This is a genomic window from Treponema denticola (assembly GCF_024400535.1).
GTDB lineage: Bacteria > Spirochaetota > Spirochaetia > Treponematales > Treponemataceae > Treponema_B > Treponema_B denticola_C.
The window spans coordinates 1,499,457-1,614,799 of record NZ_CP038800.1 but is presented as its reverse complement, the minus strand read 5'-3'; the positions used below and the strand labels follow the sequence as shown (position 1 = coordinate 1,614,799).

Annotated in this window: 107 protein-coding genes, 2 tRNA genes and 3 pseudogenes (2 of these 112 cut by a window edge); 25 read left to right on the top strand and 87 right to left on the bottom strand. The window is 36.3% G+C overall.

The annotated features are described in order from the left end of the window. Both E4N78_RS07585 and E4N78_RS07580 read left to right on the top strand, forming a co-directional pair. On the top strand, positions 1 to 269 hold the end of the coding sequence (locus E4N78_RS07585; protein WP_255809963.1) for a TIGR00282 family metallophosphoesterase. The gene continues 535 nt to the left of window position 1, outside the view; the window shows 269 of its 804 coding nt (coding positions 536-804); its start codon lies beyond the left edge, outside the window; it ends in the stop codon at positions 267 to 269. Further along, on the top strand, positions 251 to 739 hold the full coding sequence (locus tag E4N78_RS07580) for a SoxR reducing system RseC family protein (protein WP_255809961.1): 489 nt from the start codon (positions 251 to 253) through the stop codon (positions 737 to 739). The genes E4N78_RS07585 and E4N78_RS07580 overlap by 19 nt, the downstream gene beginning before the upstream one ends. A gap of 34 nt (positions 740 to 773) precedes the next feature. Here E4N78_RS07580 and E4N78_RS07575 read toward each other — a convergent pair whose 3' ends face one another. From E4N78_RS07575 to E4N78_RS07495, 17 genes are all read right to left on the bottom strand, one after another. Beyond that, positions 774 to 2,249, bottom strand: a complete 1,476-nt coding sequence (locus tag E4N78_RS07575) for a hypothetical protein (protein WP_370644885.1) — start codon at positions 2,247 to 2,249, stop codon at positions 774 to 776. An 80-nt stretch (positions 2,250 to 2,329) separates the two neighbouring features. Beyond that, complete coding sequence (locus tag E4N78_RS07570; RefSeq protein ID WP_255809959.1) at positions 2,330 to 3,214, bottom strand: Rpn family recombination-promoting nuclease/putative transposase; 885 nt, start codon at positions 3,212 to 3,214, stop codon at positions 2,330 to 2,332. Positions 3,215 to 3,312: 98 nt separating this feature from the next. Beyond that, positions 3,313 to 4,620 (bottom strand): citrate lyase holo-[acyl-carrier protein] synthase, encoded by a 1,308-nt coding sequence (citX, locus tag E4N78_RS07565; RefSeq protein WP_255809958.1) that lies wholly within the window; start codon positions 4,618 to 4,620, stop codon positions 3,313 to 3,315. A gap of 13 nt (positions 4,621 to 4,633) precedes the next feature. Beyond that, positions 4,634 to 5,665 (bottom strand): nucleotidyl transferase family protein, encoded by a 1,032-nt coding sequence (locus tag E4N78_RS07560; RefSeq protein WP_255809957.1) that lies wholly within the window; start codon positions 5,663 to 5,665, stop codon positions 4,634 to 4,636. 7 nt (positions 5,666 to 5,672) lie between these two features. After that, positions 5,673 to 6,236 (bottom strand): Fe-S-containing hydro-lyase, encoded by a 564-nt coding sequence (locus tag E4N78_RS07555; RefSeq protein WP_002669045.1) that lies wholly within the window; start codon positions 6,234 to 6,236, stop codon positions 5,673 to 5,675. A gap of 14 nt (positions 6,237 to 6,250) precedes the next feature. Next, positions 6,251 to 7,096 (bottom strand): fumarate hydratase, encoded by an 846-nt coding sequence (locus tag E4N78_RS07550; protein ID WP_002671202.1) that lies wholly within the window; start codon positions 7,094 to 7,096, stop codon positions 6,251 to 6,253. A gap of 78 nt (positions 7,097 to 7,174) precedes the next feature. Next, positions 7,175 to 7,846 carry a DUF2259 domain-containing protein gene (locus E4N78_RS07545; RefSeq protein WP_255809956.1) on the bottom strand — a complete coding sequence of 224 codons (672 nt, stop codon included), beginning with the start codon at positions 7,844 to 7,846 and terminating at the stop codon, positions 7,175 to 7,177. A gap of 101 nt (positions 7,847 to 7,947) precedes the next feature. Beyond that, positions 7,948 to 9,159 (bottom strand): ABC transporter permease, encoded by a 1,212-nt coding sequence (locus E4N78_RS07540; protein ID WP_255809955.1) that lies wholly within the window; start codon positions 9,157 to 9,159, stop codon positions 7,948 to 7,950. A gap of 18 nt (positions 9,160 to 9,177) precedes the next feature. After that, the gene (locus E4N78_RS07535; protein WP_255804283.1) at positions 9,178 to 9,627 is read right to left on the bottom strand and encodes an FMN-binding protein; all 450 of its coding nucleotides are present in this window, start codon (positions 9,625 to 9,627) and stop codon (positions 9,178 to 9,180) included. Beyond that, complete coding sequence (locus E4N78_RS07530; RefSeq protein WP_002669030.1) at positions 9,624 to 10,316, bottom strand: ABC transporter ATP-binding protein; 693 nt, start codon at positions 10,314 to 10,316, stop codon at positions 9,624 to 9,626. The genes E4N78_RS07535 and E4N78_RS07530 overlap by 4 nt, the downstream gene beginning before the upstream one ends. A 27-nt stretch (positions 10,317 to 10,343) precedes the next feature. Beyond that, on the bottom strand, positions 10,344 to 11,480 hold the full coding sequence (locus tag E4N78_RS07525; protein WP_255809952.1) for an ABC transporter permease: 1,137 nt from the start codon (positions 11,478 to 11,480) through the stop codon (positions 10,344 to 10,346). Positions 11,481 to 11,506: 26 nt separating this feature from the next. Then, positions 11,507 to 12,784, bottom strand: coding sequence for an ABC transporter permease (locus E4N78_RS07520; RefSeq protein ID WP_255809951.1), 1,278 nt, complete (start codon positions 12,782 to 12,784; stop codon positions 11,507 to 11,509). Between the two features lie 23 nt (positions 12,785 to 12,807). Further along, complete coding sequence (locus E4N78_RS07515) at positions 12,808 to 14,076, bottom strand: Fe-S-containing protein (protein ID WP_255809950.1); 1,269 nt, start codon at positions 14,074 to 14,076, stop codon at positions 12,808 to 12,810. Positions 14,077 to 14,164: 88 nt separating this feature from the next. Then, positions 14,165 to 14,791, bottom strand: a complete 627-nt coding sequence (locus tag E4N78_RS07510) for an iron transporter (RefSeq protein ID WP_255809949.1) — start codon at positions 14,789 to 14,791, stop codon at positions 14,165 to 14,167. Positions 14,792 to 14,878: 87 nt separating this feature from the next. Next, entirely contained in the window at positions 14,879 to 16,099 is a 1,221-nt protein-coding gene (locus E4N78_RS07505; protein WP_255809948.1) for an FTR1 family iron permease, read from the bottom strand. A 127-nt stretch (positions 16,100 to 16,226) separates the two neighbouring features. After that, positions 16,227 to 16,892 (bottom strand): ABC transporter ATP-binding protein, encoded by a 666-nt coding sequence (locus E4N78_RS07500; RefSeq protein WP_255809947.1) that lies wholly within the window; start codon positions 16,890 to 16,892, stop codon positions 16,227 to 16,229. 17 nt (positions 16,893 to 16,909) lie between these two features. After that, positions 16,910 to 17,305 carry a DUF4418 family protein gene (locus E4N78_RS07495; RefSeq protein WP_255809946.1) on the bottom strand — a complete coding sequence of 132 codons (396 nt, stop codon included), beginning with the start codon at positions 17,303 to 17,305 and terminating at the stop codon, positions 16,910 to 16,912. Positions 17,306 to 17,491: 186 nt separating this feature from the next. On the opposite strand from E4N78_RS07495, the gene sdaAB reads away from it, so the two are divergent. Next, positions 17,492 to 18,154 carry an L-serine ammonia-lyase, iron-sulfur-dependent subunit beta gene (gene sdaAB, locus E4N78_RS07490; RefSeq protein ID WP_255809945.1) on the top strand — a complete coding sequence of 221 codons (663 nt, stop codon included), beginning with the start codon at positions 17,492 to 17,494 and terminating at the stop codon, positions 18,152 to 18,154. A 21-nt stretch (positions 18,155 to 18,175) separates the two neighbouring features. Continuing rightward, entirely contained in the window at positions 18,176 to 19,066 is an 891-nt protein-coding gene (gene sdaAA / locus E4N78_RS07485; protein ID WP_255812335.1) for an L-serine ammonia-lyase, iron-sulfur-dependent, subunit alpha, read from the top strand. Positions 19,067 to 19,107: 41 nt separating this feature from the next. On the opposite strand, the gene E4N78_RS07480 is transcribed toward sdaAA, so the two are convergent. From E4N78_RS07480 to ppdK, 6 genes and pseudogenes are all read right to left on the bottom strand, one after another. After that, positions 19,108 to 19,551 carry an NfeD family protein gene (locus E4N78_RS07480; RefSeq protein ID WP_255809944.1) on the bottom strand — a complete coding sequence of 148 codons (444 nt, stop codon included), beginning with the start codon at positions 19,549 to 19,551 and terminating at the stop codon, positions 19,108 to 19,110. A gap of 133 nt (positions 19,552 to 19,684) precedes the next feature. Continuing rightward, the gene (gene rpmE, locus E4N78_RS07475) at positions 19,685 to 19,888 is read right to left on the bottom strand and encodes a 50S ribosomal protein L31 (RefSeq protein WP_002669000.1); all 204 of its coding nucleotides are present in this window, start codon (positions 19,886 to 19,888) and stop codon (positions 19,685 to 19,687) included. Between the two features lie 36 nt (positions 19,889 to 19,924). After that, positions 19,925 to 21,190: pseudogene (gene rho / locus E4N78_RS07470) on the bottom strand (transcription termination factor Rho); the annotation flags it as partial. A gap of 588 nt (positions 21,191 to 21,778) precedes the next feature. Next, positions 21,779 to 21,850: transfer RNA gene (locus E4N78_RS07465), tRNA-Glu, on the bottom strand. A 104-nt stretch (positions 21,851 to 21,954) separates the two neighbouring features. Continuing rightward, the gene (gene aroH / locus E4N78_RS07460) at positions 21,955 to 22,332 is read right to left on the bottom strand and encodes a chorismate mutase (protein ID WP_255809942.1); all 378 of its coding nucleotides are present in this window, start codon (positions 22,330 to 22,332) and stop codon (positions 21,955 to 21,957) included. A gap of 69 nt (positions 22,333 to 22,401) precedes the next feature. Next, a complete protein-coding gene (gene ppdK / locus E4N78_RS07455) occupies positions 22,402 to 25,170 on the bottom strand; it encodes a pyruvate, phosphate dikinase (protein WP_255809941.1) in 2,769 nt (922 codons plus the stop codon). Positions 25,171 to 25,265: 95 nt separating this feature from the next. Between ppdK and E4N78_RS07450 the strand changes: the two genes are divergently transcribed. Next, entirely contained in the window at positions 25,266 to 26,498 is a 1,233-nt protein-coding gene (locus E4N78_RS07450) for a CapA family protein (protein WP_255809940.1), read from the top strand. A 4-nt stretch (positions 26,499 to 26,502) separates the two neighbouring features. On the opposite strand, the gene E4N78_RS07445 is transcribed toward E4N78_RS07450, so the two are convergent. The 4 genes from E4N78_RS07445 to E4N78_RS07430 all read right to left on the bottom strand — a co-directional run bounded on the left by E4N78_RS07445 (position 26,503) and on the right by E4N78_RS07430 (position 32,916). Beyond that, positions 26,503 to 27,945, bottom strand: a complete 1,443-nt coding sequence (locus E4N78_RS07445; protein WP_255809939.1) for a lyase family protein — start codon at positions 27,943 to 27,945, stop codon at positions 26,503 to 26,505. Between the two features lie 78 nt (positions 27,946 to 28,023). Next, the gene (bamD, locus tag E4N78_RS07440; protein ID WP_255809938.1) at positions 28,024 to 29,574 is read right to left on the bottom strand and encodes an outer membrane protein assembly factor BamD; all 1,551 of its coding nucleotides are present in this window, start codon (positions 29,572 to 29,574) and stop codon (positions 28,024 to 28,026) included. Then, positions 29,571 to 29,990, bottom strand: coding sequence for a hypothetical protein (locus E4N78_RS07435; protein ID WP_255809937.1), 420 nt, complete (start codon positions 29,988 to 29,990; stop codon positions 29,571 to 29,573). The genes bamD and E4N78_RS07435 overlap by 4 nt, the downstream gene beginning before the upstream one ends. Continuing rightward, positions 29,971 to 32,916 (bottom strand): AAA family ATPase, encoded by a 2,946-nt coding sequence (locus E4N78_RS07430; protein ID WP_255809936.1) that lies wholly within the window; start codon positions 32,914 to 32,916, stop codon positions 29,971 to 29,973. Before E4N78_RS07430 ends, E4N78_RS07435 begins: the two co-directional genes overlap by 20 nt. A 116-nt stretch (positions 32,917 to 33,032) precedes the next feature. Here E4N78_RS07430 and E4N78_RS07425 point away from each other — a divergent pair, with 116 nt between their 5' ends. After that, positions 33,033 to 33,653, top strand: a complete 621-nt coding sequence (locus tag E4N78_RS07425; RefSeq protein ID WP_255809935.1) for a helix-turn-helix domain-containing protein — start codon at positions 33,033 to 33,035, stop codon at positions 33,651 to 33,653. Positions 33,654 to 33,681: 28 nt separating this feature from the next. Here E4N78_RS07425 and E4N78_RS07420 read toward each other — a convergent pair whose 3' ends face one another. Genes E4N78_RS07420 through E4N78_RS07405 form a run of 4 tightly spaced genes read right to left on the bottom strand, consistent with a single transcriptional unit; the run spans position 33,682 to position 38,393 of the window. Beyond that, entirely contained in the window at positions 33,682 to 34,122 is a 441-nt protein-coding gene (locus E4N78_RS07420) for a response regulator (protein ID WP_255809934.1), read from the bottom strand. 22 nt (positions 34,123 to 34,144) lie between these two features. Continuing rightward, positions 34,145 to 34,609: a chemotaxis protein CheX gene (locus tag E4N78_RS07415; protein ID WP_255809933.1), complete on the bottom strand. Its 465-nt coding sequence runs from the start codon at positions 34,607 to 34,609 to the stop codon at positions 34,145 to 34,147. 24 nt (positions 34,610 to 34,633) lie between these two features. Further along, positions 34,634 to 35,977: a CheR family methyltransferase gene (locus E4N78_RS07410; RefSeq protein WP_255812334.1), complete on the bottom strand. Its 1,344-nt coding sequence runs from the start codon at positions 35,975 to 35,977 to the stop codon at positions 34,634 to 34,636. Between the two features lie 19 nt (positions 35,978 to 35,996). Further along, positions 35,997 to 38,393 carry a chemotaxis protein CheA gene (locus tag E4N78_RS07405; RefSeq protein WP_255809932.1) on the bottom strand — a complete coding sequence of 799 codons (2,397 nt, stop codon included), beginning with the start codon at positions 38,391 to 38,393 and terminating at the stop codon, positions 35,997 to 35,999. A 154-nt stretch (positions 38,394 to 38,547) separates the two neighbouring features. Here E4N78_RS07405 and E4N78_RS07400 point away from each other — a divergent pair, with 154 nt between their 5' ends. The 3 genes from E4N78_RS07400 to gap all read left to right on the top strand — a co-directional run bounded on the left by E4N78_RS07400 (position 38,548) and on the right by gap (position 41,683). Then, positions 38,548 to 39,705: a hypothetical protein gene (locus E4N78_RS07400; RefSeq protein WP_255809931.1), complete on the top strand. Its 1,158-nt coding sequence runs from the start codon at positions 38,548 to 38,550 to the stop codon at positions 39,703 to 39,705. Continuing rightward, positions 39,705 to 40,559 carry a hypothetical protein gene (locus tag E4N78_RS07395; protein WP_255809930.1) on the top strand — a complete coding sequence of 285 codons (855 nt, stop codon included), beginning with the start codon at positions 39,705 to 39,707 and terminating at the stop codon, positions 40,557 to 40,559. The genes E4N78_RS07400 and E4N78_RS07395 overlap by 1 nt, the downstream gene beginning before the upstream one ends. Positions 40,560 to 40,633: 74 nt before the next feature. Next, entirely contained in the window at positions 40,634 to 41,683 is a 1,050-nt protein-coding gene (gap, locus tag E4N78_RS07390) for a type I glyceraldehyde-3-phosphate dehydrogenase (RefSeq protein WP_255809929.1), read from the top strand. 98 nt (positions 41,684 to 41,781) lie between these two features. Here gap and E4N78_RS07385 read toward each other — a convergent pair whose 3' ends face one another. The 4 genes from E4N78_RS07385 to E4N78_RS07370 form a co-directional block, all read right to left on the bottom strand. Then, positions 41,782 to 42,525: a YebC/PmpR family DNA-binding transcriptional regulator gene (locus E4N78_RS07385; RefSeq protein ID WP_255809928.1), complete on the bottom strand. Its 744-nt coding sequence runs from the start codon at positions 42,523 to 42,525 to the stop codon at positions 41,782 to 41,784. 120 nt (positions 42,526 to 42,645) lie between these two features. Then, positions 42,646 to 42,870 carry a hypothetical protein gene (locus E4N78_RS07380; protein ID WP_255809927.1) on the bottom strand — a complete coding sequence of 75 codons (225 nt, stop codon included), beginning with the start codon at positions 42,868 to 42,870 and terminating at the stop codon, positions 42,646 to 42,648. Between the two features lie 105 nt (positions 42,871 to 42,975). Continuing rightward, positions 42,976 to 44,733, bottom strand: a complete 1,758-nt coding sequence (locus E4N78_RS07375) for an aminopeptidase P family protein (protein ID WP_255809926.1) — start codon at positions 44,731 to 44,733, stop codon at positions 42,976 to 42,978. A gap of 102 nt (positions 44,734 to 44,835) precedes the next feature. Continuing rightward, positions 44,836 to 45,972 carry a hypothetical protein gene (locus tag E4N78_RS07370; protein WP_255809925.1) on the bottom strand — a complete coding sequence of 379 codons (1,137 nt, stop codon included), beginning with the start codon at positions 45,970 to 45,972 and terminating at the stop codon, positions 44,836 to 44,838. A 126-nt stretch (positions 45,973 to 46,098) separates the two neighbouring features. Here E4N78_RS07370 and E4N78_RS07365 point away from each other — a divergent pair, with 126 nt between their 5' ends. From E4N78_RS07365 to E4N78_RS07355, 3 genes are all read left to right on the top strand, one after another. Continuing rightward, positions 46,099 to 46,518, top strand: coding sequence for a hypothetical protein (locus E4N78_RS07365; RefSeq protein WP_255809924.1), 420 nt, complete (start codon positions 46,099 to 46,101; stop codon positions 46,516 to 46,518). An 84-nt stretch (positions 46,519 to 46,602) separates the two neighbouring features. Then, positions 46,603 to 47,610: a DHH family phosphoesterase gene (locus tag E4N78_RS07360; RefSeq protein ID WP_255809923.1), complete on the top strand. Its 1,008-nt coding sequence runs from the start codon at positions 46,603 to 46,605 to the stop codon at positions 47,608 to 47,610. Between the two features lie 72 nt (positions 47,611 to 47,682). Continuing rightward, complete coding sequence (locus E4N78_RS07355) at positions 47,683 to 48,228, top strand: hypothetical protein (protein WP_255809922.1); 546 nt, start codon at positions 47,683 to 47,685, stop codon at positions 48,226 to 48,228. A 47-nt stretch (positions 48,229 to 48,275) separates the two neighbouring features. Here the strand turns inward: E4N78_RS07355 and E4N78_RS07350 are convergent, their stop codons facing one another. From E4N78_RS07350 to E4N78_RS07275, 16 genes and pseudogenes are all read right to left on the bottom strand, one after another. Then, complete coding sequence (locus E4N78_RS07350) at positions 48,276 to 49,244, bottom strand: D-2-hydroxyacid dehydrogenase (RefSeq protein WP_255809921.1); 969 nt, start codon at positions 49,242 to 49,244, stop codon at positions 48,276 to 48,278. Between the two features lie 688 nt (positions 49,245 to 49,932). Then, entirely contained in the window at positions 49,933 to 51,807 is a 1,875-nt protein-coding gene (locus E4N78_RS07345; protein WP_255809920.1) for a P-loop NTPase fold protein, read from the bottom strand. Then, positions 51,804 to 52,031, bottom strand: coding sequence for a hypothetical protein (locus E4N78_RS07340; RefSeq protein WP_255806432.1), 228 nt, complete (start codon positions 52,029 to 52,031; stop codon positions 51,804 to 51,806). Before E4N78_RS07340 ends, E4N78_RS07345 begins: the two co-directional genes overlap by 4 nt. Before the next feature lie 284 nt (positions 52,032 to 52,315). After that, positions 52,316 to 53,461, bottom strand: a complete 1,146-nt coding sequence (locus E4N78_RS07335; protein ID WP_255806433.1) for a helix-turn-helix domain-containing protein — start codon at positions 53,459 to 53,461, stop codon at positions 52,316 to 52,318. Positions 53,462 to 53,474: 13 nt separating this feature from the next. Then, positions 53,475 to 54,194: a DUF5986 family protein gene (locus tag E4N78_RS07330; RefSeq protein ID WP_255809919.1), complete on the bottom strand. Its 720-nt coding sequence runs from the start codon at positions 54,192 to 54,194 to the stop codon at positions 53,475 to 53,477. Between the two features lie 200 nt (positions 54,195 to 54,394). Further along, on the bottom strand, positions 54,395 to 57,007 hold the full coding sequence (locus E4N78_RS07325; RefSeq protein WP_255809918.1) for a DNA methyltransferase: 2,613 nt from the start codon (positions 57,005 to 57,007) through the stop codon (positions 54,395 to 54,397). Then, positions 56,994 to 57,158, bottom strand: a complete 165-nt coding sequence (locus E4N78_RS07320) for a hypothetical protein (RefSeq protein ID WP_255809917.1) — start codon at positions 57,156 to 57,158, stop codon at positions 56,994 to 56,996. The genes E4N78_RS07325 and E4N78_RS07320 overlap by 14 nt, the downstream gene beginning before the upstream one ends. A gap of 152 nt (positions 57,159 to 57,310) precedes the next feature. Continuing rightward, positions 57,311 to 58,761 (bottom strand): annotated as a pseudogene (gene gcvPB / locus E4N78_RS07315) (aminomethyl-transferring glycine dehydrogenase subunit GcvPB). Next, positions 58,761 to 60,065, bottom strand: coding sequence for an aminomethyl-transferring glycine dehydrogenase subunit GcvPA (gene gcvPA / locus E4N78_RS07310; protein ID WP_255809916.1), 1,305 nt, complete (start codon positions 60,063 to 60,065; stop codon positions 58,761 to 58,763). Before gcvPA ends, gcvPB begins: the two are co-directional and overlap by 1 nt. A gap of 153 nt (positions 60,066 to 60,218) precedes the next feature. After that, positions 60,219 to 60,587, bottom strand: coding sequence for a glycine cleavage system protein GcvH (gene gcvH / locus E4N78_RS07305; RefSeq protein ID WP_002669223.1), 369 nt, complete (start codon positions 60,585 to 60,587; stop codon positions 60,219 to 60,221). A 58-nt stretch (positions 60,588 to 60,645) separates the two neighbouring features. Further along, complete coding sequence (gene gcvT, locus E4N78_RS07300) at positions 60,646 to 61,719, bottom strand: glycine cleavage system aminomethyltransferase GcvT (RefSeq protein ID WP_255809915.1); 1,074 nt, start codon at positions 61,717 to 61,719, stop codon at positions 60,646 to 60,648. A gap of 67 nt (positions 61,720 to 61,786) precedes the next feature. Continuing rightward, on the bottom strand, positions 61,787 to 62,191 hold the full coding sequence (locus tag E4N78_RS07295; RefSeq protein WP_255809914.1) for a PH domain-containing protein: 405 nt from the start codon (positions 62,189 to 62,191) through the stop codon (positions 61,787 to 61,789). Positions 62,192 to 62,460: 269 nt separating this feature from the next. Next, a complete protein-coding gene (gene lpdA, locus E4N78_RS07290) occupies positions 62,461 to 63,822 on the bottom strand; it encodes a dihydrolipoyl dehydrogenase (RefSeq protein ID WP_010699493.1) in 1,362 nt (453 codons plus the stop codon). Between the two features lie 103 nt (positions 63,823 to 63,925). Further along, positions 63,926 to 64,201 carry a helix-turn-helix domain-containing protein gene (locus E4N78_RS07285; protein ID WP_253684379.1) on the bottom strand — a complete coding sequence of 92 codons (276 nt, stop codon included), beginning with the start codon at positions 64,199 to 64,201 and terminating at the stop codon, positions 63,926 to 63,928. Beyond that, positions 64,194 to 64,418 (bottom strand): type II toxin-antitoxin system RelE/ParE family toxin, encoded by a 225-nt coding sequence (locus E4N78_RS07280; RefSeq protein WP_255809913.1) that lies wholly within the window; start codon positions 64,416 to 64,418, stop codon positions 64,194 to 64,196. The genes E4N78_RS07285 and E4N78_RS07280 overlap by 8 nt, the downstream gene beginning before the upstream one ends. A 318-nt stretch (positions 64,419 to 64,736) precedes the next feature. Beyond that, positions 64,737 to 64,809: transfer RNA gene (locus tag E4N78_RS07275), tRNA-Thr, on the bottom strand. Between the two features lie 158 nt (positions 64,810 to 64,967). On the opposite strand from E4N78_RS07275, the gene polA reads away from it, so the two are divergent. Genes polA through rpiA form a run of 5 tightly spaced genes read left to right on the top strand, consistent with a single transcriptional unit; the run spans position 64,968 to position 71,516 of the window. Next, positions 64,968 to 67,799, top strand: coding sequence for a DNA polymerase I (gene polA / locus E4N78_RS07270; protein ID WP_255809912.1), 2,832 nt, complete (start codon positions 64,968 to 64,970; stop codon positions 67,797 to 67,799). After that, positions 67,799 to 68,470: a dephospho-CoA kinase gene (coaE, locus tag E4N78_RS07265; RefSeq protein WP_255809911.1), complete on the top strand. Its 672-nt coding sequence runs from the start codon at positions 67,799 to 67,801 to the stop codon at positions 68,468 to 68,470. The genes polA and coaE overlap by 1 nt, the downstream gene beginning before the upstream one ends. A 9-nt stretch (positions 68,471 to 68,479) precedes the next feature. Beyond that, complete coding sequence (locus E4N78_RS07260) at positions 68,480 to 69,313, top strand: SPOR domain-containing protein (protein ID WP_255809910.1); 834 nt, start codon at positions 68,480 to 68,482, stop codon at positions 69,311 to 69,313. 2 nt (positions 69,314 to 69,315) lie between these two features. Further along, positions 69,316 to 70,797 (top strand): type I 3-dehydroquinate dehydratase, encoded by a 1,482-nt coding sequence (locus tag E4N78_RS07255; RefSeq protein ID WP_255809909.1) that lies wholly within the window; start codon positions 69,316 to 69,318, stop codon positions 70,795 to 70,797. Beyond that, positions 70,797 to 71,516 (top strand): ribose-5-phosphate isomerase RpiA, encoded by a 720-nt coding sequence (gene rpiA, locus E4N78_RS07250; RefSeq protein WP_255809908.1) that lies wholly within the window; start codon positions 70,797 to 70,799, stop codon positions 71,514 to 71,516. Before E4N78_RS07255 ends, rpiA begins: the two co-directional genes overlap by 1 nt. Before the next feature lie 118 nt (positions 71,517 to 71,634). Here the strand turns inward: rpiA and E4N78_RS07245 are convergent, their stop codons facing one another. The 4 genes from E4N78_RS07245 to def all read right to left on the bottom strand — a co-directional run bounded on the left by E4N78_RS07245 (position 71,635) and on the right by def (position 74,916). Beyond that, a complete protein-coding gene (locus E4N78_RS07245) occupies positions 71,635 to 72,351 on the bottom strand; it encodes a hypothetical protein (RefSeq protein WP_255809907.1) in 717 nt (238 codons plus the stop codon). 71 nt (positions 72,352 to 72,422) lie between these two features. Further along, the gene (locus E4N78_RS07240; protein WP_255809906.1) at positions 72,423 to 73,415 is read right to left on the bottom strand and encodes a PASTA domain-containing protein; all 993 of its coding nucleotides are present in this window, start codon (positions 73,413 to 73,415) and stop codon (positions 72,423 to 72,425) included. 26 nt (positions 73,416 to 73,441) lie between these two features. Then, complete coding sequence (gene fmt / locus E4N78_RS07235; RefSeq protein WP_255809905.1) at positions 73,442 to 74,410, bottom strand: methionyl-tRNA formyltransferase; 969 nt, start codon at positions 74,408 to 74,410, stop codon at positions 73,442 to 73,444. Continuing rightward, positions 74,407 to 74,916: a peptide deformylase gene (gene def / locus E4N78_RS07230; RefSeq protein WP_255809904.1), complete on the bottom strand. Its 510-nt coding sequence runs from the start codon at positions 74,914 to 74,916 to the stop codon at positions 74,407 to 74,409. Before def ends, fmt begins: the two co-directional genes overlap by 4 nt. Positions 74,917 to 75,114: 198 nt before the next feature. Here def and E4N78_RS07225 point away from each other — a divergent pair, with 198 nt between their 5' ends. From E4N78_RS07225 to E4N78_RS07205, 5 genes are all read left to right on the top strand, one after another. Continuing rightward, positions 75,115 to 75,543, top strand: coding sequence for a DUF2141 domain-containing protein (locus E4N78_RS07225; protein ID WP_255809903.1), 429 nt, complete (start codon positions 75,115 to 75,117; stop codon positions 75,541 to 75,543). A gap of 65 nt (positions 75,544 to 75,608) precedes the next feature. Next, complete coding sequence (gene dnaB, locus E4N78_RS07220) at positions 75,609 to 76,898, top strand: replicative DNA helicase (protein WP_255809902.1); 1,290 nt, start codon at positions 75,609 to 75,611, stop codon at positions 76,896 to 76,898. 144 nt (positions 76,899 to 77,042) lie between these two features. After that, positions 77,043 to 77,534: an OmpA family protein gene (locus tag E4N78_RS07215; RefSeq protein ID WP_255809901.1), complete on the top strand. Its 492-nt coding sequence runs from the start codon at positions 77,043 to 77,045 to the stop codon at positions 77,532 to 77,534. 37 nt (positions 77,535 to 77,571) lie between these two features. Beyond that, on the top strand, positions 77,572 to 78,621 hold the full coding sequence (locus E4N78_RS07210) for an OmpL47-type beta-barrel domain-containing protein (protein ID WP_255809900.1): 1,050 nt from the start codon (positions 77,572 to 77,574) through the stop codon (positions 78,619 to 78,621). A 140-nt stretch (positions 78,622 to 78,761) separates the two neighbouring features. Further along, the gene (locus E4N78_RS07205; RefSeq protein ID WP_370644880.1) at positions 78,762 to 79,967 is read left to right on the top strand and encodes a transglutaminase domain-containing protein; all 1,206 of its coding nucleotides are present in this window, start codon (positions 78,762 to 78,764) and stop codon (positions 79,965 to 79,967) included. 33 nt (positions 79,968 to 80,000) lie between these two features. Here the strand turns inward: E4N78_RS07205 and E4N78_RS07200 are convergent, their stop codons facing one another. Genes E4N78_RS07200 through E4N78_RS07180 form a run of 5 tightly spaced genes read right to left on the bottom strand, consistent with a single transcriptional unit; the run spans position 80,001 to position 85,806 of the window. Then, the gene (locus tag E4N78_RS07200) at positions 80,001 to 82,457 is read right to left on the bottom strand and encodes an endonuclease MutS2 (protein ID WP_255809898.1); all 2,457 of its coding nucleotides are present in this window, start codon (positions 82,455 to 82,457) and stop codon (positions 80,001 to 80,003) included. A gap of 18 nt (positions 82,458 to 82,475) precedes the next feature. Continuing rightward, positions 82,476 to 83,423: a ribosome small subunit-dependent GTPase A gene (gene rsgA / locus E4N78_RS07195; protein WP_255809897.1), complete on the bottom strand. Its 948-nt coding sequence runs from the start codon at positions 83,421 to 83,423 to the stop codon at positions 82,476 to 82,478. Between the two features lies 1 nt (position 83,424). Beyond that, positions 83,425 to 84,240 (bottom strand): glutamate racemase, encoded by an 816-nt coding sequence (gene murI / locus E4N78_RS07190; protein ID WP_010697252.1) that lies wholly within the window; start codon positions 84,238 to 84,240, stop codon positions 83,425 to 83,427. 27 nt (positions 84,241 to 84,267) lie between these two features. Next, positions 84,268 to 85,164 (bottom strand): tRNA (adenosine(37)-N6)-dimethylallyltransferase MiaA, encoded by an 897-nt coding sequence (miaA, locus tag E4N78_RS07185; protein WP_255809896.1) that lies wholly within the window; start codon positions 85,162 to 85,164, stop codon positions 84,268 to 84,270. A gap of 12 nt (positions 85,165 to 85,176) precedes the next feature. Beyond that, positions 85,177 to 85,806 (bottom strand): hypothetical protein, encoded by a 630-nt coding sequence (locus E4N78_RS07180; protein WP_255809895.1) that lies wholly within the window; start codon positions 85,804 to 85,806, stop codon positions 85,177 to 85,179. A 94-nt stretch (positions 85,807 to 85,900) separates the two neighbouring features. Between E4N78_RS07180 and E4N78_RS07175 the strand changes: the two genes are divergently transcribed. Genes E4N78_RS07175 through rlmB form a run of 3 tightly spaced genes read left to right on the top strand, consistent with a single transcriptional unit; the run spans position 85,901 to position 89,008 of the window. Continuing rightward, positions 85,901 to 86,755 (top strand): hypothetical protein, encoded by an 855-nt coding sequence (locus tag E4N78_RS07175; RefSeq protein ID WP_255809894.1) that lies wholly within the window; start codon positions 85,901 to 85,903, stop codon positions 86,753 to 86,755. Between the two features lie 57 nt (positions 86,756 to 86,812). Continuing rightward, positions 86,813 to 88,225 carry an MBL fold metallo-hydrolase RNA specificity domain-containing protein gene (locus E4N78_RS07170; RefSeq protein ID WP_255809893.1) on the top strand — a complete coding sequence of 471 codons (1,413 nt, stop codon included), beginning with the start codon at positions 86,813 to 86,815 and terminating at the stop codon, positions 88,223 to 88,225. Positions 88,226 to 88,231: 6 nt separating this feature from the next. Beyond that, complete coding sequence (gene rlmB, locus E4N78_RS07165; protein WP_255812333.1) at positions 88,232 to 89,008, top strand: 23S rRNA (guanosine(2251)-2'-O)-methyltransferase RlmB; 777 nt, start codon at positions 88,232 to 88,234, stop codon at positions 89,006 to 89,008. Here rlmB and hisS read toward each other — a convergent pair. From hisS to E4N78_RS07030, 27 genes and pseudogenes are all read right to left on the bottom strand, one after another. After that, positions 89,005 to 90,351: a histidine--tRNA ligase gene (gene hisS, locus E4N78_RS07160; protein WP_255809892.1), complete on the bottom strand. Its 1,347-nt coding sequence runs from the start codon at positions 90,349 to 90,351 to the stop codon at positions 89,005 to 89,007. The two genes, rlmB and hisS, sit on opposite strands and share 4 nt — an antisense overlap. A gap of 42 nt (positions 90,352 to 90,393) precedes the next feature. Next, on the bottom strand, positions 90,394 to 91,383 hold the full coding sequence (locus E4N78_RS07155; protein ID WP_255809891.1) for an NAD-dependent epimerase/dehydratase family protein: 990 nt from the start codon (positions 91,381 to 91,383) through the stop codon (positions 90,394 to 90,396). Between the two features lie 36 nt (positions 91,384 to 91,419). Next, positions 91,420 to 92,226: a glycosyltransferase gene (locus tag E4N78_RS07150; RefSeq protein WP_255809890.1), complete on the bottom strand. Its 807-nt coding sequence runs from the start codon at positions 92,224 to 92,226 to the stop codon at positions 91,420 to 91,422. An 18-nt stretch (positions 92,227 to 92,244) separates the two neighbouring features. Next, positions 92,245 to 93,276, bottom strand: coding sequence for an EpsG family protein (locus tag E4N78_RS07145; RefSeq protein ID WP_255809889.1), 1,032 nt, complete (start codon positions 93,274 to 93,276; stop codon positions 92,245 to 92,247). A 26-nt stretch (positions 93,277 to 93,302) separates the two neighbouring features. Next, positions 93,303 to 94,277 carry a glycosyltransferase family 2 protein gene (locus E4N78_RS07140; protein ID WP_255809888.1) on the bottom strand — a complete coding sequence of 325 codons (975 nt, stop codon included), beginning with the start codon at positions 94,275 to 94,277 and terminating at the stop codon, positions 93,303 to 93,305. 13 nt (positions 94,278 to 94,290) lie between these two features. Then, positions 94,291 to 95,427 (bottom strand): glycosyltransferase family protein, encoded by a 1,137-nt coding sequence (locus E4N78_RS07135; RefSeq protein WP_255809887.1) that lies wholly within the window; start codon positions 95,425 to 95,427, stop codon positions 94,291 to 94,293. 8 nt (positions 95,428 to 95,435) lie between these two features. Beyond that, positions 95,436 to 96,758 carry a nucleotide sugar dehydrogenase gene (locus tag E4N78_RS07130; protein ID WP_255809886.1) on the bottom strand — a complete coding sequence of 441 codons (1,323 nt, stop codon included), beginning with the start codon at positions 96,756 to 96,758 and terminating at the stop codon, positions 95,436 to 95,438. Positions 96,759 to 96,820: 62 nt separating this feature from the next. Next, complete coding sequence (locus tag E4N78_RS07125; RefSeq protein ID WP_255809885.1) at positions 96,821 to 97,261, bottom strand: hypothetical protein; 441 nt, start codon at positions 97,259 to 97,261, stop codon at positions 96,821 to 96,823. Next, the gene (locus E4N78_RS07120; protein ID WP_255809884.1) at positions 97,233 to 98,588 is read right to left on the bottom strand and encodes an ATP-binding protein; all 1,356 of its coding nucleotides are present in this window, start codon (positions 98,586 to 98,588) and stop codon (positions 97,233 to 97,235) included. Before E4N78_RS07120 ends, E4N78_RS07125 begins: the two co-directional genes overlap by 29 nt. A gap of 2 nt (positions 98,589 to 98,590) precedes the next feature. Next, positions 98,591 to 99,664 (bottom strand): non-hydrolyzing UDP-N-acetylglucosamine 2-epimerase, encoded by a 1,074-nt coding sequence (gene wecB, locus E4N78_RS07115; protein WP_255809883.1) that lies wholly within the window; start codon positions 99,662 to 99,664, stop codon positions 98,591 to 98,593. A gap of 21 nt (positions 99,665 to 99,685) precedes the next feature. Further along, entirely contained in the window at positions 99,686 to 100,252 is a 567-nt protein-coding gene (locus tag E4N78_RS07110; RefSeq protein WP_255809881.1) for a polysaccharide deacetylase family protein, read from the bottom strand. A gap of 24 nt (positions 100,253 to 100,276) precedes the next feature. Next, entirely contained in the window at positions 100,277 to 101,074 is a 798-nt protein-coding gene (locus E4N78_RS07105; protein ID WP_255809880.1) for a DUF7033 domain-containing protein, read from the bottom strand. 6 nt (positions 101,075 to 101,080) lie between these two features. After that, positions 101,081 to 102,025, bottom strand: a complete 945-nt coding sequence (locus E4N78_RS07100; RefSeq protein ID WP_255809876.1) for a hypothetical protein — start codon at positions 102,023 to 102,025, stop codon at positions 101,081 to 101,083. A gap of 124 nt (positions 102,026 to 102,149) precedes the next feature. Then, the gene (locus E4N78_RS07095) at positions 102,150 to 103,103 is read right to left on the bottom strand and encodes a methionyl-tRNA formyltransferase (RefSeq protein WP_255809875.1); all 954 of its coding nucleotides are present in this window, start codon (positions 103,101 to 103,103) and stop codon (positions 102,150 to 102,152) included. Positions 103,104 to 103,157: 54 nt separating this feature from the next. Beyond that, entirely contained in the window at positions 103,158 to 104,213 is a 1,056-nt protein-coding gene (locus E4N78_RS07090; protein WP_255809873.1) for a nucleotidyltransferase family protein, read from the bottom strand. A gap of 75 nt (positions 104,214 to 104,288) precedes the next feature. Beyond that, positions 104,289 to 105,431 carry a LegC family aminotransferase gene (locus tag E4N78_RS07085; protein ID WP_255809871.1) on the bottom strand — a complete coding sequence of 381 codons (1,143 nt, stop codon included), beginning with the start codon at positions 105,429 to 105,431 and terminating at the stop codon, positions 104,289 to 104,291. Between the two features lie 33 nt (positions 105,432 to 105,464). Then, entirely contained in the window at positions 105,465 to 106,715 is a 1,251-nt protein-coding gene (locus E4N78_RS07080; RefSeq protein WP_255809869.1) for a polysaccharide biosynthesis protein, read from the bottom strand. Next, complete coding sequence (locus tag E4N78_RS07075; RefSeq protein WP_255809868.1) at positions 106,675 to 107,805, bottom strand: glycosyltransferase family protein; 1,131 nt, start codon at positions 107,803 to 107,805, stop codon at positions 106,675 to 106,677. The genes E4N78_RS07080 and E4N78_RS07075 overlap by 41 nt, the downstream gene beginning before the upstream one ends. Continuing rightward, a complete protein-coding gene (locus E4N78_RS07070) occupies positions 107,786 to 109,090 on the bottom strand; it encodes an oligosaccharide flippase family protein (RefSeq protein WP_255809866.1) in 1,305 nt (434 codons plus the stop codon). The genes E4N78_RS07075 and E4N78_RS07070 overlap by 20 nt, the downstream gene beginning before the upstream one ends. 1 nt (position 109,091) lies before the next feature. Further along, positions 109,092 to 110,804 carry an asparagine synthetase B family protein gene (locus E4N78_RS07065; protein ID WP_255809865.1) on the bottom strand — a complete coding sequence of 571 codons (1,713 nt, stop codon included), beginning with the start codon at positions 110,802 to 110,804 and terminating at the stop codon, positions 109,092 to 109,094. Positions 110,805 to 110,870: 66 nt separating this feature from the next. Further along, positions 110,871 to 111,161: an LbetaH domain-containing protein gene (locus E4N78_RS07060; protein ID WP_370644876.1), complete on the bottom strand. Its 291-nt coding sequence runs from the start codon at positions 111,159 to 111,161 to the stop codon at positions 110,871 to 110,873. Between the two features lie 151 nt (positions 111,162 to 111,312). Next, complete coding sequence (locus E4N78_RS07055; RefSeq protein WP_255809864.1) at positions 111,313 to 111,591, bottom strand: nucleotidyltransferase domain-containing protein; 279 nt, start codon at positions 111,589 to 111,591, stop codon at positions 111,313 to 111,315. Between the two features lie 38 nt (positions 111,592 to 111,629). Next, positions 111,630 to 112,001 (bottom strand): annotated as a pseudogene (locus tag E4N78_RS07050) (HI0074 family nucleotidyltransferase substrate-binding subunit); the annotation flags it as partial. 58 nt (positions 112,002 to 112,059) lie between these two features. After that, positions 112,060 to 112,260: a hypothetical protein gene (locus E4N78_RS07045; RefSeq protein WP_255809863.1), complete on the bottom strand. Its 201-nt coding sequence runs from the start codon at positions 112,258 to 112,260 to the stop codon at positions 112,060 to 112,062. A 94-nt stretch (positions 112,261 to 112,354) separates the two neighbouring features. After that, complete coding sequence (locus E4N78_RS07040) at positions 112,355 to 113,659, bottom strand: DUF3843 family protein (protein WP_255809862.1); 1,305 nt, start codon at positions 113,657 to 113,659, stop codon at positions 112,355 to 112,357. Between the two features lie 39 nt (positions 113,660 to 113,698). Continuing rightward, positions 113,699 to 114,820 (bottom strand): DegT/DnrJ/EryC1/StrS family aminotransferase, encoded by a 1,122-nt coding sequence (locus E4N78_RS07035; protein ID WP_255809861.1) that lies wholly within the window; start codon positions 114,818 to 114,820, stop codon positions 113,699 to 113,701. Then, positions 114,817 to 115,343: the final stretch of a Gfo/Idh/MocA family protein gene (locus E4N78_RS07030; protein WP_255809860.1), read on the bottom strand. Its footprint extends 565 nt past the window's final position; only the last 527 of its 1,092 coding nucleotides appear in the window; its start codon lies off the right edge, out of view — the gene reads right to left on this strand; it ends in the stop codon at positions 114,817 to 114,819. Before E4N78_RS07030 ends, E4N78_RS07035 begins: the two co-directional genes overlap by 4 nt.

The window sequence follows — 115,343 nt, the reverse complement described above, 5'->3', positions numbered from 1 at the left end:
CAAGGGTGCAGACAGCCGATGAGTGTATTTTAGAAAATAAAACCGCCTACATAACGGATGCAGGCAGAACAGGAAGCCTTAATTCGGTCGGCGGATATGCGATTGAAGATAAAATAAGAGAATACCGCACCTGCCTTCCCGATTTTGGAAAAGACGCTTGGGCACGCCCCGTCCTTCAAGGCCTTTTTATCAAAACCGATGATGATGGGAACGCAATAGAAATAAAAAGAATTTTTGAGGAGTCGGAACTTTGCAAAGATACGGAATAGTTACGTCAGTGTGGACCGATAAAAACAATGTAGAAAAGATAAACATAGATTTGGATAATTCAAAGACCGAAAACGCCTGCTCCATAAACCAAAAAGACTGCTCTGCAGTAAAAAGCTGTGCAACTTGCGGAGGCTGCGGTTTTGCAGGTAAGAATAAGGAAAGGGGGCTTTTAGCAGTCAGCGGAAATAAGATTACTGCCTTAAACAATAGCGGAAGAAATTTAAAAAAAGGAGACTTCGTTATTGTAGAAATTAAGGAAAACCAAACAAGGATTCAAACCCTTTCTTCGGTTATTCTTCCCGTACTTCTAGCCTTTGTTTTCAGTTTGAGCTCCTACCTTATTTTCTACACCGAAAAAGCCGTTGTAGGAGGCCTTTTTTTAGGGCTTTTAACCGGAACTGCCCTAGCCTTTTTATTAAAAAATAAAATGGGAGATAGGGCTCTGCCTCAAGTAATAAGCAGTCTATGACAGCCTGTCGGCGGCCTAGGCCCTACAGCCGATTTTACGGATTGAATACTCCGGGTTGGGGTGCCCTTATTCTGACCAAGGCTGTAAAGGCATCAGAGTTTAAACTCATAAATTGCTCTATTGAAGTTTCCTCTCCGCTTTCGTAAACATCAATATGAAAATTACCGAAAACGTCAAAATAAGGGAAAAAGGCTGCAATATGGTGATATTGTCTAAGAGGCGGACTTCCTTTTTCCGGGCTTGCAGCCCGGCTTACTGTCCGGCTTACCGCTCCTAAATAAAAATGCCCCGGCTCGCTTATCGCAAGATAATAAAGGAGAGCTTGTAAATAAGAAGTCTGATAACCCGCTGTTTTTTCATATCCCTTAAACGAAGCAAAATCTTCTTTTACATTCTTTTGCTTTATGGGAGGCACAAGAGCAAAGGGTTCAATCGTAACATCGACGCCGGAACCGATGGGCTTTATAGTACGTTTTACGTTTAAACTTAAAGCTGCAGCCGCAAGATTGCGTATCCATTCAAGGCCGAAATAAAGGTCTCTTTCCTTGTAAGGCTTGGTAAAATAAGTATTAGGCACATCGGTTTCTGTTTTAAGGCTTTTAATAAAGATACCCTGCCCTGCTATGGGCCGAATCATTCCATCCACTATCCATTTGGCAAAACCTGAACAGTTTACACCGCCTTTTATATCTTTAAGCCTTTGATCGGGCCGAATGGCTTTTACAATATCATCTTCAGTCTGAGGTCTTCCGTCCATTAAATGGACAGGCTTACCGAATTCGTCAAAGGCTCCGTCTTGAATATAAACCAAGGTCTTTAACCTTTCCCGAATTGTATCTGATGCCGCTTCAACACCGTTATAAAAAATAGGCGGATTGAAGATATCCCAAGGGAGCATATCCTTTGTAATATCCCTTAGTTTTAAAAGAGGCAAATAATATAAATTCTCAAAAGGAATACCTACGGAAATATCTTTTCTGACATAAGTATTAAAAAGACAAATACTTATAAGCGATTTATCTTTTGATGATGAAGGCCTTATGCTTAAATAAAGTTCAGGATTTTCACGCGGATAAATTTTAATACATTCAGGAGCTCCGGTTTCATAATTCCGGTATAAAATCCATGTCCCTTGCGGAACCTTTTCGAGGTTTGAAAACTCGGTATCAATCGGGCTTATAACTACGGCAAGAAGCTTTTTTTCTTTTAGATATACCGATCTTATTTTAAAAAGGTTTCCGGCCGAATCCGCGTCAATATTTAAATGCCGGGAGGCAATTTCTTCAGGAGCCGCTAAAAGCCATGATTTTGCAATATCTCTTCTAACTAATGCGGAATCGGGCACTCTATCTAAAGGAACCAGAGGAATCAGCCCCTCATCAGCCTTTAAAAATTCGCTGTCATAAGACTCCTTAATCTCATCATCAGAATAAACGGAAAAAAACGAAAGAGAAAAAAACAAAATAAAAATATATTTTTTAAAGTTTATGTTACACCTGCCCATGTCCATAGTATCGGCTAAATTGATAGGGAACTTAACTTACTTGAAAGGATATGGAAAGTACTTAAACTAGAAATTTGCTGCTAAACTTACTGCTTAATTTTAAGTCTTTCTATTTCGTTACAACTTAAACCTGTAGCTTTTGAGATATTTTCAACAGATAAACCTATATCAAGCAAGTTCTTTGCAGTTTGCATTACCCCTTCTGTAAAACCTTGTTCTCTTCCAACTTGCATTCCGGCTTGCATTCCGGCTTGCATTCCGGCTTGTCTACCTTCTTTCAAGCCCTCTTGTCTGCCTTCTTCTAAACCTTCTTGTCTGCCATAATAGCGGGCATCCATTTCAAACCCTGAGATAAAGCGGTATTCGCTTCTCGCTTGTTCATTGCTTTTTAATTTTTCTATCATATTTTCTATCCTCCCTGTAAACTCTGTTGTAACCTTGCCGGTTTTTACATATTCCAAAAATCCGCTTAAATTTTCATCTTCTGCTTTTGTAAAGGCATTTGCATTTATTATAATCTTTTTTGTTCCGTCATTTAAGAGCGTTTGCCTGTCTTCAAGGCAGATGTTTTCAAAGGTATAAATGGGCATATCCTTCCCGACCGAATCGAAAAGGCAGAGAAAGATAATGTAACTATCATTCAAACTGCTGTAGTGCTCGCCTTTATCTAAAAATAAAATATCCAGTGCTGCCTGATAGTAACGCATTCTTTTTGCAAGATTATGCTCATTTACGGCCTGCATTTCAATATCATAAGTTTTACCTGTTTCATCTTTTACTAAAACATCAAGACGTATTAACTTAGCTTCCGCTCTTGTAATTATAGCATTTTGAGATGATAGATACGAGATTTTACCTATTTTATCGGCTAGAGTCATTTCAAGAAATGTTTTACACGTTTCTTCATCCTGCATAATTTTGCAAAACATAAAGTCGTCTGCGATGGTTAAATCATCAAACTTTTTCCGCATTTTTAATCACCCCTGTAAATTGATTATATCATAGAATAGGATATTTTTCAATTGTCAAATTTATTTATTCTTACCATATGGAAATCTTACTAAAACTATTACAAAATCTCCCTAATCAGCTCCAGATTGTACAAAATGATAATCTTATCGGCGGTGCCGCCTGTTGAGATATTGTTTTTTTCGCACCACGCAGAGAATTCTGTTATAGAAGCTTCTTGAGCAAGTTTATCGTTTATACAAAGAAGGCTGTAAGCTTTTTTTTGTACCTCAAGTAGGGCTTTTTCGCCCTTGCGCTTTATAATTGTAGTATCGCAGGTAGTTTCAATCATCTTAACAATAATTTTTACAAAGTCCTCACCTTCTGAAAAAGTTTTTTTATAGAGGGGAAGCCAATTTTGAAAGTGTTCTGCAAAGCCTGAAAGGGCTAAGCCCCTCACTCCCCCGCTCCCTAAATTATTAAAGGCCTGTAAAGAAGACGGGGAGCATACTTTAAGCTCAAAATCTTTTTTTAAGGGAAGAGAAAAGGCTGCAATTTCTTTGCTTAAATCGGTGAAGGCTTTTTTTTCTTTTATTATACGGAAGGCACAGGCATTTAAGATAAGAAGCAAAAATAAGGCCCCCTTATAGGTGTTTACCCCGCCCGTTAAATCTAAAAGTTTTTTTTCCTGTTTTTTCCCGTATTCACGCAAGGCCTCAAAGGATTCGCAATCTTTTTCGCTTAAATTTTTAATTGCATTCCCTATTAGGGGAATACATTCAAGCATGAGTAAAAAGTCCATATCCTTGTGGGAGCCTTGAGAATTAGCCGTAACACAGCCGAAGCCCAATGGACGGCAAAGTTCTGCAAGGAGGGAGCTTTCGGTTAAATTACCCAAAAGTTCAAAAATATCCCCATCGTAAGACGGGTCGTTAGACCAATCTTCATGAACTTTTTTTAAGATAAAATCCATTATTTCTTTTTGGGAATGAGCACGGCTTCTCGCACAGATCACGGCATCTTTTTCGCATAAAAAACATTTCCGCCTCTTATGTTTATTTTTGGGGAAATCATTACGCGAAAAAAGTTTTTCCGCAGTTAAAACATCGATATCGGCAAGACGGCCTAGGGACTCATCATCTTCAATTTTTATGCTCAAAGCCTTCACTTCCAAGGGCGGAGCATCTACAATCAAAAAAAAGATTAAGCCTTCTTCATCGGTGTAGGAATGAAAAATTTTTAGCGGAGACATCTTTTTTTTACATTCCAAAAAAATGCGGTATACAATCCAATCCGATTCGATTGAGCCCTTTTTTCCGCCCGGAATATTGGCCCTGATTACTACAAGTGTTTTAAAAGGAAAACGGTTTAAAAGTTCTTTTTCAAAGGAGTCGGTTTTTTCTCTTTTTTCCAATAAAGATAAACTCATCTTTTCTCCGGTATCAATTAGTCTTTTGTTTTAATGACCTTAAAAAATTATAAGTCGTTTCGGGTAAAAAGGATCGGACATCTTCAAGACTATTATTTTGAAATGCTTTTCTAACCTGCGTCGCGGAAATGATTTGCTGATTTTGAGTTTTTTTACGCTCAATTATTTTTACCTCACATTGAGGCGGGAGCTCATTCAATAGAGTTTGATTATATATTTCGGTACTCGGGTCTAAGGGTTCTTCTCCCAAAAAGCGGATTTTAATATTAAAAAGAGGTACAAAGTATTTTAAAAATATCCTTGCATCAAGCTGAGTTTGATTTTTGCTTATTAAACTTTTTTCTTTTAAAAAATAGGACGGAAATGTCGCTCCGCTTATTAAAAATTGAGATGAGGGAAGCACTACTACATTTTTTAAGTCTTCCGTATTTTTTTTGATAAGCATAAAACGGTCATTAAAAGAAAAAAAACTTTTGTCGGTCTCAACGGCAAAACCAAAAAGGAGGTTCTTGCTTCCGCAATAATCTAAGGCTTTTTCTATTAAATATCTGTGGCCGAGGGTAAAGGGATTTGCATTCATAACTATGGCTGCATTTCCCTCATCACTTATACCGTAAGGTATACCGTCAGGGCAATAAGGAAAGAGCTCATTCTTTAAAACCTCCTCTACGGTTTTTTCTCCCCTGTATAATAAGGAAGAATCATCCGATGAGGCTAAGTTTATAAAACCTGCCCCCGTAAAAAAAGAAACACTTGATCTTTTTGTAAATATAAAAAAGAACTTATAACCTTCTCCGTAAGCGTCTTTTAAGAGGGCCGAAAGAATCTCATCGGTAAGACCGAGGCCTTTAAATTCATCTTTTACGGCAAAGCATTTTAAGATATTTTTTTCCCGCCCTCCGCAAGCGGCCAAATTGTCGGCTTCATCAAAAATGCCGTAAACACTTTCAAGGGAGTCTGCAATAAGGCCATTTTCTTTTAAAAGAGCTGTAAATTTTTCTTTTTGACTTTTAAGCTCTAGGTTAATTTTTTGTAAATTAGTCATCTACCTTTTAGTTTAGGCTTTTTAAGTATTCTTCACGTCCCAGTTTATAAAGGTTGTTCCCCTTGGAATCGATGATGCAGGTTACGGGAAAGTCTTCAACATAGAGCTTACGGACAGCCTCAGCTCCCAAATCTTCATAGCAGATAACTTCGGCCGATTTAATTCGGCTTTTAATCAAGGCAGCGGCTCCTCCGATGGCGGCAAAATAACAAGCTCCATGTTCTATTATTTTTGCAACTACCTCATCGTTTCTTTTTCCTTTTCCGACCATAGCCATAAGCCCCTCATCTAAAAGCTGAGGTGTATAGGCATCCATTCTGTAACTGGTTGTAGGCCCTGCAGAACCTATGGGCTCTCCGGGCTTTGCAGGGCTAGGCCCTACATAATACATGACAGCCCCCTTTACATCTATGGGGAGTTTTTCTCCCTTTTCTAAAAGTTCGCATAGGCGTTTGTGAGCTGCATCTCTTCCCGTATAAATATAGCCGTTTAATAAAACAATATCTCCGGCCTTAACATCTTTTAAATCTTCCCTTGTAAAGGGTGTTGTAAGTTTTTTCATCTCAGACATTTTTCCTTCCTCCCTTATAAAGTAACTTCCTTATGGCGTGTTGCATGACAGTTTATATTTACACAAATAGGAAGACCTGCAATATGTGTGGGATAGGTTTCGATTAAAACCCTTAAAGCCGTAGTCTTACCTCCGTAACCTTGGGGGCCTATACCTAAGGCGTTGACTTTCTCAAGCATTTCTTTTTCGAGGTTAGCATAGAAAGGATCTGGATTATAACTATCCATAGGTCTCATCAAGGCTTTTTTTGCTATCAAGGTTACCTTATCTACGGTACCGCCTATTCCGACACCTACAACTATGGGAGGACAGGGGTTAGGCCCTGCAAGTTCTACAGTTTCCAATATGAATTTTTTTACCCCTTCAAGGCCGTCGGAGGGTTTAAGCATTCCAAGGCGGGACATGTTCTCGGAGCCGAAGCCCTTACCTGCAAACATAATATGAAGTTTATCGCCGGGTACGATATTATAATGGATTACGGCAGGCGTATTATCCTTTGTGTTTACCCTGTTGTAAACGGGATCGGCAACAACGGATTTTCTTAAATAACCTTCCGTATAGCCCTGTCTTACGCCCTCATTTATAGCATCTTCAATATAGCCGCCTTCAATGTGAACATCTTGTCCAATCGTAACAAAAACTACGGCCATTCCCGTATCTTGGCACATGGGCGAATTCGTATTTTTTGCAATATCGGCGTTTTCTATAATCTGATCGAGAGTATCACGGGCTAAGCTCCATTTCTCTGCTTCCCGCGACATCTTTAAACTTGTCAATACATCTTGCGGAAGATAATAAGCGGCTTCAATAGCCATCCTCTTAACTTCTTCCGTAATTTTTTTTGCTTCTACAATGTGCATACTCAAAAATACCCCCAAAAGTTATTCTTGGGGGTAATTATAGAACATTAAAAGATTACTGTCAATTGATGAGGAGAGTTACAGCTTAATAGTTTCTACCATGTAACGGATGGAGTTTCCAAGTTTATCATATTGATGTTTTTCGATTACAAAGATGAGGCTTGTGTTTGTGTTATCGATAATTACTTTTTTTATTGCATAGTCCCGTATACCTGATCTGGTTTTACCTTTTTGACCGGCTGTTTTCTTTATCTTATTGCCGTTAGGTTTGATGATTTCGACTTCAATGTAAAAGGAAGCTTCTAAATTGGATTTTTTATCCTTGTACAGCATTACCTTATACTCGTCATTGGTTTCAAAGTCTTTAAAAATCAAGGTGGTTTCGTTTATTGTAGAATCCGTAGCGGCATAAATAGCTCTTCCCTCATTTTTATCGCTTATCTTCCATTTTAAAAGAGAAGGGTTCGCCCTATCCAAAAGGCTTAAAAATATATTTTTACTGTCTTTATCGGCCGTTTCAGATGTCGGACTTGTTATAAAGCGTCCTGAAGGTAAAAACTTATTTTCTGCTACATCTACCCCATAAATTTCTGCATAGGCACGATAGGTTTGATCGGTTAATCCGTATTGTCCGAAAGCAAATTTACTTCCGTCAGCCGAAAAACCTAAATTAACAAAGGTCGCAATATCGCCTGCAAACAGAAAAAAAGAACAAAAAATAAAACAAAAAGAAATCATAGCTTTACGCATAATACACCTCTCATCTGTATAAAATATCGGTTTTTTAAAAAATAACTAAAGCCTTTTTAAAATTGAGATAAAGCCAAACTTTTATGCAATAAATCAGGCTTTTAAGATTTTGATAAAGCCGGTTCTTCTTTTGTAAAACTATACATAGTTTTAAGGGCTGCGAGGGGGCCGATTACAGAAATAAGGGCAAAGGTCAAAAGGAAGCAAACAAATGTCCAAAGAAAAGAAGGGTTTAAAAAAGGCATCTTCATTCCTGTAACAATTGCCTGATAAAATAAAAACATAATCAAACATGAAAGAACCGTTCCTATAACTGCTCCCGACATACTTATCATAAGAGATTCTAAAACCGCAAGTTCAAATAATTTCTTTTTGGTACTTCCTATTATCCTCAACATTCCGAATTCTTCTTTACGCTCATTAAAAATCGAAGAAAAAGAAACAGCCAACACGATAAATGAAAGAATCCATAGGATCGCAATAAGGATATAAACATAGACATTTAAGCTTGAAATACTTGAAGATATATTTGTCATCATCCTCTTCGATATTAAAGGATAAATTTCTTCTCCCTTAAATTCTTCTCTTATCTTTTTAGCTACCTCACCTGCGTCATATCTCGGATTAATCCTTACCATAACACTTGAAATCAAATTTTCATTTTTTGCAACAGGATGCTGCATAATTCTTTCATACTCTTTTGCAAGCTTCCGCGCATTTTCTATTGTCATAAAAATGGAATTATCAAACCCCATTCCCGTTTTAGTCAAACGGCCTGCAATCACAAAGGGTTGATTAAAAAATTTTACTTGAGAATTATAATCGCCTGATATATTACTTCCGGCTACAATTTGATTATCCAAAAGAGGAAGTTTTATCTGTTTTTTAAGCCAAGGTTTCACATTAAAATCTGAATCAAAATCGATACCTATAATCTGTAAAGGAAAAGAACAGCAGCCCGCAGAGAGGGTCGCAATAAAAAGCTGGGGAGATGCGAGTTCAACCCCTTCAATTTTTTTTACACGTTCTACGACTTCCGTATCAAAATAAAAACTATTAGGCTCCCCTCTCAATAAGGCACTTTCAATCTTTGAGTCATAACCTTGGGGCACGACAATAATATCCGCACCCAGACGATTCGAAAGTGACAACATTCCGCCCCTTAAACTTTTTACCAAAAAACTGCCTGCAAAAAGACTAAAGGCTAAAACAGCCGTAAGAATAATTAGGCTTGCAGTCCTAAAAGGTTTTCTTTTGATATTTAATTTTGCAAGCTCATAGGCAGTCAGTTTTTTTATTTGTAAATTTTCCATAGTTTTTTAGAGGTTTCCTTAATTTTCTTTTGCATTTTGCATTGCACTCTGCAATGCATTTTCAACCGCATCTTTAAACAGTTTATAAGAAATTGAAGCACCGGCAATTACATCGACATCATCAATATTTTGAGTTTCAATCAATTTTTGACCGTACTCCGCAGCTCTTAAAATAGAGGCTTGAGCAATTTTATAAAGGCCCATATTTTTTATAACTCCGTCAACCTTTCCGTATTCAGGCCCTTTTAGCTTGCCGTTTTTTTCGTAAGACAAAAATGTACACTCAACAATCTTACCCTCTTCAATTTTTATTTCAACCTCGGCTGTTCCGCCCCAATCGTCTTTAATATTGGCAAAAGACTTATAAACGCCGTCTTTATATTTTATACTCTTCTTTGTTTCCGTTTTTGAACAAGAAAAAATACAGATAAAACACAGTGCAGCCAAAATAATTTTATAATTTTTCATACATTCTCTCCTCTTGAAGGTCTTACCCTGCTCATTTTTTCAATTCTTGCTATTTTACCGTGCTCAAGAACAACCATCCGTTCAGCCTGATCTGCAACCTCAGGATCATGGGTTACAACTATGATGGTGCTTCCCGCATTATGGAGTTTTTCAAAAATTTCCATTACAAGTTTTTCGTTCTTTTCATCAAGGTTTCCCGTAGGTTCATCGGCAAGCAGGAGTTTGGGATGATTTATCAGGGCACGGGCAATACAGACACGCTGCTGTTCTCCTCCCGATAATTGATTGGGCAGATGCTTGGCTCTTTCTTTTAAACCTACACTTTCAAGGGCTTCAAGAGCTTCCTTTTCATCGGGGAGGCTGTGATAATACTGGGCCATCATAACATTTTCAAGGGCTGTAAGATAGTTTACAAGGTGAAATTGTTGAAAAACCAAGCCTATCATATCCCGCCTGACTATCGTCAATTCTTTAGAAGAAAGCTTTGAAATGTCCTGACCCGCCAAATCAATTTTTCCTAAAGAAGGCTTATCCATACAGCCGATTATGTTCATCAATGTGGTTTTACCTGAACCCGAAGGCCCCATTATAGAAAGCCACTCTCCCTCTTCAACCGTTAAATTTATTTTATCGAGGGCTTTAAGATCTCCATATATTTTTGAAATTTCGGTTAAGGTTAAAATATTCATAAATTCAAATTCTCCTTAAAATTAATATTACTCTCCGCGCAAAACAAGAGCTGGGTCCACATCCACAGTTGCCCTTACGGGAAAGAGGGAGGCAACAATAGTTATAACGATGGAAGAAATTACGGTAAAAGGTGCCAGCCTTATGGGAAAGGAAACTTCTCTTGCAAAGACACTTATACTTACATTATTTGCAAATAAGTAACCGAGCCCTATTCCTAAAATACCGCCCATGAGCCCAAGCATAACCGCTTCTCCCAAAAAATCTATAACAACACTTTTATTTGAAGCACCTAAAGCTTTTTTTAAGCCTATTTCTTTTCTGCGTTCAACTACTACGGCCATCATGGTAGTGGTTACACATATCATAGTCAAAAACAAAACAATAATGGTAACAATCCAAACAAGGGCTTGAAGTTTACTTAAAACCGTATCCTGAGATTCGGTAACACGCTTTACAAGACGGGGGGTAATACCTTTTACATCGTTTGAAACTTTTTCGGCAATTAAATTAAGATAGTCCCTGTTTCCGTCAATACTGCACTCAATTACATCGAAAGAATCATTATAGCCGACAATATTTTTTATATCCTCAAGGCTCATAAAGATAAACTCTTCTTCGACACCCCCTGTTGTAACTATGCCTGAAACCTTAAACTCGTTTACGGTTACATCTCCGTCAGGTTTTGGAGTGTTTACAATAAAATTATCTCCTACAGATAAACCTATAGCCTTACTTATTTCATGGCCGATTAAAACTTCCTTTTTTTTGTCAGGCCATTGTCCCCGCACCAGCCAATATGGACTATTGTTCTTTGCACTTATAAGATCGGTAGCTGCTATCATATAGGGCTGCTCGTTTACCTTTGCAGGTTTATAAATATAAGGAGCAAAACCTACAAGTTTGCCTGAGTCGATTTCTTTTTTAATTTTATCGATTTGTTCTTTTTTTATTTTTGCATCGCTTTCGGAAGGAAGAAATATCATATTTGCCCCGTATGAGCGGAACACTGTTCCCATCTGCCGCGGAATGTCGTAGTAAATAGTCAATAAGCCCGATAAAACGGTTGAACCGATTGCAATAGCCAGTAAAGCTACCAACATTCTTGAACGGCGCCGCAATAAAGAACTCATTATCATTTTAAAATACATCTTATTTTTAGTCATATCTTAACACCTCTAAACAGGAACATTTATTTTCCGTGCAAAACTTCCGTGGGGTTTAGCTTTAATAAATATCTTACCGACGGAAAACTTCCCAAAAGGGTAATCAAAAAAATGATAAGCACTACAATGGGAATAACCATGGGAGCCGGCGGAATCGCAGAACCGAAAACGCTTCGGCCTATTATCTGCGTTAAACCCAACCCTACAAAATATCCGGCGGCACCGCCGATAATTCCTATTACCATAACCTCAGTTAAAACCGAAACGGTAACGGCCGTATTACTTGCCCCGATTGCTTTTTTTAAGCCGATTTCAGCCCTTCTATCCATAACACTCGCCGTTACCAAGTTTGAAATACCGAGAGCCGAAGCGATCAAACTTAAAACGGTAATTAAAAGCATTAACAAGCTTGTCTTATTTAAGATAGCACCTTCGGATTCGGCCACCTGTCTTATCGGCTTTGCAACCGCATCCGTTATAACCTCCTGAATCTGATAACAAATACTGCTTACATAGGCGGTGCAATACCATATTTCCATTTCTTTTATCGTTAAACTTAAAGGGTTTCTTGCGGCCTTTCTTGCCAAATCATTATCGGGAGTTGTCAAAGCACTTACTTCGATGCTTTCACAAACATTTGTCTTTCCTAAAAATTCTTGGGCTGTATGCAATGTAGTAAAAATTACCTCATCTTCATTGCTTCCCGAATTAAAAATTGCAGAGACCTTTAAAGTTTTAGAGGCTGCAGCACTTGTAAGTTTTATCTCGTCCCCTACTTTTAAGTTATTTCTTCCTGCAAAAAGACTTCCTACCATACAGGAAGAATTATCATCATCCGAAACCCAGTTTCCGTTTACTTCCCACCATGTACGCATTCTTCTTATTCCGGTTATAACTTCCTGCCCGGTATGTAAGTCTATCCTAAAATCGAACCATGTACCCGACAGGCGGACAGGTTTATCCGCTCCGTCATAATCTACTTGCACATTTAAAAAAGGTGCATAATCGACAATATTGTATGCCCAAAATATGGTTTTAATTTTATACAATTCATCTTCTTTTAAGAATTTTTTTGTGTTTCCGGATTCTTCTCCGTAAATATCATCTAAAAGAGAAGATTCTTTATGAGCAACATTGATATTGGCTCCGTATGTTTTAAGCTCTTGGTTTACCTTATCTCCTACACCAAGCATTGTGTTAAGCATAGAAGTTGAAAGACTTGCGCCTAGGGCAATGGTAAAAGCTATCATCACCATTTTTCCTTTTTGTCTAAAAAGCGCTCCCGCTATCATTCTCCAAAACATAACTTCCCCCATAAAAACTTTTGCTATTTAAAACGATGAGCTTCGGACTCAAGGTCTGATATCTTTATTTTAATATTCCCGTCATGTACAATATAAGGAATTGGAACCGGATTGCATCCTCCGGGAAAACCTATGGTAGCCTTATTCATAACTACATCGCAAAGTTTACAGATTACTTCATTATTCCGCTCAAAATAACCGCTGGGACCGCATATATCGCAGGCATCAAGGCCTACACCGTAAGCGCCTTCACTTTTTTTTATGGCAATAAAACGCATACCGATTCCTTGCTCCGTTATATATTCATAGCGGTGAAGTTTATCATCTTCCAATTGCTCTAAGGAAATAACAGCCATACCGTCTGCAATCGTATAATTTTCAGGCGGAGACAAAGGAACTTCTCTATCTACATAAAAACGCAAAAAGGATAAAGAAAAAACAGAAATCACTAAAAGGCTTAAAGAAAATCGAGCCCACCTTTTTGCATTACGTTTTTTTGCTTTTATTTTTCTTAATTCGGCATTGTTATTATATGCTTCGGTAATTTTAATATTTTTTTTCCATAAAAGAATCGGAGCAAACATTATAAACACAATGACGGCAAATATAAAAAAGTTTCCGTTATTCACCACCATTGCAATAAACCAAAAAATAAAATTATTCCGCGGAATTATTCTTAAAGAATATAAACGCTGGATTATTACCACAATTTGAGTTATCCCTAAAATACAAAGAGAAGCTATTACGGTAATATTTAATTCGATATCAGATAACTTTATTAAGGTTTTATAAATTGAAAGACTTGCAAGAACAATAAAAACTATTCCGAGCAAGTAGCCTATAAGTCTATATAAAACGAGGGTGCTTACCGCACTTTCGCCGTAATTAACCAAGGTTGTAGAAAGAGTTATTATAACGGGAAGATAATAAAATATCGTTGCAGCCGTATATAAAAAAACGGTTGTACCGAAAATATTTTCGTACAATAAAGATTTTTTCGCTTTTGTTTTAAACAGTAAAAGAATAATTAAAATTAAGAAAAATATACTGACGGGAATCATCGACCAAAAAGCAAAATTGGTTCTATTTATGTAATTAGGAATAGATCTTAATATTGCAGAAACAATACTGCCGATAAATCCTGTGAGTATACCTAAAAAAACAATATACCGTTTTTTTTCGGGTCTTTGGGTTCTAAATGAAGCAAAAACAACTGCAAGAACTAAGGCAAAGCCTATGCCTGCTTCAATAACCCTTATATAAAATTTTAAAATGGTGCACCTCCAAAACATCAAAAGTAACCGCCCAAGCTAAAGCCTCGGCGGTTACAAATTGAATGAGTAATTAGTATTAAATTATACTACTACCGATTGGACAAGTTTACCACTGAGGTCCTGTCCATTCAAAATCTTTCCATTCAACAACGATGGGTTCCGTCCAGAAACGGCCGGTAACGCCTGTTTCTTTGTCGACATGGAGAAGATAATCATTTCCCGGTGCCTTAATTTCAAACTTGATATTGTACTTACCTAAGCCTTCTTCAAATTTTACGTTAGCACCATAGTGAGGTCCGTCACTGGCATTCATCGGCATAAATGCAACTTCCTGTACCTTTGAAGAACCTACTTTTTGGATGTAAGCCTTAACATGTAAGTAAGGAACAAAGTCGCCGGCACCGTAACCCAATGTTGCACCTTTGTCATTGGCAGAAATATCGGCTTCCATGTGGCAATCAGCTTCGTTCTTTGACAAACTGTTACCGGCAGGTTCCATATCTACAGGCTGAAAATAAACACCTGCAACCGTTAATATCCCGGCATCTTGCTCATCGCCGATGGGGAACTCGTCAAAACCGGCAGCGCCTTCCTCGTGGGGTTTAGGGGCAGCCGTTTTCTCTTCAGTAGGAGCAGGTTTCGCAGCCTGCTGTACCGCTTCTTTTTTTTCGCATGATGTAATTACAAAAGCAATTGCAAGCAATGCAAAAATACAAGATAAAGTTTTTTTCATTTAAAAACTCTCCTCTATATTTAATTTTTTTGGACTAAATTAATTATCCCCGCCTTCTTCTTTCTTTTTTAATTCGGCAAGAATCTTTTAATTTTTTTTGACATATAAACTTGAAAACACAATAATCGTAATTAAAACTATTATTTGAGGTATCAAGCTTTCATAGGTTGCATATATGCCTAAAAAATCCAACTCAAAACTTTGCATCCACGGGATTATAGTCTTTCCGACCACACCTGCAGCCTGCAATTCCGAAACGCCCTTTCCCGTAAACGAAAAACAAAGTATGTACATCAAAATACTTGTTACGGTAAAAAACGGCTTTAAGGGCAGTTTTACACTTAAAAATCTAAATGCAAGGAAAACACCGGCTAAAATAATCACCGATAATACAATAGCTAAAATCATAGCTCTTTGACCGCTTGCACCTTGAACGGGAACTCCTTGGAAGAATAAAATAAGTTCGGCTCCTTCCCTTGCTACGGCAATAAAGGCAGCAAAAATCAAGACCCACTTATTACCGGTCGATACCGAAGATTCAACCTTCTTTTTAATATATCTTTCCCATGCTTCCGTTTCCGATTTTGAAATCATCCAGTTGCTTACATAGAACAAAACTATTACGGCAACGAACATTCCGATGCCTTCAAAAACCTCTTGAGCTATACCGCTTTGCGCACCTGCCAATAAACCGAATAAAAAAGCTAAAACTATACTTACAAGAATACCTGCAAGAGCTCCGATATAAACGGAAGATATGTACTTCTTTTTTCCGGTTTTTACAAGATAAGCGATAATAGCCGCTATAACCAAAATAGCTTCCAAGCCTTCACGCAGTATAAGCACAAAACATGAAATAAAGGTTGCAACAGCCGCCGACTTTCCGCTTCCTCCCTTATCATTGGAAGTGCCGTCAAGCTCGGCTGCATCATGGTAGAGCATCGCTATAAGGGCATCCTTATGAGCTCTTATCATTTCGCTATCCTTATCGCTTTTTACGTTTTTTCTGTACTCATAAAAAGCGTTTTCGACAGCCGTTTTGCGAGCACCGGAAAGATAGCTCATCGTTATTTTTTCCATTCCCTTGGATTCGTAATATCTAAAATAAGCGGCATTTACTTCGTCATAGGCTTCGCGGGTCTTCCCCTGTGTATACAATTCGTATGCATTATTCAGATGAATTTCCATCTTTTCGACTATTTTAGTCCATGAACTCAAGTCTTCTTTTTCTTTAGCTGAAACAGAAAACAAAAAAACAAAGAAAATCAAAAGAACCGATAAAAATCTTTTAAAACTATTATTAAACATATTAACTCCAATTTTGTAGCCAAGACTTACAAAATTCTACTTCAAGTATATCAAGTCAAAAAAACAATGTCAAGATTATCTTACATATTTTTTTAATTTTTTTCTAATAACAGAAACGGTACTAAAATCAAGTTTTAGTTAATTCTCCATCATTCATTCTATACATAGTACTATCCTCATTTAAAATTTCAAAATCATGTGTTACGATTAAAACGGCAGTTCCCAGTTTATTAACACTTTTTATAAGATTCATAACCGTTTCAGAAGTTTCCTTGTCAAGATTTGCTGTAGGTTCGTCTGCAATAAGCAATTTAGGAGAATTCATAAGAGCTCTTGCTATCAACATCCGCTTTATTTCTCCGCCGGATAAATTTTGGGGCATCTCATCCTTTAAATGAGCTATATCCATAAGCTCCAAGAGGCTTAAAGCCCTACCCTCACTGTCGCCGTCCCTGTTAAATAAAAAAAACGGAACCCTTACATTATCAAATACCGAAAGATTCGGCAAATAAGCTAAAGACTGAGGAACAAAGCCTATCGACTCATTTCGGTAAAAGCTCTTAGCGGTATCGCTCATAGATGAAATATCTTCATCTTCAAAAAAAACCTGCCCTTGGGTAGGATCCAAAATACCGGATATTAAATTAAGAAAGGTTGTTTTTCCTGAACCCGAACGTCCTACAATGAATACAAAATCGGAAGCGGAAATGGAAAAGTCAACATCTTTTACTGCAAAAAAAGAGTTTTTACCTCTGGCAAAGGATTTGGAAAGCGATTTAGTTTTTAAAAGCATAAGTTTCCTTTTATATACTATTCAAATTTTTCTTTGCGTGAAAGAACAACATAAACAAGGCTTACCGTAATCAAAGCAATCGCTAATAGAATAACTATAGGCTTTGTATAAACATTACAGCTCATATTTGGGTGCTTACAGGTGCCTATAACAATAGTTTCAAGCAAAATAAGACTTACTCCGGTTCCGATATTATAGACGGATATTCCGAAGCTCGATTTTTTACAAATAAAAGAAGCAATGCCCGATAAGGCTATCAGCCCCCCTAACAACCTCACAGCTTCTCCCATCCAATGACATTTCATAAAACTGCCGTCAGCCTTAGGAGGACATACATGGGCAAAACCGAATGGAGCAAATAAAACCAATAAACCGATTATAATAATAAGAGCACTGAATATATATCTTTTCATATTTTCCTTTCCTATAATTTATAAAATTTAAAATATCATATGGAGTATAGACACATCAAAAAAAAATGTCAATCTCATATTACATAAATTTTAAATAATATGTTTTTTTCTAAAAAACCAACAAGGTTTTTATATATACCCGTCATATTGACCTCAGCAATTTTTTTTTATATAATATCGCTCAATATGGATATCTTTGATATTATAGGCCCGATTATGATAGGGCCGTCCAGTTCGCATACGGCAGGAGCCGTAAGAATAGGCTATTTAACAAGGGTTCTTCTTGCAGAACCTGCTATAAAAGCAAGAGTGTACTTACACGGTTCCTTTGCCTACACCTATAAAGGGCACGGTACCGACAGGGCCATTGCAGCAGGTATTATGGGAATGAAACCTGAAAATGAGCGTATAAGAAACAGCTTAACCCTTGCAAAAGAACAAGGTTTGGACATCACCTTCGAGCCTATCGACATTCCTAATGCCCACCCAAACACGGCATTGATTGAACTGACTGGTATTGACGGAAAAGAGATTTCCGTGCAAGGCTCCTCCATAGGGGGCGGAAATATTCTAATTACCAAAATAAACGGAAAACCTGTAGAGTTAAGCGGTAAAAACCCTACACTCGTAGTAGAATATCAAGATATTCCCGGAAGAATAGCTGCCATTACAAGCGTAACGGCAAAACACAAGATAAATATTTCGCAAATTCATATCGGAAGAGACTACCGAGGAGGAACCGCCACAATGTGCCTTCAAATGGACGGTTTAAGCGTAGGCCCCGATTTAAAGGATGATATTTTAAAAATAGAGCATATTTACAATATCATACTAATTCAACCTGTATAATAAAGGGTATAAACTATGAAAATAAAAACGATAGAGTATAAAAAAATAGAAGACCTGATACAAAAAGCATCAGAAAACTCTTTAAGAATTTCCGATATTATTTTAGAAGACCAAAGCTCCGCCCTCGAAGAAACTAAAGAGCACTGCTTTGAAAGAATGCAGGAGCATTTAAATGTAATGCTTGAAGCAATTGACAAAGGAACAAACCCGGATATACGCTCGACAAGCGGCCTTACGGGCGGAGATGCTTATAAAATATACGAAAGATCTGAAAACGGAAAAGCACTCTGCGGCCCACTCCTTGCTAACGGCATAAGAATGGCAATGGCCGTTTCCGAATTAAACGCTTCAATGGGAAAAATAGTTGCAGCCCCCACTGCCGGCTCTTGCGGTATTCTCCCCGGTGCAATCGGAGCCGTTTTAAAAACAAAGGATGTAAAAAAAGAAGATGCCGTTATGTCCTTGTTTACAGCCGGAGCTATCGGCATGGTTATAGCTAACACGGCTTCTATTTCGGGAGCTGAGGGCGGATGTCAAGCCGAATGCGGCTCGGCCTCAGCCATGGCAGCAGGAGCCATAGTAGAAATGTGCGGAGGAACCCCGGAAATGGTAGGCCATGCAACGGCTATTGCCCTTAAATGTATCTTAGGTCTTGTTTGCGACCCTGTAGCAGGCTTGGTTGAAGTTCCTTGTATAAAACGGAATGCTTCCGGTGTAAGCCTTGCCTTCACAGCAGCAGAGCTTGCCCTGGCAGGAATCAAAAGTGCTATCCCCGTAGACGAGGTTATAATAGCCATGAAAAAAGTCGGAGATTCTATGCCTTCAGCCTTGAGAGAAACTGCCGAAGGAGGCCTCGCCTGTACAGCCACAGGCAAAAGACTTCAAAAAGAAATATTCGGAAAAACTTTATAAAATGGTATCTTAAAAACCGAATTTTTAAAGGACCTTAAAAGTTATTTTTCAGCCTTTTCAACAATGTAGGTAAGCCCTTCCCGCCTTAGGACTCTGACCATTGAGCCTGCAGGAATTTCTTCCGAAAGGGAGCGGGCACTCCATGTTGTACCCTGATACTTTATTCTGCCTTCCTTGTTATGAAAAACCGTTTCAATAACATCGGCAAACTCTTCCGCTTCTTTGTCGCTTTTTTTATCCGAATAGAAAATAGTCCCCTTAAAAATAGGAGTGAATTTTTTACGCAAAAAAATCAAAGAGAAAACGGAACAAATAACAAAGATTATTATTTGAAGCCAAAGAGCTTGATTAATAAAAGGAATTAAACTAAAAACAGAAGTAAAAACAGCTCCGAAGCCGAAGAAGATAATAACAAGACCGGGAATTATAAGCTCCAAGCCTATACACAACACACCGATCAAAAGCCAGATAGACCACCATCCCATAAACTACCCCTATAAAAACTTTATACAATATCGACAAACAGAGATTCAGAATTCCTGCCGAGCTGTTTATCAATCCTCCATAAAACCAAAAAGCATAAGCACGAGAAAACCCGTGCTTAGCTTATAAAGACAATTAGTCTTTAATATTGTATCGCTTCTTAAAGCGATCAATTCGTCCTGCAGTGTCAACAAGTTTTTGTTTTCCTGTAAAAAAAGGATGACACTGAGAGCAGATTTCAACCTTGATATCTTTTACTGTGGAACGCGTATTTATTACGTTTCCGCAAGCGCAAGTAACGGTTGTTTCTTCATATTTCGGATGAATATCTTTTTTCATACAAACCTCCCAAGGTAGTGTTATAATATACAATATTTACTCTTTTTGTGCAAGACCGGCATTCATTGATTTTAAGAAAGCTTCATTATTCTTGCTCTTATTCATTTTATCTATTAAGAATTCGATAATATCGGCATCATCCATCGAGCTGATGAATTTGCGTAATATCCACATAAGCTGCATTTCTGCTTCCGTTAATAAAAGTTCTTCTTTTCGAGTTCCCGAGCGCTTTATATTGATTGCAGGGAATAAACGGCGGTCGGAAAGCTTTCTGTCTAGATTTACTTCCATATTGCCCGTTCCCTTAAATTCTTCAAAAATAACCTCGTCCATCTTGCTGCCGGTTTCAATAAGAGCCGTAGCTATTATCGTTAAACTTCCGCCTTCTTCGATATTTCTTGCAGCACCGAAAAAGCGTTTAGGTTTATGAAGAGAGTTCGAATCCACACCTCCGGATAGAACTTTACCCGAAGTAGGCATAGTCTGGTTATAGGCCCTTGCCAAACGGGTAATTGAATCCAAAAGAATAACTACATCCCTCTTGTGCTCAACAAGGCGTTTTGCCTTTTCAAGTACCATTTCAGCAACTTGAACATGGCGGGTTGCCTGCTCATCAAAGGTAGAAGAAATAACCTCGGCATTTACCGTGCGCTCCATGTCGGTAACTTCTTCAGGACGCTCATCTATCAAAAGAACTATAAGATAAACTTCAGGATGATTGGCTGTAATTGCATTGGCTATCTTTTGAAGCATTATCGTTTTTCCCGTACGAGGAGGAGCTACAATCAATCCTCTCTGCCCCTTTCCTATGGGACAGAACAAGTTCATAATTCGGGTAGAAATTTCTTGAGTAGTTGTTTCAAGGTTTAATTTTTCTCTAGGATAAAGAGGAGTAAGGTTATCAAACGGAATACGGCGTTGAGATTTTGCAGGCTCATCAAAGTTGACGGTTTCAACCCTTAAAAGAGCAAAATATCTTTCACCCTCTTTTGGGGAGCGGATTTGGCCGTAAACCGTATCTCCCGTTTTAAGATTAAAAAGTCTTATCTGGCTGGGAGAAACATAAACATCATCAGTTCCCGTCAAATAGCTGTTTTGAGGCGAGCGTAAAAAACCGTATCCATCAGGAAGGGTCTCTAAAGAGCCTGATGCAAAAATACTACCGCCCTGATTGGTATGATTTTTAAGAATATGGTAAATAACATCCTGTTTTTTCATTAAGGACAGCTCATCCTCTGGTACACCGTATTTTACGGCCATATCCCGCAAATCATGCATACGCATCTTTGTAAGATCGTTTATAATAATTTTAAAAGAAGTATCCGATACTGGCGGGACTTCTTCTTTTTCTTCTTGAATATCCTTAGGCATTTTTTTTCTTGCAGGTAGACTTGTTTTTTTTGCAGGTTTGGTTTCAGCTTCATCAGAAGAAATTACAGCCTTTTTTCTTCCTCGGGAACGGACAACAACTTTTTTTTCAAGAACTTCATCGTCTGCTTCGTTGTTTTGCTCAATTCTTGTCTGTTCTACAGCAGCTTGAATCTGATTTGCCGAACTAAGGGATAGGTCATCAGCCTGTTCATCGGATTGGCTAAGACCTAAGTTTTCATTAGAATCAATCCCCGTATCAAACAAGGTATCCTCAGAAACTTGCGGCAAAGCTTTTCTTTTTCTTATTGTCATCGGATTTTTCTCCTATGCTCTGTAACTTACATATATCATTCTAAAATTCAGTATTCGGATTAAGTCACCGAAAAAGATATGTAAAAATGATGAATTGGTTACTATTGAATAGATTTTTAGTTTAACAAATTTATATTATTTTGTCAAGTAAAGTTTTTTTAGCTTTAAAATTACTAAAAAAATACCCCCGATTAAATCGAGGGTATCCATCTCCTAGGGGAATTGAACCCCTGTTGTCGGGATGAAAACCCGATGTCCTAACCACTAGACGAAGGAGACATAGTCAAACGCATCGCGTTGAAACGCATTGCGCTGATGAGAATGGAATATATCATATTTTTATAATTATGTCAAGCAAAATTACAAAATTTACAAAAATTCTTTTATTTATCCGTATTCCTTATCAAGTCAGGCCGCAAAACCTCGGCTCCTCCGATATAAATATGATTCGGCTTTTTCCTGGAATAATAATAGATTAAAATTCTAATGGTTTTTGGTAAACTACCTTCCACATAAGGCTCTAAAGCACAAAAAAGAGCTGTATTTTCTGCAAAGCCGTTCTTTCTTAAAGCCGATGCGGGATTTAAAGCCTTTATATCGGAGGTAACCGTAAATTGTATTGAAACTATGTCCTTTTCAGATAGGGAATTTTCTCTTAATATTTGAGTATAAAGACTTACAATTGCCAAAGAGATGCTGTTTTCATTGTCTTCACAGCATACGGCTCCGCGCAATGCTCTTAATTTTTTTATAAAATTCATTTTTTAACTTAAAATCTTTAAATTAAAGCACTGCATCTTAACAAAGATACAGTGCTTTAAAATTAATTTTTATTTGGCAGGCTTCTTAGCCAGCTTTTTAGCAGTTTTAGAGGCAGCCTTGGAGGGCTTTTTTACACCGGTCTTAGCTTTTGAAGCTTCAACTTCGGCCTGAGCTGCAGCAAGCCTTGCTATAGGAACTCGTAAGGGTGAAGCTGAAACATAGTCCATTCCGGCCTTACAGAAAAACTTAACCGAATTTAAATCTCCTCCGTGTTCACCGCAAACACCTATTTCCAAGTTCTTTTTGACTTCCCTGCCCTTTTGAATAGCGGAAGCTACCAGCATACCGACACCTTCTTGATCTAAGGACTGGAAGGGGTCAGCCTTAAATACACCGGCTTTGTTTTCATCTACATATTCGGGAAGGAATTTACCTGCATCATCCCGGCTTATACCAATGGTCATCTGAGTAAGGTCGTTTGTACCGAAGGAGAAAAATTCTGCATGTTCTGCTATTTTGTCAGCAAGAAGGGCTGCCCTCGGAGTTTCAATCATAGTACCGACCATATACTTAAGCTTTTTATCCTTAGCCTTTTTCTCTATGATGTCATCTGCTACTTTGCGTATTTGTTTTTCCAAGATCTTAAATTCTTTTGCATCGATTGTAAGAGGAATCATTATTTCGGGTAAAACATCAATTCCTTTCTTTTGGACTGTACAAGCAGCATTTATAATGGCTGTAACCTGCATTTCAAGAATTTCAGGATAGGTGATGCTCAAGCGGCAGCCCCTGTGTCCCAACATCGGGTTTGCTTCGGTCAGCTGGTCTACACGGTTTTTAACGCTTGCAAAGCCGATATTGAGCTTTTCTGCTAATTTTTGCTGTCCTTCCTTATCATGAGGAACAAATTCGTGTAAGGGCGGGTCTATCAAGCGGATTGTTACAGGATAACCGTTCATAGCCTTAAAGATACCCTCAAAATCCTTTGTCTGATATGGAAGCAGTTTTTTTAAAGCCTTTTCTCTAGCTTCCTTGTTTTCTGCAATAATCATCTCTCGGATAGCCTCTATACGGTTTTCATCACTAAAGAACATATGCTCGGTTCGGCAAAGCCCGATACCTTGGGCTCCATGGCCTACGGCAATCTTAGCGTCTTCGGGCGTATCGGCATTTGTTCTTACCTTTATTTTTCGTATCTGATCAACCCATTCCATGATTTTTTTATAGGCTGCAGGAGGCTTAGGAGTAATTAAGGGTAACTCGCCCTTATAAACAGCTCCCTTTGAACCGTCCAAGGTTATATAATCACCTTCTTTTAAGACAATACCCTTGGCAGAAACTTCTTTTTTCTCGTAATCGATTCTTAAATTTTCACAGCCTACTATACAGCATTTTCCCCAGCCTCTGGCAACTACGGCTGCATGGCTGGTTTTTCCTCCGGTTGCTGTTAAAATACCCTCGGCAGCGTGCATACCGCCTACATCTTCGGGGCTTGTTTCATGGCGGACTAAAACTGCTCTTTTACCGTCCTTTGAAGCAGCTTCCGCAGCTTCTGCCGAAAGACAGATTATACCGCATGCAGCTCCCGGAACGGCAGGAATACCGTCAACAAGATGGGCGGATTTTAAATCGGCAGCCTTCGAATAATCCAAAGCCTTGTAGAATACGCCTTCAATATCCGAAGCCTTAATACGGCTAATGGCTTCTTCCTTGGTTATAAGTTTTTCTTCCACCATATCTACAGCCATCTGGAAGGCGGCTGCAGGAAGTCTCTTACCGGTTCGGCATTGGAGCATGTACAATTCACCTTCTTCAACGGTAAATTCCATATCCTGCATATCCTTATAATGCTTTTCAAGTATTTTGCGTGCATCGCAAAGTTTTTTATAAGCGGAGGGATCTTTTTTTGCAAATACATCGAGCTTAATGGGAGTTCTAATTCCAGCAACAACATCTTCGCCTTGTGCATTAAAAAGATATTCACCGTAAAACTCGTTTTTACCCGAATTCGGGTCGCGTGTAAAGCAGACTCCTGTACCCGAATTATCTCCCTTGTTTCCGAATACCATCTGCATAACATTTACAGCCGTACCGCGGATTCCTACAATGTTTTCAACCCTTCGGTAAGTAACGGCCTTATCGGACATCCAAGAACCGAAGACTGCTCCTATAGCACCCCAAAGCTGTTTTATAGGATCTTGCGGGAAGGGAGATTTTATTTCTTTTTCATAAAGTTTTTTAGATCTATCTATAACTTCCTGCAATTCCGGTTCGTTTACATCGGTATCCGAAACCTTTGCAGGCTGAGCAAGATTAAGACGCTTTTTTGTTCTTTTTCCTTTTACATCATCAAAAATTTTATCGAATTTTTCCCGTTCAATATTCATTGCCGTAGAACCGTACATCAAAATAAACCTACGGTAAGCATCCAGGGCAAACCTTAAATTTCCGGTCTTTTCAGCCAAACCTTGAACGGATTGGTCATTTAAGCCTAGGTTCAAAATTGTCTCCATCATTCCGGGCATCGAAACGGGAGCTCCCGATCGAACGGAAACCAAAAGAGGATCTTTTTTGTCCCCCAGCTTTTTTCCGGTAATTTTTTCCAACTTTGAAAGATAAGATTCGACTTGAGCTTTTAGTTCGACAGGATACTTTCTGTTATTTTTATAATACTCTTCGCAAACCTCGGTTGTAATAGTAAATCCGGCAGGAACAGGAAGCCCTATAGCCGTCATTTCGGCCAGACCGGCACCCTTGCCTCCCAATACTTCCTTCATCGTACCATTACCTTCAGCGCTACCTCCGCCAAAAAAATATACATATTTTGACTTTGCCATTGCATTGTCCTCCTTGAACATTGAACAATTATTACAATATATTTGTATATTGTATCTTGTATAATATCAATTGTCAATGTATAATTATAACAATTATGAAAAAAAATCTTAAGTCTTATTTATTTTTATTTATCACAGCGGCATTTTTTATTTTAAATTCCTGTAATTCAACCGAAATTTCCGAATCAAAATTACCTGAAAAAAAAGATGATATAAGCGAACTTGTTTTAAGTTTCTCAGGCGACATTATGGCTCATGATATCAATTTTAAAATGAAAGACTATAATCGAATCTATAATGATATCAGAGAGATTCTTTTAAACGATGATGTAACATTCGGAAATGTGGAAACACCGGTATGTGAGGAAAGACCGCTTTCAACTTTTCCATGTTTTAATATACATAAAGATTATCTTAAAGCTGCAATAGATGGGGGATTCGATGTCTTTTCCTTTGCCAATAATCACACCAACGATCAAGACATTCAAGGAATTGACGGCACAATTAAAAGCTTTAATGCTTTAAAAGAAGAGTACAAAAATAAGGAACTTTTTTCTTCCGGTTTAAAAAACAAAGAAGATGAAGACTTTAAACCTGTCTTAATCGAAAAAAAAGGCTGGAAGATTTTATTTTTATCTATAACGGAGCTTATCAACTCTCACGGCAAATCAAAGCACAGGCTTTATTACTCGGAACCCTCAAAAGCAGGAAGGGAAAAACTTCTTTTATCCATAAAAAAAATGAGGGAAGAAAATCCTTGCGATATTTTTATTCTTTCCCTTCATCTAAACGAAGCGGAATACGGCCTTAAGGTTTTAGAAGGTAAAAAGACATGGTTTAAGGCCTTAGCCCAAGCAGGAATAGATGTAGTTTGGGCTCACCATCCCCATGTTTTACAGGATTGGGAGCTTTCCGAAGTGGAAATCTTAACCGATGATTCCAAAAAAGATATTATTCAAATCAATAAAGGAGAGAATAATGAACCTCTTGACTCTTTGCTCACACATAAAAAAAATGCCTTTTTTATGTACTCTATGGGAAATTTTATTTCGGGTCAAAGGTGGAAGGTGAACTATGCCGATCCGGCCTATTACAGGGAATATACGGGAGACTCAATAATAATGCAGTTACATTTTAAAAAAATAAACGGTATCTTGCAGCCTGAAATAGAGGCAGCCCCTGTTTTAATTACAAACTATAATGAAAAAGATGCACCCGTAATAAAACGCTTTACCCAAGAATGGGTTGAGACCCTTCCCGAAAAAGAAAGGGCCTACTATCTTAAAAGGCTTGAGCTTATGAGGGCTTACTTGCCTAAGCTAAAATAAAAACTTACATTAAGGCCTTATACTTTTCGGCTAAAGCTTTTGCTTTTACGTTTGCAAGACCTCGGTAGCGTTCGGGGTTTGCAAAAAATTCTTCGGGCTTATCAAAGTTAAGCTCTTTTAATCTTTCCGTAACAAGGGCAAAGACCTTTTCTTCGGCTTTTAAGGCTTCATAAAAACTTATCTTTTGATTTTCGGCAGCAAGGGTAATCTTGCGTATTACCTCATGGGCATCGGAAACACCGCATTCCGCCAAAAGAATATAAGCAGGCTCAGCCATAACGCCTCCCCTAACCTTTCCGCCTCCCTGTAAGAGGTTTTTAAGCATGTTTTCCCTATCGGCCTGCAAGCCCTTTAAGATTGAATTCATGCGGTTAAAGGCCAAGGCAAGGCCTGTCAGATAATCGGCTATAAACCTCTGACTTGCAGAGTTGGATAAATCTCTTTGGTGCTCCGAGATTTGGTCCATATAAAAACTCATCACGCGTGGAGAAAATGTCTTCCACAAGCTTTTTACATGCTCGGAGTTCCATGGGTTACGCTTTTGAGGCATGGTGGAAGAGCCTACCTGTGTTGCACTAAAATATTCAAAAACCTCCCCTATCTCGGTTCTTTGCAAATTGCGTAAATCGTCTGCAAGGTTTGCAATTATGCCGAAGGCAATATTGGCTTCAAGAAGGAGGCGGAGCATGTATTCGGGCTCCACAAGCTGATGAGAATATTCGGAAGGCTTTAAGCCGAGATAATCAAGATAGATTTTTTCAAACCTCATCGGATCTGAAACTATTAAAGAAGCCGCATTATAAGCCCCTACGGCTCCGGCAAATTTTCCGCGTAAATCTTTTACAAGCTCTTCCATTTTTAAAATCGACTTACCCAGACGGGCTACATATTCGGAAACGGCATAGCCGAAGGTAATCGGAACCGCATGCTGACCGTGAGTACGCCCGACCTGAGGCGTTTCAGCCTCTCTTTCAGCTATATCGCAAAGCAAAAGCTCGGTTTTCTTTAAAAGAGGAATTATTACCTTTATGACAGCATCCCTTATCCTCATAGAAAAGGCCGTGTCGAGAATGTCGGCACTGGTAGCTCCAAGGTGAACCAAGGGAGCTGTATTTTCGGGGACTTTTTTCTTTAATACATTTACCAAGGCCCTTATATTGTGCTGGGTCTTATGTTCTTCTTCATAAACTTCGGAAGGATCGATATTTAATGCAATATCATCCAATGTTTTTTCAAGCTCGCTGCTCAGTTTGGGAAGTAAAGAGTCTTTTTTTTCTTCTGAGATTTTAAGATGAGCCTTTACAAGGGCCATTTCGGCCATGGCACAATAAACGATGCCCGCTTCTTCCGATAAAAAAACCGACAGTTCGTCATAAAGACCTCCTTGCGGAAGGGAATAACGATGATCTATCGGCGATATATTTTTAAAAATACTTCTAGTTTCCATGTCCGATATAATGACCTAAAGAAGATGTTTAGTCAAGCGGTTGGATAATTCTTTATAGTTTACAACTAATACTAAATCCTACTTTATATCGATATAGAATTTTTTGATGTACCTTATTCTTGCATCTGCTTTGTCCCAAAATTTGCTTTCGGGATAGGCCTTAGTCAAGGTTTGATAGGCTTCCAAGGCTTTTTTTACATTTTTATTAGGCCCGTTTAACTCGTATGCTTGACCGCGTAAAAATAAGGCTTCATCCAAATTGACCGAATAATTTTTAAAAAAATCATCTGCCGAATTTAGAGCACTTGCTGCATTTCCTTCCGAAATATATGCCCTTATCTTATCTAATGCCTCCTGAGCCGATTTTACATCTGTTTTTACAATAGACTCGTTTTTTTCGACATTTTCATCTCCTACTACAGTCAAGAGATCTGATGAATCATATAGTTTTGAATCATTATTCTCATTTTTTATGGGAGAAGTATCTTTCTTTATCGCAGTACCTTGCAATGTTTTGGATAAACCATCATCCTTAGTCTTAGCTTTGTTTTCATTCGGACTTGACTTTGCCGTACTTATACTTCCTTTATAATCAGGGGCTTTAACCGTATCACTAAGTTTTGTCTTTGCCGTTTCAACATAAACCGCTATTGAGTCAGAAATAAAGTTATCCGAAAAAACATCAAAATAAGAAAAATTGAGAATATAGCTACCTTCATTTGCAGCCCCAAAATGAAAAATTGAAGTACCGTTTTGAAGTTTTCTCTGCTGATATTTTATTCCTTTTTGTGCCGTAGATTCCCCTAAATAAACCCATCCTTCCCCAGGATATAAAACTTCAAGTCTTTGACCGGTATACAATTTTACCGATCTGGATGCTTTTTCCTCTGTAATTTCATAAGGCTCCGTACTGGGAAACTCTGAAAAAAATTTAGCGGCTTCAGATTCAGTAAGCTTTGCATTAGAAGCAGATACATCAGAAAGGCCGTCTTTTTCATTAGAAACAACTATATCCGGAGGATTCTCTTTTACATTAGAATTATTAAGCTTTGGAGGTTTAAGCTCAGGCACAGGGCTTGAGGGCTCCGAAACGGGCGGAGGACTTGATGCTTGAGAATTTGAAGCTGAAAAAGGAGTTTTTTTAGTTTCTGTTTTTTGAGTTGAACTTGCAGCAGGCGTCTCAGCTTGAATCGAAGCTTTATTTTTAGATAAAGGTTCAGTTTTAGGTAAAGTCTTATCTTCATCTTTAGATGAGTCTCCTGTAACAGGATATTCTTGATCTTCCGCAACAATTATCAATTCCAACTCCGGTTTATCAGTTACAGGCTTAGGATCTGAAATTGAGCTTACCGAATCGTTGGTTTCAATATTAGGCTCTGTAGGCTTAGCTGAAAGCTTAGGTTTTATAACGGGGCTAATAGCAGGTTCTTGAACAGAAGGTGTTAATATAAGCTTAGGCTCTTCCTTTTTAGGTTCATTGTCTTTAGTTTTTGCCGATATATCTGACTCTGATTGTTCTTCAGGAATCAACTCAGTTCCTAGTTTTTTTTCGGTAGTGGCACAAGAAGAAAAATTAAAAACTAGCACAAAAAAAGATAAAACAAACAGAGATCGGATTCCATTTTTCATGGTGATGCCTCCAATATATTATCGACAATTTCTTTATTCTTTTTATGAAGTTCTTCCATATCCTTTTCCGTAGGAGGCTCATACCAATAATCGGTTTCCGTTTTTTCCCAAATATTAAGCTGTTCTCTTGAAAACTGAATTGGAGGAAGATTTAAAGGTTCATCTATGAGCTGAAGCTTATCGGTATTTATTTTTCGAGATTTAAAATCGGATAATTGAGATGATAATACCGCTTTTTTATCTTGATTATCCGATTGGATATTTTTATTTCCGGAGGATATAAATATCAAAATAAGAACTAAAACCAAAATAAAAATAACAACACATGTAATTATGATAACGGTTTTTATGTTGTTTGAGAAAAAATCTTGAATTTTCTTAAAGAAACCGCTTATTCTATCCTTCAAGTCCATCATCTTTTTCTGAATTCTCCTCCTCATCGTTTATAGTTTTTATTCTTTTAGGAGGATGAGGCGGAATATATACACCTTCCTCAGGCTCAACATCTTCTTCCACAAAGGGTTCATCAACTAAATCAAGTTTTTTTGCATCAATATCCGTTTCATTATCAAGTCTTATGGCTATAACCTTTGAAACACCCGATTCTTCCATTGTAACACCAAGCATAGTATTTGCACCCAAAACCGTTTTTTTATTATGGGTTATAACTATATATTGACTTACATTTGCAAATTCCCTTAAAGTGGTAACAAAGCGGGTTACATTTTGTTCATCAAGGGCGGCATCAATTTCATCAAGCAGACAGAATGGAGACGGCTTTACCATATAGGTTGCAAATAAAAGAGCTACCGCTGTCATAGACTTTTCTCCGCCCGATAATAGACTGATATTTTCAAGTTTTTTTCCCGGAGGCTGTGCAAATATTTCTATACCCGATTCAAGAACATTTTTGGGATCGGTTAAGCGTATTTCTGCCCTTCCGCCTCCAAAAAGCCTTCTAAACATATTGTGAAAATTCTTTTTAATTTTATTGTATGTTTCTAAAAAAAGTTCAGTAGACTCTGCCGTAATCTCATCTGTAATTCTTTGTAAGTCAATTCTTGCTTTTTCAAGGTCGCTAATCTGCTTATTTAAAAATTCATATCTTTCTTTTACATTTTCAAATTCTTCGGGGGCCATAAAATTTACCCTGCCTAGGGAATCCAGCTTTTGTCTAATAACAGAAAGACTATCCTTAAGATCAGATACCGACGAGTTAAGAGTAAACATTCTCTCTTCAAATTCCATCAATTCACGGGAATGCTTTTCTCTAAAATTTTCTTTTGTGTTGCGTATATCGGCTTCAATACCTGCAAGGTCAAAATGAAATTTTTCTAAAAGAGAATTAGCTTTTGAAAGCTCTGCAGTAAGCTTATCAATCTTACCTCTTTTACTGGCAAGATCGGAGTTCTTTACTGAAATTTCATTTTCAAGCTTTTCAATCTCATCATTTAACTTTCGTCCCTCATATTCAAGAGAGTTAATTTCCCCTTCAAGCTCAGAAATATCTTCTTCAGTTTGCTTTAATTGTTTTTCTTCCGTAAAAAATTCGTTTTCCAAATCATGAAGAATATTTTTTTGAGATAAAAGCTGTCTTTCCAAAAGTTTTACCTGATCTTCCGCATTTTTTGCTTGAGCATCGACTTTTGCCCTGCTTACACGCAAATCTTCAAGGGTTTTTCGGTAATCGTTTATCTTTGCTGAAAGAGTATTATTTTCTTCCCCAAAATCGCTGATCTTTTTACGCTTATTTTCAATAGATTGCCTATTTTCTAAAATAGCCGTATCAACAGCTCTCTTTTTAGTAATAATACCTTCCGGTGCTAAAAATTCATCAATAAAACCTGCAGAAGATTTTTTATATTTTTCAAGAGAGGAATCTATCTCATTGCTTATACTTAAAAGCGAAGAAAAACTTTGTACGGCATTTTCTGCAAATTGTTTTACATCTTCTTGCGAATGATTATGAATTGAAGCAAAATCCGAAAATATATCCTTTCTTCCGGTTATTAAAACTTTTAATCGGCTTAGTGCATCATCCAATTCTTTTTCAGCCTCTAATCGATTAGCTGAAGAATATCCGGCCGACCTTAAATTTTTATCAAGCTCTGTAACAATATCTTCGGTTATGGACTTTAATTCAAGCTCCATATTCTCTCTCATAGCATCAAGATGCCGTATCTCATCTTCAAGTTTTTTTATATCTTCTTTGTTTGATGTAATTTTATGACTTGCCAAATCTATATTTTTTTCAAACTCTAAAGCATTTTTTTCTATAGCATCAAACTGTTTTTTAAACTCAAATACATCAGCATTTTTTTCTGAGATATCATTCTCTAAATTATCTATATTTTCTTTTGTAGCTGAGGTTTTAGCTTCAAGCTGATTAAGTTTTAATTTTAATTCTGAATGGCGCTTATTGTAAATCTGAACTTGTTCCTGCTTACCTTTTTGTTCTATTGCCAAGTTTAGAACCTTTGTCCTATAAGCATTAAACTTTTCTTCCATTTCATTTACAATATCCATATTTTCCGACAGCATTCCGTGAATTCCGTCAATTTGTTTTTGAATAGAATCTCTTTTTTCGGAAGCTTCCTGCAAGCTTTGTTTTTTTGCAGCAAGCCCATCTATGAAGCTTTTTAAGCGCAAAAGCTGAATATCTCTTTCATGCTCAAAAACGGCATCTCTAAGCTCTCTATATTTAATTGTTTGCTCGGATTGAACTTTTAAAGTATCGTAGGATCTGCGGACCTCTCCCAGCACGCCCTCAATCTGACGCATGTTTTCTTTAGTTTTTTCAAGTTTTCTTTCTGCATCTTGGCGTTTTATCTTAAATTTGGTTATACCGGCCGCTTCTTCAAAAAGATACCGTCTTTCCTCAGGCTTACTGGAAAGAATCTGGTCGATTTTTCCCTGCTCCATAACGGAATAAGCTGCCTTTCCGACACCCGTATCCCAAAAAAGCTCTCTAATCTCACGAAGTTTTGCAGGCTGATTATTGATAAAGTATTCACTTTCCCCTGATCTATAAAGCCGCCTTTTTATAGCTATTTCACTTAAATCAAGACTTAAAAGTCCTTTTTCATTGCTTATAGTTAATGTAACTTCTGCAATATTGAGCTGACTTCGTTTTTCGGTACCGTTAAAGATAACGTCTTCCATTTTGTCGGCCCTTAAAGTACGGGATGACTGCTCTCCAAGAACCCACTTTACGGCATCCACAACATTACTCTTTCCGCATCCATTAGGTCCTAAAAGGGCGGTTATACCATCTGCAAATTCAATTTTTACTCTATCGGGGAAGGATTTAAATCCGAAAATTTCAAGACTTTTAAGAAACATAACCCGAACATCCTTTTAACATATACATATAAAAGATTATACAATTTATTTGCCTGTTTGTCATTAGGAATTGAAAAATTTTTAAGGGATATAAGATTTTTTCCGATAAAATAATTATGAAGGTATTGGTTTTTGATAGAAAAATAGAAACTCTCGCTTTTTTGTGTAAAAAACTGGAAGATCATGGAATTATAACCGTTGCTGCAGAAAACGGAAGTAAATTTATATGCAATTATTTAGATAGTGAATTAGATGCTATTATTGTGTGTAAAAAAGAGCTAGATCATTACGGTTCTAACGAAGCTCATTTACTTAAAAGAGTTCATAAAGACATGACAATATGCACCTATCTGCCGGCAGGAAATTATAATATAAAAAACATTAATATATTCAGCTCTTCATATTCATCAAAAAATATAAAAAGCAACGAAAAGATGCTTAGAATTATTCTTTTAAAATGTAGAAAAAAATCTGATTTTAACAAGGATTATATTCACAGTCTGCCCAAAAAATCCGGAATTTTATTAAAGAACTTGATAATAAACAGAAAAACAGGTTTAACTGATGAGGAGATAAACACTATATTTTGGGGTGAAAACAGCGGTCTAAAAAAGAATTCAATTTATAATCACGTGCACACCTTAAAAAAAGCTTTAAAAAAAAGTTTTAACGACACATACACTATTTTAAAAGCAAACAATCGTTACAGATTAATCAGGTTAAAAAAAGAGGCTTAAAACATAAGTTTCAAGCCTCTTTGTAAAATTAAGAAATACCTAAAACACCTGCGACACGCTCCAAGACCTTTTTGCGGTCAAGAGGCTTGACGATATAGTTTTTTGCTCCAAGTAAAAGAGCCTTTTTTACCAACTCTTCCTTACCCAGAGCACTGATCATAACAACTTTAGCATTCTTATCAAATGCCATAATTTGCTCCAAAGCTGTAATACCATCCATTTTAGGCATTGTAATATCCATTGTTACCAAGTCTACATTGGGACAAAGCTCTTTATACTTTTCAACACCTTCAAACCCGTCAACAGCTGTAGCAATAACTTCATAGCCTTCACTATTTAAGATCTGACCTATTTGTTTTGTAACAAATATAGAGTCATCAACAACCAAGATCTTATATGGTGTTCCATCCGGCTTCTTTCCTTCAGGAGCCCGCTCATTAATATTGGGAAAGTCTTGTTTTGATATCATAATAAAACTCCTTTATTTTTCCTTATACTCTATCACGAATTGCAACATTTATTTCAACCCTGCCTTGCGGGGCTGTCATCGGCACAATTAAAGCTTCGATATCATTATTCGATATCTTCATGTTCTCGCCCGTAAACAGAGCCGGCGGAGTTAAGTCAAACTTAAAGCCTAGATCATGAAGCTTAGTTACAGCTTGTGCCGTAATAAGATTGGCCAATTCCGTAATTGTCGCCCGAGCAAGTTCGTCAAATTCACTCATTTCCTCGCCATTCATGGCTGAGGCAATCTTTAAGGCAGTATCTAAGGTCATGTCAAAAATAACACGGCCCTCAACATCTCCGGCAAGACCGACGATAGCAGCAACACCCATAACCGGCATACATGTCGATTTTAGGTATAAGTCACCGCGTTTAATGTCTTCACTTAAAACTTGTGAAAGAATATTATACGCAGCTTCGCTAAACGGATTAATGTACTCTACACGCATTTATTTCTCCTTATATTTTTATATTTATTCTTTTGTAAAAATAACAATATCACCTGAACTGTTTCTAAGCCATCCATCTTGCTTAGGCATAGCTTCATTTTGACCTAGAATTATAATACCGGAATTTTTCAGTTTTTCCCTAAATTCCTCAATAAGAGTTCTCTGTACAGTAGGATTTAAGAAAGAAAGCACATCCCTTGCTACAATTATATCCAGATCGGGGACAGAATTTTGATGAGTACAATCATGGTACTCAAATAAAATCATATCTTTTATCTCTTTCGAGAAAGTAAGACCTCCGGAGGCGGTTTTCGTCATATAGGGTTCATAAATACCTGACGCAGCTTCTGCCGGAACTGAAAGCATAGGAGCATTTGAAATAGCCAACAAGTCCGAATCATTTGCAAAGATCTTTATAAGAGCCCGAGGATAACGCATTTTAAGTAAAACTGCAAGACTGTAAGCTTCATATCCGGGACCGCAGCCTATACACCAAACATTAATTACAGTTGAGGTGTTTTCAGGAAGAATCTTATAATAAGAATTTATATAAGCTTCACTCCAAAAGCGTCTTGTAAAAGGAGATAAGAACGAAGATAAAAATTCTCCGGCATCTTTTTCAGACTGTATCTGTAAACTACCTGTAGTCCTAATATCTTTCCATTCCAAATATCTTTCTTTTACCCAATTTTCGTTAACAGCCGAAATATAGAATTTACCCATAGCTGCCAAGGTATCACCGATAAACTTTATATCTAAATTTTCGGTAGGCTGATTTACCTGCGGTTTTATAGGATCTTTTAAAACACCTGCCGGACTTGGAGGTAAATCTTCTTTTACTTCTTCTTTTTGCTGACGTGAAGCAAATATCTTATCTACATCAAGAAGAATATATAAGTGTCCTCCGTTTTCTACAACTCCATGAATATACTTGATATTTATATCCCCAAAAATAGGATGCGGAGGCTGAATAGTACTGCTGGATACGCCTACTACCTTATCAATAAAGTCTACTACAACGCCGAAAATTTGATCCTGTACATTTATGATAACCATACTTTCAGGTTGATTTTTTTTACGGGAAGGTACGGGAATATTAAAGAAAATGCGCAGATCTATTATCGGAATAATATCGCCTCGCAAGTTATATACGCCAAGTACAAATGGAGATGTATTAGGCACATAGGTAAAATTTCCGGCCTTTGCTATTTCTTTAACACGCGTAATATCTATTGCATAGTCCTTACCGGCAAGAGAAAAAGTTACCATCTTAAAATCAACAACAATCATCTGCTCATGAAGAGAATCTGCATCCCCCATACCTAAGCCGATTTTTGTATTTTGCTGTAATTCTTTTGTTTCTTCCATCATAATCTTTCCTTAAAACCTACCAAACTGAAGCCTCTCGGCGTTCTCTAGCCAGCATTTCCTGCTTTAAACCAAGCTCAAGCAGCTGGGCTACATCTATAATTAATGAAACGGAACCGTCACCCAAAATTGAAGCTCCGGCAATTCCGGGAGAATTAGTAAACTGATCTTTCAAAGGTTTGATAACTACCGCTTCTTCCCCTATCAAGCTGTCAACCATGAGCCCCACTTTTTTCTCTTCGGTTCCTACTACAACTATGTAATTATATCCGTCATCATCGGTTTCAGCCGATGCAATACCGAATAAGCGGTTGAGCCTTAACAGGCTGCAAACCTCATCACGCACATTAAAAACTTCATAGTTATCTATACGGTTAATTTCATCAGGTTTTACCCTATGACTTTCTATAACAGAGGTAATAGGTATAGAATAAACCTCGTCCCCTACCCTTATCAAAAGCCCCTGAATAATTGCCAAAGTCAAGGGTAATTTTATTATAAAGCGGGTTCCTACATTTGGTTCGGATTCTACCGTAACAGTTCCGTTTAGTTTTTCTATATGAGTTTTTACAACATCAAGACCTACACCGCGGCCCGATACACTGGATATAGTTTTACTCGTTGAAAAACCGGGAGCAAAAACCAACTGAAAAGCCTCCACATCCGTAAGGCTTTTATTAGGGTGTAAAATTCCTCTTTCAACAGCCTTTTGCTTTACGGCTTCAACATCTATTCCATGGCCGTCATCGGCAACTTCAATAACAATCATATTGCCTTCATTACTGGCCTTTAAAAGAAGAGTTCCTTGTTCGGATTTTCCGAGCTTTTTGCGTACATCAGGGGATTCAACACCGTGATCAAGAGAGTTTCTTACACAGTGCATTATAGGATCAAGCAAATCCTCAACAACCGATTTATCAAGTTCCGTATCTTCACCTTCAATTACCAACTGAACATTTTTGTTTAAATCCCGCGAAAGGTCTCTAACTACACGCGGGAAACGGCTGAAAATCTGGCTTATAGGAACCATCCTTATCTTCATGACCCCTTCTTGAAGTTCTCCTGAAATTCGGCCTAAATTTTGAGACGAAGACTTAAATTTTGTAACAGCAGCCTTCATAGAAGAATCAAAATCACCAAAAACTTCTAAAAGACCGGAGTACTCATTCAGTACATCTTGTTTTATAGAATTGATATCATAACCTTGCTGAATTTTTTCAAGATATTCAGGAATCTTATCTAAAAGCTTTCTTGTCTTATCTTTATAAACCGTACTTGAGTTCTGAAATTTGTCATATAATTCCGTAAATTCAATAGTACTCTGATTTAATGAGGCCTTTGTTATAACCGTCTCGCTTACCAAATTTAAAAGATAGTCTATTCTATTTGCATCTACACGTAATACGGAACCTGATGAATGCCCGCCCCCTTGAGAGCTTGTATGAGGCTGTTTTTTCTCAGGCTTTTCGGCAGGTGCAGCCGATTTCTCTGCGGAAACTTCAGCTTGTTTTTTCTCTTGATTTTCAGGTTCAGTTTGTTTTGTCTCAGCAGGCTCTGAGGCTTCAGCAGGTTTATCTGAATTCGCTTCTTCATGCAGGTCAAGCTTCTCGGCAGTTGCCGACAATGTAACATCGCCTATAAAAGCGGCTTTTTCCAAAATATTTTTTTCAGCAGAAGAAGATAAAAAATAAATTACGGTTTCATGAAATTCATCTTCATATAAAGCATCAAAATCAGGGCTTGTTTTTAAAACGCTGCCATAGTCTTTTAAAGCGGCAAAAACTTGAATACCACCTACAGAGTTCATCAAATTAGACTCATCGAATTTTACTATTACAGCATATAAGTCTTCACCTTTTTGTATTGTTTCAGCCAATTCAAGAATTTCATATTCTGAAAAATAATCTGAAAGCTTTAAACTTGAATCAGACTGCTTAGGCTTTGAAACCTCTGAAACCTTCGTCGGCATTTTGGGTCCTGAGATGCTTGCACTTGCTTTAGAAGATTTTTTATTTGCTTTTTCAGGAATAAAAGAACGAAGTTGATTAACAATACCTGACACGTCATCCGAATATATAGAACCTGACGCCCGTGCATCAAGCATAAGTTTAATTATGTCAATAGATCTTAACAAGAGATCTACAGCCTCACCTGTTACTTGAACATTCCCGCTTCTAATCTCATCAAGAAGATCTTCCATAGCATGCGTAAATTGAGACAGCTCTGTCATCTCTACAGTTGCTGAACCGCCTTTTAAAGTATGAGCGGCTCTAAATATCTCATCTACAGCATTTCTATCCTCAGGATTTTGTTCTATCACCAAAACATTACTTTCCAGTATTTCTACTTGTTGTTCGGCTTCACTAAAGAAATCTTTTAAGAGTTCTTCATTATTTATGTCAAGATAATCACTCATACATATATTTTATACTATTTACAATATTAGTCAAGAAGAAAATCACTTTTTTTTGGACTTTTTATTTATAATAGAGCAAGTTTTTAGAGGTTCCCAATAGTTTTTTATAAACTTAACTAGATTTTTTTTGATATTTAGTGTAAAATACGGATATATGAATATAAAAACCAAAAAAATAAGCATTTTATTGTTCCTCTTTTTATTTACAGCACCGCTTGTTTCCGCTCAGACTTTTTCAGTGCCTCATTTTGAAAATATAAATCTTTTTTACGGTCTAAATACCAAGCCTTATATAACAGCGAACTCACTTTTATCATTAAAACTTAGGTTTTCACCTTCACATATATGTTATTTTGATCTGGATATTAATGCAAAAATCAATAAACTTATTGATTTTTTTTCACCAATTCAAAGTCCGAAAGAAATGGGTGATTTTAGTTTTTATGGGGCTTCCCTTAATTTTCCGAATATAAATAATAGGCCTATTTCCTTGGGTATTTTTACCGGAATATATGATAGTTTAGGTTCTGACTCAATTTTACAAGAGCATCTTAAAATCAAAATGTCCGAACCTGAATTTAGAAAACACTATCCGTCTTCAGCTTTTCGCCCTAGAAATTTTATTCAAGGAACAGGTTTAGGGCTTTATGGAACTCTTTCTTCAGGTTTCTATATGGGAATATATGCATATTGGAATGAAAAACTAAAAAATGATTTACGAATAAAATCCGATTTTAGAATGGGAGGATCATTCGACTTCTTTGCTTTCGATTTTTTTGCCGGTGCAGCATTTTCTTTGAATATATCTGAAACCAAACTAAGAACCGGTTTTGCCATGCTTTTTAATGCCGATACCGATTACGAGTTTTTTGCTGAAGCAGGTTTATCCGAAATAAAATTAGAAAAACCAAGCCTTGAGTTATTTGTGTCAAATTTCTATGCTTCATTTGAAGCAAGAATAAAAAAAGATTTTATGTCATCTTCTATAGCCTGTTTTGTTTCTCCGGTGTTTTTGCTGCCTGCAAGTATAAGCGATCCTTCATTAAAGGATTCGTTTTTTACAGGTATTAGTACGAATTTGAGCTTCGGAAATATTGAAACGCATAATATGGCAGGCGGAATAAATTTAATGGGCTCATTAAATCCATTAAAACCTGCTGTAATTAGTTCTTTTTCATTTTTAATAAGTCCTTTTTATACTTTTAGAATCGGCAGGTTTGAGTGCGATTTTCGTCTGCCTGTAAACCCTTTACTTTATAATAATGTACCAAAAATGGTAACCGGACAAATATCTATAAAGGCGGTGTATTGATGAATTTCTTAAAAAGAAGCTTAGTTATTGTAATCCTTTTTACATGTTCAATAGGGTTGTTTTCTCTGGATATTGAGGCTGCTATCAGCTCAGGGAACGTTCCTTTTAACGAAAATGGAAATACCGGCAAAATTCCGGATTTCGGCTTTAAATTGATTTTAAATGAAAATCTTGGAAAAAGCGTAAACGGATACTTAGCAATACAAAGAGATTTAGGGATAGGAAATACAATTTGGGGTAGAATCGCTTATACGGCTAATTTGATAAATATATCCATAGGACCTACATTAAGCGTATTTAATGCAGGTTTTAATAATCAAAATGTAAATACCCTCTTTCAGCCGGGATTGGGTACTTCAATATCATTTGATCTCCCTACAGGTTTTTTTACATCCTTAGACACAAATTTTTCTATTCCTATTGCGGCAACAAAAAAAAATGTATATTTGCAAGACGGTCTATTCCAGATCGGCTATAGGTTTAAAAATTTAATTGCCTTTATAAAAATTTCTCAAAAAAATAAAAGCATTGTTGAAACGGCAGAAGATGTTCATGTATCAATAACCGATTTAGGTTTTTATACGATTGCATATTCTAAACCTTCACTTGTAAGAATTCCTTTAAATATAATTTATAGAATAAACCATTTTCAAAAATCAGGTACAAGTCCAAAGAATGAAAAAATAGGTAATATTGTAGTGGAGACAGGTATAAATCATGCCATATCCGGCGATATTCAATGGTTTGTAAATTTTGGAGCTTCAGTCTTTTCTTTTTCGCTGACCCAAAGCGGAACTCCTATTAAAAAGTTTTTCTTTAATGCAGAGGCCGGCTTGAAATTTAGTATTAATTAACTTAATTTTTAACAAAGTTGACATATATCCTAATATAGGTTAATATAGAAAAATAAAAAATAAGGAGTTTTTTTATGAAAGTAGCTATCAACGGATTCGGAAGAATCGGAAGACTTGTTTTTCAAGCCTTGGTAAATCAAAATTTGCTTGGAAAAGACAAATTCGATGTTGTTGCAGTTGTTGACCTTTCAACGGATGCAAAGTATTTTGCCTATCAATTGAAATACGATTCGGTTCAAGGCAAAATGAATGCCGAAATAGGCACTGACGGAGATGATGTTCTTGTAGTAAACGGCCATAAAATTAAGTGTATATCGGGAAAGGGATTAACTCCTGCACAATTGCCTTGGAAAGAACTCGGAATTGATGTAGTAATCGAAAGCACCGGTATTTACACAAATGAAAAGGCCTATGAACACCTTGAAGCCGGAGCAAAAAAAGTTATTATCTCCGCTCCCGGAAAAAGCAGCGATCCTTCAAAACCCATTAAAACATTTGTTATGGGCGTCAATGAAAATGAATACAAGGCATCAGAGCATCATGTAGTTTCAAATGCAAGCTGTACTACAAACTGCTTAGCTCCTGTTGTGCACGTTCTTTTAAAAGAAGGATTCGGTATTGAAACAGGTCTTATGACAACTATTCATGCCTACACGGCAACTCAAAAAACTGTAGACGGTGTTTCTCTAAAAGACTGGAGAGGCGGACGGGCTGCAGCCGTGAATATTATCCCCTCAACCACAGGCGCTGCAAAAGCTGTAGGAGAAGTTCTTCCGAGTACAAAGGGAAAACTGACAGGTATGTCCTTTAGGGTCCCTACCCCCACGGGCTCCGTTGTGGACTTAACGATCCGCACCGAAAAAGATACCTCCATCGAAGAAATCGATAAGGCCATTAAAAAAGCCTCGGAAAGCTATCTAAAGGGTGTTTTAGCCTATTGTGATGAAGAAATAGTTTCTACCGATATTATTCATGATCCTCATTCTTCAATCTATGATAGCAAGGCAACTTTACAAAACAACCTTCCCGGCGAAAAGAGATTCTTTAAACTTGTTTCATGGTATGATAATGAGTGGGGTTATTCCAACAGAGTAATCGATTTACTTAAATTTATAACAAAGTAAAATTTGATTTAAGTAAAATAAAAAAGCCCTCGCAGTTTTCGCTTAAGCTGCAAGGGCTTTTCTTTTAGACAAGAGGCTGTCCAAAATATTTTCAAACATTATTCCGGCATTTCAAAGCCTTCGGGGATTTCGATATTTGAAGAAACTGTCTGAACATCATCATCCTCTTCCAACTTATCGATCATTTTTAAGGCTTTTTGAGTTGTATCGGCATCCAAAGCTACATAGGTATCCGGAACCATTGAAACGGAAGCAGAAACAGATTCAAACCCTTTTTCCTGTAATGCTTCCAAAACCGAAGCAAAGTCATTGGGGTCGGTTGTTACGGTAATAACTCCGTCTTCAGCTGCAATATCTTCGGCTCCGGCTTCAAGAGCGGCTTCCATAATTGCTTCTTCACTGACCGCCTCGGCATCATACTCGATAACGCCTTTTCTGTTAAACATATAAGCTACGGAACCTGTTGCACCCAAGTTTCCGCCGCTCTTTGTAAAAATATTTCGAACACTGGCTGCTGTTCTGTTTTTATTGTCCGTTAAAACTTCAACTAAAACGGCAACTCCGCCGGGGCCGTAGCCTTCATACAAAAGCTCCTCATAGTTTACAGCTCCAAGCTCTCCGGTGCCCTTCTTAATTGCTCTTTCTATGTTGTCTTTAGGCATGTTTGCAGCACGAGCTTTTAAAACAGCTGTTCTAAGTCTTGGGTTAGTGGCAGGATCTCCGCCTCCCATCTTTGCAGCAATTGAAATTTCTTTGATAAATTTAGTAAACAGCTGGCCTCTTTTAGCATCAGCTGCGCCCTTGGCATGTTTAATTGTCGCCCATTTACTATGTCCTGACATGAAAACTCCTTACTCTCTTTCTAAAAAAAATAGATTTTAATATTACACAAAAAGACAAAATATGTCAATGGAGCCATGAAAAAAAAGACCCGATTAGATATCGGGTCTTTTTAAAGTCTCTTATGGGCGCCTTGCAGCAATACCTTTTTCAATAAGTGCTATGAACTCATGTTCATACCAGTCTTGAGAATAGGGAAAATGCTTTCGAACTACAGGCCTTAGCTTAAACTCAATAGCATCCTTGCAAGCTTCGCATACGTCATATTCGCGGATATGCCAGTAAGTCCTTCCGGCAATAGGATTTACCAGCTCTTTTCTACAAATATCACAATTTAAAGTTTTCATAATAATACTCCTTACTTTGTTTATATCAGTATATATCATTGTACCTCATTTTTCATACTTTGTCGAGTAAAAAAATGATTTTTTTGTTTAAAACATTTTTATCGGTTAAATTGCCTTTGTTCTTTCTTTTAAGAAAGCTTTGTGTTCTTCATCCAAATAAGGCATAAGCCTTTCACAAACCTCTTTATGATACTCATTGAGCCATTTAATATCATCATCCGATAGAATTCCGGGAACAATAGGTCTTGTATCAATGGGACAAAGAGTTATTGTTTTAAATTGATAGAATTCTCCGTCTTCGGTGGTTTTAAATTCGGTGGTAACAACAAGGCTTTCAATGCGGATACCATGACTTCCTGCAACATAAAGACCGGGCTCATTGGATGTTACCATACCAAGCTTCATAGGAACATCTAAAAAACGGCTTGAAATAGATTGAGGTCCCTCATGAACTGAAAGAACATAACCTACCCCGTGACCCGTACCATGTTTGTAGTCCCTTCCATAAGCCCAAAGATGCTCTCTGGGGATAGTATCTATGGCATGGCCTGTAGTTCCGGCCTTAAACTTAGCCCTGGCAAGAGAAATATGGGATTTTAATACAAGGGTATAATCCGTTTTTTCCTGCTCTGTAAGCTCTCCAAGTTTTATTGTCCTAGTAATATCTGTTGTACCGCCTAAGTACTGACCGCCGCTGTCCAAAAGCAAGAAACTTTTAGCTTCAAGTTTGGCAGAATTTTCAGGGGAAGGAGCATAGTGAATAATAGCTCCGTTCGGCCCGTAACCCGAAATAGTTTCAAAACTCTCTTCAAAAAAATCCTTGCCTTCGGCACGGAATTTTAAGAGTTGTTCGCTTACATCCCATTCTGTAATACCATTTCCGGCATTTTCTTCTACCCATTTTAGGATTTTTACCATGGCAGCGCCGTCTTTTTCCATAGCATAATCGAAGTTTTTAAGTTCAACTTCATTTTTTATTGCTTTAAGAGTTGAAGTTAAGTTTAAGCCTTTTTCGGTTTTAGCTTTTATTTGGTTGTATAGATAAACATTTGTTCTTGCAGGATCTATGTAAACAGTTCCTTTAAGATTTTTTGCTTCTGTAAATACATCTTCATATCCCATTACCGTAATACCTTGTGAAGCAAAGTAGGTCTTAACATCATCCGTTAATTGCTTCTCGGAAATAAAAATAACGGCTCTTGCTTTATCTACCAGCGCATACGCAGTAACTACGGGATTACATCTTATATCCCTTCCTCGGACATTAAAAAGATAACAGACATCTTCGAGGGCTCCGATAACCGTAGAATCTGCCTTTTTTTCGGCAAGCATTGAGCGGACTTTTTCAATCTTTTCTTTTGCCGATTTTCCGGTATATTTTTCATCGAGTATAAAAGCCTTGCTTAAAACTGCCTGAGGACGATTTTCCCATATTTCGCCTATTAGGTCGAGATTAGTAACAAGTTCTATACCTTCAAGCTCTTTTTCCATGGAATCGAAACCTGAAACGGAAACAACCTTACCGTCCATTCCGAGTTTTTCACCCGATTTTAAGTTAGATTTTAAAAACTCGTTGATTGTCGGAACACCGGGTTCAAGCATTTTATAAAGCTCAACAACCGAACCTTTAAGCTGTTTTTCAGCTTGAAGAAAATACCTGCCGTCAGTCCATAAAACAGCCTTATCCTTTGTAACAAGGACAGTTCCTGCCGACCCTGTAAAACCGGAGATAAACTCCCGTGTTTTATAGTTTTCAGGTAAATATTCGCTCTGATGGGGATCAGAGGACGGAATTAAATAAGCACTTAAAGAATGCTCTTTCATTTTTTGCCTTAAAGCGGCAATTCTATCATTTACAGTCATATAAAACCATCCTAAAGATTTATTTTATATTGAGTATAATACTATTTATATTTTATGTAAAGCCGTTTACGGTTAGAAAGAGCAAACAATATCAATAATACATTATCGGTTTAAATGATATTGATAAATTCTATAAACTATATCCCTTTTTGCCCCTGTTTTTTCTATATCCGTAATCATCGGAATATTATACTCCCAAATAGTGGAACCTTCGCCCTCCAGATAGCCTTTTTTTATAGCCGCTTGATAAAGACGGGAATAAATAGCTGCCGAAACACCTTTATTGTGATATTTAGGATCGACAAATAGAACAAAGGTTCTAAGCCGCTTCATTTTACGCTTGTAATAAAGGAATTTAAAGATACCGAACGGGAAAAGTTTCCCGTTAAGGTGTTTTAATACATCGTTATAGTCAGGAAGGGTAACATTAAATCCGATAGGCTTGCCCTCATTGCTCCTTGCAATAAAAATCAATTCCTCATCTGCAAACGAAATAAGCTGTTTTACAACCATATCTATTTCTTTGCGGGACATAGGCATAAAGTCTTCCCACTCTTCCGGCTCGGAATTAAGGAGGATTGAATGAATATCGCCTGCCTCACGCTCAACATTATTTTTTAAATCGATATTATCTACATGGAAACCGTATCGTTTTTCTACCAAGGGGGCCAAACGGACATAGCGGCTTGCATCGACATCATCAAAACGGGCATGATAGGCATAGCAATCCCAATATTTTTCAAATCCATACTTTATAAAAAAATCGTTATAATATTTTTTGTTATATGTATTCATTATGTAGGTACGGTTTTCAAAATTATCGGTTATAAACCCGCGGTTATCTTCCCCACCCGGAAGAGAAAGAGGCCCTTTAATTCTATCCATACCTTTTTGTAAAAACCATTCTTTTGCCGCATTAAGCATTTTTTCGGCAACGGCATAGTCTTCAATACATTCAAATTGAGAAATATAACCGGCCTTAATTTGTTTATAGTCATTCAATTTCTCATCAATACCGTACAAAATACGCCCAACCGTTTTGCCCTCAAGCTGCGCAATCAGTTTTACGTGAGGCCCTACATCACATAAAGAATTATCGGCTCCGGACACGTACTTTTTGTACTCACTTATAATAGGCGGTACCCATGAACTATCATTCTTATAAAGCTCAAAAGGTAAAAGAGCAAATTCATTTAATAATTTTGAATTATTAACTTCAAATAAACTAATTTTATCCATTTTTTTATTCCTAGATAAAACAAAATAGCATTTTTTATAAGTCTTTGTCAATATTGTAAGATTTTTACAGGTTTACACTTGCAAAATTCATGGCTTATGTGTATAATGGATTATCTGGAGGATTGTATGAAAAAATCAATACTGTATTTGATCTTTGTTGTTTTAATTTTTTCCTTTTTTGCTATTACTCCGGCTTTTTCACAAAAAGTCGACGAAGCTGACATTTATTATGTAAATGTACAAATCTTAAAAATTTTTGCACATTCAAAAGGCTTTTATGTTATTTATCGAAGAGCCGGCTTAAAAAATGCAGAAGTTTTTATCCCAAAGTCATGGCTTGAACCGGCGGATGGAAGAGCTAGAATGGAGTTAGTTAATACGAGAGTAAATCCTTACCTATCTTTCTACATTAAAGATGGAAAATTCAATAAAATAAAAATTGCAGCCCCTCGAGATTTGGAAAACTCTGTATGGGGTGCTTTAAAAGCTCCAAATGAGTATGATGCTAAATTTGAAGGTATTGAAACTCTTGAATTAAAATTTTAAAATTGAAAGTCCCCCAAGCTTTTTTGTCTCACTTGCCCTTATTAGAAAAGGGAAAAATCAGTCTTGGGGGGGTGTGAGAATAAGATGCAGAACAAAGACAGCTTAAATATAAAAGAGCCTCTGATCCCAAAAAAATTATTGGATTTTTTGGATTATTATGACAATTTCATAATCGCTGGACATAAAGAACCTGATGGAGATTGTATAGGCAGCTGTATTGCGCTGAGCCTCTTTCTTAAAAGAAGAAACAAAAACTGTATTTTAATGTCTGCAGGGCCTTTTAAGCGTACCGAAATAAAGACTTATGAAAATCTTTTTACCGATAAACTTGAGGGCAAATTCAACAAAGAAAATACCGGATTAATAATACTTGACTGCTCAAGTTTTGAACGTGTAGGGGAAATTGGCGGTCAAATCAAAAATTTTGATTATATCATAATAGATCATCATGCAACCAATACTGAAAAATCTGATACTTCTCTTATAATGCCGGAAGCCCCTTCTACAACCTATCTAATTCAATCTATCATTGAGAGTATTGGAGAATGTCTTTCAAAAGAAGAAGCTGATGCACTGTTTTTCGGCCTTTGTACGGATACTGGATTTTTTAGGCACTTGGATGAAAGAAGTGCTGAAGTTTTTGCCCATGCATCCCGTTTAATTAAAGCAGGAGCTAATCCTAAGCAAACATTTATGAAAATGAATGGAGGCAAACAATTTGAATCGCGCATTCTTATTTCCAGAATTCTAAACAGAATGAAAAGATATTATGATGGAAGGCTTGTTATTTCTTACGAAACTTATGATGACTTACTAGAATTCGGCCTTGAAGGAAGAGACTCGGATATTCTTTATCAGCTTATTCAAACAATAGAAGGGGTGCAAGCTATCTGCATCGTACGCCAAGAATCACCGACGCATTGTTCAGTAGGTTTTAGATCTCTGGATAAAATTGATGTAAGCAAAATTGCTGTCTCATTCGGCGGCGGCGGACATAAACAGGCGTCCGGTCTATATATTGAAGGCCGCTTTGATGACTTGATTCCTAAATTCGTCAAAGCGTTTGAAAGTCAAATGCAGGCACAAATATAAAATATGTAAATTTTAACATTGTGTTTTTTTAGAAAATATGATAAAATCAATATTTAATTATGGAGCAGTATCTTGAATAATGATGAAATTTTGTTCCCTCTTTTAGAAAAAGGGGATATAAAGCAGAGCATAGAGATGGCTTCTTTTGACAATAAGAAGCCTTTTGAAGTTGTTAGTGAGGGTATGAATATCGTTACAGCTTCTATTTTAGCGGATATTCCTTCAGTTTATAAAATGGATCTGATAAGAAAAGTAGGAGCCCTTTTTTCTACACAAGAATATTGCGAGCTTCTAAATCAAAAAATGTTTACCCTTAGACCGGAAGAAAGAGATAAGTTAAAAGATCAAGGGGTACTTATAAATAAAGAGAATATCCTCCCCTACTGCCAATGGTTTAATATTTTTGAAATAGCTTTTCCATGGCTGCCTCTTTCGGTTTTTGAAGATTTTGCCATATATCTTCGAGACGAAAAAAAGCTGATTCTTGATCAAGAAACTATTGAAACCGTAAGAGAAAACTTTTCAACATCTAAAAGATATTCTGAAAGAGAACTGTCACGCCTTTTTGATTCAAATACACTAAAAGACCCGGCAGATTTAGATGATGAAGAAGCCTAAGTCTTACTAAATCATAAGAGTTTCCGGCAAATAAAAAAAATCAAGACTTAATTAACCCTGTTTATTTCCTTTCCGGCTATAAAGGCTTTTACGTTAGCGGCGGCTATTTTTATAAGCCTCTCTCTGGCTTCAAAGGTTTGCCATGCCATGTGTGGCGTAATAATACAGTTAGAAGCTTTAAGCAAGGGATTATCCTTAGCCGGAGGCTCTACACTCAGCACATCGCAGGCAAGACCTGCAAATCTTTTTTTCTTTAAAGCCTCTGCTGCATCCTTTTCGTTTATAAGAGGGCCTCGTCCCGTATTGATTATGATAGAAGTTTTCTTTATCTTTTTTAAGGACTCGGCATTTATAATTTCTTTTGTTTCCGGAGTCAAAGGACAGTTTAAGCTTATTATATCGGAAGAAGAAAAAAGCTCATCTAAAGAAACTTGTTTTGCTTCTTCTAAGCCCTTAATATTTTTTTTAGAGCGGTTAAAATATACTACCTTCATATTCATGGCAAGGGCAATTTTTGCAACGGCTTGGCCTATGTTCCCGAAACCGACTATACCCATAGTCTTATCGGAAAGCTCCCTTATATCAAAACTGTGATAGCAAAAGTGAGGGGAAGCCGCCCATTTTCCGCCCATAACCTCATCGCTATGCTCCTTTACATGCCAATAAAAGTGAAAAATAAGGGCAAATACAAGTTGAGCCACGCTGTCGGTGCTGTAAGAGGGAATATTCGTTACGCAAATATTTTTAGCTCTTGCAGCCTCAACATCTACAACATTGTAGCCCGTAGCCAAAACTCCTATATATTTAAGACGCGGCAAAGAATCCATTATTTCTTTAGAAAAAACTACCTTATTGGTAAGAACGGCATCTGCCTCCTTACACCTTTCAAGAAGTTCATCTGCACTTGTTTTATCGTATATTGTAAGATTTGAAACCGATTTTAACTCATTCCAAGAAAGGTCTCCGGGATTGGAAGTAAACCCGTCAAGAATAACCAAATTTAATTTTTCACTCATAAAAGCTCCTCTGTATGTTTATCATTCCATATTTTTCCGAATTCGTCAAGGGGTCTTTTTGGTGTCTTTCACGAGGCTGCCTCGTATAGTACTGAAACATGTGCCCTATTGTAGCTGTAATAGGGCATCACATATAGCCGTGATAGGTGTCCTATTGCAGCCATAATAGATCGTCTATTACGGACGTAATAGGACATACGAAAGATATATAAGTCTTGATAAAAATTCACTCCTATTCATTTTCAGTATTTTCATTATAATCTAAATAAACTTTATCTAATTTTTGATTGGTAAGATATTTTAAAGAAAAGGGGAATCTATATTTACTTATGACTTCAAGTTCATTATGTAATGCATACATTCAATGTCAAAATATGATATAAAACAGATAAGGGCAAATAGCGTATACAATAGTATCCCTGACTCTATATAGGAATCCGTAAAGGTATTTCACGTAAACAACTATACAATTCCTATAAGTCTGGTGCTTTAGCGTTTATTAATGTCGATGTATTGAAGAAGCTGTTCTATACCGAAAAAGCCTCAGAAGAAAGAAATCGGAATGATGCGATACAACCGCTTCCTTTTGCAATATCCATAAACTTTTTGAAGAAATTGATAAACTGAAAAAATGAGTAACCTATCTGCTAATATGAATACCCATTTACACACTTTTTCTGACAGGGCCTTAAATCGTATTTCTTATTTGTTTTAAAGCTTTCTCAATTGCATCTATACAAATTACGATATTATATATGCGCAACGGATCAGTTTCTAAGTTTTTCCATTTTTTTATTTCATTTAAAATATTACCTATATGTTCCTCATGGGATGAATATACTTCATGAGCATTTGATATATTACTTATTTTGTTAAAGATATCTTTTAGTCTATTGAGACCTTTGTTGTTTAGTTGATGTAATAAAGATAATAAATTAAATTTCGACAGATTAGAGAAGAAATAAGGATCATCTATTTTCTGTTTAGTTACCCAAAAATCTTCATCATTGTCTTTGTTCATACTGGTAATAAATGATTCTATTTCATCAATTTGTTTCTTTTCAGCGATACACTTATTATTAAATAGCTTGTGTTTTTGTATATGTTCAATATATTCTTCAAACGATCTATCCTTATATTTTTCAGGTAAAATATTCTGCAAAATACCTGTGTTTTTAGAATCTCTTTTTAATCTTTCATATATACCGGTACATAAACGCGGCACAATATCTTCAATCTTTAAATTTTGACATATATTAAATTTTATAAGTTCTTGAAAGGTTTTGTAAATCGGTAGATAGTTATTCTCGAAATATGATCCCTCTTCCGCATATTTTAATATCAATTCTATTGTTTCTTTAAGTTCTGCATATTCAAGATATGCATAATTAGAGAAACGATATAATTGAAGCTGTACGTCTTCCTTTTCGTTTGTATCTTTCAAAACTCTTGCATAATCTGCTTCTATTTGTTCTTTTATACTATCTGCATTATAGTATCCATGAGCAATATAATTTACAAAATCATCTATATCCATGAATCGTAATTTTATAGTAGTATTATTAATATATGTTCTTTTTATATAATTATAATAATCGTTGGCATTTTTTTCCTGCGCAGATATATTATCCATATTTTGAAGATTTTCACTTAAATACCTAAATTTATATGATTTTGTATATGTCTCAATTTGATAAGCCTTTCCTTTTTTATATTCTATGCATAAAATCAAAAAAGTATCGAAAACTATTTCCATTGTGTTTTTATTTTCAATAAATGTTGTGATATGATTATAGACTGTCTTGTATATTTCATAAAAAAAGAAAAAAGTACGGATATTTATGTGTTCAGCAACATCAAAGACAGCTGTTATTTTATTCTTGTGCTCTTTTATATATGTGTTATATGGATTATCATTTTGGTTTTCTTGTATAGAAGAAATTATTTCTATCAAGTCAGGAAAAAATCCAAATGTATGACCTATATATTTTTCTTTTATGGTATTATAGTATTCATTATGTATTTCTTTTTCATTTGCTATAAAAATAACTTTTGAACCTTTATATGAGAACCCATCATGAATAAATCCAAAAAGCTCAGATAACTCTATGATCTGAGATAGTCTTTCTAAGTCATCAAGTATCAAAATGATATTTTCATGATTGATTTTTGCAAATTTCTTTTCTTTATTTTTATTAGATTTTTTATGTATAAAATGCACTAATGACGAAACTGTTTGAGCAAAAGGATAGCCCAGACTTGCATTCAACTCGACTAAATCATCCATTAAATTATTATCTTTAACAGTATTGGACGCATATTGTTTATCTTTTGATATAAAATATGTATAGACAAGTCTTTTTTTTATTTCTTCTAATGATGATAAACCATTCAAAGAAATATAAATTACCTTCTTATCACTACCACATAGTTCTTCCCAATCAATCGCATTAGTAATAAAATAGGTTTTTCCAGTTCCCCACTCACCATTGATTAAAACGGCATAATCAGTAGTTGGTCTATTAATATATGTCTTTATTTGCTCTTCGATTTTATTCTTCATACTCTTTCTCCTACAGGCAAATCATTATATAACTCAATCAAATCAAGTTTTCTTATTCCCAAAATTTCAGCTGAACGACCATGAGAAATTATCTTTTTGTAGATATAGGGGTATAGCAGGAGTGCATTTCGCTCAAACTCTTCGTTTGATTCACCGCTATAATTATCCATAAAATACGTTTTCATATTTTTTGAGACTGTTATCTGAATTGTAGCATATTCCATAAAATCATTCTCCCTGTATAAATATAGTATAAGAAAACCTCTGAAACTTCCATTTTTAGAGGTTTTCCGTAGATTTAATTTGCTATGTTTTTAGATAAATTATAAAATATAAGGACTTATCTAAAAACTCGATGTGCATTTCTAAAAGACGCCCGAGCATTTTAGAAATGCACAGGTATCTTTACTCCTCTTCGTAGAGTATCATGTTTTCAAGCATTTACACAATTTTTTTACAGGTACCTCAAGTTCTTCTATTTTTGCAATTATTCTCACCATATAATATTTTACTTTATTTTTAAGATGAATGGATTTATGTTTCCAGATTCTTTATCAGACAAATATCCTTTTTGCAATGACAGCAATTTCTCTAATTCATCACTGTTCATAGAAATTCCATGGTTTGCAAATTCTTGTATCAGGGACGCTTTAGTAAACACCTCGTTATCTATTAATAAGGTTATTGCATTACTAAGTAAACTTGGATAAGTTCTTGGAATGACATTATCAAGAGGTTCATTTATGCGTTCATTACGTGAATTCATAATGCGCAAGTTATATTGATACTGATTTTGGCTTATTACCCCTAACTCACATGCTCGATGTAACATAGCTCCGATTGAAACATGCCATTTTTTCTTTAATTCAATATAATGACAATAATCTGATGGCATAAATTTTAAATCTGCTGTAAATTTATCTTTGGGTAAAAGGAAAGCAGCAGCAAACGCGTTTGCTTCTTTTTCATGTTGCTTAAATTCTTCACGAGAAATATTTTCATTATCCTCACTCCATTCATGCAATATAATATGTCCGAGTTCGTGGGCAAGATCAAAATTTATTCTTGCAGCAGAGCTTTTATTATCTGAAAAGGCAATTATATAAAGAGGTTGCTCATTTATTTCAAAATATTGACTAAAAGCATCAATATCATTAGTTGATGTTTCAAATGATGTAATTATTAAACCTTTTGCTTCTAGTAGTGTAACCATGTTCTTTATAGGTTCATTTCCTAAATTCCAATATTCCCTTAATTTTTGTGCTGATAGTTCTGGTATTTTGGTTTCTTCTATATTTTCTGGTAAATCAGCTGGAGGAAATTCTATATATTCTGCTAAAACTGTATATAGCTCAGCTAAAAATCTTATTTTAGTGATTTGCTCATCTCTATATTTTTTTGAAGTTTTCATTAAAGAACGAAAATATGATGAACCCGTTTTCACTGAACTCATTGATTCTTGAAAAAAAAATGAAGGCGGAAAATTAAGTGCATCAGCTAATTTAATTAAATTAGCAAACTGAGGTATAATTTTCCCTAATTCATATTGCGATTCTGCCTGAGAAGATATATTTATCTTATTTGCCAATTCATTAATGGTTAATCCATTATACAAACGGGCTAGTTTTAAATTTTGTCCGTTAAAAGCACTCATTGTATTTTCTCACTTAAACTTCTTTTGAATTCAATTGTTGCGTATCTTTTAATTCAACAGAATTCAGATTAGCGATTCTGCGCTTTGCTTTATTAGTTAGTTTTAACTGTGGCATTTGTTCTGTATTATTATCAACTTGTTGAATTTCATTTGAATATATGGGTTTAATAAAATTCATAATATTTTCTTCTCTGCGTTTATGGCATGTATAATCTAAAATATTCAATTGAAAATTTATAATTCTAAACTCAAAGTCGGTATCAAATGTGATAATTTTATAATGAGGTTTTTGGTCTATAGAATAAGAATTCAAACTTTTACATAAATTATCAAGTATAAAATATAATTTTGATTTATCTTTTTGACACTCAAATAATTCCGGATTTGCTAATCCTAAATCGGAATTCAAAGTTGCTAAAGCTTGTACATACTTAGGAGCATTTTTTGCAGGATTTGATATAATGCCTTCAAAACGATTTTTTCTCATTAATGTATAAATGCAATTATCCTCACTAGAAAGAAGAAGTGCCATTTGCCAAAAACCGCGTTTTATAATAGCTGCTTCAATATTTATGTTTTCTAATTTTTTAATTAAATTCGTATTTATGATATCCCAACGTGCCCCTGCCCTTGCATTGTGCGTTACTGTTTGATATTGACTTATCATAAATTGATAATCTTCTGCGACCTCTGATAAAGCTTCAAATACATTGTGAAAAAAGATTTGAGACATAATCCCTCCCAATAAATTGTAAATACACAAGTATTTTACAATATTTTCATTTTTTTGTCAAGTATAAATACAAAATACAAAATAAATAATAAAACACTGGTATCACACATATTCTAAGAAATTTTCCAGTTTTTAGAAAAAAAACGCAAGAAATTTATAATTCGAATCATTTAAAAGCTTATCGGCTTGTAGTATCCCCTCTACCTCCTCCCCCGCTTCCCCGCAAGCAGCCCTTCCGTTTTCTTTAAGTACAGCTCGAACAAGAACGCCGTGCGGGCTGCATCGTCGGAGAAGGCGGCTTTACGGTACAGCTTATCCACGGCGGAATCGAGGGCGGCATGCGCTTTGGTGAGTACCGGTGGCATGGTATTGGGATCGTACAAGTCGGCAAGGGAGCTATCTGGAAACTGAGCCCGTGCGTCAAGTACTGCTTGAGCCTTTTGCATAATAGCTGCCTTTTGCGCTTCCGAAACGTCCGGCCACGGGAAGTTATTATACACAATCTGTGCAGAATAACGGTAATCGCTTTTAAGCCGCCCGCATACGGTACGCATCCACGCCATATGCATCTGCGAAGTAAGCACACCGAACTCGTACAGCGTTGCGTGAGGAACTATCAGCGTTGAATCGCTTGCAATAACCGATGAATCTAAAAAGCCGATGGGAATATATCTCCTGCGTTCGGACGAAACACGCGGTACCAGCAGATAATTCCCGGAATCAGGTTGACGGATTTCGCCAAAGAGAGAAGGCGTTTGTGCAAGTTTCCGCGTTGCTTCACGGCTGCTGCTTTCGCGGTGTTCCCGCACCTTTTGTATCCGCTCTACAATAAGCGGGCATTTTTTTAAGTGCTGCGGTTCCGCATTCAAAAGCCAAAGGCAATATCGTTTTTTATTATTGATAAACTCTTCCGCTCCCAAAAACGGACGGATATACCGTTCCGCTTCCGGTTCCTTTTGTAAAAATGCAGAGTATTCATTTTCTTCTATGATAAGATTCCCGCCGTCATTAGGCATACTGCCGAACACCATTGGATTCGTTTGCACATCAAGTACGGAACTCCTACTATCAATAAACACATTTTGAGCGTCCATTAAATACGCATTTATTTGCTTGGCGGGAACTTCCTTAGGCACACCTTTTACATCTTCGTACAAAAAGAGTTTTTTATCGGAATCCTTATTCAATGAAAAACCCGCAATAATACAATATACGGCGGCATTTCCCCGCGCCTCGTTTGACCACTTGAATGTCTGGTGTGCAAAATTGATATGTATACTTTGAGAAAAAAGAAGGGGCCACAAAATAGGAACCTGCTGTCCTTGACAAATTGAATTTGTAGAAACAAAGGCACACTTAATCGTGGTGTCTTTAATATAATCCGCCGCCTTTTTATACCAGCCGGTAACATAATCAAGATTCCCCGCATTCTTTACCCCGGTAAAAAGACAGGCAATTTCCGCCGATTGTTCCTTGCTCATAACTCTTGCACCTAAAAAAGGAGGATTACCCAAAATATACGAAAGCTCTTTTTTCGGAACAACCTGCTCCCACTCAAGATTTAAAGCGTTCCCCTGTATAATCGTAGCTGATGAAGCAATAGGTATGCGGATAAAATATCTTCCTAAGCGGCTTGAAACCAATCTATTCATTTGGTGATCCATAAGCCAAAGGGCAGTCTGTGCAATTTGTGCAGGAAATTCTTCTATTTCAATCCCGTAAAATTGATTGACGGTTACGCGTAAAAAATTATCTATATCTAAAATTTGCTGTCCCGAATTTTCCAGTTCTTCAACTATTGCAAGCTCCAAAAGGCGGAGCTCCCTGTATGCAAGTACTAAAAAGTTTCCGCAGCCGCAGGCGGGATCAAGGAATTTCAGCGAGGCGATTTTTGTGTGCAAGCCGTTGAGTTTTTCTATGCGGGCATCGGAAGTATACTGTTTGTATTTATCAAATTCCTTCCAAAGTTCATCAAGAAAAAGAGGATGAATGAGTTTTAAAATATTTTCTTCACTGGTGTAATGTGCTCCGAGAGAATGGCGTTCATCAGGATTCATAATACTTTGAAACATAGCTCCGAATATAGCAGGGGATATTTTGCTCCAATCGAGGCTGCAGCATTGAATTAACTTTTCTCTCATTGCGGAAGTAAAATCTGCTATGGGAAGCGTTTCCTTAAAAAGCCCGCCGTTTACATAAGGAAAAAGGCTAAGCTGTTCATCAAGTGTTTTAAGGCGGCGGTCGGCAGGAGTATTTAAAACTTCAAAAATCTTTTGAATGTGCATCGCCAAATCACTTCCGTCTACATTGGTACGCTGTAAAATATATTTTATAAAATGGTCGTGCTCAAAAATATCGGTATCGTCTGCAAAAAGACAAAAAACCAAACGCACCAAATACAGTTCCAAACTATGCCCTTTATACCCTATATCTTTTAGCGTGTCGTGCAGCTGTCCCATTTTTTCGGCAGCTTCAATATTTACCGCATCTTGTTTTTTGTATTCTACATCTTTGTAACCGGCAAGAAAGGCAAAAAGGCCGATGTAGTCGGGTAAGTCCCCAAGAGTAAAACTCGTACGTTCAGCATTTTTTTCCAAATTATAATAATCAAAATTGCAAAAATCGCAAATAAGAATTCCCTTAGGCATATCGGAATTACTTAGAGCATTGGCATAAGCTTTTGCTTGTTCAAAGGCTTTTTTTCTGTCCTTACCGGGCGTTTTCATTTCGATAAGAATGTAACCTTTCCAAAAAAGGTCTATGTAACCGTTTGAGCCGTCTTGCAGTTTTACCTTTTGTTCAAAAAACGGCAATTTTACTCCTCGGAACACCGAAGATTGCAAAAAATTCGTTTTCAAACGTTTGTGCATCCGCCTCTTCCCGTGCTGTTGCAGCCTTATCTTTCCAATTCAGCACAAATCCTTGTGCCCTTAGTTTTATTTCGTTTAATGAAAGTATAGCCATCAATATATTTCCTTATTTATAGTCTACATTAAAATAGTATTTTGTCAAGTCAACATATTTATGTGTCAATGATTTATGTTCTCGTAACCTATTAACGAAAAAAAAATCCCCCTCTAAAAACATCAGTCTTTAGAGGGGGCGTTTAAAGCTGTTTATTTACAACAGCAGCAAGCCTTGTACCTTAAAACAGGTTCACGGGCAGCTTTTGTTTCATCTACTCGTCCGATGGGGCGTGTGTAGGGATAGCCGTGAAGCTTTTCGGGATTTGAATAAGCTTCTTTTTTTTGAGTTTGATCATAACTTCGGCAGTAAAGTCCAAGGTGGACTTGCTTTCCGTTTCCGTAGGCTCAAACATCAAGGCTTCGTGTACGATGAGCGGGAAGTACATCGTCGGCGGGTGGATACCGTCGTCGATTAAGCCCTTAGCTATGTCAAGAGCACTTACGCCTGTTTCTTCCTTGATCTTATCAAGGGTAAGAACAAATTCGTGCATACAGATTCTGTCAAAGGCAACATCATATTCTTTTTCAAGCTTTTTCTTTAGATAGTTTGCATTTAAGACAGCATAGCCTGAGCTTTCCCTTATGCCCTCGCTTCCGAGTGTAAGAATATAGGCATAGGCACGCAAGAAGACAAGGAAGTTTCCGTAGAAGTTTCTAACCCTTCCGATTGAATCAGGGCGGTTATAATCCAGCTTATAGCTTCCGTCCGAGCCTGTAACTACGGGAACAGGTAAGAATTCTTCAAGGAATTTTTTACAACCGATTGGGCCGCTTCCGGGACCGCCGCCTCCGTGAGGAGTCGAGAAGGTCTTGTGCAAGTTAAGGTGAACTATATCATAGCCCATATCTCCGGGTCTTAGTCTTCCCATAATTGCATTAAGGTTAGCACCGTCATAGTACAATAAGCCGCCTGCTTTGTGAACGATTTCGGCAATTTCTTTGATATGGGTTTCAAAGAGACCGAGGGTGTTCGGGTTTGTAAGCATGAGGGCAGCAGTATCGTTTCCTACAGTCTTTTTTAATTCTTCGATATCTACATTTCCGTCCTTATCGGAAGGAATGTTTACGATTTCGCATCCGACCATTGCGGCACTGGCAGGGTTTGTACCGTGTGCCGAATCGGGAACCAAAATCTTGTTTCGGGCATGGTCACCGCGTTTTTCGTGATAGGCTCTGATTACCAAAAGGGCTGTGAACTCTCCGTGAGCACCTGCTGATGGCTGGAGGGAGAAAGCATCCATTCCGGTAATTTCACCGAGTTTTTTACCTAAATCTCCCATAGCCTCGATACAACCTTTCATTGTATGTTCAGGCTGCAATGGGTGAATATTGGTAAAGTTCGGAAGAGCCGCAACTTCTTCGTTGAGTTTGGGATTGTACTTCATCGTACAAGAACCTAAGGGATAGAAACCGTTATCTACACCGTGAGTACGCTTGCTCAATTCCATATAGTGGCGTACAAATTCAAGTTCCGAAACTTCAGGAAGTTTTGCATCGCTTGCTCTTAAATATTTTGAATCAAGCTTATATTCGGGTACTGTCAATTTTGCTTCGGCAAATTTATGACCCTTTACGGATTTTCCAAAAATCAATTCGCTCATTACAATACCTCCTTAATGATTTTTACGGCCTTATCAAGGTCGCATTTACAAAGAACATCGGTTGCACACCAAAGAATGGCATCATCACAAATCTTTAAACCGCCTAAAATGCCGTTTTTTTCAAGATTTGAAAGAATTGCATCGGCCTTTCCTTTTCCGTCAGTTACGAATTCATGGAAGAATTCTCCGTTATTTTTTACGGTTAAGCCGATCTTTTTAAGCTCATCTGCAAGATAATGTGCATTGCTTAAGGAAACATTTGCAACGGTTTTTAAGCCTTCTTTTCCGTAGGCTGTCATAAACATAGAAGCTCTTAATGCACAAAGAGCTTGGTTTGAACAGATACTGGAGCTGGCTTTTTCGCGCCTGATATGCTGTTCGCGGGCTTGAAGAGTTAGAACAAAGGCTCTTCTGCCGTCATGGTCTGTTGATTGACCGATGATTCGTCCCGGGATTTTTCGCATATTGGCTTCGATTGTAGAAAGGAAGCCGAGATAGGGGCCGCCTGCACCTAGAGGAAGTCCTAATGCCTGCCCTTCGCCTAAGGCTATCGAAGCACCGCATTCTTTCGGTGTTTTTAAGATTGCCAAAGAAATAGGATTGCAGCTCATTACAAACTGAGTTTTGGTACCTTCTACAAGTTTACCGACAGCTTCGCAGTCTTCGATTGTACCGAAACGGTTAGGCTGCTGCATAACAACGGCTCCGACACTTTCATCTAAAAGGTCCTTAATCTTCGAAACATCAGTTTTATAGCCGTCACGGGGAATCATTACGAATTCTACGCCGCTGTGCTTTAAATAGGTTTTAGCAATTTCGATTGAGCTGGGTTCAACACATTCCGAAATCAAAACCTTGTTTTGTTTTCGTCCTAAGGACATAACTATGGCATCTGCAACTGCCGTGCCTCCGTCATAAACGCTGGCATTGGAAACATCCATTCCCGTAAGCTCGCAAATCATTGACTGATATTCAAAACCTGCTTGGAGTTCGCCCTGATTCATTTCGGGCTGATAGGGTGTATAGGCTGTTAAAAACTCCTCTCTGGAAGCCATGTGCCTTACAGCGGCAGGTGCATAGTGGTTATAAGCACCGGCACCTCTTAATATCGATTTAAAGACAGTGTTTTCACTGCTTAAATTTTGAAAAAACTTTTCAACTTCTGCTTGAGTTTTCCCCTCACCTATATCAACTTTTTTACAGCCCTTGTTATCAAAGCTGTATAAATCATCAATCGATTTGACACCGATGAGATCAAGCATCTCTTTTGTTTCCTCAGCGGAGTGAGGAATATAATTTGACATACTACCTCCAATAAAAATATTTTGCAGGAAACATTAGTTTCCGAAAAATATTTTTTCATGCAGTTTTGCTTTTGCAAAACTGCATACCATAAAGCCGGCAGATAAACAGCAAGTCACCAAGTGTGCCGAACTGTTTATCTCACTTATTTTTAATTATTTGCAGAGACCTTTGTATTTACCTGCATCCATTAATTTTGAAGATTCTCCCTTAAGTTCTACCTTAAAGAACCAAGAACCGAAGGCATCTTCATTGATTTTTTCGGGAGCATCTAAAAGCTCTTCGTTTATTTCAACAACCTTTCCTGTCATGGGGCTGATGATTTCGAAAACGGCCTTTACGGATTCTACTGTAGCACAGGCCTTATCGGCTGTTACCTCATCTCCTACTTCAGGAAGCTCGATGAATACGACATCTCCCATTTCGCTTTGAGCATAATCGCTGATACCGATAATACCGATGTTTCCTTCTTTCTTGAACCATTCGTGTGATTCCAAGTATTTTACATCTTCTTTAATTTCCATATCTAACTCCTATATTTTATTTTTAAGTTTTTACCAAAAACTTATAAAACCTTTTTAATTAGCCCTTAATTTCTTTTAAGAAACTTGTAGGCATGATTTTAGCCTTGAGCTTTTTACCGCGTACTTCGATAAAGACTTCTTCATCTTTAATACCTCGGTCGATTCTCATATGTCCGATACCGACCTTTAATGAGGGCGAAGAAGTTCCGGTGGTAACATAACCGATTTCCTTGTCGCCTAAGAAAACCTTGTCATGATCTCGGGCAATACCTCTGTCAATCATCTTAAAGCCTTTTCGGATTTTTTTGGCTTCGTTGGTTTCGAGAGCTTTTTTACCGATAAAGTCTTCTTTTTCAAGTTTGATAAAGGGCTTTAAGGTTACTTCGGTTGCCAAGGTTTCTTCGGTCATTTCATGGCCGTACAATGGCATTCCGGCTTCAAGACGCAAGGTGTCTCGGCAGCCTAAACCGCAAAGCTCTATTCCGAATTCTTCTCCTGCTTTCATAACTTGATTGAAAAGCTCAAGAGCCCATTCTTTGGGGCAGTAGATTTCGTAACCGTCTTCACCGGTATAACCTGTCTGAGAAACGATTACTTCGCCCTTGGGGCATTGGAAGGTCTTAAAGGTGTAGTAAGCGGAGGGCATTGCAGAAGGATCAATAAACTTTTTTACCACAGCAGGAGCATTGGGGCCTTGAATTGCCAGCTGGGCAATTTCAGAAGATCGGTCTGTAAAGGTAACGCTCTTATCCAAATGCTTTTTTACCCAGTCATAGTCCTTGTCATGGTTTCCGGCATTTACAACCAAAAGGAATTTCTTTTGATTATAGCGGTAAACAAGGAAGTCATCTACGATTCCGCCCTTTTCGTTACACATAAGGGTATAGCGTACATCTCCGTCAGCCATTCCGCGAATGTCGTTTGTAATAAGGGCATTTACGGCAGCTTCGGCATTGTCGCCTTCAATATAAAACTCTCCCATATGTGAAACATCGAAAAGTCCTACATTATTGCGAACTGCAAGATGCTCTTTTAAGATACCGGCAAACTGAATGGGCATTTCATATCCGCCGAACTCAACAAACTTGCCGCCTTTAGCGAGCAAGGTTTCATAATAGGGTGTTCTTTTCATCTCATCCTCCTAAATTTATTTTAATTTGTAATGGATAATGTGTAATGTTTTGATTACAAATTATTAATTACAAATTGTCTTTTAGCTTATTATAAAGCTCTTCATTTTTTCCTTTGCCTAAGCCTATAAGAATTTTTTGCTCATCGGTTATAACCAATATATAGGGAGCTTCATTTTTTAGTATACATAGTTTCACAGAGCCTAATTCATTATATCTAAAATAGCCTATTTTAATCGGTCCAAGACCTATGCCGTTTACCCTTCTTACTCCTAAAGAAGGCAGAGTTTCGAGTTTTTTGACCTCTCTGATTTCGGAAATCGGTATGCTGACACCATAAATTCCTTTAACTTTTAATAATCCGCCTTCTACAGACGCATCTGCAGTTTTTATAACAACAAAGGCTCCGATAAAAATTAAGAGCAGCAATCCTATTGTAAAAAACATTTTAAAACTGCTTTTTTGTTCTTTCAAAACGGCCTCCTAATTACTCATATTGTACACCAGATATAAAAGAAAAGCAATAGCAAATAGATAAAAAAATATTGCTTTAATTATAAAATCAAAAACGGCAAAGCTAAAATAAGCCTTGCCGTCAGGTAATTATAAAAATCTTGTTTGATTTTTATAATTACCTGACGAGTTTTTCATAAGTCTTTACTTATCAATGACTTATGAAAAACATCGCAAAGCTATCATGGAAAGCCTTTACAAAACTGAAGTTTTGAAAGGCTCTCTTATAATTATTTTTTATAGATCATGTGGGTAGCCGACTTTTCGACATCTTCTACAGCCTCATAAAAGGCTTCTACTACCGTAGGATGAGGATACATGGATTTTAAGATATTTTCCCTCTTAGCCTTGTTTGTTACAAGAGTTCCTATGGCACCTATCATATCGGTAGCCGAATCGCACATCATCTGACAGCCTACAATCCTGTCTTCTTCATTAAACAGAACCTTAATAAAGCCTACATCCAAGCCTGAAAGCACCGATTTTCCGTTTGAACCCATTGGAACTTTTCCGATTTTTACGGTAATTCCCTTGGCTTCAGCTTCTTTTTCGGAAAGACCGACTCCTGCAATCTCCGGTGTGGAATATACACAGGAAGGAATAACATCTTGTTTTTCGTGTTTAGTATTGTTTACAAGGTTTTCGACAACCAGATGCCCCTGATTTTCGGCATTGTGGGCAAGCATTACGTTCCCCTTTACTGCATCCCCAATGGCGTAAATACCTTCGACATTAGTCTTCATGCAGGCATCGGTAATTATGCCCCGTTTATCGTATTCGATTCCGGCAGAATCAAGACCGATATCCTTTATTTCGGCAATGCGTCCGATACAAACGATTACGGCATCGGCTGTAATGCTTTCTTCTTTTTCTTTAAGGGTAAATGTACAGCCCGTTTTTTCGATTTTGGTTACCATGGCTCCGTTTATTATTTTTACTCCTCTCTTTTTTAGAACAAGGGCCTGCTGCATTGCAATATCCCTGTCAAAGGGAGGAAGAATTGTTTTTTCTAGTTCGACGATGGTTACTTCCTTACCTAAATTTGCATAGACTGTGGCAAACTCAATGCCTATAACGCCGCCGCCTATGATGATAACGCTCTTAAAATCGACAGGCTCTTTTCCTAAAATATCGTCAGATGTCATAGCAGTTTCTATTCCGGCTATCGGAGGAGCAAAAACAGAAGAACCTGTTGCGATGATGAGGTTTTTAAATTCAAGCTCTTTTCCATTTACACTTACAGAAGATTTTGAAGTGATTTTGCCTTCCCCGTTATAAAAATCAACGCCGGCGTTTTCGATGAGTTTTTCGATACCGCCTACAAGTTTATCCACAACAGCATTTTTTTTCTCGTAGATGGCCTTGATGTCGTATTTTAAGTTTTCACCTGAAAGACCGAGATCGTTTTCGGCAAAGCTTCCGAAAACTTCGGCTGTGTGAAGAAGGTATTTTGTCGGAATACAGCCCTTGTTCAAACAAGTTCCTCCAAGCCTGTTTTTTTCGATAAGAGCGGTTTTTAGCCCTGCCCTTCCAGCTTTTATGGCCGCAACATAGCCGCCCGGGCCTCCGCCCAAAACGATTAAATCATACATACTAACCCCTTAAAAAACAGCTTAAAATTTTAAGCATGATAATGTTTGTTTTCCAAAGTATACACGATGATTTTAATAAAAGCAAGGGGAGAAAATTGTATCTCTATAACATTGAAATTTTCAGCTGTCTTCCAAACACATTTGCTATTTTCTCTAATGTTGAGAGTCGAACATCTTCAGCATGATTCTCCATCCTAGAAATAACACTTTTTTTTGTTTCCAATTTTTCTGCCAACTGTTCCTGTGTCATTCCCTGTTCAAGTCTCATCTCTTTGATAATAGCACCTATTTTAAACCGCTCATATCCTATTTCAAAGTCTTCAGCAAATTCGACATCTCTTTTTTTCCTTTCTGCAATATATTCTTCTAAATCACTCATACTTTACCCCTCTTTCAATCTGATCTGCCATTCTTTTATTACACAATTCTATTTCATTTTTAGGTGTTTTTTGTGTTTTTTTCTGAAATCCATTTTTCAATAAAAGAAAATAACCTTGATAAAACTGGCCTAAAATTCTATATATATTTCCTCCAAATTCTATTCTGCATTCATATATTTTTGTACCACTCAAATTCTTAAAATAAGTTCTAGGCACCTTTTCTTGTGTTTCAATTCATCTTAAAACCCATGTTATTTTTTGAGCAATCTTTCCAGGCTGAGTATCTATAAATTCTTTTACAGGACATTTTCCATCCTTTGTTTTATAAAATTTTATTTCTCTTTTCACATATAAATGTTAGCATTAATGTTTACTTTTGTCAAGTCTTAATATTTTTTGCAATCACAATGCATCAAATCTTTTAAAAACTTCCTACTTCCCTTTGCACTCTCCGCGCTACTTGCGGTTTCATTAAAATTTTCAATGATTTAGCTGATTGTTAATGAAAAGAAAAAACTATTTAGAAATAAAAAAAGCCAACTCTCGGACTTGAACCGAGTACCTGCACGTTACGAGGGTGCTGCTCTGCCGGGTGAGCTAAGTTGGCAAGTTGATTTTGATCAAAAAAAACTTTATCAAAAATAAACAAAAAAGTCAATAGGATTACAAATTCTAAATTACTTACACAATCCTGGATATCTTGTCCATTCTCTTGCTTTAGGAGCTTTTTTTTAGTATAATCCTTTCCCGAACGGAGGTCATTTTATGAAAGATACAATCTATGTTTTGGATGCCTATGGGCTTATTTACCGCTCTTATTTTGCCTTTATTTCAAGACCTCTTACAAACTCTAAGGGCGAAAATGTTTCGGCTATCTTCGGCTTTTTTAAAAGCCTTCATTCCATATTTACAGAATATAATCCTAAACTCTTTGTTACTGCCCTCGATTCCCTTACACCCACTTTTAGACACGAGATGTACAAAGAATACAAGGCTACAAGGGATAAAACGCCCGATGACCTACATGCGCAAATCGACAAAATAGAAGAAATTTTAAAAACATTTAAACTGCCTGCAGTCCGCTGTAACGGCTTTGAGGCCGATGATGTAATAGCTTCAATAGCCGCCCTTGCAGAAAAGGAAGGCAGGGAATGTGTGATTATTTCGGGCGATAAGGATTTAATGCAGCTTGTTTCAAAAACCACGACAATGCTTAAACCGGGGAAGATTAAGGCTTGGGAGGGCTTCGATGCCGAAAACGTAAAAGAAGAATGGGGCGTTTATCCCGCCGGAATGTTAGACCTTCTTTCCCTTATAGGCGACAGTGCCGACAATGTTCCCGGCATAAAGGGGGTCGGCCCGAAAACAGCCGTAAAACTCCTTGAAGAGTACAAAACCCTCGACGGCATCTACGCAAATACAGGAAACTTAAAAGGGGCTTTAAAAACAAAAATAGAAGAAGGAAAGGAATCGGCTTATTTTTCTAAAGAGCTTATAAGGCTCCGCTTCGATGTTCCAGTCGAAAAAGACTTAAACGCCTACTCTACTTCGCAAATGGATTATGAGGCGGCCGCCCGTCTTTTTATAAGCGAAGAGCTTCCCAATATTGCAAAGCTATATTCCGAAAAAATAATTGCCGAAAAAGCTCTGTCTAAACATGAAAAAAATACTCCATCTTCAAAAGAAAACTTAAAACAAGAGACAGGCCTTTTTGAAAATTCTGAACAAACTTCTCCCGAAATGCTCCCTCAAGAATTAGGAACAGGAGAAGAAATCTCCCTTCCTCAAAACAAGGGCGATTACAAACTTGTAGACGAAGCGGAAGAACTTTTTAAAATAGTAGACGAAGCCTTAAAACAGGGGCTTGCAGCCTATGACTGTGAAACCACAAGTGAAGATCCCCTAAATGCGGAAGTCTGCGGATTCTCCCTTGCCCTAAAAGAAGGAGAGGCCTATTATTTCCCCTTAAAGGCACCATGTCCCGAACTTGGAGAGGAAGCTCCAAAACTCATAGCCTTTAAGGATGCCCAAAGGGCCGTAACAAAGCTCTTTGACTCGAAGATGACTCTCATAATGCATAACGGCAAATTCGACATTCAAGCAGCCCTTTCATCAAAACTTGCAAGCAGCATTTCGGCAAGTCTTTTTGATACAATGATAGCCGCATGGCTTTTAGACCCTGCCCGCTCTTCTTACGGAATGGATAAACTTGCAGAAAGTATTTTAGGCGTAAAAACCATAAGGTTTAAAGACCTTGTAAAGACGGGACAAAACTTTTCGGATATTCCCTTAAAAGAAGCCTGTCCTTATGCTGCAGAAGATGCCGACATAACATTCCGCTTTTATAAAAAATTCTTACCCCTCTTAAAAAAGAATAATCTGGAAAAACTTTTTTTTGACCTCGAAATGCCTATCACAAAACTTTTAACCGAGATGGAAATAAAGGGCATCTTTTTAAAGGGCGAAGAACTTACTGCCTACTCAAAAGAATTGGGAAAAGAACTTGAAGATTGCGAAAAGGATATTTACCGCCTCGTAGGCCATGAGTTTAATATAGCCTCGCCTAAACAACTTCAAGAAGTCTTATTTGAAGAAAGAAAACTGCCCCCCGGCAAAAAAACTAAGACGGGTTATTCTACGGATACTTCGGTTCTTGAAAACCTTGCTTCGGAGGATCCCGTACCTGCAAAAATCTTGGATTACAGGGCTCTTGCAAAGTTAAAATCCACATATACCGATACCCTTCCCAAGATGACGGACAAAAACGGAAGAATCCATACAAGTTTTATTCAAACCGGAACAGCTACAGGCCGCCTTTCAAGCCGAGACCCCAATTTGCAAAATATCCCCATACGCGGAAACGAGGGGCGGAAGATAAGGGAAGCCTTTCAAGCGGAAAAGGGGCGGGTTCTTATTTCTGCAGATTATTCGCAGATTGAGCTTGTAATCCTTGCCCATCTTTCAAAAGATCAAAACCTAGTAGAAGCCTTTAATAAGGGAATAGATGTTCACGCCAAGACTGCAAGCCTAATCTTTGCCGTAGACATAAATGATGTAAGTCAGGATATGAGACGCATAGCAAAGACCATAAACTTCGGCGTAATGTACGGAATGAGTGCCTTCCGCCTCGCTTCTTCTTTAAGAATTCCCCGCAAAAGAGCTGATGAGTTTATAAAGGCTTATTTTGCCACCTATTCCGGTGTATCCGGCTTTATGGCAAATGTGTGTCAAGAAGCCGAACAAAGAGGCTATGTAGAAACCATAATGGGAAGAAGACGTTATCTTCCGGCTATAAACAGCAAAAACAAGGTAGAAAAGGCCGGAGCCGAACGCATTGCAGTAAACACCCCGATTCAGGGCACAGCCGCCGATATAGTAAAACTTGCAATGCTCGAAGCCGATAAGGCCTTAAAAAAACAAAAACTTGATGCCTCCATCCTTTTGCAGGTTCATGATGAGCTTATAATAGAGGCCGCCGAATCTGAAAAGGAAAAAGTCATGTCCATCGTAAAAGAAAAAATGGAAGGCGTAATAAAACTTTCGGTACCCTTAAGGGTAAGTATAGAATCGGGAATGAGCTGGGGAGAGTTCCACTAATGGATAGTGTTTTAAACAGCAGGCAAAGCCGGCAAAGCCTCGATGCGCCCTTAGAACCGATTTTAATAGGGCTTTCAGGGCCTTCTTGTTCGGGTAAAAACACGGCAAGTGCTATTTTACAAGACTACGGGTTTTATTGTATTGATGCCGATGTAGTTTCAAGAAAAGTTTTTATAGAGCATGAAAAAGAAATTTTAAATCTCTTTCAAGCCGAGGCCGAAAAACGAGGCATAAATTTAAAAAATAAAAAGGGCATCGACAAAAAAGCCTTTGCCCTCTTGGTCTTTTCGGATGAAGGACTTTTAAAAAAACATGAAGCCTTTATTCTCCCGATAATCGAAGAAAAAATATGGGAAGAAATTAAAATGGCATTTACCGAAAAACCTGAGCGCCCCATTCTTTTAAACGCCCCTACCCTTCACAAGACTAGCCTTATAAAAAAATGTCTCTTTATATTGTACATAGATGCTCCTTTTATTTTAAGGCTCATAAGGGCAAAAAAAAGGGACAGGCTGCCTTTAAAAAATATTCGGTTAAGATTTTCAAAACAAAAGAAATTCTTTTCTCAATACTTTTTTTTAAATGCCGATACAATAGTAGTAAAGAACTTTTGGTCTTCTGCAGGTTTAAAAAAAAAGCTATTGCAGGAAGTTCAAAAAAGAGGTTTTTGAGGTTGATTTATGGAACAGAAAAAAATTTTATGGATAGTATTTTTTATTTCGTTGTTTGCTTTAATTATATTCGGTGTAGGTTTATATCTATATGCTCCATTCCGTAATAAAAGCACCATGACTGCGGCACAAATATCCGATTTAGGCAAAATAGAAGCAGACAAAACGGATACAAGCGTTGATCCTCTTCAATGGACACGAAATCCAGACTCAATTCCTCCGCTTGAATCCGAGTCCCCTACCCTTGTAAATATTGCAAACAATATAACCGTTGTAAACGGTGAGGGCCAAACCGGAACGACAGAAACCTCAATAAATGTAAGCGATTTAACGAATACTCAAAAAGATGAAAAAACGGCAAGTTTACCGGAAAATCTTGCTGCAAATTTAAACACAAACCAAGAAAGCGAGAAAAGAACGTCCGATACCGAAACACAAACTCCTCCTCCTGCAAAAACTGCTAATCAAAATACGGGCGTAGCTTCAGTAAAAGGTGTAAGCTCAAATACGGTTCAAAAACCTAAAACTGAAAATAAGGCTCCTCAAAAAACGGAAAAACCTGCTGTAAAAACAAGCCCTGCTCAAAAAACGGTTTCCACACTGTACTGGGTTCAAACAGCTTCTTTGACAAGCCGCTTAAATGCAGAGGCAGCAAGAGATACCCTCACCTCAAAACACATGAAGGCGGAAATCTTTACCAAAGAAACAGCAACGGGTCTTACCCACCGAGTCAGAGTCGGTCCATTTAAAAACAAAACCGAGGCCGAATATTGGCTTAAAAAAATAAAAGAAATTAAGGGCTTTGAAGGAAGTTATGTAACCCAAGACCGAAAAAAAAGCTGATTATGTCTACAAAGGTCTGTCTTGTTTTAACCGAAAAAACAATAGAAAAAAATCTTTCCGCACTGGAAAAGTATAAGAAATTTATAGATCTTGCAGAGCTTCGCGTAGATTATCTTAATCAAAGCGAGATTCTCTATTTAAGAAATTTCCCTGAACGGGCCGGAATCCCATGTATCTTAACCGTCAGGAGAAAATCTGACGGCGGAAACTTTACGGGGGGAGAAGGTGCAAGGATGACAATCTTTGCACGAGGCCTGGCCTATGCAAGCTCCGACCCGATAAAAAATTTTGCTTATATCGATTTGGAAAGCGACTTTGAGTCATCGGGAATCGAAGAAGCGGCAAGAACCTTTGATATTAAAATAATAAGAAGCCTTCACAGTAAGCTTCCGGTAAAAAATATTGTAAAAACCATAGAAGGCCTAATCCGTTTTGAAACCGACATTCCTAAATTGGCCTTTATTGCAAATTCCATAAACGATGTTTCAGAACTTTTTAAAGCTTCAAAACGGATAAAAAATGAACTGTATATCTTATCGGTTATGGGCACCTACGGTTTAAGCTCCCGTATTTTATCAAAGCAATTAAATTCCCAAATTGTTTATACATTTACTCCGGAATATATAAAGAAAAATAAACTTGAAAAAGAACTCATAGATCCTGAAACTTTAGAAAACTTATATGGCTTTTCAAAAATTAATAACCAGACAAATATCTATGGAATTATAGGCAATGATGTAAACACAAGTTTAAGTCCTGCAATTCACAATAAAGGTTTTAAAAGAAAAGGTATTAATTCGGTTTATATTCCCATATCGGCAGTCTCATCAAAAGAGGCCTTGGATTTTGCAAATCTTCTCAATATAAAAGGTCTTTCGGTTACGGCCCCTTTTAAAAGTGAGATTATACCTCAAATAAATTCCTTATCCGAAGCCTCTAAATTTATCGGAGCCGTAAATACTCTGATAAACGAAAACAAAAAATGGTTCGGCTATAATACCGATGTTGAAGGTTTTCAACAATCTTTAATGGAATTTTTAAATGAAAAAGATTTACACTCTTATAAGGTTGCAATTATCGGAGCCGGAGGAGCAGCTAGAGCTGTTGCAGAAGTAATAAGCTCTCTCCATGGAAAAGCCTGTATCTTTAACCGTACGGCCGAAAAAGCTAAAAACATAGCCGAAAAATATAAATTTAAGTGGGCTCTATTGGATCCTATAAATATAAAACAGCTTCATGCTTTTTCGGAACTTATAATTCAAACAACAAATGCAGGCATGGAGCCTAACATAGATATCGACCCTCTTAATTTTTATACATTTACAGGAAAAGAGAAAGTATTTGACTTAATCTATAGACCTGAAACCACTAAGCTATTAAAAAGAGCAAGAGCTGCAGGATGTCAAGTTTGTAACGGCTATAAGATGCTGGAATATCAAGCCTATCATCAGTTTAAAGCTTTTGCAGGAAAGGAGTATTTATAATGGACATGTCAGAACTTAAAAAAAAGATTGCCTATCATGCAATCGACACTCTTTTTTCCGAAGGGAAAATTTTTGACGGAATGAAGATAGGACTCGGCACAGGCTCGACGGCAATGCCGGCTGTACACCATCTCGCCCAATTATTGTCGTCAGGTAAGTTAAAAAAAGTATATGCCGTACCTACAAGTTTTCAAACCTCTATTGAGTGTGAAAAACTAGGTGTTCCTATTTATTCTTTAAGCTCCCAGAAAATCGGCGGAAGCTTAGATCTTGCCATAGACGGAGCAGACGAAATCGATCCCGATAAAAACCTAATCAAGGGAGGAGGCGCCGCCCTCCTCAGAGAAAAAATAATAGCATATAACTCAAAAGAATTTGTCGTCATTGCCGATGAAAGAAAAAAAGTTAAATCTATGGGAAAAGGCTTTGCCCTTCCGATAGAAATTATACCTGAAGCACTCTTAAGCATTTCAAAAACCCTTGAAGCTCAAGGCATCGAAGTAGTTCTGCGTGAAGGCATAAAAAAAATGGGGCCTGTTGTTACCGACAACGGAAACTTTATCATTGATATAAGATGGCCTGAAACCGCCGATGTAGATCCCAAGGCCTTGGAAGAAAGTTTAAACAAGATTACCGGTGTAGTAGAAAATGGTTTCTTTACAAAAAATACTCCAAGGGTTTTTATCGTATACCAAGATGGAAATATAGAAGATATATAGCAAGTCTTTATAATAATTATATTATAAAATTACCCCGCAAGAGCGCAAAGAATAATTGATTAAAAAACATCCTAAAAAAATCTTTGTGCTCTTCTTAACCTTTGCGGTTTATTTTATGTTAAAAACCGTCATAGTTTACCTTATCTTTTTCCGTATTTTCTTTGCGTCCGCTTTCAGTTTTATTTGAGGGCTCAAAACGGTCAAAATCTTTTTGCATATCTTCTACAATTTTAACAAGATTATCTTGTTTTAAAAGCTCTATAAAATTTTCGCACTGAGCAGGAGAAAATGCCAATCTTAAAGCCGGACAGCTTGCATCATCCTTTTCCCCTATAGCCTTTGTTGTTGCATTACCTAATATAAAATAAGGTTTATTTTCCGATAGTAATTGATATTCTGCCCTTAATGTCGGTTCAGCCTCATGTGCACCTCCGACAAAAAGGCCCCAAGACATAAATATCTTTGTCTTCCCGAAAAAAGCTTGTTTTTTTGCGTTAGCAGCACTCAAATTTTTATCATTATAAGAAGATATATAAGTTTCCATTGCCTTAATCAATATTTCTCTATCTGTTTGATCCAAAAATATTTCAACCTTATCAATCATAAATTTATGCTGAATCGATACAATATTTGTACGGGGGAAAAAAGTAAATTTAAATTCGGTAGGTTTTATCTCTTCCTTAATTCTTTTAACGGAACCTCCAATAAGAGTTCCCAACTCTACAGGAGAAAAGTCGCCTAAAAAATTAGGATCATTTTTGGGCACTGTTTTACATGAACCCCAAAAAACTAAAAACATAACTGCACTTAAAATAATTAAAAATTTTCTATTCATTCTATATCTCCATAATTTATTTTATAAAACACAAACTCTAAACAATATGAGTTCTATCCTAGTTACAAAACCTATTGTTTTACTTCAAACATTTGAACCTGTTTGTCTAATACGGTAAGAACAAGAACCGTTCCTTGGGGAAGTCCGTAAGGAATATCGCATTTTCCTCCCTGATGGTTAAAACTTATAAGTTCAGTTCTTTTTCCGTCAGGATATACGGCATCTACGACAACTTTTACAGGATAAGGATATTTGGGTAGAATAGGCGAATAAACACCATAGATTACTTTTTCGGTAGATTCGGGGAATTGCATACCTAATTCAACTTGAGAGTAAGCATCTACAGAGGAATCAGCCGGTTCACTTTGACTTATAACAACAGGGCTATCTATAGAAGAGTTAACCTCGGCTTTTATTTTAAAAGAAAGCTTGTTTTGAGCTATTGCAGAATAAATATCGTTAAGCTTAAAGTCTTCCATATTGGGAACGGACACTTTTTCGTTTTCAGGTCCCTTGCTCACTATGAATTCTATTAAAATTTCTTCCGAAATCTGAGTATCGGGAGAAGGATTTTGCTCTAAAATCGTACCGGCAGGAATTGAACTTGCTTTATACATAACCGGTTCTTTTATGGAAATCAGCTGTTTTCGTCCTGCAGTAAAAAGAGAAGCAAAATGCTGTTGTACCTCCGATAAGGTTTTACCCACATAATTTTCTACCCTGTCAAGAACGGCTCCGCTGCTTACCACGATATTTATTCGTTTACCGGCTTTAACAATAGTTCCTGCAGGAGGACTTTGCTCTAAAACTTTTCCTGCATCTTCGGGATTATCTGAAAATCTTAATTGAAGACGGGGATAGAGTTCTTTGACCTGAAGTTTAAGAACGGCATCTTCAAATTTTTCACCTTCAATATTAGGAACCAAAACTTGATCGGCTGTTTTTACCGACATAAAAAACACTATTGTAGAAATAAGAACAAAAAACAAAAGCATTACCAAAGAGGTAATAACTATTAGTTTTCCGTTACCCTCTATACTGTCTGAAATATTATCAAGTCCCATTTATTATACCATCCATATTTTAAAATTTATGTTTCAAAACAGCCTTCCAAAAAATTAGGAGAGCCGTTTAAAAAATCTTTCCATCCAAGCTTTTTTTTAGCTTGTTTTTGCAATACCGAAACAGCGAGTATTCCATTCCCTGTTTGAATTAAAATACCGCATTTTTTATCGGTACCCAGTATTGTACCAAATTTTTTATTTTTTGTCATTTCATTTGAAGAATCTTCATATAAATCAGCTTCAATTATGTTTATTTTTTCGTTATTTTTAAAGGTAAAGCAGCCAGGCCATGGGGTAAAAGCCCTTATCTTTCTTTCTATTTCTTCAGCCGGTTTTGACCAATCTATAAGCCCGTCTTCTTTTTTTAGCATGGAGCAATAAAGAGCACTTGCCTCTTCCTGAGGTCTTGCCTGCTTTAATTTATTTTCAAAATCAGAAAGGACTTCACGCAAAAGCGGGCAACACTTATCGGCACAATCGGCTAAAAGGCTTTCCGTTGTTTCGGAATTATTTAAAGGAATTTCAAGCTGCCCCAAAATATTTCCCGAATCCGTTTTTTGAGCAAGGGTCTGAATCGTAATTCCGGTAAGCTTATCGCCTGCCAATATGGCCGCAGGCACCGGAGCACAGCCCCTCCACCTTGGTAAAAGAGAGGGATGAATATTTATTCCGCCCAAAGGGAAAAGCCCCATAGTCTTAGGCCCGAAAATTTTGCCGTAGGCAAAACAAACCAAAAGATCGGGTTTTAAGGCCTCAAGTTCTTTTCTAAAATTATCATCAAGTTTTTGAGGCGTCAAAACAGGAAAATCTTCCGGCAGAACCCCTTCCTTTATAAGCTCCTTTACTGCAAGAGCTGCATCGGAATCCTGCATCTTTTTGTTCCGCCCTGCAGGAGCCGGAGGATTAGTCAAGACCCCGCAAAGGTCAAATTCGCGAGCTATCAGGTTTAAGGCCGGTACGGCACAGGAGGGGGTTCCCGCAAAAAGAATTCTCATCTCAGGCGGATCCTCTTCTTTGAAAAAAGAGCCTTTTTATGCTCAAACCTTTCGATAGCCTCGGCCTTTTTTTCTTCACTTAAACGGTCGATAAAAAGAATTCCGTTTAAGTGGTCATTTTCATGCTGAATAACTCTTGCAAGAAGCCCTGAGGCCTCTATGGTTTTTATTTTGCCGTCAATGTTTAAAAACTGTACCTTTACGGCTGAAGGTCTCATAACTTCATCATAGACCTTAGGTATGCTCAAACAGCCCTCTTCCATTAAACACATTTCCTGAGAGGTTTCAATAATTTCAGGGTTTATAAAAACATATTTTTGTTCGTTTATAAATACGATAAAAAGCCTTATGTTTTCCCCTACTTGCGGAGCCGCCAAGCCTATACCGTTTTCTTTTTTTACGGTAACAAACATTTCGTCAATTAGGCTTTTGATATTTTCATCTATTTTTTCAACAGGTTTAGACACTTCCCTCAAAGTTTCCTCGCCTAAATATAATACTTTCATAGAGTATGATTATACAAAATAAGGGCTGCACCGTCAACTATGCGTTACGGAACATTCAGGGTAACCGCATCACAAAAAAGGCTGCTTTTATTTCCATATATGTTTACAAAAAAAAATAAGACTTAAACTTCCCTAATCCAAAATCATGGTAAAGATTTATATTGCTAATGCCGAATAGAAAAGTACGGGAGAAATCTGATGAAAAAATTTATTTTTATTTTTACAATTCTTTTTGCGGTTTTTACAAGCCTGTATTCGGAAGAAACAAAGCCGGAATTCGAGGTTACTCTTAATATTACCAACATCGAAACTATCGAAGGAAAGCTGTTTTTGAGTATTTACCAAGATGCACAATCTTTTAAGAAAAAGGAGCCTTTGAAGACGATCAGCGTTCAGGTAGACGGTAAGGATATGACAATAACGGAAAAACTTCCTCAGGGAGAATATGTTTTTTTTGTTTATCAAGACCTTAACGAAAACGATAAACTGGATAGAAACTTTTTAGGCATGCCTAAGGAACCTGTAGGATACGGCAACCATAAGGGCGGAAGGCCCGGGGGATTTAACAAGCTAAAAATAGAAATTAAAGAAAATAAAAGCGTCGATATTAAACTTTTTAAAATTTAAGTTTTCTTTAGGCTAGATTTTAATCTTACTATCTGTTAAAATGCCCTCGCTTGAGAGGGCTTTTAATGGATAGTGTAAAAAATTTAAAAAACAAGCTTCCGCCTCACAATATGGAAGCAGAAAAGGCTGTTTTAGGAGCTATTTTAATAGATCCTGATGTCTTTACCTTTATAAGACCGATCTTAGATGCGTCAGCTTTTTATTCTCCTCAGCACCAAAAAATATATAAGGCTATTGCAGAATTAGATACCCAGTCCCAAAAGGCAGATATTTTAATATTGACAGACTATCTTCGCTCGGCAAATGAATTGGATTCAGTCGGAGGGGCAAGCTATATAGCATCGCTTACGGATGAGGTTCCAAGCTCTGCAAACTACGAATTTTATGCAAAAATCGTGTTGGAAGCCGCTATAAGAAGAAATTTGTTAAAAGTTTCCAATAAAATTTCTGCAGATGTGTTTGATGACAGTATATCAAGCAGGACTGTCTTAGAAGAAGCTCAAAAAAGCATCTTTGACCTTACAGAAGCCGGAAATTCGGCGACCTTTAAGTCTCTTGCAGAAGTTATAATGCCGACACTGGAAGTTTTAGAGAAAATGCATGAACGCAAGGGAGAATATACGGGTGTCCCCTCAGGCTTTGCTAATTTAGACAATATGACCTACGGCTTTCAAAATTCCGAGTTTATTATCATAGGAGCGCGACCCTCTGTAGGAAAAACAGCCCTTGCAATGACTATAGCAGCTCATATCGCTATAGATGAAAAAATTCCGACAGCCTTTTTTTCTCTTGAAATGTCGGATATGCAGCTTGTTCAAAGATTGATTGCTTCAAGGTCTAAGATAAATTCAAATAGGATAAGATCTGCAAATTTAACTGCGAGGGATTTTAGCAAGGTTTCTGAAACTTGCGGAGCCCTTTATGAGGCCCCTTTTTATCTTGTAGATATGCCTAATATGAAGCTATTGGACTTAAGAGCAATCGCCCGCCAGCTTTGCAGCCCTCCATATAATGTAAAGATTATCTTCATAGACTATATTACGCTTATTACAGGAGAAAATGCTTCTATACCGCGGCATGAACAGATTGCAGAAATTTCCCGCTCCCTAAAGAGCCTGGCAAGAGAGCTGAATATTCCGGTGGTAGCCCTTTCTCAGTTGACCAGAGATGCGGAAGGTAAAAAACCCGGACTTGCCGATATAAGGGAGTCAGGTTCTTTAGAGCAGGACGCAGATGTTGTTATGTTTTTGCATCGTGAAAGGGAAGATACAAGCGGAGATGCTGCAAAACCCATTCCGACAGAGCTTATTTTAGCAAAACAGCGAAACGGCCCGATAGGTACTGTTTCTCTTTAATTTTTATCACAATATACGACATTTGTTGCGGAAGCAAAAGAACAGTGATTTATAAGGAAATTAGAGAAAACTTCAAAATTATCTTGACTATTAAAGGAAAAAACCGGATAATATATAGTAAGAATATTATTTAAGGAGGTTTCTTTGAAAAAAATAAGAGTATTACTTTTACTCTTGTCTGTTCTTTTTATGTTTTCATGTAAGTCTGCTCCAAAGCAGAAAGAAGAAAAGCCGGCTGAACCTGAAAAAACTCAAGAACAAGAAGTAGTAAAGGAAGAACCGGTCAAGAAAACGGATTCAAAAGATTACTATACAGTATATTTTGCACCGCAATCTTATCAAATCGATCAGTTCACTGCACAAAGCTTAAAAAAAATAGCTGAAGATCTTAAAGCTAAAAATGTTAAGAAAATCGTTATTTCAGGCCACAGTGCAAAACTGGACACGCAAAAGGATGAAGATCGTATTGCATTACAGCGGGCTATAGCTGTTGCAAACTATTTTCAAAAAATGAAATTGTTTGATGCGAACAGCATAGTTGTTGAGGGAAAAGGCGCTCGTGAACCGGCCGGATCCCATTCAGAAATTACTGACCGCTTCAAGAACAGAAGAGTAGAAATTCGCAGTGTCGAATAGACATTATGAAATTAAAAATCATTTTGGAGGTAAACTAATGATTAAAAAAATTTTTATTGCAACCGTATGTTCACTTTTATGTATTTCAGTCTGGGCACAGGCTCCTTCCATTGTAGGAACCGATTATGTGCGCCCTGCCATACATTACTCAAATGGTGAAACAAGCTATGTAAACAGCGATGTCTTTTTTAAACTTCGTTCAATGGATAAGGAAACAGGTCTTGACTTTGTAGAATTTGCATTGAATGGAGGAAACTTTATGAGATATAAGAATCCCTTCCAGCTTCTTGAAGAAGGAAAATACGATATCTCATATAGGGGTTTTGATAATAGCGGTAATTTGGAATTACCCAAAACTTTTTCTGTAATCGTTGACAATACCGCACCCGATACCATGATTAAGACAACAGAGCCTCTTTATAACGATGGAGCTATCCTTTATTGTTCATCAAATACAAAGTGGTATGTTTCTGCTGCTGATATTTTAGGCGGATCAGGTACAGCTGCCGGTTATATTGGAACGGATCTTAACTCTCTTAAAATGTCCGGAAACGGAAAAGAGTCGGAGCAAACTTATGTTTCTTTAGATGGAGAGGGACCTGTAAACCTTTATTACACTGCAATAGACAATGTAGGCAACCTTGCCCCCATTAAGATGCTTGCAGTTACAATTGATAAGACAGCTCCCGTTGTAAGTATTGCAAATTCCAACCGCCTTATCAATAAAGATGAAGAATATATGGTTTTCCCCAGTGATACCGTTGTAGATGAAGAAGGCAGAGTTATTGTTTCTACCAGCGAAACCGTTTCATTTGCTGCAAAAGACGAACTTTCAGGCGTTGATGCAATCTATATCAAGGTTAATGACGGTGAATATACCAAATATGTCGAGCCTGTACGCTTTACACAAAATGCAGTTTACAAAATTGAAGTTAAAGCTATCGATAATGTAGGTAATGTTTCTGAGCCTGTTATGTACACATTCTATGTAGATCAGATTACGCCTAATTCGGAGGTTGAAATAATCGATCGTTCAGGGAATCTTCTCCCAACCACAACCTCAGAAAACGCTAAAGATGCCCTATAAAAAAATAGAAGCATCACCCATTAATCGGCTTCCGATTTAATGGGTAGCGGTTTATTAATCTAAGGGCGCCAAGAAGCAAAGGATTTACAAAATCCGATAAAAATCTTGGTGCCCTTTATTGTAAATTTGCAGAGGTAAAGATGCAAGTTAAAAAGAAAAACATTTTACTATTTTTTTTGTTTCTAAGCTGTTTCTTTTTTTTAAGTGTTTCTCTTTCGGCGGAACAAATGTATTCCCCTTCATGGGGCTATGCACTCGACCTGCCTGAGGATTTTGTTTTAGCCAATCGAGAAGGAAATGAAAGATATCTTTTTCAGCATGCTATTCTGCCGGTTGATTTGCAAATTGCCTTATATGAAGAGCCCCAATTTAAGAGCATAAAAGAAGCGGCCGAACATGTTTTTAAACAGTTAAAAATGACTCATAAGGATGTTCCTTTTATATGGAGAAATAAGGAAGCTCTTTTATCGTCGGTATCTTTTTTATATTCGCCTTCCGAAAAATATAAACCTAAGGAGCTTTCAGGCTGGGTTTTAAGCCTTGAGCTGCCCAATAAAACAGGCTGGCTGGTTCTTCTGACCTATACCGACAAGGATAAGGCAAAGGAATGCGAGAACCTCATGATTTCTTCTCTTGACACGGTTTATACGGATACAATGTCTTATTTTGAGCCCGGGCCGGTTACAACAGCCCTCTATCCTAAAACAAAGGAAAAAACTATCGAGTATACTTTTAACAATAAAAACATATCCTTTACGATAGACGAATCCGATGCGGAAGCAAACAAGTCGGTAATTGACAGGGAATTTTCTGTTTTGACTATGTATTTAAATCATGATAATTTAATCGCAGCTTGGCAGCGTTTTTATAAGATAATTTTTAGGGATGCATGGAACCGCATAGCTCCTGCTTCCTTTGCCGTATATACTTCTCTCTTTGATGAAAACAATCAAAGCGAATTTGCCGAAAAAGCGGCAAAGGAACTACTTCTTTTAGTTCAAAATTTTAACTATGAAAGAGACAGAAAAGGAAGCGATTTTATGAATTTGCCTCAAGCCCTTACAGAAAAAAGAGGCGACTGCGACAGCAGGGCTCTTCTTATGGTGCTAATGTTAAAACAGATGAACATAGATGCCGTCCTTTTGGTTTCTCCGAATAAGTCCCATGCCATAGCCGCAGTAGACTGTTCGGGAAGCGGAACCTGTTTTACTCACAATGGAAAAACCTATCTAGGCTGTGAAACTACGGCCCATGTTCCTATAGGAGAAATAGCCGATGAAATAGCGGCTCCTGAAAATTGGTTCCCCGTAGATTTTTACGTAATAGAAAATTTTGAATCAAATTAGCTTACGTTAGACTTCGTTAGCCGCAGCATGGACTTAGCCGAGGCTTACTATAGTCTTTCCCGAACCGCCTTCTTCCGGCTTTGCAAAGCGGAAAGCCTTTACATAGGGACTTCGTTTTAAAAAATCGTGAGATAATTCTTGAAGAATTCCATGCCCCTTTCCATGAATAATGGCAAATTCGGTAATACCGTGTACTAAGGCAAGATCCATCTGATCCTGCAAGGCCTTTTGAGCTTCCTCAACCCTCATTCCTAAGAGGCGGAGCTCAAAAGAAGGACGGGAAGAAGGAGCACTTGTGTCGCTTATAATGCTGACAATGGGTTTGGAAAGCTTAAGCTTTTCCTGATTTTCGCAAGCTTCCATATCGTCCTCGGCAATAGTAAGTTTTAAGTTATCTACGGCAACGAGCCACTTTCCTTTTTTTTCTTCACGGATAAGCTCTCCGTTACGGTTGAGGCTTTTTATTATAACCCTTGTGCCTTCGCGGAGCTCAGGATTTTGAGGAGCCTTATTTTTTTCTTTTGAAGAATGAAGTCTTTCATCTATTTTTGTTTGTTCAAGTTTAAGTGCTTCATGTTCTTTGCCCAAGTCTTTTTCAAAATCGTCAATCCATTTTTTGACGCTTAAAGTTTTTTCTCGGCTTAGCTCTCCCTCTCTCAGTTCCCGTACAAGGTTTTCAAGGAATTTTCTTTTTTCTTCAAAAAAGAGATCGAGCCTTTTTATTCCGTCTTTTTTCAGCTCCAATTCTTTTTGTTTTAATTGAAGTTCTTTTAAATCGGAACGCCGCCTATCCTCTTTAAGTTTTAATTCTTCTTCTTTTTTTTGAAGCTCAAATTCGTTTAGGTCTTCATGTTTTTGAATAAGCCCCTTGATAAGATCGGAAACATCGGCCCTGTTATTTCCCAAATAGGTGTGAGCTTTTTCGATTATATGTTCCGGAAGACCGTTCCGCTTAGCTATGTCAACGGCATGGCTTTCTCCGGGAACGCCCATTAGTATCCGATAGGTGGGACTCAATGTGTTTTGGTTAAATTCGACCGAGGCATTTACACAGGAGTCCTTACTATAGCCGTAATTTTTTAAGGCACCATGATGGGTTGTAACAAAGACAAAGGCTTTTTTTTCTAAAAGATCATCGAGAACAGCCATTGCTATTGCACAGCCTTCTTGAGGATCCGTACCGCTTCCAAGCTCATCAAGAATTATAAGACTTTTATCCCCTGCCCTCCTTATAATTTCGGAAACATTTTTCATGTGAGCCGAAAATGTAGAAAGGGATTGATCCATAGACTGCTCATCGCCTATGTCGCAGGCTATAAAATCAAAGTAAGGAAGACGGGTCAAAGAGCCTGCAGGAACGGGCCAGCCTGTTTGGTTTATCAAAGCAAAGAGAGCTGCCGTTTTTAAGCTTACGGTTTTTCCTCCGGTATTCGGGCCCGTTATAATAAGCACTCTATCATCTTTAGATAATTTTAGGTCTATAGGAACTGCCGATTTTCCAAGAAGGGGATGCCGGGCTTTATGAAGATAAAAAGCAAGAGGAGAGCCTTTTGAATCAGGGCTGCCGTCCTTGTCTATTGAGTGCCTTAAACTTAAATCTATACTGCCTGCAAAGACACAATTATTGGAATGAGCCCATCTGGAAGCGGCGGCAACACAATCCAATTTTGTGATTGTCTCACAGGCCTCTTTTATGTTTTCGGTATGCTCTGCAATTTGGGAAGTCAAGTCCTGCAATAGCCTTAAAAGCTCACGCTCGTATTCGCCATGAGCGGCGATAAGGTCATTATTCTTTAAAACTATTTCTTCCGGTTCAAGATAAAATGTTTGTCCCGATTGAGAATACTCATGAATTATACCCGGAATTCTTCCTTTAAAATTTGATCTTACGGCTATAACCTGTCTTCCGTCTTTGACCGTAGGAAGATTGGATTGAAGCATTTGACGGGTTGCATCATTTGTAAAATAATTCCGCATAGTTTTATCTATGTCGTCCTCTATAGAGCGTATCTTGTTTTTTATTGCCCTCAAAGAAGGAAGGTCTTGCAATTCTCCGTTTTCATCTATAAAAGAAAATACAAGATTTTTTAGATGGAGCATATCGGGTATTTTTTTTACAAAGGAAACAATCGAGTTTTCATTTAGGTCTTCATTTTCTAAAAAAGGACTCAGCCATTCATGCAAAGAAAAAACGGACAAGGCTAAAAGCCCGACCGAATAAACGCCTTCAATATCAAGGGCAGCACCTTCAACTTCTATTCCTTCAAGAAAGGGAAGAACAGGGGGCCTGTACTTTATTGGAGGAGCCTTATATGCTCTTAAAAGACTTAAAAAATCAATCCCTAATTTTTTTTCTTCTTCTATTTTTTTAATATCCGTATCGGGATTCTTTTTTAAGCAAAATTCTTTTCCTTCATCAGTTACACAATAGGAGGCAATAATTTCTCTTATCCTCGAAAACTGTAAAACTTCCAGCGTATGCTCTGTCATATCTTACTCCTATGTAGATTAATACTTCTTTACCGTTTCTTGTAATTCTTTATGTATAAGCTCAAAACTCGTATACCTATCCTTATAAATATCCCCTTTTTGAAGGGCTTCCAAAAGGGCACAGCCTGGTTCATGGGTATGGGTGCAGGAAAGGCCGAATTTACATGAGCCTATGAGTTTTTCCATTTCGGGAAAATATAGGGCAGTATCCTCAGGCTCGATGCCGTAAATGGCAAAATGTCTAACACCCGGCGTATCAATTATGTTTATCGAATGTTCTTTTTCCTTTGAAGTAAGAGCCTTTATTTTAAAATACTCTCCTTGTGTTGTCGTGTGGGTGCCTCGGTCATACTTATCCGAAATTGCAGAAGTTTTTAAATTTAAATCGGGTGCGATAAAATTTAAGAGAGTGCTTTTACCTACTCCCGACTGTCCTACGAGGGCAGAAGTTTTAGCAGAGAGGCTTTCAATCAACTTATCCATTCCCCTGCCCTCCTTTGCCGATACTTCGATGGTTTTATAGCCCAATCTTTTCCAGTCCTCTATTCTATCTCTTAAATCAGCCGAGATTTTTAAATCACACTTATTTATAACAATTAAAACCTGAATCTTTTGAATCTCGGCTTGCACTAAAACCCTGTCTACAAAGCGGGGACGGAAGGGAGGATTAGCAGCAGAAACAACACAAACAAGCAGGTCGATATTTGCAGCTAAAAGCTGTGGCATATTAAGTTTTTGGTTTAAGCGTAAAAAAGAATTTTTTCTTTCTATCAAACCCGTTATTAAGCCTTCATCACCAGAATGAGTATCGGGCTCAATATTTACAAAATCTCCGGCAGCAAGAGGATTATAGTAAAGAGCAGAATCTTTTAGAACCTTCCCCTTAATGGAGCAGCTTCTGAATTTTCCGTCTTCACATTCAACATAAAAAATATTATTAGATCCTTTTAAAACCAATCCTTTCATTTTAGAAGTAACCTAAAGTCATATTAAAGAGTTCCGCATAAGCGGAATATTTTTTTGTACTCTCTTCAGTTTTTTCCGATGTGATATAAAAAATATCTTTTTGAATATTTTTTAATTTTTCATCCGTTTTTGATTTTTGAGGAGGAGATATTTTTAAGGCTTGATTTACAACCCCATCCAAAGAGTCCACAATCTTTATATCCGGTTCACACTCGGACTTAAACTCATCTCTTAGGTGGAGAAAATGAGTACAGCCTAGGACGGCAGTATCCGTTCCCGCCGATTTAAAAAACTCAACCGCAGGACGGATTCCGGCCTTCTTATCTTCCTTAGAACCTGACAATAATGTGTTCTCTATTTTAGAAACCAAAACGGAATCTGCACGCATAAAAAATTTACAATCGGCCCCGAATTCCTCAATAAGATTTTGAACATAGATATCGTTTACCGTTCTTTCGGTTGCAAGGACGGCAATTTTTTTATTTTTACTTGTTAAGGCCGCAGGCTTTATCGCAGGAACGGTGCCCACAAAGGGTATCTCGAATTTTTTACGCAAATGTGAAAGAGCCGAAACCGTCATCGTATTACAGGCTATTATTATAACGGAGGGTTTAAGTTTTTCGATTATTTTTTTTACAAGGTCTTCGGTAAATTCTATTACCTCTTCGAGTGTTTTTTCTCCATAAGGAAAATGTTTTGTGTCTGCGACATAGGCACAGGAACTTTGAGGCTCCAATTCTTTTAAATGCCTTAAATAAGGCAGCCCCCCTATGCCTGAGTCTATAAAAACATATTGAACATTTTGTTTTAAAGTCAAATTTCCCTCCAACACTATATTAAAAACTCACTTCAATAACCAGTTTATTTTTACCCCGTTTTTTTCCATACGGCGGAACCAAGTTTCCTGCCGTTTCGCAAACTGGCAAATGGCACGGTAAAGAGAATCAATGTACTCTTCCCTAGATTTTATTTTGCCTTGAAGATATTGGGCCGTAAATTTATATTCAAGCCCCAAACTTTCAAGCCTTTCCCAAGAAAAGCCCTCCTTGTGAAGGCTCTCGGCTTCTTCTATCATTCCGTCTTTTATGCGCTCTAAGAGTCTAAGCCTTATTCTTGCCCTTAAAATTTCCCGCGGGTATTTAAGGCCTATTATAAGGGGGCGGATATCGGGGCGGTTAGCGTTTAAGATTTCGGCAGCATCGGGATGGGCCTTTTTATATTCCGCAATTTCAATAGCCCGCATAAGCCTATCAATATTTTCAAGGTCGGTCTTATTATGCATCGGAACATTGTATTCAAAAAAGACCTTTTGCAGTTCCGTCAAATCCTTATCGGTCAAAGAAGCCCTCAATTCTTCATTTTTTGGAACAGGAATGAGTTCATATTCCCTTATAAGAGCATCAAGATAAAGTCCCGTTCCTCCCGCAAAAATGGGAAACTTTTTTCTCCTCTTTATATCTTCAAAAGCCTTGTAAGCATCATTTTGAAAATCAAAAACATTGTACTCCCTTTCCAAGGTGCAAATATCAATTAGGTGATGGGGCACATCGCCGTACTCGTCTAAGTCTTTTCCGGTACCTAGGTCAAGGCCCTTATAAACCTGCCTTGAATCCGCAGAAATGATTTCTCCGCCAAGCTCTTTTGCAAGGTCTACGGCATAGGATGTTTTTCCCGTCGCTGTAGCTCCCAGCACAACAACCGAATTATGTTTATCCGATAAAGACAAAAAATCGAGATTCATAAAATCAAAAACTTATAACCTATTCCGTATAATGTTTAAACTTATTCCTAAAAGCAATATACCTGATGAAATAAAAACATGCATAGACGAAGACTGAGACAAGTACCTCAATGCAAGAGCATAAGAGCCTAAAAAAATGAATACGATAAAAGAAATAAAAGAAATAAAATAAACAATAAAATCGGAAGCAATGGTTAAGTTAGATGCTAAAATATAATATACAAAATCAAAAATAAGTATTGAGCCGGAAATTATAAGAATAAAAAGAATCAGCTCACCTGAGTCGGGAATACTAATATTTCTATAGAATAAATATGCAAATACTGAGCTAAAAACACCAAAAAGAGCCGAAAAACTGTTATTTAGAATATTTTCAGAAAGCGAAAAAGATACTAAAAATAAAAAAGTCAATCCGAAAAAAGCATTTAAGAAAAAGTATTGAAAGAAAAAGCGCCATAAATGAGCCCCTATAGATGCTGAAATCTGCAAACCCGAAAATGGAAATAATGAAACTATTATTAAAGAAACGATCCCGCCAACAAGCCCGAATAAAAAAGCTGTAAATTTTCCATTCCCTTCCTTTGAAAACGAAACATAGAGTAAAAAAAGCAATGGTAAGACTAAAATTAAAACAAAGTTCATAAGGGGTATTTTATCACAAAAAACTCAATATATCAAGTAATTTTTGAATAATTGCTCTTTACAAATATATTTTTTAAATGTATACTACTTCAGTATGACAATTGCAGGACGAAATAGAGCTAGGCTTGTAGCCATATCGATTATAGGTTTAATTCTCATAACGGCAATAATCTCGATGGTAGGGATTCTTATTTCAGGAAATCTTGATAATTATTCGGAATCGGAAGCAAATTCCCTTTTGGGAGCAGCTTCATCTTTTAATAAATTTATATTAAAACTTTCCTTAGGACAGTATAATAGCTTTGCCGTATTGATAAGTATATTTTTATTTCCGGTCTTATCTTTATCATTTTTCCTTTTTGTATATTTTACATTTAAAAAAACTCATGCAATGGAGATTTCATTTTTTGCTATGTTTATTTTTTGTATGAGTTTTGAAAGTATAAGACTTATTTTTCCGTTATATAATTTTTCAAATATAGTGCTTGAAACAATTGCCAATCTTTCACGTTTAGTATATTTTTTCCGATTATCAGGCATTATGTCCCTTTTTATGGCAGGTATTTTTGCAAATAAGGTAATAACAAGAAAAATAATGTCCGTATTCTTTTTTATCTTTTTTATATCTTTTTTAATATGCCTATCCATGCCGATAAATAATTTTTACATAAATCGATATTTTATTTCGGATATAAAAGCCGGCCATTCTTATATTTACTTGTTTTTAACAGCTGCAATCCTAGCATGTGTCAACTATTTTTTTGTATATCTTACAAAAAATATAAAAGAATATCTGTTTGCAGCTATATCTCTTATGGGGACATTAATCGGATATTTTATCTTACTTTATAACTCCTCTTATTTATTGCTAAGTATCGGGTTTACAATATTTATTTTAAGTACGATATTTTTTATAAAAAATGTTCATAATTACCATCTATGGCAATAACCGCTTATAGCAAAAATGGTACTTGATTTTTCGCCTATTATGATGTATGCTTAAGCTATGGCGATTAAGTTTTACTCACTCGGTGCTGCACAAGAAGTTACCGGATCTAAACACATTCTTGAAGTTGACGGGCATAAGTATTTGATAGACTGCGGAGCTTTTCAAGGAAAAAGAGCAGAAGCGGACAAGAAAAATAGAGATTTTAATGTTCCTGCCTCCGAATTGGAAGCCGTGATTTTAACTCACGGCCATTATGACCATTGCGGTTTATTACCCTTGCTGGGAAAGCATGGATTTACAGGCAATATATATGCAACCCCTGCTACCAGAGATATAGCTAACCTTGTTATGATGGATTCTGCACGAATTCAAGCTAGGGACAGGGAGTATCTATCCAAACAGGCTGCAAAAAAAGGAGAAAGCTTTAAATGGGTGCCTCTTTTTGATGAAGCCGATGTAATTCAAACCGTCAATCAGTTTGTAACAATTTCATATCATAGACCTGCATGGATAGGCCCTAATGTTCAGCTTGAATTTTATGATGCAGGACATATTTTAGGTTCTGCAATGGCTTTAATTACTGCAAAGGATTCTGAAGGAAAAGAAGTAAAAATAGCCTTTACAGGAGACCTAGGCCGAAAAAATAAGGCCATTATCCGCGATCCGGACATTATTCCGCCTGTAGATTATATAGTTATTGAAAGCACATACGGAAATCGGCGCCACGAGGAAACCGACAATGCCTTAAAGCTTCTTGCCGAAAAAACACAGGAAATTGTACAAAATAAGGGAAAGATGATTATTCCTGCCTTTGCCGTTGAAAGGACTCAGGAAATTGTCTATTATTTTCACCTCTTAGCCGATAAAAAAATAATTCCCGACATTCCGATTTATGTAGATTCTCCCATGGCCGTAAACGCAACGAGTATATTTCAGGTACATCCAGAATGCTATGATGCACAAACGCATGAGGCATTTTTAATTCATCATAAAAACCCCTTCGGCTTTAACTCGCTTAAATTTATAACAAGCGTAACGGAGTCCAAGGAATTGAACAATATTGACGGCCCCATGGTTATAATAAGTGCAGACGGAATGTGCGAATTCGGACGAATTACCCACCATCTTGCAAACAATATCGAAAAGCCATCGACAAAGGTACTGCTTGTAGGTTTTATGGCAGAAGACACCCTCGGCCGCAGACTTCAAAATAAAGAACAGGAAGTAAAAATTTTCGGTGAATGGCATCAAGTACGGGCCGAAATTTTGCAGATAAACGCTTTCAGTGCTCATGCCGACTATTTTGAATCTACTCAATGGCTTGATTCTTTGGAGAATCCTAAACTTAAAAGAATATTCTTGGTTCACGGAGAACCTAAGGCTCAAACTTATTTTACCCAATACTTAAAGGAAAACGGTTACAATGATGTAAAAACGGTAAAATACGCTGAAATTTATAGCTTGGACTAAAAAATGATGAAAAAAACAATTACGGGTTTTCATGCGATAGACGAGATTTTAAGAGCGGAAAAACTTAAAATAGAAAAAGAAAAGAACCGGAAGCCGAACCTTGAAATTTTTTACTCTAAAGAAGGCCCAAGGGTAAAGAAAATTTTGGAAGCGGCTCGTAAATTGAATCTAAAAATTGAAAAAAAAGACAATCAATTTCTTGATTCCCTTACCAAAACCTTGCCGGAACAGTTAAGAGATCACAGGGGTATTGTTCTTGTAACGGAGGCTGAAAATCAAAAAAAAGGAATGAGCATCGATGAGTTTTTTGCAAGGCTTGCAGAAAAAGACTCGGCCTTTGTGGTAATACTTGATTCCGTTACGGATCCTCACAATACCGGTTCCATTATACGAAGCGCAGACCAGTTCGGAATAGATGGAATAATAGTTCCGGAAAACAAAAGTGCGGGAGGCTTTGAGATTATAAGCAAGGTAAGTGCAGGAGCTTTAGCCTGGGTTCCATTCGTGGAAGTAACCAATTTGGTAAGAACCGTAGAAAGGCTAAAAAAGGAAGGCTTTTGGATTTATGGGGCAGATGCAGGAGGCAAGGCTCTACCAGATCTAATATTCCCAAAAAAGACAGTTCTTATTATGGGAAGCGAAGGCAAGGGAATGAGCCGCCTTGTAGAAGAAACCTGCGACGAAATAGTGTCAATTCCGACAAAGGGAAAACTTGACAGCCTAAATGTTTCCGTCGCAGCAGGCATTCTATTATACGAAATAAGCCGGAAAAAAGAGGTTTAATTTTTTGAAGCTCTTATCTTTTTTACGGCTTCGCTAAGAGGCATTTCATCCTCTGTTCTATCAGTCATATCCTTTAATTTTATCTTAAACTCTTGAGGGTTTTTGTCAAATTCTTCTACACAAGAATCTTTACCTAAGAAAAGCCCCCATCTTATGTCTTTTTTTTCGGCATAGGTATACTGATGATTCATCTTTTTCGGTTCAGGATATACTTCAGCATTTATTTTTTCGGCTTCAAAAAAGTTTACTATCTTATATGAAAGAGCCTGATCATCTTCAGGTAAAGAAAAAATAAGGAGATCGGTAAAGCTTGATTTTGTTTTTTGATGACCTAACTGTTCAAGGGCAGCTAAAAGCCTGTCAAGCCCTATGGAAGCACCCACTCCGGTAATACACTCCTTCATATAAAGAGCTGTAAGGTTATCGTACCTTCCGCCTGAGCAAACAGAGCCTATCGATGGTAAATCGGTTAAAAAGGTCTCAAATACAACACCGGTATAATAATCCAGGCCTCGCGTAATTGAAGGATCAAAAACAATTGAATCTTCAATACCTACAGCCTTTACCAAGGCATAAATATCCCTCATGCGTTTTGTATCTTCGTCGGGGCCGCCTGCAAGGTTTTCCAAGTGGGAAAGAGTCTTTTCAAAGTCTTCGCTTTTTAAATCCTTGCTCACACCGGAAATATAAGCCAATATTTTTTTTGCACTTTCTTCGGAGCTTATATCGGTAAGGAGTTTTAAAACCTCGTCTTCCCCTATCTTAGCAAGTTTATCTACAATGCGTAAAACCTCTTCGCTGTCTTCCGATAGGTTTAAAGACTTTAAAAAACGGTTAAATATACCCCTGTGGGAAACGTGAATTTTAAAACCGGAAACTCCTAATTCGTTTAAGGCTTTTTTAATAAGGCGCAAAATTTCAAAATCTACAGCCGCCGAATCGGAACCCAATGTATCAAAATCGCATTGCAAAAATTCCCGATAACGGCCTGCTTGAGGCTTCTCACCGCGCCAAACTTTTCCCAGATGATAGCGTTTAAACGGGAAATATATCTCGGACTTATGCTCTGCTACAAATCTGGCTAAGGGAACTGTTAAGTCAAAACGCATCGCAACATCCCGTCCGCCATTGTCGTTAAACCGGAAAACCTGCTTTTCGGTCTCCCCTCCGCTTTTTCTCAATAGAATTTCGGAATATTCCAAGGCAGGGGTGTCGATAGGCACAAAGCCGTAATCCCTAAAAACCTTTACCAGTCTTTCCATAAGAAGAGCTCTTTCAATCTCATCTGCCGGAAGGAAATCCCTAAATCCCTTTAAAACTTTCGGTTGTATTAAATCACTCATAGTTTTTATTTTACAATATTTTTTTAGATTGGGCAAGATAGCTTATTCCGTATGAAAAACATGATCTTCTATCTTGTCGATAAATTCATATTTTATAGTATTGTATAAGCCATCGCTTAAAGATACGGGAGCTTTAAAATCGGTTTTAGGTATATTGATCGTATCAAAAAGAGTATCGGCACAGAATTTTTTTACCCTGATTGAACTGATTGCTAATTTTTTTCCCGTTATTTTAGCAAGTAAGTCAAAGCAAAGACCGCCGAAATAGCCCAGCCAATAGGGCCAATGAAAAATTTTATGATTCTTATTTCCTAATATTTTATAAACTTCATTGGCAAGAGAATTCATATCAAAATCGGGCTTATCGATATAGTTAAATAAGTGTTCACCTGGTCCGTTATTTAAACAAAATTCGATAAAGGCAGCTACATTTTCAACATAGGCCATTGATTTTTTATTTTTACCGTTTCCGACAAATGGGAAAAAGCCTGAACTTATTTGTCTTAATAGATTATAAACATTGCCCCTATTTTGCTCGCCGAATACAACGGTAGGTCTTATTATCGTAAGCGAATTTTCGTTATCGTTTTCAAGCCACGCACGATATTTTCCTTCGGCAAGCCACTTTGTTCTGCCATAATCATTAAAATAATTTATCTTACCTGTCTCATTTGTGTTAAGCGGTGCAAAACCGTAAACGGCAACGGAGCTTGTAAAAATAATTTTTTTTATACCGCATTCGGAACACACCTTACATACATTTTCGGCACCGGCAACATTTACCTCATCATAGAGACTCTTAGGTTCAACATCATCCCTATGTTCTGCCGCCAAGTTGATAACACAATCAAAGTCAGAAGATAATTCTTTTTTTAAAGAAGTTATATCCCTTACATCTGCAAAGACTCTCAATTCAGGGTAATACTTACTATCCTGCTTATCGAGGATCTTAATTTTATGCCCTGAGGAGAGGAGTCTTTTTGTTAATCTTGTTCCTATAAAGCCGGAACCGCCTATTATTGCTATGTGCATTTGTTTTAATCTTTTGTCAAATAAATCATAAAATAATTACTTTCTTAAAAAATTATAAAAACACTTCAAAATTCTTTTAGGTAATAATCTAGGGATTATTCTAAAAATAACAAACCTTATATATTCTGTTTTAGAAAAAAAACCTGAATAAAAATGTTTTTTCAAGAAATACAATTCCTTTTTAACATAATCTAAACCATGCCGTCTTCCAATCATATCATTCCCAATTCTTGCATTAACAAGAATTTCCGGTATATTTTCAGTTATAACTTTTTTTTGCAACAAACGAATCCATAAATCATAATCTTCAAAAAAAGTAACCTCCTCATAACCACCCACTGCAAGAATAACTTCTTTTCTAAAACATACAGCCATATGATTAAATGGATTTCTAAAATGAGCATAAGCATATATATCTTTATGTGCTATAGGAAGTTTTTTTATTAACCCCTCTTCCGTCGGACTACTATAAAATTCCTTAACATAACCTGAGCAAACAACAACGTTAGGATTCCTTCTCATAAAATTTAATTGTTTTTGAAATCTCATATTATCTGCTATATCATCAGTATCCATCCTTGCTATTAACTCCTTTGAACAAAAACGTAATCCGAAATTCAAAGCATAAGCCAGTCCATGATTATTTTCATAGCCTACCACTTTTAGAGGTAATATTTTCGACCATTTATCTAATATCAAGTCTAATTCAGGTGTAAGAACTCCATCTTTTACACAAATAATCTCATCTGCCGATACACTTTGGTCAAACAAACTCTGAAAACATTCATCAAGATACTGCGGTTTTTCTTTATAATAAACTGACATTAGAACTGATATAGACATTTTTAACACCACAAAAATTTATAAAAATAAAACAGATTGATAAGGAACAACACCTTGAGCCCCCTGCACCAGAACAGTAAAAATATAAAATACAACAAAATATCCCAGCAGTAACCATGAGACAATTGGCTTTTGGAATTTTTGAATTTTAGAAACAACCAGAGGGTAAAAAATTATTTCACTAATTTGAAAAACATAATTTAACCTTATTAAAACATTAACACCATGCGCGATATTCGCAAATGCGACAGAAAAAATAAATACATTTACCCACAATCTTTCTGTCGTTTTATCAAAAACTGATATATAATACAATATTAATATAACAAACATATTTGGAACAATAAGCTTAAAAACAGCAGCACTAGACGTTTTAGTAAAAAAAAAAGATGTAAAATATGAAGCATATTTAAATGATGCAGGAATCAGTTTTATAATAATATTTTGAATCGGCAATACAATAAAAGGAATAGAAGCAAGCCATATTATCATATACATTCTTTTTCTGTTTATTTTGAATATTGGATACAACATACCTATAAAGATAGTATAATGAAACAGTGCCGCAAAAACAGTTATTAAAAAAAAATATAAATATTTTTTTTTAAATGCATAATCAATACCGTTCAGAAAAATAGCAATCCCGATCATTTGGCGAACAGTATTAAAAGCAATAAAATAATAATTTAAGCATAGATACAACAATAAAGATACCGGTACAGATACACTATAGCGTCTAATAAATAGATAGAATAAAACATTGGTAATTATTGCAAAAATAAAAACACTAGCTTCATAAGACAGCCCTATATATTTAAAAAATAAGTTTACATATCTATATCCCGGCTCAAGATATGAAAGATTATCAAATGAAAGATTAATATATATTTCACGATATGTAGCATAATCTGTTCCAATTTGATATCGCAATCCCGCAATTAAAATAATCATTATAAGAAAAATAAATAATGACACCCTCAACAAAAGCGCATCTAATTTTGCAGAAATAAGTATACAAAAAACAATTCCGATAAAACATACATAAAACATAATATAATCTAAAACAAATCCATTACTTATTTTAAATATTGCAGTAACAATTTCATCGGCAGGATTTTTGCAATGTAAATAGCCACTTTATGCTTTATCTTTCCATCAGACACAGGTCTTTTCAGTAAAATGCAATCATGAATTAATTTCTGAGTAATATTTTCATCTTTTATATCCGAACGTAAATAACAGCGAATATTATAAAGCAACATAGTTTCTATCCAAAAATTAGAATAACAGGAAAGCTCCGGTATCTGATAATCAGCTGACAATAAAATACCTTGAAAATTTTCTAAAGCCTGATATTGTTGTATAGTATATGTTTTATATCCCTGCATTATAGAATCATCTCGAATCTGGTATTTAAAACAAGGTCTTGCACTGTACTTAACCATTCTTACCAGTTTAAATAACCTCAATAAAAAATTAAGATCAGCACCAATCTTCATACCCTCAACAAAATATAATGAATGGTCTTTTATTAAATTTTTTGCCACTATAATAGAGCAAATATGACTATTTAATTTTTTTGATAAAAAAGCATGTAAAAACTCCTGATTTGTCTTAAAGATATATTCATTGTATTCTGTATCAATATATGATTTTAATTTTTTTCCTTTATAAAAAGAATTGTAACCAAATAAAAACAATTCTATGTCAGAATTTTCTCGTATACATTTTAGATAAAATTCCATTGTATCATCTTCAACACTGTCATCACAATCAAGAAAATATATATACTTTCCAATAGCATGATCTATCCCAGTATTGCGTGCACCTGATTCTCCTTTGTTCCCCTGACTAATTAAGTGAATATAATGATAACGTGTAACATACTCTTGAACAATCTCTTTGGTTCTATCTATCGATCCATCATTTACCACAATAATTTCACATTCGGTAAGATTTGTACACTGTGATACTAAACGGTCAAGTAAATTACCTATAAATTTTTCTGCATTATATGCAGGAATAACAATTGAAAGTAATATATCGTTCATATTACATATCCTCCTATCTAATAAGCTCCTGTATAACAGGCTTCATCACGACTTTCATATCACAATGTTCTTCAGCAAAACAACGGATTTTTTTAATCTGAATATCTTTTGTGTCTTTTTGTTGTAATTTTTCATAGAAATTTAAAATTGTCATCATATCGATTGGAGTATCATTTTCCGGTACATACTGTATGTATGGATAATCATCCGGTAATATATCGATTTTAGTTGACGAAATCATAGGTAATCCGCGTGCAATATATTCTCTGCTTTTTAAAAAAGAACCTAAAAATATTCCTATACGATGACATCCTAAAGAACAGACAGCGACATCGGCTTGGTTAAACACCGCCGATAAGGCAGCCCCCGTTAAAACTCCATGAAAAACAACATACTGTGCTACCCCATATTTATTCACCATTTCTTGATATTGCGATAATACGCTACCATCACCTACAAAATCAAGAAAGACCTTTTTTTTAGGATTATTGTTATAATATTCATACAATCCTTCTATTAATCTGTCATACCCATGCCATTTAGCAAATTGAGCTACCGCTATCAGCCGAATAGCAGCCTCTGTCGGTATTCTGTCGGTATTCTGTCGGTATTCTGTTATATCCACAGGTGAAATAGCCGAGCAATCTATACCATTTACAATTTTAACAGTTTTAATATCAAAAATAGTATTATCTTGCGAATAGGTAACGATACAATCAACATAACTCTTTAATTTTTTTCTAAATATTTTATCAATAATTAAAAAAATAAAGCCTTTAAAGCCTTTATGCTCACCATCATAAGGATATGTCGGTATTTCATATATAATTCTACATCCATTCTTTTTAAGATATGACAACAACCCCAGACAGCCTCTATTTACCGGGGAAAAATGTCTGACATATACAAAATCAATATTTTCGAAAGCATCATAATTATTTAATAAATATTGATTTTTATAAAACAAACTATAAAAAAATTTAGAGATATAATTGCTTTTATTTTCTGAAACATTTAATAAATCAACTTTAAAACCAGCGTTATTAAAAACCTTGATTTGCCCTACAATTTTCTTTAATACGCCATTTCTTTTTTTTTCATCATCAGTAATCTTATAGCCAAAATTTATAATATATAAGCCGTGTTTCATTTTCTTCATTATAATTTAAACACCTTTCCATCCTCAATATGCACAGTCTTAACAGCATTTCGTAGATCAACTACTAACGTTGATTTTTCTACAATATGTTCAACATCAAAACAGCTATGATTTGTAGTAAAGACAACACAGTCAACATTTTGCAAAAGTTCATCACTTAAATCAGATCCAATCCATTTTTTACCATTGTCATCAATACACTCTTTTATATAAGGGTCATGGTAGACAACATTAGCTCTCTTTTTAGCACATTCTTCCATGACGAGCAAGGCAGGACTTTCCCTAGGATCATCAATATCCGGCTTATAGGCAACACCAAGGAATAGAATTGTTGCACCATTCATTGCTTTTTGCTTACGGTTAAGGGCATACATAATCTTATTCATCATCTTATGCGGCATCTGGTTATTAATATTACCGGCAGTATTTATCATCGTTAAATCGAAGTTAAAACCTTTTGCGATATGTTCAAGATAGAACGGATCGAGCGGAATACAGTGCCCGCCGATACCAGGTCCGGGATAAAAGGCTTGGAAGCCATAGGGTTTCGATTTTGCAGCGTCTATCACTTCCCAAATATTGATATCCATCTTACCTGCTAAAAGAGCCAGTTCATTGATAAGTGAAATATTGATCAATCGATAGGTATTTTCAAGTATTTTAACCATTTCCGCTACGCGAGGGCTTGAGACAGGATAAAGATGATGAATTGCTTTACTGTAGAGAGCAACCGCAATTTTCTGTGCATCCTCACCCAAAGCGCCAACTACTTTCGGCGTATTATCAGTCTTATAATCTTTATTCCCCGGATCAACCCGTTCGGGACTAAAACAAAGCCAAAAATCTTTACCCTCTTTTAAGCCTGATTCTTTTTCGATAATTGGCTTCATAAAATCTTCGGTGGTCGTCGGATAGGTAGTACTCTCAAGCGAAATAAAAGTACCTGCTTTCATATTTTTTCCAATATCTATACAAGATTGTTCGATAAACTTCATATCAGGTTTCTTAAAATGATCAAGCGGTGTCGGAACGCAGATAATGACCGCATCGCATTCTTTAATTCGAGAAAAATCAGTTGTTGCAGAAAGCTTTGCTGTTTCTTTTACTACACGGCTTAAATCTTCATCTTTTATATCACCGATATAGTTTTTTCCGGCATTCACTGCTTCTGCTTTTTTCATACTCTTTTCAAAGCCCAAAACCAGCACATTTTTTTTTGCAAAAGACACGGCAAGAGGTAAGCCGACATAACCTAAGCCGATAACACCCACAACTTCGGTCTTGCTTTCAATTTTTTTTATGATCGTTTCAAAATTTGACATATTTAACTCCTTAAAGTTTATTGTACATACTAAACCAAGCAATTTCAAGAATATATTTTTATCTATTCAAGAATTTCATCTAAACGCTCATTTTTATATTTAAAGGATATTTTTTCTTCTTTAACCATTTTTAACATCTCTTTTAATTCACATGAGGTCACCGCCGGGCTCGAGATTTTTGATAGAACCACACGGCAATGTATAGTTTTATAACTAAAATTCTTCTTAAAATACTTATATGAGGTTTTTAACTGAATACAAGCCTTCCGTAAATCTTTACCTTTTAGCTCTATCAAATACACATTCGTACTATTATCATCTACAGCAAAATCACATCGAGTACCTGAAGTAATCAAGCAACCGTCAACACGAATTTTGATAAGGTTTCTGCCGGAGTTATTGTGCATTACAAATTTTCGCTTGTTCTCCTGGCATACCAATATTTTATCATTACCATAGTATTCACAACACTCATCAGGTATTTTTTTCATCAGTTCTTTCATAATCGGCATCCAATAATTTGGTATACACTTCATTAATTTCAGAAGAATACAAGTCAATCTCAGCAGGATCGATTTGATATAAATCGTTTCGTTTTATATCAATAATACTTCCATTTTTTATTGCATAAGCGGCAACGTCATCATAATGGATTTGATACGGCAAAGCGATAATATGTTTTACATCGATCCTTCTTCTTTGCAAGACCCCTGCATAAATACAATTATTGAAAGTTTCAAGCACATAGGGACTATGGGTGGTAACAAGCAGCTTGTTGTTTGTATTTTTATTCAAACATTCCAATAAATGAAAAACTACATCCTTTTGAGAGTTAGGGAACAAATTTTGTTCAGGCTCTTCCACAATATTAAAAAAATAGAGAGGTATTACTCCATCAAAATATTTTCTTATTGTAAATGCCAGTTTATCATCACCGGATTGTTTTTTTTTCTTAGGAGGTAAGCTAATACCGGCCGCTGTAAGTATAGCCATTAAACCGGCGGGTATTAAAAAAGAACTAGACAAAACAACTCCTAAAAGAGAAGCTGCTACTCCCATACCACTTAACAACTTATTATATTTTGCAATTACATTTTCCTGTAATTCAACAGGCATTTTTCGTTTTGAATCAAAGTCAGGTTTATCAATACAACCGGAAAGATATGTACTTACGAGAGACAATAATGACGATGACTGAAAGCCGCTTGCAGATTCTGTTAAGTTAATTTTGTATTTTGCATTATTGTCCATAATAAAAAATTCTTTTTTGTCTTTATTATATTGCAAAAAAATATTTTTAATGGGCAACTTAAATTTCATACCATCAAGATTCCTTCCGGCTTTAAGGCTTTCTTCAAGAAAAGTATGTAAAGCGGGAGCAATACCTGATATTGTTTCAGGAGACTCAACCGAAGAAATAAAATTTCTTTCCGAAGGTATATATATAATCTTAGGCATTTCATAAATAGAATCTTCCGTTTTTTTGCTTTCTAAAGTTAAATTCTTCCCTCGGATAGTAAAATGATAGTACTGACCTATATAATCTATTTCCGTTTTATCTGAAAAATAGGATAAAATATTATGGTAGTTAAATAACTCTTTAAAAAAACTACTTGTCTTTACAGTATTTTCTGAAAGTATTTTTGAAGGTAAATCCCGCCGTAAAAGAGCCTTTTCCAGCCATTCAAAAGAAGAAACCAATTTTGCAACGGAACTCTTACCTGCACCTTGATGTCCCACAAACAAAGTGAGCTTTTTAATATCAAAAAAATTATCTTTCTGAAAACCTGAATGAATAGGTCCAAAATCTTTTATCCTGATTTTACTCATACTTATTTTCGTAAAACCTCTATGATTTTTTCTGCCGTATGTCCCTCACCGTAAAGTTGAGGATAATTCTCCGGAATATGAATATTTCGAATAGCCGATACAATTTTTTCAGTATCAGCACCAGTAAGCGTATTCCATCCGGAAGAGACAAGCTCGATCCACTCGGTAGTATCCCGCATAGTTATACACGGCTTTTGAAAAAAGAAAGCTTCTTTTTGTACACCGCCTGAATCGGTAAGCACAGCAGAGCAAACATCTTCATATTTAAGCATTTCCAAATAACCGACAGGGTCTATCAGCTTAACATGAGAAGCAAATTGCAAACCTTGTTCAGCAAGGATTTTTTTTGTTCGCGGGTGAACAGGAAAAATAAATTTTTTTTCAGAAACAGCATTGATTGCGTTTACAATACTTTTTAAACGAACCAGATCATCGGTATTTTCCGCCCGATGTATAGTCAAGAGAATAAAATCGTTAGGCGTTTGCAATGAAACATTTTTTTTGCGGTAATAAAGCGAAGCGTCATACATAATATCGCCCGTTTTGCATACGATTTTATTATCCGCAGACGGTAAGCTGCTCGTAGAAATAATGCCTTCTTTCTTGAGGTTGTCTACAGCTGTATCTGTCGGGCAAAAAAGCCACGTTGAAAGATGATCAGTAAGTCTACGGTTTTGCTCTTCCGGCATTACCATCATATAGGAGCGTAAACCGGCTTCCACATGTGCTACCGGAATATGCAACTTACTCGCAGCTAAGGCTCCGGCTAACGTAGAATTAGTATCGCCATAGACCAGCACCGCATCAGGCTTTAAGTCTAACAGTAATGCCTCAATCTTTTCGAGCATTAGCCCTGTCATCTTTCCGTGAGAACCGGAACCGATTTGCAAGTTATAGTCGGGGTACGGAATATCCATCTCATCAAAAAAAATATCGCTCATATTTTGATCATAATGCTGACCTGTATGAATGAGAGTTTCTTTTATACCCAAGTGAGGATTATTTCTAATGTAACGGCTCAACACCGCGGCTTTAATAAACTGCGGTCGAGCACCGATTATGGTTAGTATGTGCATAAAAACTTCCTGTTTTTACCATTAACAATCTAAAACTTTTATATAAAATTCTTTTTGCTTATCTGCTATTAGCTCAGTATTATGAAACAGCAGCACAAAATTTCCCTTATAAAACCTACACTTAGCTTTTAACTGTTTAAACACTTCTAATGCTTGATCAGTTAAACCTAAATTCATATACCTTTCCGCAATAATTGAACATTCCATTGCAATAAGAGGGTGCTCTTTAAGTTTTAGCTTTTTACGCTTTACACAATCATAGACTGAATATTCATAACATGAACCACAACGGAATCCGGGCATATCGGCAAAACTTAAAGTTGAATCATATTCCATGCCTGCACTTTCCCAAACATTAAAAGTATCAGGATTTTGCCATTGCAAATAATGCTGTCTACCGCCCCCTATTCTTTGTTCAATTCCAAGAGAATCACAAGTATTTTGCAACAACCTTATATCATCATTAAAAGCTTTTTTATCCAAATAGGTTCCATAAAAACCGTGTATACCTATTTCATGTCCGTGTTTATCAATTCCTCTTAAAAGAGAGGTCATTTCGGGAAGTGTTACAGGATATTTAATTTTCATTTCAGGACTGCTTGAAGGTAAAAATTAAAAAGCACTTTTTAAGCTACGCTTTTCGCTTTCCTGCATTATAAAATCAAATGAATATGCAGGATCAGCTTTACTATCCCCCACTTTTATTTTTTTCCAATTTTTATAAGTACCCAAAGCTGCTTTTGGTGACATTCTTTTTATAATATCTCCACCCATATGTTTAACTATACACAAAAAAGGAGTATTTAAATATAAAAAAGGTACATCAACATCATGAGTAGGAGATATTCTAAATTGCATTTTTTTTCGCTCTATCTGCGGAAATAAATATTGAAGCAACGTAAATAAAAGTTCCACATACTCATTTACAATAGGACGAAATAAAAAATTTTCTTTATATGCTATAGAAGATTTTGCAGAAAAGCGGTTATGTTGATCCCGTTCTTTTACAACAATTTCTTCGTAACGGGAAAGCATGAAAAAAATGCTGCCTAAAACATCTATTCTGCAATCAATACTATTTTCAGCAATCGTTATTTCCGGCACCCCATATAAAACAGGAAGTTCTGTCTCACAAACATGAAGCTCATTTGATAAAGTATTTTTTAACCCATTCAAATTGTACCACTCTAGAGGTAAAGCAGGCATTGAAGTATTACCAAGCCAATCCGATGAAGCTTTGATAAAAAAGTCCGCATTAAGCCGCAATGTATTATTACCGGAGGATATAAAAATAGTATTTTGTTCTGTAGTTGTAATTTCATAATCGATGCCAAGCCATTCGGTAAAAACAACGGAACAGGCATATTCAATTTCGGAAACGCAAAAATTTGGAATTTGTATTTTTAACATACGCAACTATCTCTTGAAAATTGCAGACTTTATATATGATTTACACACACTCCCGATATACCGAAAGTTTTTTTGACGTATTGCTAAGTACGGTACTAGTGGTACACCCCAGGCAGATTTTGCTAATGCTACCGGAGGTATATTAGCTCCAACCCAATCAAAGCCAATAGCCCCGGAATCTTTTACATCTTGTAAAACAAAATCATAAATAAGCTGATTAACCCCATTTTTTAAATGCTCACGTATTGCACCTTGAGACCAATCAATAGTAATTCCATCCTTCAGCACTAAGCGCAAGCCTCCGGAAACGGGCTGTCCTGTAGCATCTTTTACCAGATAACCTCTAAAAATATCATTACCTAGTAAGTCATCACATTTTTTTAAATCTTCAGAAGAAGTATGATGCGAGAAACCTTTTACATCTTCAGTTCCTTTTAAACAATCGGCAATTGCTCCCCAATCACCAGAACGTTCAACAATATAGCCCTTCTCGAAAGCTTTATTAATATTCTTTTTTATATGCTTTGCATGTTCATACTCATTAGTCATGTTCTGCAAAAAAGTATATCGCGGTTCTACAATAAAGTTATTCCACTGGAATGGACGCGCGTCAATAAATCCCGGAGGTAATGCAATCTCGCCAAAAACTCCGTGCTTCAATAAATCCTCGACAAACAACTGCATAACATCTTGATAGTCAACATACAGTCTATCATTTTTTATGGTCAAAGCGGAAAATTGAAATGGTAAATACGGATTACGCGGAGGCATTACAACATTTCCATTATTATTAATATAAATCACACCTTCAATACGAGGATATTCTTTTCCATTTTTTGTATACACAACCCGTTCGGCTTTAACATTCCACTTTTCTTCATTCCATTTAAGCCAACCATCCAAGGCAAGCGGGTAATTATCATAATATCCTATTTTATATATTTCAGACATTTATTTTTCCTTAACTTTAAAATTACAAATCATATAATATCGATCTTCATCCATGTTAGTATCAAAATATTTTTCAACAGGTTTAACCCCTATCTTTTGATTAGATATCCATGATGTCATATTATTACATGAAACACGAGATGATATACCTTTTAATTAAATTCATCAGTTTAAACTCGCGATGAATATATATAATTCCATCCTTACATACAACATAATGACATTTTTTATTTTTATATATTTTACCATATTCATATTGGTCTTCTATCGGTATTTTTACAAAATCATCAATAATCCAACGGCTTCCAGTATAGAAACCCGTAGGTGCAGGTAATGCATTAAGCCATAACTCTGTGCCGCGTAATATATTCCAGATTTTCTCAACAGACCAGATATTCCAGTCAATACATTTACTATGCTCAGATTCCTTTATATTTCGTGCACGAGGCGTAGGAGATTCTACCGGCTGTACATGTGGCACTATAGTACTATTTTGGATGCCATCAATAACATCAAAAAGAGCAGGAACAGCAGTATTCGTTATCAAAAGGTCTAACCTTTCTGGAGACTTCATGCCTAATGGCACCGATACAATCTGCTGATAAAGAATATCACCGGTATCTTCACCTTCATCAATATAATGAATGGTTATTCCTTGTTCTTTTTCCATATTCATATAGTGCCAAAATTCAGGATTTGGTCCCCTATATTTAGGTAAAATTGACGGATGAATATTTATTGTTCCATATTTTGGAATTTTATAAATAATAGGTTTTAATAATTGCGACATACTAAACACAACCATTAAATCCGGCGACAGATTTTTTACCCATGTTTGTAATTGCACATCATCAGCAGATGTCATAAAATAATATGGTATTTGCTTGTTTTTCGAAATAGCTTTCAATGTTGCAATCCGAAATAAAAAATAATACAGCTTTTTTAATAGAAAACAGCTGTTTTTCCTTTTAGTATAACCGCGTGGAGCACATTCAATAATCCCTACAACATCGTATTTAGATGTTAAAAGCGGATAAACAATCGGAGAAATACCTTGTGTAATTATTATTATACGCATATAACATCCTATCTTTTCTCATATTATACTTTATGATAATATCAACAATAGCACTTATCTTACTTGAATTAATTTAAGATATTCATCCCAATTTCCCATATCAACCCACGAGTGCTCATTGACAGGAAAAACCCCTACCCGATTACCGGTTTTAATCAGTTTTTCAATTAAAGTTGTAATATGTAAAAAAGTATTATCTTCTATAAAATCGAATACAGCAGGTTCCACAACATACAAACCGGAATTAATTTGATAAATAGTCTCAGGCTTTTCTTGCAATTCAAAAAGCTCCCCATTATCCTTCGTTTTTAGGACACCATAAGGCAACTGAAAATTTTTTACAACAGAAACAAGTGTTATCATATTATTATTGCTTCGGTGAAATGCCAATAAATCTGATAATTCTATATCTAAAAGTATATCACAATTTATCACAAAAAATGTGGTAGTAAGTTTATCTCTCAACAAATACAAAGAACCTGCAGTGCCAAGCGGATGTGGCTCTTGAAAATATGAAATTTCTATCCCCACAGATGATAAATAATATTTGATCATTTCAGCCTTGTAATTTATAGAACAATAGAAGTCATTACAGCCGACTTTTTTAAAACGATCGATAATATATTCAATAATCGTTTTTTCATTTATTGGAATCAGAGGTTTCGGAATAATATTAGTAAGGGGGCGAAGTCTTGTACCTAAACCGCCGGCCATAATCACAACCGGACAGCTTTCAGTCAAGGCAATACTCTCCATTTCTGAAGAAAATAAATCTTCCCAAAAAATCACATTAATAAGATGTCTCGAATTATCTATAATCGGCATAAATTCCATTCGGAATTTAATCATTTGGGTTCTAATTTTTTCTTCAGAAGTACTATCATACGCAAATATAATATCACTACGTATATAATCCTTGACAAAAGAATTTAAATCTACACAATTAAGTATACACCGCTGTAAATCACCAATACTAATTACGCCAAAAAATAAATCGCCATCCATCACTATCAGTAACTTATGACCAGATTCATCCATTCTCTTTAATGCCTCGATAAGCTTTGTATTAACAAAAATTAGTATAGCTGTTATTTTTTGATCTTGTATCACTCAAGTACTTCCTTCACACTATCGCAAATATATTCAATTTGTGTATTGGGCAATGAAATAAGACTCCACTACATACTATCTATACCCACTAGGTATATTAACAACTCTGTCCGCAAACATATTTGCCGTCTCTAAATAGTCACATTGACAATTAGCAAACATTGGGAGTGTATTCATCAGTGCCCATATAGGACGTGTTTGAATCCCATTATCATTTGTTTCTTGTAAGAATAAATCTCTTTCATATCTATTTTTCAGCAAGATTGAATTAAGCCAAAAATTTGAATTACAATTTTTAGGCTCATCAAAATATTCTATATTAGAACACGTTGCAAAATATTTTCTATATTCTTCAGCTGTAGTACGCTTGTTAAGAAGAATTTCACTTAAACATTCGAGTTGAGCACACCCAAGTGCCGCATTAATATTAGGCATTCTAAAGTTATATCCAACTGCGTCATGTTTAAATTCCCATCGATGTGGTATTTTTGCCTGTGTTGTAATGTGTTTTGCATAATCACCTAAAGTTTTATCATTGAATAATAATATACCACCACCGCCACAAGTAATAGTCTTATTACCATTAAAACTCATACACCCTATTTTTCCCAACGTCCCTGTATGTCTACCTTTATAGAAACTTCCAATACTTTCAGCAGCATCTTCTATTAATGTAAGCTTCCACTCTTCACAAACATCCAAAAGCTCATTTAATTTTGCAGGCATACCAAAAGTATGCATCGGCACACAAGCAGAAATTCTTCTCTCCGTTAATTTATTATAACATACACCATTTTTAATTTCAGCATTTCGTTCCAGCCATGTTTTCATTTTCATGGGTGACAGACTCATGGTCTCTTCATCAACATCTAAAAAAATCGGCTCTGCATAACAGTATACAATTGCATTAACTGTTGCTATAAATGTTAGTGGCTGCGTAATAACTTCATCATTAGGTTTTACACCAGCAAGTTTCAGAGCCATAAATAAAGACATAGTACCATTAACACAGACTACAGCACGTTTTGCACCGGTATATGCTTCAATATCATTTTCAAAACGAGTAACATATTCACCGACACTCGAAACATATGTACTATCAATACAATCATTTAAATATTTTTTCTCATTACCTAGAAAAATAGGATTATGAAGAAAAATTGAAGTTGAATTTTTATACAATTGTCTAATAAAATCAACTACATTCTGATATTTCATTTATTATTTCTCCTCTATAATCGTTGCAATCTATTACATTTTTCCGTCAAGTGACTTGTTTTTTTCTTCATGTGCAAAATTAGGAAGATACCACTTAAACACTTCGATAATCTCAGCTTTATCATAACATTGCTTTTTCAGTACTGCATGAAGTTTACTAAACAATAAATCTATTTTTTGTTCTGAAGGAATAGTAATGTTTTTTATCACGCCCAAAGCAGAAAATTGGCTCATATCTGCTATTTCATCACTCGTATAAAACTCTTCATATTGCTTCTCTCCGGTTGTATCACTAGAAGAATAATGCACAGGATAGTCCATACTACCAAGCTTAAGTCTTTCAGACTTTCTTAATGCTTCCATGTCGGAATCGCAATAATCTACAGAATAACCTTTTTCAGTCAGTAATGCACTGGCAATATTTGAAAACGTCAGCATTTCTTCCGCTTTTAATTTAGGAAAATAAATCTCACAATTTTCCCCCAGCATACAGGCTAACATACAAATTTGCCCGCTTTCCTTAGGAGACACAAAATAGCGTTTTACATCAGAGGGAGCGCTAATAGGCTGAAGCTTATCGAGTCTATTAAGGAAACCTGCCGGTAATGAGCCATTAGAAAAAGCAACATTAGCAAACCTAGCCGTTTTTATTGAAAAATAGTTTGAATAAGAAAATATCATATCTTCCATAACGCGTTTACTTGCGCCCATAATATTGACCGGATTTGCAGCTTTATCAGTTGAAACACAAAAAAAGATACGCGGCGGCAGTTTTACAAGGAAATCAAGTAAGTTACGGGCATCGAGAAGATTATTTTTAAGCATAGCTTCTATGGAGTAGATATCTTTTTCACTTCGCACGTGTTTATGTGCGGAAAAATTTGCGACAATATCAAAACCGCCACGATTTTGATACATTTTTCTAAAAACATCAGATGCGTAGCTGATGGGATAAAAGGCATAATCATCAGGAATAGTCAATCCGGAGGTATTTCTTAAATCACGTGTAAGTTCAGTAAGACCATTTTCATTAATATCAACAACGACTAATGACTTCGGTTTAAATAAAAGACACTCCTTAATAAAAGCACTGCCGATACTTCCTGCCCCTCCAATAACAAGCAGACGCTTATTAGAAATCGCTTGCTTTAATTTCTCGCCATTCGCATCCACATCTTTCTGAAAAAGACTCTCATTGCGTTTAATCACATTATGAGAAATAAATTTTTCAAGGTTAAACATATTATTGATCCTTTCGGCAATATACTGCCGTCCATTTTTCACGACATGTATCCCACGAACCTTCTTTTGCAATTATAGCACGATTGCTTTCAAGCTCTCTATCCGACAACCGGCTATCTAATAAAGCAGGGATTTCACTAAAAGATTTAAATTCAAAAACATTAAGTCCAAATTTATCAATTTCGGGATAATGAAGCCAAGAAGCATTGATTATATGGGTATAAGCATACATATATTCTTTTATTGTATTGCAAAAAGCATCAGTCGTTTGCGCATTAATAAAAATATCCGTTACAACCCTCAGTTTAGCCATATCATCATTTGAAATATATTTATCATAAATTCTATATTCAAATCCGCTAATCTCGAGCATTTTCAGTAGCGATGCAAAATATGTTTCATCAGTGCGTGCAGCATATAATTGCAAAAAAAGTACATATCTGTTTTTTTCTTTTTGCGAAAGAGTCATAAGGCTTCTTATAACTTTATCATGCTGCTGAAACCAACCGGCATTATATCCAATTGAAACTATTATTTTATCTTTAGATATGCCCAATTCGGGCTTTAACGTATCTTTTGTTAAAAGACATTTATCAATATAAGGAAATAATGTCACCCCATAGTATATAACATTAAGAGCATTCTTTGCAGAGGGGAAAATTTCATTATATTTATCTTGTAGTATATAGGCATCACCGCTAATAAAATCGAGCTTATTAAGCATATCCAATTCAGAAAATAGGTATTTTTTCTTTTGTCGCAATAAATCGCTTCCCCAAAAAGAAGCAACCACTTTCGTATTCTCCGTTTTTATAAAAAGAGCTTGCTTCAATAAACGCTTTGTAACAAACTGTATATGAATGAATTCAAACGGTCTTGCACGCAGTAGATAATATGTATTTAAAATAAAACGCAAAACAGTACCAATCTTAGGAAGCGCAAATATAAAACGTTTAGGTGCTGTTTTAATAAAATGAACATTATACTTATCATAAAATTCCACAAAGCCTTTAGTATCTTGCTGTACATAGATATCATAACCAAGCGGTACGAGGACATACTCTATAAATGATCGAATATAAAAAGTATCACTATTACCTGTAATAAGGAATTTATGAACGGTCTGCATCATAGATATTTCTTTTGTTTTTAAGCCTAGCAAGGATAAATACATACATCATTAAATCCATACCTCCGGACAATGAAACTGTTAATAAAGTTGACCATGCAGCTCCTATAGCACCCATTGATTTTATAAAATAATAATTTAATACAATATTTATCAAACCAAGAAAAATTGAACTTATAAGATTATATTTTACACACCGAAGCATAGTCAAAATATTACCTATGGGTATCCGTAAAGAAGCTGCCGTTATATATGAGATTATTAATATTCTAAAAATCGGAAGAATTGTCACATATTTTTCTCCATATACAATAGCAATAATAGGTTTAGCAAACAAAACCAAAAACAAACCTATACAGAAGTTTAAGATAAAATTACTCATTAACAATCTAATACTGTTAGTCTTTAGCCAGCTAAAATTAAGTCTATTTTTTGCAAAATACGGATAAATGAAAATAACAATACTCATCGTTACAAAATACAAAGCAAAAGGTATTTGTGTAGCGACTTTATAATCGGCTAATATTACAGGATCAGGACTCACTATTCCTATAACAAATATATCAGCTAAATATAATGAATGACTAATTGCATTCGTAACCATACAAGCAACGGAATACTTTAAGACTTCTTTTTTTTCTATATCTTCTATAGAGTGTACTTTCGTTGTAAATATTACATATACTTCTTTTTTTAAAAGATATAACAAAAAAAGTAGGGTTCCTATATTTCCAATATATCTACCACTTATATAACCGAATAGCCCCAAAAAGTAAGCTCCTGTAACAGAAAATAATAATATAAGAATTGAGGATATATTAGTCAGCAATGCATATTCTTTATTCATACTTTTTGCACGTAAATATGATTCCGCCCATACCGTCATATAGGAGAGCAATAATAGTCCAACAATACTTCTAAAAACATATACAGCAGTATTTACCTTAAAAGTATATATATAACTAAAAAAAAGACCTAAAAACATCAGAATTACATTAAATACAGTACCCGTCTTTAATGTAAAAGCCGCAATAGCCTGTTGCTTTTGTAAATCATTCGATTCAGAGCAAAACTGCAAAACACCATGCTGTAATCCTAGTCCCTGAAATAATATAAAAAAGTCAAGAAGATTATAACTGTAACCGAATACACCATAATCGCTTTTTGACAATACACGAACTATTACCGAAATGGAAATAAAAGAAAGAAACTTATTTATAATACCTGCAGAAAAGATATGAAGACCACCTCGGTTAAATATTTTTTTAAAAAAATTACATATTTGCATATCAAAAATACTGATTCATCACTCCCAATACCGTCAATACAAACAACTTTTCACGCCCGCTTCCTTGCTCAAAAACCCTCTCACACTCCATCTTTACATTTGGATATCTATCAGTTTTACTGATGTAGTTGATATAATAAGTATCTATAAAATTTTTTAAAATAGGATTTTCCAAATACCATTTTTCAAAAGGATTCATATTTTCCTTATATAATATTTTTTTCTTTCTAGTATACCTATATAATTTCACAAGCCATTGCATATAAGAAGCATTTTTCATGGCTACTTTCATATTATTAATATAATCAACTGAAAGAGTATCTATTTTTTTGCCTGTCTTTTCCCAAATATATTTGGCAGCATCAGGATGCTTTTTAAATATCCATTTCTGATATATATTATTTTTATATCTCATTCGAATAGGAAGAGAAAGGCAGAAATCCATAAAATCAGGCTCAAGAAATGGAGAAGTTTCCTCTGTAAAATGCTGTGTTACTTGATGTGCACTTATAGTTCCGGAAAAAAGCCGCTCATATATATCTTTTTGTTCATCATTTTCATAAAGAGACCAATCAATTTTAAATGGTTCTATAATTTTTGATTCTACTTTTTTATCATTAGGCTTTGCTAATTTTGGAATTTCAAAAAAAGAACCTCCTAAAATCACATCACCGATTTGTCCCGTGTGGACAGTACCATAACACGAATTATTTTCATACAAATTTTTGTAAGCCCAAAAACTACCGCCAATACCAGAATAAATCGCATTTCCGTAATTCAATTTTATAAGATCTGTTAAAGAATAAATGACCTCACAATCATTCAAGGAGCGATATAAATAACCAATTCTCAAATCAGTTGCAATTCTTCGAGCAATACTCTCTTCAAAATAATCAGCACTTGAAAAATGAAAAGCCAGCATATTGGTATAGCCTAATTCATGGGCAACCATACACGTCATTCTACTATCCAATCCGCCACTTAAGGTTACAAAATGTTTATACCCATATTGAACATCTTTCTTAAATTCATACTGGACAGCTCGCATAAATAAACGATCAATTTCTTCAACAGCATCATCTTCAGTTATTGCTTCATCAATGTGATGTGCAAACACCTTATATGATTTTATTATTAATTGATTATCTTCAAACACAAGATAATGACCTGCTCGCAATCTTTTAACTTCAGAAATGATCGTATTATCCAATAATGTATGATAATACGTAAGAAGAAAATTTGCAGTTTTTTCATTCAATGTATATTGTAAATTATTTTTCTGCAAAATTTTTGATACAATATATACACTTGAAGAAAGCATAAAATATTCTTCGTTAGAAAAGTAATAAACAGGTTTTTCCCCTGTCTGATTTGTATAAGCTATAACAGTTTTATTTCTCTTATCAAACTTAACACCAGCAAAAGGCCCATAAAAATTTTTCCAAAATAATTTAGTTTCAGAATGTACAATTTTATCACCAAGAGTCCCAAAACAATTTAATACAACGCCATCTTGCAAATAAAAACAATCATCCATATCGATATATATATGATCATCTTTAAATCTATCAATAAAATTAGCATATGCTAAAAAAGACGTAGTAGAAACGAAATTATTCTTTGATACTTCCAAAGTATCATCTAACATAAATCGACTAGCAGCCGCTTCTGATTTAAAATATACAAAAAACCATCCGATATTTTCGCTTTTCATAAAACCTCCTACACAAAAATCAACAAATGAACCAAACAGTATTTGTTATCCTTACTTTTTTGACTATCAATTATCTTTTAACTTTAGTAAATAATAAATATCACATTCAATGATGATACAGGTTTTATGGTTATACTTTATTTGCTTATATTCGTGCTTGCGTTCAATAAAAGAACGAGGATTTATCACGTTTGTAAATACACAGGACAGTACGCAAAACACGTCATCTTCGATTATAACATCATCATACAATGAAACATTATTTTGAATTTTTACACCGTTACCGATAACCGCCTTGCCGCCGATATTGACATTCCGTCCGATGGGGCATTTTTTACCGACCTTAGTGCCGCTCATAATGTGAGTAAAATTCCAAATCTTTGTCCCCCTCGCCTATCTCGGCACCTTCATTCACATAGCTTGGTTCATGTACAAAATAATTTTAGCCATATATTCAATATCCATCAAAACCCTTTTAAATTCGGCAGTCAAAAAAAAATACTAAGCGTTATATATCACCAATCATTACCAAACCCCGCCCCACCCTATCAATATGAACCTTCAAAGCAGGGTTAGTAATATCCTTATTAATCACAACATCAGCTAAATATGGGAAATCCGGCTCGGCTATTTCGTCAATCAAATCGCCTAGTGAATAAGGCGAAAAAAACACAATATTATTTAATGCTATATCTATATCACTTCTTTCGGTATTGGTACCAATTACGCGAGAACCAAAGACTATTACTTCTCCACTCTTAATGTATTTTTGTAAAATACCGATCAATATTTTTTTGAGATTCTGTCAGGCCAAAATCCATAAACTTATATTTCATTCTCAAAATAATTGTAAATGTTCAATATCCCAGGATAAAACATTCCCTTTATGTCTTTTAATATTTCGGGGAGCTTTAAAGAATCGTAGGTATGACTCATAAGATTCCTGCTGTTTGTCATTTCAATCCAAATATCAATATCATCTATGTATTTACTCTTGTAAGCATCCTTAAAAACATACTTAGACGATATTCTTTCAAAACTAATTCCGTCAAACTCCATCTTATCTTTTAGAGTTTTTCATGTGAGCTCAAAAGTATATTCAAACCGCTGTACAATTCCCTCCTGAACAATAGCCTCATATTCGGATAAATCATCTTTCGATTCGACAATTTCTTTTAAGAGAAAAAAAGCTTTTTCAAAATTTTGAAATCACTGTTTCCAGCGGATATTTTCGGTATTGGTCATCATATTAAATCTACCCAACTACATTCACAAGTGCAAGAGTAGGCTTTGTCTTATATTTATCGCTGGAATAGAATCTCTTAAAAAAATCGAATTCCTTGCGTGAAAACTCATTGTAGTCCTTTATCTTTTTTAAAGCTTTTTTTACAAAAAATAAATCAATAATTTCATTATAAAACTCGGTTGAATAACGATTACTACAAATTAAGTGCATAACACAGTATTTATCAAGCTCCTTGAAAAAAGGATTTCCTTTCACATCAATACACTCTGCAACTCCATTATAAAACTCAAAACCGCTCTTTGAATTAAAATAAACAGTTATATTTTTCAGTACCGGGGAATTTCAACTCTTCAATTCCATCATTCAAATCTGAAGCATCTTCATCATAATCCAGATTTTTTTCTAAACTGTTCTTTTTGTTATATGCTTTAAAAAAATCTTCCGGTATTTTTTGAGCTTCTTCAGGACTCAGGAACAACATTTTTCCCTTATACCTCTCAATAAAGAAATCGGTCAGTTTTTGCAAAGATTCTTCAGTGCTTTGCCGCATATGATCATTAAATATATGAGCTTCATACCTTTTATAACTAAAACCATCATAAGAAGCCCCTGAAATACTCACTCCGCAAAAATACCAATTTTCGGACTTTTTGACAACACCTAACAACAATTTTAAATTAGGTTTTAAAGATTCAGCACCTCTAAAAGTTTCCTTTACAATCCGAATAACAGCACCTGAAGAAAAATGCCTTGCTTCTATGTACTCATCACCTATATATAAAATTTCAAAAAGCGAAAAAATAAAAGACTCAGGCTCGACAGAAAAAACCTCAATATCATCGTTACCATGATGTTTGGCAAGCCGCCCAGCTATTTCAAAAATATCCATACTAAGTAAGCAAGACCTTACCTTAAAAGAAAACAATACTTGAAACAGATAAGCATAATTAGAAGCAGCCTCTATATCATCTTCTGCAATTTCCATATGTTCATCAAGATAATCTTTAAATCTTGAAATTATATCAGGCCCATAAAGATAATTCGACCTTGCAATCTCAAAACAAGCAAGTCTCATAATAGCAGGATCATCAGTTTCAAGAGCCTCAAATATTTCAGAATAAGTCTTATTTATAGGAGCATCGTCATACTCATCTTCTAAGATATCATAAATAATATCGGCTAAATCTATAACAGTACCGCCAAAAGGGAATAAAAAACCGTCAGTAAAAATATGCAACGAGGAAATATACCACACTAAAAACAATACATCTACATAATTAACAGCATCTTCAAAATAATCTTTGCCTGTTTTGAAAAAAGGCAGTTTAGAACCGTACAACTCTTCATGTTTATCCCTGAATGACTTAAAAATTCCAAGATTAGATACAACATCCTCCAAGTATGAAGATGAAACTATTGAAATTTCTCTAACACATTCCTTAGTCCAAACCGCAGTATCAGGCGAAAAAGCCAATAATTCTTTATAAATCCTAGAAGAAAGTTTTACATAATAGGAATCGGAAACAGAATTAAAACCTTCCGGTCTATATTTTTTCCAATCCAAAACCTTAATCTTATTTCTGGACTTATCAATATATTTTTTCGTCATTTTAGATTAAACCCGCTAAGTCTATAAATCAATTTAAAATTATCTTTTATAAAACTCCCCTATCTTCTCACAAACATAGCTGATTTCATCTTGAGTAAGCTCAGGATACATAGGAAGAGCAAGAACGGAAGCACAGAGTCTTTCGGCAACGGGGAAGTCTCCTTTTTTATAACCGAGATATTTAAAGCACTCCTGTTCATGTAAGCATTTAGGATAGTAAACGGTTGTGCCGATTCCGTTTTCGGTAAGATAGGCTTGCAGCTCATCACGATTTTCGGCTAAAATATTAAAGACATAATAAACCTCTTTTCCTTTAGTTTTTATAACAGGAATTTTTACCTGAGGTACATTCTTTAAAAGCTCTTGATATTGTTTAGCGTGTGCCGCTCTTTTTTCAATTGCCTGATCAATATATTTTAACTTTACACTTAAAACCGCAGCTTGTAAACTGTCAAGGCGGGAGTTATATCCTACATAATCATGATGATATTTTTTTGTTGCTCCGTGGACGCGGAGACTTTTTGCCTTTAGATAATACTCTTCATTATTTGTAATTATAATTCCGCCGTCGCCGTAGCCTCCCAAAGTTTTTGTCGGGAAGAAGGAGTAGATTCCCATATCCCCTATGGTTCCGGCTATGCGTAAAGAACCGTTATAAAATTCCTTCATACCGAAAGCTTCAGCCGCATCTTCAAGTACTTTAAGATTATGCTTTTTTGCCAAATCCATACAGGAAGACATGTCGGCAGTTTGTAAAAATAAATGAACTGGAAGAAGCCCTGCCGTGTTTTTTGTAATACGGGCTTCGGCATCCTTCATATCCATACAAAAGGTATCTTCATCTACATCACAAAAGACAGGCTTACCGCCTAGCCGAGCTATACAAGAACTTGAAGCAAAGAATGTAAACACAGGAGTAATAACTTCGGCACCATTTTTAAACCCAAGGATATCCGAAGCGATCACCAAGGCATCGCTTCCGTTTGCAACTCCAACAGCATATTTTGCTCCCGTATAAGAGGCGATTTTTTCTTCAAAATCTTTAACAGCCTTTCCTAAAATAAAGTCTCCTGTTTCCAATACGGATGATAAAGCAGAATCAAATTCATTTTTCAGATTTTTATATTCTCTTGTTGCAGTATAAAACGGAACATTCATCATTTTAGCACCCCTTTCATTTCCATGGTAGAAAAACCGCAAGGCAGATTTACGGGCTGCCCTGCTTTTTGGGACTTATAAATTGCAAGTATTATTTCTAAGGCTTTTTTACCCTTTTCTCCGGAAACAAGGGGTTCACGGTCTTGTTCTATTGCATCTATAAAATCATTAAAAAGAGCCGTATGACCGAAGCCGTATACCGTAGGCGGATCCTTTTCATTAGGATTTAAAACCATTTCTTCAGTATCGCCTACTTCTTCGGCATCGGCAAAACGCCACGTTTCCATCTTATTTACGGCAAGACCTCCGATTACAACGGAACCGTCCGTGCCGAAAAGGCTCAAGGTTTCATTTAAGTTTTTAGGGTAAACATCGGCGGTGCCCTCTATTATACCGACAGCACCGGATGCAAATTCTACGATAGCACAGCCGAAGTCCTCGGCTTCAATAGGACGCATAAAACGCCTTGTTTGAGCTTGAACTCTTACGGCATCCTCCCCCATCATCCACTGTAAAAGATCTATAC

Excerpts from the sequence above, each read along its gene's own strand:
- E4N78_RS07575 (WP_370644885.1), bottom strand. The coding sequence starts at position 2,249 with ATGGACATGGGCAGGTGTAACATAAACTTTAAAAAATATATTTTTATT.
- E4N78_RS07570 (WP_255809959.1), bottom strand. The coding sequence starts at position 3,214 with ATGCGGAAAAAGTTTGATGATTTAACCATCGCAGACGACTTTATGTTT.
- citX (WP_255809958.1), bottom strand. The coding sequence starts at position 4,620 with ATGAGTTTATCTTTATTGGAAAAAAGAGAAAAAACCGACTCCTTTGAA.
- E4N78_RS07560 (WP_255809957.1), bottom strand. The coding sequence starts at position 5,665 with ATGACTAATTTACAAAAAATTAACCTAGAGCTTAAAAGTCAAAAAGAA.
- E4N78_RS07555 (WP_002669045.1), bottom strand. The coding sequence starts at position 6,236 with ATGTCTGAGATGAAAAAACTTACAACACCCTTTACAAGGGAAGATTTA.
- E4N78_RS07550 (WP_002671202.1), bottom strand. The coding sequence starts at position 7,096 with ATGCACATTGTAGAAGCAAAAAAAATTACGGAAGAAGTTAAGAGGATG.
- E4N78_RS07545 (WP_255809956.1), bottom strand. The coding sequence starts at position 7,846 with ATGCGTAAAGCTATGATTTCTTTTTGTTTTATTTTTTGTTCTTTTTTT.
- E4N78_RS07540 (WP_255809955.1), bottom strand. The coding sequence starts at position 9,159 with ATGGAAAATTTACAAATAAAAAAACTGACTGCCTATGAGCTTGCAAAA.
- E4N78_RS07535 (WP_255804283.1), bottom strand. The coding sequence starts at position 9,627 with ATGAAAAATTATAAAATTATTTTGGCTGCACTGTGTTTTATCTGTATT.
- E4N78_RS07530 (WP_002669030.1), bottom strand. The coding sequence starts at position 10,316 with ATGAATATTTTAACCTTAACCGAAATTTCAAAAATATATGGAGATCTT.
- E4N78_RS07525 (WP_255809952.1), bottom strand. The coding sequence starts at position 11,480 with ATGACTAAAAATAAGATGTATTTTAAAATGATAATGAGTTCTTTATTG.
- E4N78_RS07520 (WP_255809951.1), bottom strand. The coding sequence starts at position 12,784 with ATGTTTTGGAGAATGATAGCGGGAGCGCTTTTTAGACAAAAAGGAAAA.
- E4N78_RS07515 (WP_255809950.1), bottom strand. The coding sequence starts at position 14,076 with ATGTTTTGGAGGTGCACCATTTTAAAATTTTATATAAGGGTTATTGAA.
- E4N78_RS07510 (WP_255809949.1), bottom strand. The coding sequence starts at position 14,791 with ATGAAAAAAACTTTATCTTGTATTTTTGCATTGCTTGCAATTGCTTTT.
- E4N78_RS07505 (WP_255809948.1), bottom strand. The coding sequence starts at position 16,099 with ATGTTTAATAATAGTTTTAAAAGATTTTTATCGGTTCTTTTGATTTTC.
- E4N78_RS07500 (WP_255809947.1), bottom strand. The coding sequence starts at position 16,892 with ATGCTTTTAAAAACTAAATCGCTTTCCAAATCCTTTGCCAGAGGTAAA.
- E4N78_RS07495 (WP_255809946.1), bottom strand. The coding sequence starts at position 17,305 with ATGAAAAGATATATATTCAGTGCTCTTATTATTATAATCGGTTTATTG.
- sdaAB (WP_255809945.1), top strand. The coding sequence starts at position 17,492 with ATGGATATCTTTGATATTATAGGCCCGATTATGATAGGGCCGTCCAGT.
- E4N78_RS07480 (WP_255809944.1), bottom strand. The coding sequence starts at position 19,551 with ATGGGATGGTGGTCTATCTGGCTTTTGATCGGTGTGTTGTGTATAGGC.
- rpmE (WP_002669000.1), bottom strand. The coding sequence starts at position 19,888 with ATGAAAAAAGATATTCATCCGAAATATGAAGAAACAACCGTTACTTGC.
- aroH (WP_255809942.1), bottom strand. The coding sequence starts at position 22,332 with ATGAATTTTATAAAAAAATTAAGAGCATTGCGCGGAGCCGTATGCTGT.
- ppdK (WP_255809941.1), bottom strand. The coding sequence starts at position 25,170 with ATGGCAAAGTCAAAATATGTATATTTTTTTGGCGGAGGTAGCGCTGAA.
- E4N78_RS07450 (WP_255809940.1), top strand. The coding sequence starts at position 25,266 with ATGAAAAAAAATCTTAAGTCTTATTTATTTTTATTTATCACAGCGGCA.
- E4N78_RS07445 (WP_255809939.1), bottom strand. The coding sequence starts at position 27,945 with ATGGAAACTAGAAGTATTTTTAAAAATATATCGCCGATAGATCATCGT.
- bamD (WP_255809938.1), bottom strand. The coding sequence starts at position 29,574 with ATGAAAAATGGAATCCGATCTCTGTTTGTTTTATCTTTTTTTGTGCTA.
- E4N78_RS07435 (WP_255809937.1), bottom strand. The coding sequence starts at position 29,990 with ATGATGGACTTGAAGGATAGAATAAGCGGTTTCTTTAAGAAAATTCAA.
- E4N78_RS07430 (WP_255809936.1), bottom strand. The coding sequence starts at position 32,916 with ATGTTTCTTAAAAGTCTTGAAATTTTCGGATTTAAATCCTTCCCCGAT.
- E4N78_RS07425 (WP_255809935.1), top strand. The coding sequence starts at position 33,033 with ATGAAGGTATTGGTTTTTGATAGAAAAATAGAAACTCTCGCTTTTTTG.
- E4N78_RS07420 (WP_255809934.1), bottom strand. The coding sequence starts at position 34,122 with ATGATATCAAAACAAGACTTTCCCAATATTAATGAGCGGGCTCCTGAA.
- E4N78_RS07415 (WP_255809933.1), bottom strand. The coding sequence starts at position 34,609 with ATGCGTGTAGAGTACATTAATCCGTTTAGCGAAGCTGCGTATAATATT.
- E4N78_RS07410 (WP_255812334.1), bottom strand. The coding sequence starts at position 35,977 with ATGGAAGAAACAAAAGAATTACAGCAAAATACAAAAATCGGCTTAGGT.
- E4N78_RS07405 (WP_255809932.1), bottom strand. The coding sequence starts at position 38,393 with ATGAGTGATTATCTTGACATAAATAATGAAGAACTCTTAAAAGATTTC.
- E4N78_RS07400 (WP_255809931.1), top strand. The coding sequence starts at position 38,548 with ATGAATATAAAAACCAAAAAAATAAGCATTTTATTGTTCCTCTTTTTA.
- E4N78_RS07395 (WP_255809930.1), top strand. The coding sequence starts at position 39,705 with ATGAATTTCTTAAAAAGAAGCTTAGTTATTGTAATCCTTTTTACATGT.
- gap (WP_255809929.1), top strand. The coding sequence starts at position 40,634 with ATGAAAGTAGCTATCAACGGATTCGGAAGAATCGGAAGACTTGTTTTT.
- E4N78_RS07385 (WP_255809928.1), bottom strand. The coding sequence starts at position 42,525 with ATGTCAGGACATAGTAAATGGGCGACAATTAAACATGCCAAGGGCGCA.
- E4N78_RS07380 (WP_255809927.1), bottom strand. The coding sequence starts at position 42,870 with ATGAAAACTTTAAATTGTGATATTTGTAGAAAAGAGCTGGTAAATCCT.
- E4N78_RS07375 (WP_255809926.1), bottom strand. The coding sequence starts at position 44,733 with ATGACTGTAAATGATAGAATTGCCGCTTTAAGGCAAAAAATGAAAGAG.
- E4N78_RS07370 (WP_255809925.1), bottom strand. The coding sequence starts at position 45,972 with ATGGATAAAATTAGTTTATTTGAAGTTAATAATTCAAAATTATTAAAT.
- E4N78_RS07365 (WP_255809924.1), top strand. The coding sequence starts at position 46,099 with ATGAAAAAATCAATACTGTATTTGATCTTTGTTGTTTTAATTTTTTCC.
- E4N78_RS07360 (WP_255809923.1), top strand. The coding sequence starts at position 46,603 with ATGCAGAACAAAGACAGCTTAAATATAAAAGAGCCTCTGATCCCAAAA.
- E4N78_RS07350 (WP_255809921.1), bottom strand. The coding sequence starts at position 49,244 with ATGAGTGAAAAATTAAATTTGGTTATTCTTGACGGGTTTACTTCCAAT.
- E4N78_RS07345 (WP_255809920.1), bottom strand. The coding sequence starts at position 51,807 with ATGAAGAATAAAATCGAAGAGCAAATAAAGACATATATTAATAGACCA.
- E4N78_RS07340 (WP_255806432.1), bottom strand. The coding sequence starts at position 52,031 with ATGGAATATGCTACAATTCAGATAACAGTCTCAAAAAATATGAAAACG.
- E4N78_RS07335 (WP_255806433.1), bottom strand. The coding sequence starts at position 53,461 with ATGAGTGCTTTTAACGGACAAAATTTAAAACTAGCCCGTTTGTATAAT.
- E4N78_RS07330 (WP_255809919.1), bottom strand. The coding sequence starts at position 54,194 with ATGTCTCAAATCTTTTTTCACAATGTATTTGAAGCTTTATCAGAGGTC.
- E4N78_RS07320 (WP_255809917.1), bottom strand. The coding sequence starts at position 57,158 with ATGGCTATACTTTCATTAAACGAAATAAAACTAAGGGCACAAGGATTT.
- gcvPA (WP_255809916.1), bottom strand. The coding sequence starts at position 60,065 with ATGTCAAATTATATTCCTCACTCCGCTGAGGAAACAAAAGAGATGCTT.
- gcvH (WP_002669223.1), bottom strand. The coding sequence starts at position 60,587 with ATGGAAATTAAAGAAGATGTAAAATACTTGGAATCACACGAATGGTTC.
- gcvT (WP_255809915.1), bottom strand. The coding sequence starts at position 61,719 with ATGAAAAGAACACCCTATTATGAAACCTTGCTCGCTAAAGGCGGCAAG.
- lpdA (WP_010699493.1), bottom strand. The coding sequence starts at position 63,822 with ATGTATGATTTAATCGTTTTGGGCGGAGGCCCGGGCGGCTATGTTGCG.
- E4N78_RS07285 (WP_253684379.1), bottom strand. The coding sequence starts at position 64,201 with ATGAGTGATTTAGAAGAATATATTGCAGAAAGGAAAAAAAGAGATGTC.
- polA (WP_255809912.1), top strand. The coding sequence starts at position 64,968 with ATGAAAGATACAATCTATGTTTTGGATGCCTATGGGCTTATTTACCGC.
- coaE (WP_255809911.1), top strand. The coding sequence starts at position 67,799 with ATGGATAGTGTTTTAAACAGCAGGCAAAGCCGGCAAAGCCTCGATGCG.
- E4N78_RS07260 (WP_255809910.1), top strand. The coding sequence starts at position 68,480 with ATGGAACAGAAAAAAATTTTATGGATAGTATTTTTTATTTCGTTGTTT.
- E4N78_RS07255 (WP_255809909.1), top strand. The coding sequence starts at position 69,316 with ATGTCTACAAAGGTCTGTCTTGTTTTAACCGAAAAAACAATAGAAAAA.
- rpiA (WP_255809908.1), top strand. The coding sequence starts at position 70,797 with ATGGACATGTCAGAACTTAAAAAAAAGATTGCCTATCATGCAATCGAC.
- E4N78_RS07245 (WP_255809907.1), bottom strand. The coding sequence starts at position 72,351 with ATGAATAGAAAATTTTTAATTATTTTAAGTGCAGTTATGTTTTTAGTT.
- E4N78_RS07240 (WP_255809906.1), bottom strand. The coding sequence starts at position 73,415 with ATGGGACTTGATAATATTTCAGACAGTATAGAGGGTAACGGAAAACTA.
- fmt (WP_255809905.1), bottom strand. The coding sequence starts at position 74,410 with ATGAGAATTCTTTTTGCGGGAACCCCCTCCTGTGCCGTACCGGCCTTA.
- def (WP_255809904.1), bottom strand. The coding sequence starts at position 74,916 with ATGAAAGTATTATATTTAGGCGAGGAAACTTTGAGGGAAGTGTCTAAA.
- E4N78_RS07225 (WP_255809903.1), top strand. The coding sequence starts at position 75,115 with ATGAAAAAATTTATTTTTATTTTTACAATTCTTTTTGCGGTTTTTACA.
- dnaB (WP_255809902.1), top strand. The coding sequence starts at position 75,609 with ATGGATAGTGTAAAAAATTTAAAAAACAAGCTTCCGCCTCACAATATG.
- E4N78_RS07210 (WP_255809900.1), top strand. The coding sequence starts at position 77,572 with ATGATTAAAAAAATTTTTATTGCAACCGTATGTTCACTTTTATGTATT.
- E4N78_RS07205 (WP_370644880.1), top strand. The coding sequence starts at position 78,762 with ATGCAAGTTAAAAAGAAAAACATTTTACTATTTTTTTTGTTTCTAAGC.
- E4N78_RS07200 (WP_255809898.1), bottom strand. The coding sequence starts at position 82,457 with ATGACAGAGCATACGCTGGAAGTTTTACAGTTTTCGAGGATAAGAGAA.
- rsgA (WP_255809897.1), bottom strand. The coding sequence starts at position 83,423 with ATGAAAGGATTGGTTTTAAAAGGATCTAATAATATTTTTTATGTTGAA.
- miaA (WP_255809896.1), bottom strand. The coding sequence starts at position 85,164 with ATGAATCTCGATTTTTTGTCTTTATCGGATAAACATAATTCGGTTGTT.
- E4N78_RS07180 (WP_255809895.1), bottom strand. The coding sequence starts at position 85,806 with ATGAACTTTGTTTTAATTTTAGTCTTACCATTGCTTTTTTTACTCTAT.
- E4N78_RS07175 (WP_255809894.1), top strand. The coding sequence starts at position 85,901 with ATGACAATTGCAGGACGAAATAGAGCTAGGCTTGTAGCCATATCGATT.
- E4N78_RS07170 (WP_255809893.1), top strand. The coding sequence starts at position 86,813 with ATGGCGATTAAGTTTTACTCACTCGGTGCTGCACAAGAAGTTACCGGA.
- rlmB (WP_255812333.1), top strand. The coding sequence starts at position 88,232 with ATGAAAAAAACAATTACGGGTTTTCATGCGATAGACGAGATTTTAAGA.
- hisS (WP_255809892.1), bottom strand. The coding sequence starts at position 90,351 with ATGAGTGATTTAATACAACCGAAAGTTTTAAAGGGATTTAGGGATTTC.
- E4N78_RS07155 (WP_255809891.1), bottom strand. The coding sequence starts at position 91,383 with ATGCACATAGCAATAATAGGCGGTTCCGGCTTTATAGGAACAAGATTA.
- E4N78_RS07150 (WP_255809890.1), bottom strand. The coding sequence starts at position 92,226 with ATGTCTATATCAGTTCTAATGTCAGTTTATTATAAAGAAAAACCGCAG.
- E4N78_RS07145 (WP_255809889.1), bottom strand. The coding sequence starts at position 93,276 with ATGTTTTATGTATGTTTTATCGGAATTGTTTTTTGTATACTTATTTCT.
- E4N78_RS07140 (WP_255809888.1), bottom strand. The coding sequence starts at position 94,277 with ATGAACGATATATTACTTTCAATTGTTATTCCTGCATATAATGCAGAA.
- E4N78_RS07135 (WP_255809887.1), bottom strand. The coding sequence starts at position 95,427 with ATGAAACACGGCTTATATATTATAAATTTTGGCTATAAGATTACTGAT.
- E4N78_RS07130 (WP_255809886.1), bottom strand. The coding sequence starts at position 96,758 with ATGTCAAATTTTGAAACGATCATAAAAAAAATTGAAAGCAAGACCGAA.
- E4N78_RS07125 (WP_255809885.1), bottom strand. The coding sequence starts at position 97,261 with ATGAAAGAACTGATGAAAAAAATACCTGATGAGTGTTGTGAATACTAT.
- E4N78_RS07120 (WP_255809884.1), bottom strand. The coding sequence starts at position 98,588 with ATGAGTAAAATCAGGATAAAAGATTTTGGACCTATTCATTCAGGTTTT.
- wecB (WP_255809883.1), bottom strand. The coding sequence starts at position 99,664 with ATGCACATACTAACCATAATCGGTGCTCGACCGCAGTTTATTAAAGCC.
- E4N78_RS07110 (WP_255809881.1), bottom strand. The coding sequence starts at position 100,252 with ATGAAAATTAAATATCCTGTAACACTTCCCGAAATGACCTCTCTTTTA.
- E4N78_RS07105 (WP_255809880.1), bottom strand. The coding sequence starts at position 101,074 with ATGTTAAAAATACAAATTCCAAATTTTTGCGTTTCCGAAATTGAATAT.
- E4N78_RS07100 (WP_255809876.1), bottom strand. The coding sequence starts at position 102,025 with ATGTCTGAAATATATAAAATAGGATATTATGATAATTACCCGCTTGCC.
- E4N78_RS07095 (WP_255809875.1), bottom strand. The coding sequence starts at position 103,103 with ATGCGTATAATAATAATTACACAAGGTATTTCTCCGATTGTTTATCCG.
- E4N78_RS07085 (WP_255809871.1), bottom strand. The coding sequence starts at position 105,431 with ATGAAATATCAGAATGTAGTTGATTTTATTAGACAATTGTATAAAAAT.
- E4N78_RS07075 (WP_255809868.1), bottom strand. The coding sequence starts at position 107,805 with ATGATGCAGACCGTTCATAAATTCCTTATTACAGGTAATAGTGATACT.
- E4N78_RS07070 (WP_255809866.1), bottom strand. The coding sequence starts at position 109,090 with ATGCAAATATGTAATTTTTTTAAAAAAATATTTAACCGAGGTGGTCTT.
- E4N78_RS07065 (WP_255809865.1), bottom strand. The coding sequence starts at position 110,804 with ATGAAAAGCGAAAATATCGGATGGTTTTTTGTATATTTTAAATCAGAA.
- E4N78_RS07060 (WP_370644876.1), bottom strand. The coding sequence starts at position 111,161 with ATGAGCGGCACTAAGGTCGGTAAAAAATGCCCCATCGGACGGAATGTC.
- E4N78_RS07045 (WP_255809863.1), bottom strand. The coding sequence starts at position 112,260 with ATGCACTTAATTTGTAGTAATCGTTATTCAACCGAGTTTTATAATGAA.
- E4N78_RS07040 (WP_255809862.1), bottom strand. The coding sequence starts at position 113,659 with ATGACGAAAAAATATATTGATAAGTCCAGAAATAAGATTAAGGTTTTG.
- E4N78_RS07035 (WP_255809861.1), bottom strand. The coding sequence starts at position 114,820 with ATGATGAATGTTCCGTTTTATACTGCAACAAGAGAATATAAAAATCTG.